Genomic DNA, 115,343 nt, shown 5'->3' on the forward strand with positions numbered 1-115,343 from the left:
GGATGGACGTACCGCTGGTGTACCAGTTGTCTCGCCAGAGGCACGGCTGGATAGCCAAGTACGGAAGGGATAAGCGCTGAAAGCATCTAAGCGTGAAGCCCCCCTCAAGATGAGATTTCCCAGAATGTAAGACCCCTTGTAGACGACGAGGTAGATAGGTTCGGGGTGGAAGCGCGGCAACGTGTGGAGCTGACGAATACTAATCGGTCGAGGGCTTATCCAAAAGATTCAGTGAGCTTTGTTTCGAATCCAGTTTTCAGGGTGCAAATCCTGAACAATCCGTTTGGTGATGATGGCGGAAGGGAACCACGCGTACCCATCCCGAACACGACCGTTAAGCCTTCCAGCGTCGATGGTACTTGGACCGCAGGGTCCTGGGAGAGTAGAACGTCGCCAAGCAACTGAAAAAGGGCTTCTTTGGACATAATCCAAAGAGGCCCTTTTAGTTATAATTGCTCAGAGGACTGTCCGATCCGCTACAAAAACTTCACGAGTTTGTGCTTGACACTCAAAAAGTCCTTTTGATAAGATTGCAATAATATTCTGATGGAGAAGAAACTAGGAGGGTTAATTTCGTGTGGGAAACTAAGTTTGAAAAAGAAGGTTTGACATTTGACGATGTGTTGCTCGTGCCTCGGAAATCGGATGTGTTCGGCAAAGAAATTGATATCTCTACGGAATTAACGGATTCGATCAAGTTAAACGTTCCTTTCCTTAGCTCGGCGATGGATACGGTGACGGAGTCGGCCCTTGCGATCGCAATGGCTCGAGAAGGCGGTATCGGGATCATTCACAAGAATATGTCCATCGCTCAGCAAGCGGAAGAGGTAGACCGTGTTAAGCGTTCGGAGAGCGGTGTAATTACGAACCCATTCTCTTTGACTCCTGAGCACCATGTATACGACGCGGAAGCGCTGATGGCGAAATACCGTATCTCCGGGGTACCGATTTGCGATGAGAACAACCGTCTGGTTGGAATTTTGACGAATCGGGATTTGCGGTTTGTTCACGACTACTCGATCAAGATTAAAGAAGTGATGACGAAGGAAGAACTGGTGACGGCGCCGGTTGGGACTACGCTGCAGCAGGCAGAAGTCATTTTACAGAAGCATAAGATTGAGAAGCTCCCGCTCGTTGATGAAAATAACATCCTGAAAGGCCTTATTACGATTAAAGATATCGAGAAGGCTATCCAGTTCCCAAATTCGGCTAAGGATAAGCACGGCAGACTGTTGGTCGGCGCGGCTGTAGGGGTATCCAAGGATGTAATGGAGCGTGCGGCTGCACTGGTTGAAGCTGGTGTGGATCTGATCGTCGTAGACTCCGCACACGGTCATCACATTAACATTCTCAATACAGTGAAAACCTTGCGTACCCAGTATCCTACGTTGCCGATCTGCGCGGGGAACGTAGCGACGGGAGAAGCGACGAAAGATTTGATTGAAGCAGGCGCTAGCATTGTGAAGGTGGGGATCGGCCCTGGCTCGATCTGTACGACTCGCGTTATCGCAGGGATTGGTGTACCGCAGATTACTGCAATTTATGATTGCGCATCGGTAGCCAGAAAATATAACGTACCAGTCATCGCTGATGGTGGTATTAAGTACTCCGGCGACGTATCCAAAGCTATTGCAGCGGGTGCTAGTGCAGTGATGATTGGAAGTCTCTTTGCAGGTACGGAAGAAAGCCCAGGTGAGTTTGAAATTTTCCAAGGCCGTCGCTTTAAAACGTACCGCGGCATGGGCTCCCTCGGCGCCATGAAGGAAGGCAGTAAAGACCGCTACTTCCAAGAAAACGAAAGCAAGCTGGTGCCGGAAGGTATTGAAGGCCGCGTGCCTTACAAAGGACCTTTGGCGGATACGCTGTATCAGCTGATCGGCGGACTTCGTTCCGGGATGGGCTATTGCGGAGCTAGAAATATTCTAGCCTTGATCAACGAAACTTCGTTTATCCGAATTACGGGTGCCGGACTTCGTGAGAGCCATCCACATGATGTGCAAATTACGAAAGAAGCGCCAAACTACTCTTTATAATTCATGCTATAAATTGGAAGGAACGGAAACCTTGGGATCCGTTCCTTTTTTTTGTACAGCAAAAGTGCCGTATGGTACAATAGGGATTGCGTGTTTTGGACTACATAAACTAATTGCATAGGAGTGAGTATGGTTTGTTTTTTAATGTGAAGCGCGTTTGTGCTGTTGTTGCTGTCACTTTGTTTCTGAACTTTTCTCTTGCTCTGGTACAAGCCCCTACGGTCAAGGCGGCGGATGCACCGGTGGATTTGAAGCTGGAGGCGACGTCTGCGTTCCTTATGGAGGCGAGTACCGGACAAATTTTATATGAAATGAATGCGGATAAAGCGCTGCCGCCAGCCAGTATGGCGAAGATGATGACCGAGTACCTGGTTATGGAAGCAGTCAAAAGCGGTAAATTCAAATGGACGGATATGGTAACAACAAGTAAATACGCTGCGGATGTCATTGGTTCGGGGGACTTGCTGGCTGAAGGCGAACAAGAGACCATGGACGATATGTTCGCTGCTTTATCCATTTATTCGGCGAATGACGCTGCTGTTGCGCTAGCCGAATTTATCGGAGGCACGGAAGAAAACTTTGCAAAAATGATGAATCAAAAGGCAAAGGACTTCGGACTGTCGGATCAGGCGCATTTTATTAATGCTACCGGCTTGTCGAGAGCCGACCTTGGGAAATACGCACCGAAAGAGCTTCAAGGTGAGACTATGCTTACCGCCAAGGATGCAGCCATTATCGCTTATAACATTTTGAAGGATCACAAAGAAATTTTGAAATATACAAGCACGCCATCGAAAAAGTTCCGTGAGAAGGACAAGACCCCCATGATCAACTGGAACTGGATGCTGGCGGGGAACAAGGATAATGTGAACTTCAAGCGTTATGCCTATGAAGGTTTGGATGGTCTGAAAACAGGGCATACCGATGAGGCAGGCTATTGCTTTACAGCAACCGCAGAACGTAATGGTATGCGTCTGATCAGTGTAGTTATGGGTACGAAGACGGAACCGAAGCGTTTTGACGAGTCTCGTAAGGTATTGGATTACGGTTTTAACAACTTTGAAATGAAACAGGTTTTGACGGCTAAAACGGAAATAGATTCCCTCAAAACCGTGAATATTAAAAAAGGTGTAGGCACGGAGGTGCCAGTCGTCACCCAAACCGGAATTACTGTTGTGGCTAAGAAAGGTGCGAAGCCTGAGGAGTTTTTGATCACAGCGGCACCGCTCGAGGATAGCAGCAAGCTAGTAGCGCCGATCACCAAAGGGCAAGTGCTGGGTACGGTGAAGGTGACGTACGGCGGTAAAGAGCAAATCACCAATCTGATAGCGACGGATGACATGGAGAAGGGCAGCTGGATTCGATTGTTTTTCCGGGCGATCAAAAACTTCTTTGTGGATATGCTCCATGGTTCCAAGAAAAGCTAATAGCCGGGTAACTGGGTTGTATAATTAGTACGGTTCATGTAAAATAATTGTTTAGTTAGTTTGTCGTTTTTTCGCGGAACGTGACTCAATAAATAAAGGTTATTGGAGGAGTCGGACATGGAAACAGGTACATCTCGTGTAAAAAAAGGTATGGCTGAAATGCAAAAAGGCGGCGTCATCATGGACGTCATGAACGCAGAGCAAGCTCGCATTGCTGAAGCAGCAGGAGCATCCGCTGTAATGGCACTGGAGAGAGTACCTTCGGATATTCGTGCAGCCGGCGGTGTGGCTCGTATGGCCGATCCTACGATCGTAGAAGAGGTTATGAAGGTGGTCTCCATTCCGGTTATGGCGAAAGCTCGGATTGGTCATTTTGTAGAAGCGAAAGTGCTCGAATCGATGGGCGTAGACTACATAGATGAAAGTGAAGTTTTGACGCCTGCGGATGAAGTGTTCCATATTAACAAAAGAGAATTTACTGTACCATTTGTTTGCGGTGCTAAAGATTTGGGCGAAGCCCTTCGTCGGATCGGTGAAGGTGCGTCCATGCTTCGTACCAAAGGCGAGCCGGGAACTGGGAACATCGTTGAAGCGGTGCGCCACATGCGGATTATCAATGGCCAAATTCGCAAGATCCAAGCCCTATCCAAGGACGAGCTTATGGCTGAAGCAAAAAACTTGCAAGCTCCTTACGAGCTTTTGCTTCAAGTACACGAAAACGGCCGTTTGCCGGTCGTTAACTTTGCAGCTGGCGGCGTAGCTACCCCTGCCGATGCAGCTTTGATGATGCACCTTGGATCTGACGGCGTATTTGTAGGCTCCGGTATTTTCAAATCGGACAACCCGGAGAAATTCGCTAAAGCGATTGTTGAAGCTACAACGCACTACACGGATTATGAGCTGATCGCGAACATTTCCAAAAACCTCGGTACCCCAATGAAAGGCATCGAGATTTCCAAGCTGCATGTAACTGAGCGTATGCAGGATCGCGGCTGGTAAGAAAGTTTTTGGGCCAAGGAAGAAGGTTGAGTCTCGATGAAAATCGGAGTGCTCGCTCTGCAAGGAGCGGTGGCTGAACATATTAAATTGATCGAACAGGCCGGCGGCGAGGGCGTCATCATCAAGAGGACGGAGCAGCTGCAGGATATTGACGGCATCATTATTCCCGGTGGAGAAAGCACGACCATCGGGAAGCTGATGCGTACGTATGGCTTTATTAACGCCTTGCGCGAGTTTTCGCAGCAGGGCAAGCCGCTTTTTGGCACTTGTGCGGGTCTGATTGTGCTGGCTAAAGAAATTTCAGGTCAGGACGATGCTCATTTAGGGTTAATGGACATTCGTGTGGCCAGGAACGCTTTTGGACGCCAGCGGGAGAGCTTTGAAACGAATTTGGATGTGAAGGGCATCGATACCGATGTTCGTGCGGTGTTCATTCGTGCTCCTCTTATTGAGGAAGTAGGAGAAGGCGTGGATGTACTGTCGACGTATAATGGCCAAATCGTTGCCGCTAGGCAGGGGCATTTGCTCGCTGCATCGTTTCATCCGGAATTGACCGATGATGAGCGCATGCATGCCTATTTTCTAGACATGGTACGTGAGTCGAGGTAGGAGGGATCTCCTTGTTGGATGTTAAACTGCTCCGCAGTGATATGGATAAAGTAAAACAGGCAATGGCAAATCGGGGCGGAAAAAACCTCGAGGAGCTGGATCGTTTCACGGGTTTGGATACGAAGCGCAGAGAGCTGCTGCAGGAAGTCGAGCAGCTGAAAAATCGCCGGAATATCGTTTCGCAGGAAGTGGCACAGCTTAAAAAAGCCAAAGAGAATGCGGATCATCTCATTGAAGAGATGAAGGTCGTCGGCGATCGCATCAAGGCACTCGACGAAGAGATTCGTGTGCTTGAGGCCGATCTGGATTCCATCATCATGGCTATTCCCAACGTGCCTCAGGACAATGTTCCTGTAGGGCTATCGGAAGAAGAAAATGTGGAGATTCGCCGTGTAGGTGAAGTGCCGTCGTTTGCTTTTGAGCCGAAGCCACACTGGGAGGTTGCTCAGCAGCTGGGTATTTTGGATTTTGAAGCGGCGGGTAAGGTAACCGGTTCTCGCTTTGTGTTCTATAAGGGGCTTGGCGCTAGGCTGGAACGGGCTCTGATCAACTTCATGATGGATCTGCATGCGGACCAGCATGGGTATGAAGAGATGCTTCCTCCTCAGATCGTCAATCGCGATAGCTTGACGGGTACGGGGCAGCTGCCAAAGTTTGAAGAAGACGTATTCAAAATCGAGGGAACGGATTATTTCCTGATTCCAACGGCAGAAGTTCCGGTAACAAACTATCATCGAGAAGATATTTTGTCGGTGGAGGAATTGCCGAAGTATTTCGTTGCTTTCAGCGCTTGCTTCCGCTCGGAGGCCGGTTCGGCTGGACGGGATACCCGCGGCTTGATCCGTCAGCATCAATTTAATAAGATTGAGCTGGTCAAGCTGACCACTCCGGAGAGCTCAAACGATGAGCTGGAGAAGCTCACAGCAGACGCGGAGAAGGTCCTCCAGCTGCTGAAGCTTCCATATCGTGCTCTGGCGCTTTGTACGGGCGATATGGGCTTCTCGTCGGCCAAGACGTATGATCTGGAGGTTTGGCTGCCAAACAGCAATACATACCGCGAAATTTCGTCTTGCAGTAACTTCGAGGACTTCCAAGCCCGCCGCGCGAATATCCGTTTCCGCAGAGACAGCAAAGCGAAGCCGGAGTTCGTGCATACGCTGAATGGCTCGGGACTGGCCCTTGGAAGGACCGTTGCCGCGATCTTGGAGAACTATCAGCAAGAGGATGGCAGTGTTCTGATTCCTGAAGCACTACAGCCTTATATGGGCGGCATCAGCAAGATCAGCAAAAATTAGCGCTTGAATTCGATTTTTGTTTTGTGATACAATGCTATTTGTCACCCGGAGAGGTGGTCGAGTGGTTTAAGGCAGCGGTCTTGAAAACCGCCGTAGGGGTGACTCTACCGTGGGTTCGAATCCCACCCTCTCCGCCATACATACAAGCATGACGACCTGTACGCAGGTCGTTTTTTTGTTGTATGCGGAGCAAGCAGGTGGGATGAGAACCGAAGGTTCGTCGGAGCGTAGGCATCGGTAGGATTAGCTTCGCAGTCGGGCCTCGGAGAGGACCGTATCCCACCCTCTCCGCCATACATACAAACATAACGACCTATACGCAAGTCGTTTTTTTGTTGTATGGGGAGCAAGTAGGTGGGATGAGAACCGAAGGTTCGTCGGAGCGTAGGCATCGGTAGGATTAGCTTCGCAGTCGGGCCTCGGAGAGACCGTATCCCACCCTCTCCGCCATACATACAAGCATGACGACCTGTGCACAGGTCGTTTTTTGTTGTATGGGGAGCAAGCAGGTGGGATGAGAACCGAAGGTTCGTCGGAGCGTAGGCATCGGTAGGGTTAGCTTCGCAGTCGGGCCTCGGAGAGGACCGTATATGTATGCGGAGCAAACAGGACTACAAAGTCATGCCCAAATGGGATGGCTTTTTTTGCTTTTTAAGCCTTGGTATAAAGAGGTGCGTGTCATCACATTTTAAGGATGTGGAGGTGTTAAAATGAGCAAACACGATACTCTGCAGCTGGACGGACAGCGTTTGGCTGACGCATGGGCAAAGACGCTTCTTACGGTTCTGAACGGCTCGGACCGTGCGGAAGTGAAGAAGGATGAGGCTGAAGCAAACGCCCTTCGGATTCATATTAAAACCGCCGGGCATAGTTTTTACAGCTTCGACTTTAAATGCTCTTATGTAGACTCTCGGGAAGTGAAGGTAGAGCTGATTGACGTGGAGCGTGACGGGGTGAGCGTAGATGAGCGTACGGATATCATTCAGACGATGGTAGACGACTACGTAAGGCATATCCATGAATGCGCCCAACAGCTGCACGCTTTGACGACGAGCTGATAGGAAAGGAACGTATGCGATGACGAAAAATAAAAGTTCGGTGGATAAGAACCTACAGAATGTCGTAAAAGACCTCGACAAGACGGTAGTAAACAGTCATCACGCGCAGCAGCTTCAGCAGCAGACGAATGACAATCGACATCAAGACGCGCTAAATCATGATTCAGCATCGACAACACCTTCGATGTTGGATGATAAAGAATAGGAGCGATTACTATGCCTAAGGACATTCCTCAGCCCGTCAACCCACCGAGCGGCAGGCAAAATCAAGTTGAGCGTCGACAGCCAAACGAGCCGCTTTCAGGATCCAAAAAAGTAAAAAATCAAAACCATAGCCGGCAAAATAACGGCGAAGGATAATAACGACAGCCTCTTACTTGACGTAAGAGGCTGTCGTTTATATATTACATATAACCGAACTACAAATTGCCCTGTTCTAATCCTAGAAAGCATTCACTCATCAAATTATGTGCGATTTCTTCGTTGTCCGTATAGCCGTAGAGTGCAGCTCCGCCAGCAATAGCATCACAAACATCATCGAAGATCGTACAAATGGAAATTGAATATTCATCATAAATGATGTAATAGAAATTCGTTGGCTGCATCTATCTACACGCTCCATCCAATAGAATTCCACCTCATTTTACCATGAAGCCTAAAAAAAGAGAATCGTTTTGATATTATTCTGGTCTTATTTTCCAAAATTATTTATCCTAAGGTAAAAAATGATTTCTCACTTCACACTAGCTGTTGAAAGAGGAATTTTTTGAAGCTGTTGCGTAAAATAAGAAGAGATACAAAGGAGGGAAGCCGAATGATAATCCTGAAATCGTCGGAAGAAATCGCACAGATGCGCAAAGCTGGACAGGTGCTGGCGAAATGTCATAATGAAATTGCCAAGCAGATCCGTCCGGGAATAACGACGCTAGAAATCAATGATTTTGCAGCTCGGTTCATAAAGGAGCACGGAGCAGAGCAGGTGACCAAGGGCTTTCGAGGATATCCGTTTGAAACATGCGCATCGGTCAACGATGTGATTGCCCATGGGTTTCCGAACAAGGAACCACTGCAAAATGGAGATATTGTTAAAATGGACATTGTATGCAGCTATGAGGGCTGGATGGCGGATTCATGCCGAACTTACGCGGTTGGGACGATCTCTGACGAAGCGCAACGGCTGATCCGAGTGACTAAAGAATGTCTGGAGCTAGGTATTGAAAAGTGCGTCATCGGGAACCGAATCGGGGATGTCATGCACGTGGTTCAAGAACACGCGGAGCAGGCCGGGTTCTCCGTTGTGAGAGATCTCGTAGGTCACGGCATTGGTCGATCGATGCACGAGGAGCCTTCTTTTCCTCACGTAGGTAAGCCTGGAAAAGGGTTTCGACTGCAAGAGGGGATGGTCATCACAATAGAACCGATGATCAACGCGGGGAAATTTGATATGTTCATTGATTTCGACGGATGGACAGCCCGAACGTACGATGGGAGCCTATCGGCGCAGTTCGAGCACACGGTGGCGATCACCAAGGATGGCCCGATGATTTTAACGCAATAGGGGTTAAAAAAAGCCTGCTTCACATGTTTCGTGATGTAGGCTTTTTGGGTGTCTTATGAGCTTTCGGTTTCTTCCGCTAGCGCTGAAGGAGCATTTTGTGACGTCTGCTCTTGCTCTACGTCGGAGACGGCGCTTGTTACTTGTTCTCCGGTTGCATCCTGCTTTACATTATTGATCCCCTCGTTGTTAAAAACAAAAATTTCATTGGTTGTATTGTTTTCCACACGACATCACCTCTGGCGTTAGTGTGGCGGATGTGATGCGGTTTTATACCGATAAATAAAAAAAGACCCCGGAGCGGAGCCTCGACTGGTCAATGCGAATAAAAATGGCGTCCCCGAGAGGACTTGAACCACTATCTGTCCTTTAGGAGAGGACTGCTCTATCCTGTTGAGCTACGGGGACAAAACCAAGATTAATTATAGCATACGAATATGGCGTAATAAAGGGCTTTCATAAAAACTCGGAGAAAGACGACGAATAAAATGAGCCCTGGTCAATCAAGGATCCAAGCATTCCTTAAACTTTTCCCCGGAGCTTGCGAAAAAATTGCGTCAGCATCGTGCTGCACTCCTCCTGCATCACCCCGCTGATCACCTCGACTCGGTGATTAAACCGATCCTCCTGCAGCAAATTCATCAAAGTTCCGGCGCAGCCAGCTTTGGGGTCGGGCGTACCAAAGATGACTTGACTAATCCGAGACTGAACGATCGCTCCAGCGCACATTGGACAAGGCTCCAAGGTGACGTACAGCCGGCAGTCAAGCAATCTCCATGCATCCAAATGCTCACTGGCTTGTTTTATGGCAATCAGCTCGGCATGCGCTAGCGGATCGCGTGCGGTTTCCCGGACGTTATGACCTCGGCCAATAATTTCGTTGCCGCGAACAATGACGGCCCCAATCGGGACCTCGCGAATCGCTTCCGCCTTACGAGCTTCCTCAATAGCGGCTTGCATAAAGATCAGATGGGAGTCGAAAGACTCAGAAGTCAATGTGAACACCTCACTTATAAACATGTGGATATGCTGTCGAACAAATATTCGTTGTTAACATGCTGTGGATAAGTTTGTGGATAAAATTGCGATATTCACAACCATTGTAGAAAAAATAGGCATCATGTGCAACTTTCCGTTATTCACAAGGGATTATTCACAGGTTGTTGAAGGTGTGCATAATTTGACATTGAAGCAATTGAGGCTGCTATTACACGAGCCTGCAAATACAGATTGAATGGTCCTAGTCTACAAGATATAATAGAATCAACAGAATTGGGCATGATGGCCCAATCGATTAGTTCGAATTGTCATAGGTTCAAAGACTCGCGGGAGAGGTGATCGGATCATGAACAATAAGAACGTGCGAGCCTCCGGAAACATTTCATATGAGATGAGGAAGGAGAAATATAGAAGCCCGAGCGGAATCCTGATGCAAAGCCGTACGGTCGTGGAGAAAAAGGACTTTGTATCCACCGGGGTGTTAACCTATGCGGAAGGGGATATATTAGAGATTGAGATCGCTGAGTATAAAGCCTTCAAGCTGGGAGAAAGCGTAAAGCTTACGGTGTACTCTCCCGGGGGAATATATCCTTTCGAATCGACGGTTGTCGCGATTGATCACGGCGCCCTGATGGTCATTAATCCTCCGCAAAATCGGAATTTGTTTGCGGAGAAACGGGAAAGTCCCCGTGTTAATGTTAGTCAGAGCGGGAAAATAACGTCCATTACGAAGCCTTTTCGAATAAAGCAGCCGTTGGAAAGCCAGGTGGAGCTGCTCGTACAAAACATCAGTGTGATCGGTGTCGGCTTCAAGGTGCTGGATATGATTGATATCCCCAAGCTGGCCAAAGTAGATGTCAGCCTGGATCTTGGATTTGAGCTGGCTTGCAGCGTGGAAATTGTAAGGACCGAGCCTTTGGAGGTCGGGTGTTTTTACGGAGCTAAATATATTGATCTGCCGGCCGACAAGATGAACCCGTTAAGAGCATTTGTGCTGAAGCATCAAGTGATGAATCATTACTCGGTTAAGCGGGAAGAAGAGGAAAAGCGCCTGACGGAGAAGTAGATAGGACAGTGCCTCGGACAATCTTTCGGCTCGGAGCATACACTATGAACAAGGCTCCGAGGGGATGGAACGAAAGCAGTTAGTTATAGAAAATGCCGGTATTCCGTGATGAGCGGATCCGGTATTTTTTGCTGCGCGGGGGTAGGGTGACATGGACAATCCTTTTGTAGTATAATCTTAAGTTAGGTTACTAAAAAATAAGTTCATGCTCCAACAGTAAGCGGAGAAGTGGTTCAATAGATGAATTTAAGGAGTTGTCCTTGAGATGGCATTGAAAGCAGGCATCGTCGGACTGCCAAACGTTGGCAAGTCTACGTTATTTAACGCAATTACACAAGCGGGAGCGGAGTCCGCAAACTACCCGTTTTGTACTATAGATCCGAACGTTGGTGTCGTAGAGGTGCCGGACGAGCGTATGGACCGTTTGGCTGAAATCGTGAACCCGAACCGCATCGTGCCGACGGCTTTTGAATTCGTCGATATCGCCGGACTGGTGAAGGGTGCGAGCAAAGGCGAGGGCTTGGGTAATAAGTTTTTGGCGCATATCCGTGAAGTGGATGCCATTGTGCATGTCGTTCGCTGTTTCCAAGATGAGAACATTACCCACGTTTCTGGTACAGTGGATCCGATCAGCGATATTGAGACGATTAATCTTGAACTGATTTTGGCCGATGTGGATTCCGTAGACAAGCGGATTGACCGTTCCCGCAAGAACATGAAGGGCGGAGACAAAAAGTACGCGCAGGAAGTGGAATGCCTGGAGCGGATAAAAGAAGCGCTGTACAACGATAAGCCAGCCCGCAGTGTGGAGCTTACGGAGGACGAAAAGCTGCTGATTCGCGATCTGCACCTGCTGACAATGAAGCCAGTGCTGTATGCAGCGAATGTTAGCGAAGAGGAAGTGGCGAGTGCGGACGATAATCCTTATGTGCAGCGAGTACGTGAATATGCTGCGCTAGAGGGTGCGGAAGTAGTACCGATCAGTGCGAAGGTGGAGTCGGAAATCGCTGAACTGGAAGGCGAAGACAAAGCCATGTTCCTTGAGGAGCTGGGACTGCAGGAGTCCGGCTTGAACCGTTTGATCAAAGCGGCTTACAAGCTGCTTGGCTTATACACGTATTTCACAGCCGGTGTGCAGGAAGTACGTGCTTGGACGATTCGGATGGGAACGAAGGCGCCTCAGGCGGCAGGTGTCATTCATACGGATTTTGAGCGCGGGTTTATCCGTGCGGAAGTGGTAGGCTATCAGGATCTGGTGGATTGCGGGACGATGAATGCGGCCAAGGAAAAAGGACTGCTACGTCTCGAAGGTAAGGATTATGTTGTGCAAGACGGCGATGTAATGCACTTCCGTTTCAACGTTTAGCTGTTCAGCCGGTAGGGAAACGTGTTTTTCCGGTGCAGCGGCAGGCGGGTTGGATCGGAGGAAATAGGTACGTGGCTGATGAATTACAGCAAAATGAAGAAACGAAAGAAAGAAGAGGTGCATGACGATGTTAGATCGACTTCAAGCGTTGGCAGACCGCTATGAAAAATTAAGCGAGCTGCTGTGTGACCCGGATGTGGCGGGCGATGCGAAAAAGCTGAGAGAGTACTCCAAGGAGCAGTCCGACCTGCAGGAGACTTATGAGGCGTTTACGGAATATAAAAGCGTAGTGGAGCAATACGAGGCCGCGCGCGTGATGCAAAATGAAAAGCTGGACGACGAAATGAAAGAGCTCGTCAAGATGGAGCTGGAGGAGCTGACCGAAAGGAAGGCCGAGCTGGAAGAGCGCATCAAGGTTTTGATGATGCCTAAGGATCCTAACGATGACAAAAACGTGATCGTGGAGATCCGTGGCGCAGCGGGCGGCGATGAAGCCGCGCTGTTTGCTGCTGATTTGTACCGGATGTATTCGAAGTTCGCGGATGCCCACGGCTGGCGGACCGAGATCATGGATGTTAACATGAACGATCTCGGCGGCTTCAAGGAGATCATCTTCATGGTGAACGGCAAAGGCGCGTACAGCAAGCTGAAGTTCGAGAGCGGTGCACACCGCGTGCAGCGTATCCCGACGACGGAATCCGGCGGACGGATTCATACGTCCACTTCGACTGTGGCTGTGATGCCTGAGATGGAGGATTTCGATATCGAAATTCACGATAATGATATCCGCGTCGATACGTTCTGCTCCAGTGGCGCAGGCGGTCAGTCGGTTAACACGACCAAATCGGCCGTGCGCGTAACGCATATTCCTACGGGGATCGTCGCGACGTGCCAGGACGGTAAATCGCAAAACTCGAACAAAGAGAAGGCGCTGCAGGTCTTGCGCGCACGGATCTTCGATAAAATGCAGCAGGAAGAGATGGAGAAGTACGGAGCGGAGCGGAAGAGCAAGGTTGGAACCGGTGACCGTTCAGAACGGATTCGGACGTACAACTTCCCGCAAAGCCGCGTGACCGACCATCGGATCGGATTGACGCTGCATCGGCTCGACAGCGTGCTGAATGGCGACATGGAAGAGATTATCTCCGCCTTGACGATCGCAGCACAAACCGAGCAGATGGATAAAGGAGAATATGCCGGTGTCTAATGCACGGCGGTTAACCATTCGTGAAGCCTATGCCGAGGCTTCTTCTTTTTTGCGGCAGCACGAGGTGCGGGAGCCGGAATCCAATGCGCAGCGGCTGCTCGAGCATGTGCTGGGCGAAAGCCGAAGCGGGATGCTGCTGCGCTGGTCGGAGCCGTTCCCTGCGGAGCTGGAGGTCGACTGGCAGCAGCTGCTGCAGCGCAAGGCGAGCGGCGAGCCGGTGCAGTATTTGATTGGGGAGCAGGAGTTTTATGGGCTCCCCTTTGCCGTGACGCCAGCGGTGCTGATTCCGCGGCCGGAGACGGAGCTGCTGGTTGAGGCGGTGATCCGGATTGGGCGGGAGCTGTGGGGGAATTGTGAAGCCGATGCGAGCAAAAGCATCGGTGAGGTGTCCCCACGGAGCGAGCATGAAAGTGTAGAGCTTAGCCCGGGTCCCGAGGGCGGAGAACGCGCGAACGGTACTGACATCGGCAGCGGCCCTGTGGTGTGCGATGTGGGCACCGGGAGCGGGGCGATTGCCGTGAGCCTCGCGTCGCAGTGTCCCGCGTGGCGCGTGATGGCCTCGGACATCTCGCGCGGCGCACTGGAGGTGGCGCAAGCGAATGCGGCGCGCCACGGGCTAGCCGAGCGGGTCACCTTCGTGGAAGGGGACCTGCTCGGCCCCTACATTGAGCGCGGACTGCGGCTCGATGCGGTGGTGTCGAATCCGCCGTACATTCCGGAGGCGGATGAGTCGGGGTTGCAGCCGGAGGTCCGGCTGCATGAGCCGCGCACGGCGCTGTACGGCGGCGTGGATGGGCTCGTGCTGTACCGGAGGCTGACGGCGCAGCTGCGCCAGCTGCCGGCGATGCCGTCGCTGGTCGGCTTCGAGGTGGGCCAGGGGCAGGCTGCTGATGTCCGCCGGATGCTGGAAGAGGCTGCGGCGTGGGATGAGATTTTGATCCTTCCGGATTTGGCCGGGATCGACCGACATGTGATCGCCTATCGGAAACGTTAGTTTTGTGGTTCGACGAACGGGCTTTCTATCGAACATAGGATTCTAGTAAATGGATTGGTAGATTTGGCAGCCGACTCGTATAAACTCTCTCAAAACGGACATACTGACAACTAGAGTTGAAAGAGTTCGAGAGGGGCTGCCTACAATGGTTAAACGATTCGCATGGAAACGATATGCTTATCTTCTGTTCGCTTTCATGGTGATGCTCGCTTGCTGGGAATCCAATCGTTCTGACGGCTTGCTGTATGCAGCCCCTTCTTTGGAAACGGACATGACCGGACCTGCGATTCCGCAGGATGCCATTCGTCTTCGGATTTTGGCGAACTCGGATGCGCCTTCAGATCAATGGGTGAAGCGGGAAGTACGTGATGCCATCAGCCAGGAAATGTCTAGCTGGGTTACGACTCCGAAAAGCATTGAAGAAGCGCGTGCGATCGTTCGCGAGCATTTGCCGGAAATGGAGCAAGTGGTAGGGGAAACGCTGCAGAAGAACGGTTTTGACTATAACTATAAAGTGGAGCTGGGCAATGTTCCGTTTCCGTCGAAAATGTACAGCAATCATCTGTATCCAGCTGGTGACTATGAAGCGCTCCGTGTCTCGATCGGTGCAGCGGAAGGGCAAAACTGGTGGTGCGTGTTGTTCCCGCCGCTCTGTTTTGTGGACTCGGAAATGATGATTAAGAACAATACGGCGCATGCGGAAGCGGCCTCTGCTGCCGATACTCATACAACAGGTAAGACGGTGAAAGAAACTGCGGTCAAGCAAGACAGTGCATCGAAAAAGGTTGCGGCTAAAGCGGAGGCTTCATCAGAACGGGCGCCACAGCCGGAAATCCATTTCTTCTTGTGGGATCTTTTGAAGAAGGTCGGTGCGATGTTTGCTTAAACGGCTCATGGATTAAGTTGATCAAGTACAAAGGATGGTAGGTTAAGGATGACGAAGTTATGGACGGTAAATGGAGAGCATCCGGCTGCAGAAGCGCTGCAAGAAGCGGCTGGATGTATTCGGGACGGGTTAACCGTTGCTTTTCCAACCGAAACGGTCTATGGACTGGGCGCGGATGCTCGGAGCTCGGAGGCGGTGGCCGCCATCTTTGAGGCGAAAGGGAGGCCGTCGGATAACCCATTGATCGTCCATATCGCGACCAGGTCTCAGCTGGAGGAGCTTACAGTGCCCCCGGATGAGGCCGTTTCGCGTTTGATGGACGCCTTTTGGCCAGGACCGCTCACGGTGGTGCTGCCGGTCCGCGCCGGCGTCCTTTCCCCGCTGGTGACCGCGGGGCTGTCTACGGTCGGGCTTCGCATGCCCGACCACCCCGTCGCCCTGCAGCTGATTGCCGCTGCAGGCTGCCCCATCGCGGCCCCGAGCGCGAATCGCTCGGGCCGCCCCAGCCCTACGCACGCTGCGCACGTGCTGGAGGATCTCGCCGGCCGCATCGCCGGCGTCGTGGACGGCGGGCCGACGGGCGTCGGGCTGGAATCGACCGTGGTCGAGTTCGATGCCGAAGGCGCCCTCCACATCCTGCGGCCCGGAGGCATCACGACAGCGCAGCTTCGCGCGGCGCTGCCGGGCGTGCAGGTGCTCGAGCCTGCGGCGTCCGAGCACGAACCCGAACCCGCGGCGCCGCGCGCGCCGGGGATGAAATACGCGCACTACGCTCCGCGTGGCGCGATGGTGCTCGTTCAGGGCGGCGCCCCTGAACAGGTTCGAGCTCGCATGCAGCGCGAGCTCGAAGACGCGCACGCGCGCGGCGAGCGCACCGGCGTCCTCACGTACCGTGAGCACGCCGATGCATTCCGCGCGGAGCGCGTGGTCGCCTGCGGCAGCCTCGGCGACCTGGAAACCGTGGCGCACGGGCTGTATGCCGCGCTGCGAGACTTCGATGAAGCCGGGATCAGCTTCATCGTGGCCGAGGCGTGCCCCGAAGAGGGCATCGGGGCCGCCATCATGAACCGGCTGCGCAAAGCTGCCGGGGGGCACATCATCCATGTATAACCGAAGCGCAGCGGGGGCGTAAAAAAGGTTGGATCATTTGCTTTTCTATGGGCATAAGGAAGGTGGATTCAGCTTTTCTTTGGCGTAGTGACTTTTCATCATTTATTGGGCTGCGCTCTTAGCGAAAGCTGAACATAAGCAAGCTTTTGATCATACAGTCGCTTATCTCCCGCCCCTCACCTCCCTAGCATCTTTTATTCCTTGTCCGCATATGTTGGTTAGGAACAGGACAGGGAGGTTGAGGTAGCATGGATTGGACATCGCCGCTAGTATGGGGGCAGATCATCACCATTTGGCTCATGGCTGCCGCCCTCGGTCTGGATGCGCTGTCACTAGGGCTTGGTATCGGAATGAAAGGAATCCGAAAGCTGGATATACTGAAGGTGAGCGCAGTCATCGCCCTCTTTCATATGCTCATGCCGCTGGGAGGCATGCTGATGGGCGGCTATATCAGCATTTTGCTCGGGCACGTCGCTACAATCTGCGGCGGGGCACTACTGATTCTGCTGGGCACGCATATGCTGTACAGCTCACTGCGGTCGGACGAGTCCCGGTCGGTGGACCATCGCAGCTTTTGGGGGCTGATGCTGTTTTCGCTCAGCGTAAGCATCGACTCGTTCTCCGTGGGCGTGTCGCTAGGCATGTTTGCGGGGGATCTCGTGCTAACCGTGTTAATGTTTGGAGTGATGGGCGGGTTGATGTCGGTAGCGGGGCTGATGCTCGGACGGCGGGTCGGACAGTGGATTGGAGAATACGGGGAGGCGCTGGGCGGCGTTATTTTGCTGGCGTTCGGGATTAAATTTTTAATCTGAGGCTGCGGTATCCATATTTAGCGCGATTTGAGGTACAATAAGACATAGGGCTGCTTTTCAATAGAAGCAGACAATGTCACCATCCGTAATCTTATATGCGGAGCCTAGTGCTTCGCTTTAGTCATGCATGAAGGCCAGTAGTGAAGCTAACCCAAGGGAAGGGCGGGAAGTAACCGATGCACCGAATCTTATTCGTATGTACAGGCAACACGTGCCGGAGCCCGATGGCGGAAGGGATGCTCCGCAAGCTGCTGGCAGAGGAAGGGTTAAACGGGATTGAGGTTCGTTCGGCCGGTGTGGCTGCCTATGACGGGACGCCGACCTCGGACCATGCGGTCACGGTTCTGAAGGAGCGGGGCTGTTCAGGCCCTAGCAGCTCGACCATGCTGTCGGAAACCTGGGTCAATTGGGCGGATCTGATCTTAACCATGACCTCGACCCATAAGCGTCATGCCATTCAGCTGTATCCAGGAGCCGTAGATAAGGTGTTTACCCTGAAGGAATATGTGATGGGGGATTCGGCCACAGCAGCCCAAATTGCTGAGCTGGAAAGCTTGATTTCTGATTTGCAGCTGAAGCGTGCGCTGTCCCAGCCGATCTCAGAAGAGGAAAAAGCCAGGGTGGCCGCGTTGGAACGCGATTTGCCGAATCCGGATATTGCCGATCCGTTCGGCGGTCCGCTGAAGGGCTACCAGAGCTGCGCAAACGAAATTGAGTCCAGCTTGACGAAGCTGGTGGCGAAGTTAAAAGATTCAGCCCAATAACTCAAGGCTTGAATCACATGTTTTTCCATCTCCGGTTCTTGCAAGATAGGCTTTACAGGCAACAGGGAATCGGCTATGATAGGGCTATACAATTTAAGTTCCGATGTAACTGGCGACGAGTGGACCTAACCACAGTGGAGCATCGGAAGATACGGCCGGTCGCCTGGGCAAAGAGCATCGCATAGCGGATAACCGCTTGCGTTATGCTCTTTTTTCGTTTTTGTCGAAATCTGGGCATTAGGGTATAATGAAATGGACAAAAGCGAGGAGGGCTAAGTGATGAAAATTGCAATGGGCGCGGATCACGCCGGATACCGGTTAAAGGACGAGTTGAAGCCGTTTATCGAGGCGCTGGGACATCAAGTGGAGGATTGCGGAGCCGGTGGCAGTGAATCGGTGGACTATCCGGACTTTGCATTGGCGGTTTGCGAGAAAGTCGTGGCAGGGGAAGCGGATAAAGGGATTCTGATCTGCGGAACAGGCATTGGCATGACGATCGCTGCCAATAAGGTACCGGGCATTCGCTGTGCGTTAGTGCACGATTTATTTTCAGCCAAAGCAACCCGCGAGCACAATGATTCCAACGTGCTTTCGATGGGCGAACGCGTCATTGGCCCTGGGGTAGCGCAAGAAATCGTGAAGATTTGGCTGGAAACCGAATTTTCTGGCGGCGAGCGTCATGTCAATCGGGTCTGCAAGGTAAAAGCGCTCGAGGACAAGTACGCATTGCATCCGTAACTTTCTCAGGCTGAGAGAGGATGAGGATAATGAAAGAGATTCGTTCACAAGTGGAGCAGATTCTTCGCGAGCTGGGGCAGGCCGGACATATGGAAGCGGGGCAGCTTCTGGTCATTGGGACGAGCACCAGTGAGGTGTTGGGTCAGCATATCGGGACCGCGGGCAGTCAGGACGTAGCGGAGCAAATTTTTGAAGCCGTTGAAGCGGTAAGAGCGGAGCTGGGCTACTACCCGGTGTATCAATGCTGCGAGCACTTGAACCGTGCGCTTGTCATGGAGCGGGAGGCTATGCGGCAGTATGGATTGGAGCAGGTCAGCGTCATTCCAGTGCCAAAAGCTGGGGGCTCGATGGCCGCCTATGCATTCAAGCATCTGAGTAATCCGGTGGTGGTCGAAACGGTGCAGGCGCATGCAGGCATGGATATCGGCGGAACACTGATTGGGATGCATTTGAAGCGGGTAGCGGTGCCGTTCCGTCCTTCGATACGGAGCATTGGCAGTGCGCCGGTGGCGGCAGCCTTTACCCGACCGAAGCTGATTGGCGGAGCGCGGGCGGTGTACGTTCAGGAGACCGTGGCATCCAGCGAGACTTGTGATTAAACCATAGATAAAATAAGATTTATATGACTTTGGGGAGGCAATCATCCATGGAACAATTACGTAACCAAGATCCAAAAATCGTTGAGGCTATGAACCTCGAGCTCGGCCGTCAACGTGACAAAATCGAACTGATCGCATCTGAGAACTTTGTCAGCGAAGCGGTTATGCAAGCTATGGGAACCGTATTGACCAACAAATATGCAGAAGGCTATCCGCATAAGCGCTATTATGGCGGCTGCGAGTACGTGGATATCGTTGAAGATATCGCTCGTGAGCGCGCGAAAGAATTGTTCGGCGCAGATCACGCGAACGTGCAGTCCCACTCCGGTGCGCAAGCGAACATGGCTGTTTATTTGGCTGCGCTTCAAGCTGGCGATACCGTTCTGGGTATGAACCTGGCACATGGCGGTCACTTAACGCACGGCAGCCCGGTCAACGCGTCCGGTATTTTGTATAACTTCGTAGCTTACGGCGTTAGCGAGAAAGATTCCCGTATCGACTATGACGATGTTCGTAAAGCGGCATTCAAGCATAAGCCTCGTTTGATCGTGGCCGGTGCAAGTGCATACCCACGTCATATCGATTTTGAAGCTTTGGGTCAAATCGCTAACGATGTAGGTGCCCTCTTCATGGTCGACATGGCGCATATTGCTGGTTTGGTAGCCGCAGGTCTGCACCAAAATCCAGTGCCTTACGCACACTTTGTAACGACAACAACACACAAGACGCTTCGCGGTCCACGCGGCGGGATGATTCTTTGCCGTAAGCCATGGGCTGCTGCGATCGACAAGGCCGTATTCCCTGGCTCCCAAGGTGGTCCTTTGATGCACATCATTGCGGCTAAAGCTGTTTCGTTCGGTGAAGCATTGCAACCGGAATTCAAAACCTATGCTCAAAATGTCGTCAACAATGCAAAAGCACTTGAAGAAGGCTTGAGAGCGGAAGGTATCAACATGGTATCCGACGGTACGGACAACCACCTGATCCTGATCGACCTTCGCAGCCTGAATATCACAGGTAAAGATGCCGAGCATCTGCTCGACGAAGTAGGCGTAACGGTGAATAAGAATGCGATTCCGTTCGATCCAACGAGCCCGTTTGTAACCAGCGGTATCCGTGTGGGTACACCAGCTGCAACGTCTCGCGGTATGAACGAAGAAGCGATGAAGACGATCGCCAAAATCATCGCCCTGACACTCAAAAACCCAAGCGATGCTGCAGTTCACGAGAAGGTTCGCGGCATGGTGAAGGATTTGACGGCGCAGTTCCCGCTGTACGCAGGGTTGACTTACTAATCATCACTAAATATAGCCGGTTCTCCATATTGCGGAGGCCGGCTTTTTGGTGCTATGATAGGTAAAATCAAATATGCACACGTTGAACGTTGAATGGGCTTCGGAGTGCCGATCCGAGCAAGCGGGGATAGCCCGCTAGGTAGGAAAGGCGGAGTGTCTCGCCGATACAAGAGACGGGGTATCGCATCCATACAGCTGCTGTTGGGATTGCCGTACCTGTAAAGTGAGTCTGCTGTTGCGTATGCAAATGGCGGCTAATGAAGGTGGTACCGCGAATCGAACTTCGTCCTTTAATAGAGGATGAAGTTTTTTTGTTTTATTAAAGGGGGTGATGGCCATGGAGGATGGCTGGTGGTGGCGAGCGTCAGGTATAGCTAAACAAATCATTTTCATATTTCGGAGGGATTTCTATGTCTATTCAAGAACGTGTACTCACTGGCGACCGGATTACGGGAAAGCTCCATCTGGGCCATTACGTCGGAAGTCTTCAGAATCGTCTGCGACTGCAAGAGCAGTATGAAACCTTCATTTTGCTGGCTGATGTGCAGGCGCTGACTACGCATTTTGATAAGCCGAAGGTCATAAGCGATAATTTACGAAACGTGGCGCTGGACTACTTGTCCGTTGAGCTTGATCCGAATAAATCCACCATATATATTCAATCCATGATTCCTGAAATTGCCGAATTAACGGTGTACTTCTCCATGTTTGTGACGGTGAACAGCCTGCGCCATAACCCGACGATTAAGACGGAGGCGATGGAGCGGGGATACACCGATATGTACTATGGATTTCTAGGTTATCCGGTCAGTCAGGCCGCTGATATGGCGATCTGCAAGGCAACGCTAATTCCGGTTGGCGAGGATCAAATCCCTCATATCGAGCATGCAAGAAAAATTGTGCGCCGATTTAATGACTTGTACGCACCTGTGCTAGTGGAGCCTAAGGCGCTGGTGGGACAACGGCTGGAAGGCTTGGATGGGAATAGCAAAATGAGCAAGAGCATGGGCAACGCGATCTTCCTCGACTCTAGCCCGGAGGAGGTACAGCAGCAAATGAAGCGGGCGAAGACGGATCCGGGCCGAGTCCACAAGCACGATCCAGGCAACCCAGATATCTGCACGATTTACGCTTACCATGAAGCCTTTCGTCCTGACGAATGCTCGGAAATACGGGAGGGCTGTAAGCGAGGAACCATCGGCTGTGCGGCCTGCAAACAACAGGTAACCGCAGCGATCCATGAGCTTTTGGAACCGATCCGGGAGAAGCGGTCTTATTATGAGCAGAGACCAGATGTCATCAATGAAATACTCGCGGAAGGGACAAAGCGAACACAGAAAATCGCTAAGAGCACGATGGATGAGGTACGTGAAGCGATGGGGATCAACTATCTTGGGTAAGCTGCTGGAGAGTCTGCAATCGCAGGCTCTTCTCTTATTTTGCAGCGTGTGGAACGTTTCTTAACCTGTAGAATGTTCCACGTGGCACATTCTTGTACATTTTTTGTCGGTATTGGGATAACTTTATGCACTTGTGGTATAATAGACAAGATTTGGGCGTTATAACGATTATAGGGCCAATTACAGGCTCTAAATGTCCGAAAAACGCTTGTTATAGGGGGAGCAAGGCATGGGAAAAGTGTTTGTTTGTGATCATCCGCTTATCCAGCATAAGCTGACTTACATCCGGGATGAAAATACGACCACCAAAGATTTTCGCGAGCTGGTGGACGAGGTGGCCACTTTGATGGCCTATGAAATTACAAGAGATATTCCGCTTCAAAAGGTGCAGGTTAAAACCCCTGTAACGACAGCGGAGTGCAGTGTGATCTCCGGTCGAATGCTCGGCCTGATTCCAATTCTGCGTGCAGGACTCGGGATGGTGGACGGCATTTTGAAGCTGGTACCTGCAGCCAAGGTCGGCCACATTGGCTTGTACCGCGATCCTCAGACGCTGGAACCGGTAGAGTATTATGCGAAGCTGCCGACCGATGTACAGGAGCGGGAGCTGATCGTCATTGACCCGATGCTTGCTACAGGCGGATCGGCCAATGCAGCGATTACCGCTTTGAAAAACCGGAGCTGCTCGCAGATTAAGCTCATGTGCCTGATTGCTGCGCCGGAAGGGGTACAATCGGTGCAAAAAGCGCATCCGGACGTCGATATTTACGTGGCGGCGATCGATGATTATTTGAATGATCATGGCTACATCGTTCCGGGTCTTGGCGATGCAGGAGACCGTCTGTTCGGGACGAAATAACGAAGAAGCTTCATAACGGAAAGGGGAACCCGTTGGTATGAATAAGAACAAAACGAAGGTAATCACGATTTTCGGTACCCGGCCGGAAGCGGTCAAGATGGCACCGCTAGTGAAAGAGCTCGAGAAGCATTCCGATCACATCGAATCCCTGGTGTGCGTAACAGCGCAGCATCGCCAAATGCTTGATCAGGTGCTTGAGATTTTCAAAATCAAGCCGAACTACGATCTGGACGTCATGAAGGAAGGTCAAACCTTGAATGAGGTTTCCATCCGCGTTCTCCAAGGACTTGAACCGGTGCTGAAAGAAGAGAAGCCGGACCTTATCTTGGTGCACGGCGACACGTCGACTACGTTTCTCGCAAGCTATGCGGCTTTGATGCAGCAAATCAAAGTGGGGCATGTGGAAGCGGGGCTGCGCACTTGGAACAAGCTGTCTCCTTTCCCGGAGGAGATGAACCGCCAATTGACGGGTGTGATCAGCGATATGCACTTTGCTCCGACGGACTTGTCCGCAGACAACCTGCGCAGGGAAAACAAGCCAGATTCGGCGATTTATGTAACCGGTAATACGGCTACTGACGTCTTGAAGTATACGGTTAGCAAGGAGTTCTCGCATCCGGTGCTCGAATGGGCGAAGGGCAAGCGACTGGTCCTGATGACGGCGCATCGCCGCGAAAATCAAGGAGAGCCGCACCGCCAAATTTTCCGCGCGGTTAAACGGCTGGTTGACGAGTTCGAAGACATCGCCGTGGTTTATCCGGTACACCCAAGCCCTGCAGTCAAGGGACCTGCCTACGAAATGCTGGGCGGTCACGATCGCATTAAGCTGATCGATCCGCTCGATGTGTTCGAGTTCCATAATTTTTACCCGCATACGCACCTGATCTTGACCGATTCGGGCGGCATCCAAGAAGAAGCTCCATCCTTCGGTGTACCGGTACTGGTGCTTCGCGATACAACGGAACGTCCGGAAGGCATTGGCGCTGGTACACTGGAATTGGTAGGAACGGATGAAGATATGCTGTTTGAGCGTGCTCGAGCGCTGCTCACCGATGAGTCGCTGTATGCCAAAATGAGCCAAGCGTCGAATCCTTACGGCGATGGCAAAGCGTCCGAACGGATCGTACAAGCCATCCTTTACCAGTTTGGACATGCTGCCGAGAGACCAGAGCCATTCCAACCGTGACAATCTGATGACAAACGTTACAGCATACAGTTGCACTGTTTGGTTTCGAACACAAGAAAAGGTTGATGTATCAACGTTTTTGCGAAATTTTACATGGTTTCCCAAGTGCGGTTCGTAATTGACAAAAATAAGTTTCCTCCGATAAAATAGACTAGGATTCTAATCCATAACAGATGTAACGTGGTTGACAACTGAATTTCCTGACTAATGCGGCTGCCCGTTGCAACGGATAAGGAAGTGCTTATGAAAAGTCCAAGTTCCAATGATAATCCGTGGCGCGCCGTAGCTTTGGTCAGCGCGATCGGAGCTGATCTTGTCGTGTGCATGCTGGCAGGTTTTTGGGTCGGCAGGCTTGTAAGCGATTGGCAGGGCGGACAGCCGATTTGGCTGGTCGTAGGAATCATGGTAGGCTTTATCGTAGGCGTACTCAGTGTCATCCTCATACTTCGCAAGTACACAGGGGGCTCCAATGGATGATTTTTCAGCCCATCTGAAAACGGTTCAGCGCATTACGATATTTTTTTTGTCCTTCTGCTTCATGGGGTGGGCGGTCATGCCGTCTTACCGCGGACTGTTTGCAGGACTTATCCTTGGTACCGTCGTCAGTTGGCTGAATGCACGGTACTTAGCGTGGAAAATCGAGCAGCTTGCACAAGCCGTTCTTGAAAAGTCGAACCGCAAAATTAATCTCGGCTTTATTACAAGAGCGTCTATTGCGCTGCTTGCTGTGGTAATTGCGTACCGCTTTCAAGATCAAATTGCATTATCCACTACGCTGGCAGGATTATTTTTCTCACAGTTGGCAACACTCCTATTGGGTATAATTTCTAGGTGGAAGGCCGGCAAGTAACGACACAATGCAACTCATATTTCGCGGAAAGGGGTGAAATGAACTGCATGCATGAATCTCCGATAGTAACCATAGGTGGAATTCAGTTCGATTTGGCTGCCATCATCATGCTTCTCGTGACTTGCATTATCGTATTTGTCCTCGCGCGCGTCGGCACTAGCCGGTTGTCCGTGAACAATCCGAGCAAAATGCAAAACTTTTTGGAATGGGTGGTTGACTTCGTCGCTGGCCTGATCTCCAGCACGATGGACATGAAGAAGGGCAAATCGTTCTTGATGTTAGGTATTACCTTGATCATGTTTATCTTTGTAGGAAATATGCTGGGTCTGCCATTCGGTATCGTAACGGAAGTGAATACTCCGCAGCCGATGTTCGGCATTACGGAGCAAGAACTTCATCACGCGCACGAGGCTGGCAAGCATATCGCGTTGGCTTGGTGGAAATCGCCTACAGCGGATGTCGCTGTAACGATGGCTCTAGCCCTCATGGTTATCTTTATGGTGCATTTCCTCGGGTTGACCCGAAATACGCATCATTACCTTAAGCACTATGTAGAGCCGCACTGGGCTATGTTCCCACTGAACGTCATTAAGGAAGTTTCCAAGCTTCTGACGCTCGGCTTGCGTCTATTCGGTAACATTTATGCCGGCGAGGTCCTGATCGGTGTTATCTTGATGGCTGGTCCTTTGGGTGCTATCCCGCTGGTTGTATGGCAAGGCTTCTCAGTATTCGTAGGCGCCATTCAGGCTTTCGTATTTACGATCCTGACCATGGTGTACCTGTCTCAAGCGATTGATCATGGCGATCACGAAGAAGCGCATTAATCGTTTTCGAACTCGTCCCACGTCGGATGATAAGAACTATACACTTTAAAAAAAACTAATTTAACCATTTTGAGGAGGATTTTTTCCATGGAATTTCTTGCAGCTGCAATTGCAATCGGTTTGGGCGCACTTGGCGCAGGTATTGGTAACGGTTTGATCGTAGGTCGTGCAATCGAAGGTATTTCCCGTCAACCAGAACTCCGCGGTACTTTGCAAACTACAATGTTTATCGGGGTAGGTCTTGTAGAGGCATTGCCAGTTATCTCCCTCGTATTCGCATTGCTGTTCACTTTCGTATTGAAATAGGCCCGATGGCGGGGAGAGACTCCGCCTTCGTTTTTTCCACTCTAAGCAGAGCACAATATACGAAAGGAGTGACCGTTAGATGAGTTTTGTCCCATCGACGTTTATTATTTCGCTCATCGCCTTCGGGATTTTGTACTTCCTGCTGCAAAAGTATGCTTTCGGACCTTTGTTCGGCATCATGGAGCAGCGCAGATCCCATATCACGAGCGAGATTCAAACTGCCGAGCAGAACCGGAAACAATCCGAGCAACTGCTTAACGAGCAAAAAGAAGCCATTCAAGCAGCCCGTAAGGATGCTTATGATATGATCGAGCAAGCGAAGCTGACGAGCGGCAAGCAAGCGGATGAAATCATCCAGCTGGCCAAAGCGGAAGCGGCACGCTTGAAAGAAGAAGCGATTCGCGACATCGAGAACGAGAAGAACAAAGCTGTGGCTTCGCTGAAGAGCCAAGTCAGCGCGATGTCCGTTCTCATTGCTTCCAAAATTATTGAGAAGCAAATCGATGAGAAGTCCCAAGAGCAATTGGTTGAGCACTACCTGAAAGAAGTGGGAGGCAACCAATGAGTCAGGACACGATCGTAGCGAAAAGATATGCGAAAGCATTGTTCGAGATCGCAAAGGAACAAAACAAAGTAGCGGCAGTTGGAGAAGAACTCTCCAAAGTGGGTGCAACACTAAAGCAGAACGCAGAAATTAAAGCGCTGCTCTCGAATCCGGGCCTTAGCGCGGACTCGAAAGCAGGGTTGATTCGGACGGTATTCGATCGTCAAGTATCGGAAACCGTTTTGAACACGCTGCTTCTCCTGGTGGATAAAGGGAGAATCGACTTGCTGCAAGCGATGATTGGTTACTTTGAGACCATCTCGAGCGAGGCGCTGGGCCAGGCGAGTGCTACGGTCTATACGCCGGTTGCGCTGAGTGAAGCGGAACTGAGCAAGATCGCTGCAACGTTCAGCCAATTGACAGGCAAACAAATCCGTGTGGAATCGGTTCTCGATAAAAGCTTGCTAGGCGGCATTCAAGTCCGCATCGGCGACCGTCTATATGACGGAAGCTTGTCCGGCAAGCTCCAACGTCTGCAAAAATCTTTGAATACATCTCAAGCACTGTAGATAGGGGTGAGGAAAGTTGAGTATCAAACCGGAAGAAATCAGCACGCTGATTAAACAACAGATTGAACAATATCAATCCGAAATTCAAGTCGTTGACGTAGGTACGGTTATTCAGGTCGGCGACGGTATTGCTCGTGCGCATGGCCTGGAGAATGTTATGGCAGGCGAGCTGCTTGAGTTTCCTAACGGGGTTCTGGGCTATGCCTTTAACCTTGAGGAAAGCAACGTAGGTATCGTTATCTTGGGTCCTTTCAAAGACATCCGCGAAGGCGACCAAGTAAAGCGTACCGGCCGCATCATGGAAGTTCCAGTAGGCGAAGAAATGATCGGGCGCGTCGTGAACGCACTCGGCGAACCGGTTGACGGCAAAGGCCCAATCAACACGACCCATTTCCGCCCAATCGAATCCCCGGCACCTGGCGTTATGGCGCGTAAATCCGTTCATGAGCCAATGCAAACGGGTATCAAAGCGATTGACGCGATGATTCCAGTCGGTCGTGGTCAACGGGAGCTGATCATCGGTGACCGTCAAACAGGTAAAACTGCCATTGCGATCGATACGATCATCAACCAAAAAGGCAACGGCGTAAAATGTATTTACGTCGCGATCGGCCAAAAGCAATCCACAGTTGTTAACGTGGTTGAAACCCTGCGCCGTGCTGGTGCAATGGATTACACCATCGTTGTAACTGCAAGTGCTTCCGAGCCAGCTCCAATGCTGTGGCTTGCTCCATACGCAGGCTGCGCAATGGGTGAGTACTTCATGTACAAAGGCGAGCACGTGCTCATCATCTATGATGACCTTTCCAAGCAAGCTGCTGCATACCGTGAGTTGTCCCTGTTGCTCCGCCGTCCTCCGGGTCGGGAAGCTTATCCGGGTGACGTTTTCTACCTGCACTCCCGTTTGCTGGAGCGTGCAGCGAAACTCAGCGACGAACTCGGCGCAGGATCGCTCACAGCGCTTCCGTTCATCGAGACGCAAGCTGGTGACGTATCCGCTTATATCCCAACGAACGTAATCTCGATTACGGACGGTCAGATCTTCCTTGAGTCCGACCTGTTCTACTCCGGTCAACGTCCGGCGGTTAACGTCGGTATCTCCGTATCCCGGGTAGGTAGCTCCGCTCAAATCAAAGCGATGAAGAAGGTTGCCGGTACACTCAAGACTGACCTTGCTCAATACCGCGAGCTTGCTGCGTTTGCCGCTTTCGGCTCCGACTTGGACCGTGCGACACAAGCACGTTTGAACCGTGGTGTTCGTACGCTTGAGCTGCTGAAGCAAGGCGTTAACCAGCCGATGGCTGTTGAGCGACAGGTTGCTGCAATCTACGTGGTGGTTAGAGGACACATCGACGAGCTTCCAGTTCAGGATGTTCGCCGTTTCGAAGCTGAATTCTTGGCTTACCTCGATTCCAACCGTCCGGAAATCCTTGCGAGCATTCGCGATACGAAGGATTTGACTTCGGACAACGAAAACGCACTGAAAGAAGCGATTCAGCAATTCAAAAAGGGTTTCGCTCCTTCCGCATAAATTGAACGTGGACTAACGAGCTTCTCGCGCGTCGAGAAGCTCAAGTAGTTCCATTGTAAGCTTATTAACAGGCTTTCGAAGTATGGCTTTCCACGGTGGAAAGCTTCGAGAGAGAGGTGAGCAGTCATGGCAAAAGGTATGCGCGAGATTAAACGTCAAATTAAATCTACGCAAAATACGAAGCAGATCACAAGAGCGATGGAGATGGTCTCTGCAGCTAAGCTCCGCAGAGCACAGCTGGCAGCGGAAGCCGCCCGTCCTTATGCAGATAAGCTGAAAGAAGTAGTAGGAAGTATCGCAGCAGGTACGAAGGGTGTTAAGCATCCGATGCTGCAGAGCCGGGAGATCAAGAAGACGGGATATTTGGTTATCACGTCCGATCGCGGTTTGGCCGGTGGATACAATGCCAACGTTCTTCGTAAAGTAATGGCGGAAATTCGCGAAAAGCACAACTCGCCGAACGAGTATGCGGTTTTCGTGGTTGGCCGTAAAGGAAGAGACTTCTTCCGCAAACGTAACATCGAAATCATCGAAGAGGTAACCGGTCTTTCCGATTCCCCAACCTTTGGTGATATCAAGAGTGTTGCAGCTGCTGCGGTGAAAAACTTTGAGAACGGATCGTATGACGAATTGTACCTGGTGTACAACCAGTTTAAAAATGCGATCTCTCAAATTCCGACCGTGAAACGCTTACTGCCATTGGAAGATATGAGCGGTTCGAGCGTTTCGAATTATGAGTATGAGCCATCTCCGGAGGGCGTACTCGAAGTACTGCTGCCTAAATATGCAGAGACGTTGATATACAGTGGAGTATTGGAAGGCAAAGCGAGCGAGTTCGGGGCGAGAATGACCGCCATGAACAGCGCAACGAAGAACGCTACGAAGATGATCAGCTCTTATACGCTGGCTTACAACCGTGCGCGTCAGGCTTCCATCACGCAAGAAATCTCCGAAATCGTTGCAGGTGCGAACGCAGCGCAATGATCTTCGTAACAAGTTTTAGGAGGGAAAACAGTGAGCAAAGGGCGCGTTGTTAATATAACGGGGCCGGTCGTCGACATTGAGTTCGAGCGTGGACACCTCCCTGAGATTTTGAATGCCATCAAGATTGAGAAAAAAGCGACAAAAGAAGGCGAGCCGAACATCAACCTGACGGTTGAGACTGCGGTTCACCTGGGCGACAACATGGTTCGTTGTATCGCGATGTCCACCACGGACGGTCTGGTTCGCGGTTTGGAAGCAGTAGATACAGGAGCTCCGATCTCCGTACCTGTTGGTGCAGCCACACTGGGTCGCGTATTTAACGTATTGGGTGAGCCCATCGACGGTAACACTACGGTTGACCGTACGTTGACCAGCCCAATCCATAAAGCGGCTCCAACATTCGAAAACCTGTCTACCCAAGCTGAAATCCTGGAAACAGGGATTAAAGTTATCGACCTGATGGCTCCTTATGCCAAGGGCGGTAAGATCGGTCTCTTCGGCGGCGCGGGCGTAGGTAAAACTGTTACCATGCAAGAGCTCATCCACAACATCGCGCAAGAGCACGGCGGTATCTCCGTATTTGCGGGTGTAGGCGAGCGTACACGTGAAGGTAACGACTTGTACCATGAAATGAGCGATTCCGGCGTTATCGCTAAGACGGCGATGGTATTCGGACAAATGAACGAACCGCCGGGTGCGCGTCTTCGCGTAGCTCTGTCGGGTCTGACCATGGCGGAATATTTCCGTGATGAAGAAGGCCGTGACGTTCTTCTGTTTATCGATAACATCTTCCGTTTTACTCAAGCAGGTTCGGAGGTTTCCGCGTTGCTCGGCCGTATGCCTTCCGCGGTAGGTTACCAGCCAACCCTGGCTACCGAGATGGGCCAGCTGCAAGAGCGTATCACCTCTACGAAAAAAGGCTCCGTTACGTCGATCCAAGCGATCTACGTTCCTGCGGATGACTATACTGACCCGGCTCCAGCTACGGCGTTTGCTCACTTGGATGCAACGACGAACTTGGAGCGTAACATCGCTGCAATGGGTATCTTCCCAGCGGTAGATCCGCTCGCGTCCTCTTCCCGGATTTTGACTCCGGAAGTGCTTGGCGAAGAGCACTACAATGTAGCACAAGGCGTTAAGAAGCTTCTTCAACGCTACAAAGAGCTTCTCGATATCATCGCGATCTTGGGTATGGACGAGTTGTCTGATGAAGACAAATTGGTCGTACTCCGTGCAAGACGCGTTCAGATGTTCTTTGCTCAACCGCTGCACGTTGCTGAGGCGTTCAACGGGATCCCGGGCGTATACGTACCGGTTAAAGAAACCATCCGCAGCTTCAAAGAAATTTTGGATGGCAAGCATGACAACCTTCCTGAGCCAGCGTTCCACAACGTGGGCACCATTGAGGATGCCATCGAGAAAGCGAAGACGCTGTAATCTAAGCCCAAGCTTACGAAGTAGGCTTTCTTACCGAAAGCCCTTAGGAGGGGAATCCAAATGAGCACATTCCTGCTGGAAGTCGTAACTCCGGAGCGTAAAGTGTACGCTGAACAAGCGAACATGATTATCGCAAAGGGGATCGAAGGAGAGCTTGGGATTCTGCCGAATCACATTCCACTTGTGACTCCGCTGAAAGTCGCTCCGATTACTGTAAAAAAGCAAGGGTCTAAGGACGAGCTGATCGCAGTAAACGGCGGTTTTATGGAGGTGCGCAAGGATAAGGTGGTTATACTGGCGGAAAGCGCCGAGCTACCGGAACAAATCGATATCGAGCGTGCTCAAGCGGCCAAAGCGCGTGCTGAGAAGCGGTTGTCTGCAGCGAAGCAGGACAACGTCGACTTTAAGCGTGCGGAATTGGCTTTGCAACGAGCTCTGAATCGAATTGATGTTTTTGGGAAACGATAAGATATGGAACAATGAAAAGCGAGGGGACCCCGGTTCCTTCGCTTTTTCTGTTTTTAGTGCTTAGTGGAGACAGGCCAGGAAAAAAGGAAAATGTTAGACACCCCAAAATCGATTTGATATAATTGGTAAGGTGTCATTTTGGAAAATGAAGCAAGCTGTGGCATCCCCGTGGCTTGCGGCAAGTTACATATAGGGAGGCGGTTCGTTCACGATGTATATGAACAACTACGTGGTCGTAACGATATTTCTCTTTCTAGGCGTGATTCTTCCTATTACAGCGCTTTCAATCGGTAAATGGCTGCGTCCATACAAGCCGGCGGAGAGCAAGTATACGACCTATGAAAGCGGTAACGAACCGGTAGGTGGTGGGCAGGTACGGTTTAACATCCGGTACTACCTGTTTGCGCTGATGTTTGTCATTTTTGATGTAGAAACCGTATTTCTTTACCCTTGGGCCGTTGCGTATAAGCAATTAGGCTTGTTTGCGCTTGTTGAGATGTGTATTTTTGTAGCCTTGCTCTTGGTTGGTTTAATCTACGCTTGGAAGAAGAAGGTGCTGCAATGGACTTCAATTTAGAATCAATCACACCGGAAGAGCGCCAAGAGCTGGATCGTAACGTATTTATGACCACGCTCGAGCAGATCAAAGCCTGGGCTCGCAGCAACTCTCTTTGGCCGCTTACCTTTGGTCTGGCCTGCTGCGCGATTGAAATGATGGGAACAGGCGCTTCCCATTATGACTTGGACCGTTTCGGCGTCATTTTCCGAACGTCTCCGCGGCAGTCCGACGTCATGATCGTAGCCGGCACTGTCACGAAAAAGATGGCCCCGCTGCTTCGGCGATTGTATGACCAAATGCCTGAGCCCAAATGGGTTATTGCCATGGGTTCCTGTGCTACGGCCGGCGGACCTTATGTAAAATCCTACGCGGTGGTGAAGGGCGTGGATCAGGTGGTCCCGGTTGATGTGTACATCCCGGGCTGTCCACCGAATCCGGCTGCGTTGATCTATGGGATCAACAAGCTGCAGGAGAAAATCCGTTACGAAGCGAAAACCGGTAAGCAGGTGACGAACGTATGAGTGACGAGCAAAAGAAAGATCTGCCCGAGGGTGTGAACGCCTCGGAGAGCCAGCCTAGCGAGAGCGCTGAGCAGCCGACGGCGAAGCCGGTGGCCGCTGAAGCGAAGGCGGCGCCGATGAGCGGTGAGCCTACGGCGGTACCTGGCGCGGACGTGGCGAAAGCTGGAGGCGCGGGTGAGCCGCCAGGCGGCTACGCCGAAGCGCAGACGAAGCCGGAAGCGCCCGCAGGCGAAGCGGCCGCGCCGGTCGACGCCGAGCGGGAGGCGAAGCTGAAGGCGGCCGCCGAGGCGCGAGCCGCCCGGGCTGCCGCCCGCGAGGCGAAAGCGGCGAGCACGGGCGAGGCGGGTGATGCGCCGGCCGCGGAAGCGGCTGCGCCGAGCGACGCCGATAAGGAGGCGAAGGCGAAGGCCGCCGCGGAGGCGAGAGCCGCTCGGGCGAGCGCCCGGGCCGCGAAGACGGAGGGGGCCGACCCCGATGCGCCGAAGGTGCCGTCGCCGAATCAGCCCCTGCTCGATCGGCTGGTGGCGATCCTTAAAGAGTTTAACGCCGATGCGGTGGAAGAGTCCTTTGTTAACGAGAAGGGCGGACATGTGCCGTACGTGGTGTTGAAAGCGGATCAATGGTTCGAAGCAGCTGTATTGTTAAGAGACCACTCTGAGCTGCGGCTGAACTATTTGCGCAATGTGTCCGGTATTGATATGGAAACGCATATGGAAGTGGCTTATCACTTAGTGTCGCTTGAAACAAAACGTGATTATGTAGTGAAAGTTCGTACGAACCGCGAAACTCCGTCCGTTCCGTCCGTTACCGAAGTATGGCCGACGGCGAATTGGAACGAACGAGAAATTTACGATTTGCTCGGTATTGCGTTTCCGGGACATCCCGACCTGCGCCGAATAATGATGGCTGATGATTGGGTAGGCCATCCGCTGCGCAAAGATTACGAGCCGCTCGACCCGGAGGTGTAAGAAGGTGTCTATTCGCACGGAAGAACTGCTACTGAATGTAGGCCCGCAGCATCCGAGTACACACGGCGTATTTCGGATCGTGGTTAAGCTGGACGGGGAGATCATCACCCATGCCGATCCGGTGATGGGATATCTCCATCGCGGCACGGAGAAGCTGGCTGAAAATTTAACGTACACCCAAATCATACCTTATACTGACCGGATGGATTATGTATCGGCGATGACGAACAACTATGTGCTGGTACATGCTGTCGAAAAGCTGATGCAGCTGGAAATCCCGGAGCGAGCGGAATTTCTTCGCCTGATCGTGATGGAATTGCAGCGGATTGCCAGTCATATGGTATGGTGGGGCACCTATTTGCTGGATATCGGGGCAATGAGCCCGTTTCTGTTTGCTTTTCGGGACCGCGAAATTATTATCAACCTCTTCAATGAGCTGTGCGGTGCACGGTTGACGTACAACTACATGCGTGTAGGCGGGGTCAAGTGGGATGCGCCGGAAGGCTGGATTCAGAAGGTGCGCGACTTTGTACCTTACATGCGCGAGAAGCTGGAAGAATATCATGAGCTGGTGAGTGGCAACGAAATTTTCTTGGCGCGGATCAAAGGCATCGGCAAGTACGATGCGGAAACGGCCATCGCTTACGGGTTAAGCGGCGCGAACCTTCGCTGTACCGGGGTGAACTGGGATCTGCGGAAGGACCAGCCTTACAGCTTGTACAACCGTTTTGAATTCGATGTGCCGGTTCGCACGGGCGGTGATTGCTACGACCGCTATCTGATCCGGATGGAAGAAATTCGTCAGTCGCTTCGTATTTTGGAGCAGGCAGTAGAGCAGTTCCCTGCGGAAGGCGAGATCATGGGGAAAGTTCCCCGCGTGATTCGTCCGGCCGAAGGCGAAGTGTATGCAGGCATCGAGTCGCCGCGTGGTGAGATCGGCTGCTATATCGTTTCCAAAGGAAAAGATAAGCCGTATCGCTTGAAGTTCCGCAGGCCGTCCTTCGTGAATCTGCAGATTCTGCCTAAGCTCTTGGTCGGTGAAACGATGACGAACATGATTACAATTCTCGGAGGCATAGACATCGTCGTCGGGGAGGTGGATTGCTAATGCCGGATTTATTGCAGGAGCAGCTAACGTGGACGAACTTCGCGATCTTTTTCGCCTGGGGCGTCGTGATGCTGCTTGTCGTGCTTGGCTTTGTAACGTATGCGATCTATTTTGAACGGAAGGTCATCGGCTGGATGCAGCTGCGGATCGGTCCGAATCGGGTAGGTCCGCTGGGCTTGCTTCAATCGGTAGCGGACGTTTTAAAGCTTTTGCTGAAGGAAGACACAATTCCGCGCAAAGCGGAGAAAGAGCTGTTTATTTTTGCCCCAGTCATTACGTTTATCCCTGCGTTCGTCGTCGTAGCTGCAATTCCGTTTACGGACCGACTGATCAGCAGCAATCTAAACGTTGGCGTTCTATTTTACGTTGCGTTGTCCGGTATTTCGACGATTGGCATCGTGTTGGGCGGCTGGGCTTCGAACAATAAATACGCGCTGCTGGGCGGCATGCGTTCCGCTGCGCAAATGATCAGCTACGAAATTCCACTCGTAATTTCCGTCATTGGTACGGTGATGATGAGCGGCAGCATGAATTTGCGTACGATTGCTGAATTTCAAGCTGGTGGGTTCTGGCACTGGAACTTCCTGCCTCAAATCATTGGCTTCTGCGTGTTCATTGTTGCGGCGGTATCCGAGCTAAACCGGACGCCATTCGACCTTCCGGAAGCGGAGTCGGAGCTTGTAGCGGGCTATCATGTGGAATACAGCGGATTCCGTTTTGCATTCTTTATGCTCGCGGAGTACGTGTATGTGTTTGCCATCGCTGGCTTAACAACGACGTTGTTCTTGGGCGGCTGGCATGCGCCGTTTCCGTTCCTTGATTTTATCCCGGGAATCATCTGGTTCCTGCTAAAATTCTCGTCCATCGTCTTCTGTCTGTTCTGGCTGCGCGCTACACTGCCGCGGGTTCGGGTAGATCAACTGATGGGCCTCGGATGGAAAGTGCTGCTGCCGTTGTCGCTGCTGAACATTTTTGTGACGGCGATTTATATGGCGATAGCGTTGTAATGGGCTTAAGCTACCGGACGTGAGCAGAAAGGGTGAGAACTATGAAGGGCATCATCAAGGGCCTAGGCGTGACGTTCAAGAGCATGACGCAAAAAAAGATCACATATGCCTATCCCGACGTACCGCTGGAGCTGCCAGACCGTTTTCGGGGCATTCAGCATTTTGACCCTGAAAAATGTATCGTGTGCAACCAATGCGCCCGCATTTGTCCGACGGAATGCATCAATCTGGTCGGCAAAGCAAATCCGGACCCGGAAAAAAAGGGTAAGGTCATCGATACCTACGATATCAACTTCGAAATCTGCATTTTGTGCGATTTGTGTACGGAGGTTTGCCCGACGGAAGCGATCGTAATGACGAACAATTTCGAGCTAAGCACCTACAGCCGTGACGATTTGTTCAAAAATCTGCAATGGCTGAACGAAAACAACACGAACGTGCGCAAGGAAAACAATTCGGCGCTTCCGAAAGGCGGGGCGAAGTAATGTTCGGGAATATATTTGACTTCTTGTCCAGCGGCGAAAATATTGCTTTCTTCATCTGCGCGTTGCTGGCGATTGGCGGAGCGATCTTCATGCTCAGCTTTACCAAGGTCGTACACATGGTGCTGGCGTTGGCCTTGACGTTCATTAGCTTGGCCGGACTGTATGTTGTGCTGGATGCTGAGTTTGTCGCCGTGGTGCAGATCTTGATCTACGCAGGAGCGGTTTCGATCCTGATGATCTTCGGGATCATGATGACCAAGCATCAGGGTGAGGAAGAGGAGCCGAAGCGTCCATGGCACAACGGATTGCTGTTTGTGGGCGCGGCGGGGCTGTTTGGCCTCATTTTCTACGCGATTCAGAAATCGGACCTGCCTTCCGGCACGATGCAGCCTGCACAGGATAATACGCTTGAAATCGGGAAGCTGATCTTCAACGCCCACGTCATTCCGTTCGAGTTGATGTCGGTGCTGCTGACCGTTGCGTTTATTGGCGCTATCATCGTGGCGAAGCGAGAGGAGGATTGACCATGGGTGCAACAGCAACCGGACTTGCAACCCCGTATTTGACACTAGCGGCGATTTTGTTTTGCATCGGGCTCTATGGTGCACTATCCAAGAAAAATGCCGTGATCGTGCTGCTGTCCATCGAGCTGATGTTGAATGCGGTCAACTTGAATCTGGTCGCCTTCTCGAAGCTGGGAATCCATCCGGGATTGACCGGACAAGTGTTTTCGCTCTTCAGCATCACGGTTGCCGCGGCGGAGGTAGCCGTCGGGATCGCGATTCTCATTAACCTGTACCGTAACAAAGGAACCACGGATGTCAACGAGATGGACTCGATGAAGCGATAATCGAATTATCGTTTACGAGGCCTTAGAAGGAGGACTTAAGTTCATGGTATCGGCTTACTCGCAATACGCCTGGCTGATCCCGCTCTTCCCGCTGCTATCGTTCTTGATTTTAACGGCAGTGGGACGTCAACTGCGGGATGCGGGCGCCTATATCAGCATTGTGGCCGTGTTCGCCTCGTTTGTCTTGTCCGTGCTTATCTTTTGGGAACGGATTGGTGGACAAGTCGAGGATTTCACGTGGAACAAGTTGCAGTGGATCAAGCTGAGCAACTTTTCGCTCACGATGGGATTCGAAGTCACGAATTTGAATGCCCTCATGCTGGTGATCGTCACTTTAGTGAGCCTGCTCGTCAACATTTACTCCAAAGGTTATATGCACGATGACGAGCGAATTAATGTGTTTTTTGCCTACATAGCGTTGTTTACGTTCTCCATGCTGGGGCTCGTGATCTCGGAGAACCTGGTGGAGCTGTACATCTTCTGGGAACTGGTGGGTGTGTGTTCGTTCCTGCTGGTCGGGTTCTGGTACTTCAAGCCGGAGGCGAGAGCGGCGGCGAAGAAAGCGTTTATCGTCACGCGGATCGGGGATGTCGGGCTATTCATCGGAATATTGCTGCTGTTCTGGGTCATGCCGAACCATGCGATGGACTTCAGCTCCATCCATAACGCGTTCGCCGGCGGCAAGGTGTCCGGAGATCTGGTGACCTGGATTGCCATTCTGATCTTCATCGGCGCGGTGGGCAAGTCCGGTCAGTTTCCGCTGCATACCTGGTTGCCTGATGCGATGGAAGGTCCAACGCCGATCAGTGCATTGATCCATGCGGCGACGATGGTTGCTGCAGGCGTGTACTTGGTGGCGAGAACCTTTGATATTTTTACGGCGTCGCCAACGGCATTGACCGTTGTAGCGGTTGTGGGCGGATTTACCGCGATTTTTGCTGCTACCATCGGTACTTCGCAAAACGATATAAAACGTATTCTGGCATACTCTACAGTCAGCCAGCTTGGGTATATGATGATGGCACTCGGCATTGGCACGACCGTGGCTTATACCGCCGGGATTTTCCACTTGTTCACCCACGCCTTCTTCAAAGCGCTTCTGTTCCTTGGGGCAGGTAGTGTTATTCACGCGGTGCACACGCAGGACATTCATGAAATGGGCGGCGTAGGCAGTAAAATGAAACTGACCGCATGGACGTTCGGCATCGGCGCACTGGCGTTGAGCGGGATCGTTCCGCTTTCCGGCTTCTGGTCGAAGGACGCCATTTTAGCGGAAGCGTTCAATAGCGGCCACACGGTCTTGTTCTGGGTCGGGCTGATCGCGGCATTTTTCACGGCGTTCTATATGTCACGATTGTTCTTCCTGGTGTTTCTGGGCAAGCCCCGGCATCAAGCGCATGTGCACGAATCCCCGGCTTCAATGACGTTTCCGCTGGTCGTCTTGGCGGTCTTGGCGGTTGTCGCGGGCTTTGTGTTTACACCGTTTAATCCGTGGTTGGGCTCATGGCTAACAGGCCACGCGGAAGAAGAGCATGCGCAGTGGTTTGTTATGATTATGTCCAATGTGGTCGGATTGCTTGGGATCGGCCTTGGCTATCTGGTGTATCTGAAGCGAACGGTGCCAGCCGATGCGATTTCGTCTCGTGCCCCATGGCTGTACCAGTTACTGCATCGCAAATATTACATCGATGAGATTTATCATGCGGTGTTTGCGAAGCCATTTGAAGCGATCGGGCATGTCTTACATTGGTTTGACGAGTATGTGGTGGACGGGATTGTTCGTCTTTCCAGCTATGCAGTGAATGGGATCGGACGGGTGGGCTCCCGCCTTCAGAATGGTCAAGTACAGTCGTACGGCTTGGCTACGCTGCTAGGATTGCTCATTCTGATCCTTGCTATAGCAGGAAGGAGGTTCATCAATGCCGGATAATTTGCCCATTTTATCGCTGATTGCCTTTTCGCCGCTCATCGGTGTGCTGATCCTCATGTTTATGCCGAAAACGCAGGGGCAATGGATTAAAATTACGGCCATTGTGGTGACACTGATTCCTCTTGTGCTGTCTGCATGGTTGTACGCTCAATTTAATCACAATCTTGAGGGCATGCAATTTAAAGAAGATATACCCTGGATCGTGGTTCCGCTCAATAAAGAAACGCAAGGGCTTAGCCAGCTCACCTCGTTTTTCTTCGAATTTAAGTATTCGATGGCGGTAGACGGCTTGTCGCTTCCGTTGGTCTTCCTGACGGCGCTAGTAGCGACAATGGCGGCCTTGGCTTCCGTGTACATTAAGAAACGCTGGAAGTCGTATTTTATCCTATTCCTGCTGCTGGAAACCGGGATGTTCGGCGTATTTATGGCCCAGGATTTGTTCCTCTTCTTCGTCTTCTTCGAGGTGACGCTCATTCCGATGTTCTTCTTGATCGGAATTTGGGGCTACATGGACCGAGAAAAAGCGGCGAACAAGTTCTTGATCTATAACGGGATTGGCTCAGCGATTATGTTGATCGCGTTCTTAATCCTGGTCTGTACGGCAGGGTTTGGACAAACTGCGGGTGACAACGGCGTTTCGGTTCATTATTCAGGCGATCTTAACGTGATTACCGAGAATCTATTCTTGAGCGCCGAATCGTATGTGAATCAAGGCGACTTGGAGGGGAACCCCTTCTTCTTGAGCGCTGCAATGAAATGGTCGCTGTTCATCATGCTGCTGGTGGCGTTTGGGATCAAGCTTCCGATCTTCCCGTTCCATACGTGGATGCTGAAGGTGCATACGGAGGCTCCGCCGTCCATCGTTATGATTCACTCCGGGATTCTGCTCAAAATGGGGGCGTACGGCTTAATCCGATTTGGTATTCTGCTGTTTCCGGAGCAGGCGGTACAGTGGGCTTCGGTGCTGGCGATTCTTGGTGTCATCAACATTTTGTATGGTGCCATACTTGCTTTTGTCCAAAAGGAATTCAAGCTGGTGCTCGCCTACTCCAGTATTAGCCACATGGGAATTGTACTGCTGGGGATTGCAGCGTTTAACACGATCGGGATGGAAGGGGCTATCTTCCAGCTCGTGTCCCACGGGTTAATCTCGGCGCTCATGTTCCTCTTGGTAGGCGCTATCTATGAACGCACGCGCTCGACGCGATTGGACGAAATCGGCGGCCTTGCCAAGTCGGTTCCATTCATTTCCGGCATTTTGCTGGTCTCTGGTATGGCATCGCTTGGACTGCCGGGCTTATCCGGGTTTATTAGTGAATTTTTGGCCTTCTTGGGCCTGTTCGATACGCACAAGATTATTACCGCTGTCGGTACGCTGGGCATTATTCTGACGGCTGTGTACGTGCTGCGAGGGGTTCTCGGGATTACCTACGGACCGCTCAAGGAAGGGCTCCCAGAGATGCGTGACGCACGGCTGATCGAGGCAATTCCGATGATTACGCTCGTGGCGTTTATCGTGGTGCTCGGGATTTTCCCAAGCATTCTGAGTGAGCCGCTGCACCAAACCGTCAGCAGCTTCGATCAATTCATTCATAGCGTAACGAAGATGGGAGGTTAGACCGGTGGAAGCGATACGTCTTCAACTTACTGATATTGGACTGCTGGCCCCGGAGCTGACACTAGTCGTTGCTGCTGTGGTGTTATCGCTGCTTGATTTGCTGCTACCTCGTCATTCGAATCGCACGTGGCTCGGATGGCTGTCGTTGGCTAGTATCGTCATCTCAGCCTTGTTCGTCGTGTCCTACTTGAATCCGGCGGAGCCGAAGCAGCTGCTGCAATTCAGCTACCGCATCGATGATTTTGCCAACATTATAAAGCTAATTTTGCTTACAGGTGCAGGGCTTATTACCTTCATGAGCATTGGCTCGGTGAAGGAGGAGGACATCCCGCATGTCGGCGAGTTCTACTACTTGCTGCTGCCGGCTACGATCGGCGGGATGATCATGGCTTCGTCGGGCGATTTAATTACGTTGTTCGTCGGGCTGGAGCTGCTCAGCATTACCTCGTACATCTTGGTGGCCATGCGAAAAAAGCAAGCGGCTTCCAACGAAGGGGCCTTCAAGTATATTGTGCTTGGTGGTGTTTCTTCGGCCGTCATTTTATACGGAATGTCGTTTCTGTATGGGATGTCGGGTTCTACGGTCATTAACGAAATCAACTCAGCCATCGGTCAAGCGGGCAAAGGCATGCTGCCGATGATATACTTGAGCTTCTTCCTGCTGCTGGCAGGCTTTGGCTTCAAGGTAGCGGCAGCCCCGTTTCATATGTGGGCGCCGGATGTATATCAGGGAGCTCCAACTCCCGTCACCGCCTTCTTGGCGGTCGTGTCCAAGGCAGCGGCTTTTGCCGTGCTGTTCCGCTTAATTTACGGCATTTATGCGGTCGGCGATCTGATGAGTCAGCCGATTCATCAAGATATTTTGACCTCGCTGATGGTGGTCGCGGCAGCGGCAATGATTCTCGGGAACTTCATTGCGCTGCGTCAAACGCATATGAAGCGACTGCTGGCTTACTCCGGTATAGCCAATACGGGGTACCTGCTGGTGCCGATTGCAGTACAGTTTTCCATGGTCCACTTTTCAAACTTTTCCGAGTTCTCGTTCTACTTGATCGCCTACCTGTTTATGAATATCGGGATTTTTGCCGTGCTGATGATTATTGAACGTTCGACCGGCGATGAAGCGCTGAAAGGCTTGGCTGGATTATACTATCGTGCTCCAGGCACGGCGGTGGCTACGGTGCTGCTGGTGCTGTCACTCGCGGGCCTTCCACTATCAGGCGGCTTCTTCGGGAAGCTGTACATTTTAATGGGTGCGCTCCAAACACAGCACTATTGGCTCGCTGCGGTGATGATTGGAACGAGCGTTGTGTCGTTCTACTTCTACTTCGGTTTTATTCGCCAAATGTTCATGCGGAGCGATTTTGAAGCCCAGGAAGTGAAGGTCTCCCTGCCGCTCGGCATTACGATGTGGTTGTGTGCGGGAGTCAGTGTTATCCTCGGTTTAGTGCCGCAATGGGTGCTGGGGTATATTGAACGGATTTTCTCCCTAACGCAGGATCTGTTTATGTTTTAAGAGAATTCTCACATGGAAAAAGCTCAACAGCCTCTCGCGTCGGGAGGGGGTTGAGCTTTTTTAAATTACAATTTGAACGTTCAGTTAAGGTTTTCAATTCCAGTTGCAGGCAATAGGGTTTAGGCTTAGAATGAGATATGGCATGTGAACATGTCAAGCGTTGAAACCGGATAAAGGATACGAACAAGCGATGAATGAGCGAAGCTGGATACATACACTTTTCTCGACAGGCGTGATCCTGGCTGTTTTTCTGATCTGCTGTCCAACGGCTTATGGTGCTGAAGCGGATGATCCGTTTTACGCCAAGCAGTCCTACCTACAGCAAATTCATATGAACGAAGCTTGGGATGTGGCGCAGGTAAATACCAATATAACGATTGCCATTGTCGATACGGGTGTCGATTTGAACCATCCCGATTTAAAGCCCAATTTAGTTCCGGGCATCAATCTGATTCACCCTGAACTGCCGCCGGCCGACGATAATGGTCATGGCACGAATGTGGCAGGCGTCATCGCTGCGATGGGCAATAACGACCGCGGGGTAGCGGGCATTTTATGGCGCGCCCGGATCATGCCGATCAAGGCGCTGGAGGCCGATGGCTCCGGCGGGGAGCAGCGGTTGGGTGAAGGCATTCGCTACGCCGTCGATCATGGGGCCAAAATTGTGGTGCTTTCCCTCGGACTAAACAAATACTCTGCTTATATGAGCGATATTGTAAAGTACGCCGAGGAACGGGATGTGCTGCTGGTAGCGGCGACGGGCAATGAGGGCAATCGTGTCAAATATCCCGCTGCATACCCCACGGTGCTGGCGGTGGGCGGATTAACCGCAGACGGTACGGCAGACAGCCGATCGAACACCGGTCCCGAGGTCGATCTGCTTGCACCATGGGACGTGTTCACCACGGGCCTGGACGGTAACTATGAAAGTAAGGATGGCACGTCCATGGCTGCACCACAAGCTGCTGCCGTAGCGGCACTAGCTTGGACGCGCAATCCTGGGATGAAGGCGTATGAAATACGTCAATTTTTACGGCAGACGGCGCAGGATTTGGGCGGCAAGGGCTGGGATGAAACGACGGGCTACGGTATGCTAAGAGCCGATCGGATGATGACGGAGATGTATTTGGCTGACATGTACGAGCCGAATAATCGGAAGGACCAAGCCAAGTCGATCTCCGTGAGCAAAAAAATATCCGCCTCGTTCGCAGGAGGCTCGGATATCGATTGGTATTATGTCGACGCACCCTATGATGGGACGATCAATTTGTCGCTGGACATGAACAGCGCGATGAGCGCCAGCGTGCAGCATACCAATGCCACAGGAGTTTTAACCAGCAAGACGGTACAAGGCGGACAAGTCATCCCGCTGAAGGTATCGAAGGGGCGCAGTTATTTTCAGCTGCAGCTCACGGAACGGGGTCAAACGATGAATGTCCCGTATCAACTGGAGACATCGTTTGATATTTACCGCGATCCGTATGAAGATAACGATAAGCAGTTTATGTCCTACGTTCTGCCTTCCCGGAGTCTCAGCATCAAAGGTACGTTTCATCAATACAACGATACCGATTGGTTTGAGTTTCCCGTGGAACAATCCGGCTCGCTGCGCATTCGGCTGTCGACGGACACTGCGCGGATGGATCCGGTTTTGCTAGTTCAGAAGCAAGGGGAGAAGTCGGTCATCCTGGATAAAGGCGACGACGGCGTGACCGAAACGATGTTTATTCCGGAAGTGTTTCCGGGAAGCTATTACATCCGGGTAACGAATGTAAAGGATTACGCGAACCCGGTGGTGGGCGAATATACGCTCAGCTTTGAATATGATGCCAAGCTGATCGATCCGAATGAACCGAATAACCGTTCTTATCAAGCGACCACCGTTTCCCTGAATACCCCATATAACGGACTGCTGGATAAGCTGGATGATGTCGATTGGTATCAATTTACGGTTGACGAGGAAAGTCTCGTGCAGGTTCGATTGACGGATATTCCTTCACCCGCGACGATGTATATGAATTTGTACGATGGGGCGCTTAAGCCGATAGCCAGCTCGATGAATACCCCGCCGAACGACTCACAGCAGCTTTCAGGCCGATTCCAGCCGGGAACCTACTACGTAAAGCTCAACACGAATCGCACATTTGACCATCACATGTACCAGCTGCTTGTTTCAGCACAGCCGCTAACCGGAGGGTATACGGATATCCGCGGGCACTGGGCTCAGGATGCCATCTTAAGCTTATCATCTAAGCAAGTGATCAATGGGTATGACGATTATACGTTCCAGCCGGATCGCCCCATTACGAGGGCTGAAGCTACGGCGGTGCTCTCCAGGGCCTTCAATTGGTCCAAGCAAAGAGCAGTGAGCTACACGGATCTCAATGAATCTCACTGGGCGTATGGGTACATTGCTCATGCGGCGCAAGCCGGCGTCATTGACGGGTATCCCGATCGCACCTTTGCACCCGATCAACCGGTGAGCCGGATGGAAATGACGGCTATGCTGGCCCGGAGTATGAACATGACAGGCAAGCGAAGAGGCAATGTGCCATTTACCGATGTGGACGAAAATTATTGGGGCATCGGACTGCTGAAGCAGATGAAGGCGGAGGGCTGGATTTCAGGGTATGCCGATGGCTCCTTCCATCCGGATCAGCAGGCAACGCGTGGGGAGTTTGTCACGCTCTTGTCTCATTTACTAAGATAAGCTGGGGCGTCATAGCCCGAGAGCGAGGATGAAGATAAGCGATGGACTATTTAAATCAAGTGAATACCTCCATGGGATTAAACGGAATGATCAATATTAGCGTGGTGCTGGTGTTCATCGGTTTTTCGTGGTGGGTGCTGCAAGAGCTGAAGCTCGATGCGATTGTTAAACGGCCCAAGAGCCCGCAGGCCAGGCTGCTGCAAATATTTTTATCCGTTGCATTAGGCTATCAATTGGCGCGTTTTGTCATAGATTATTTTTTATGGTCGACTTGGCTGCCAGGAATGTTTTGAATAAAATGTCGAATACTACGGATTTCGAATAATCGAGGAGATTATTGTCAACAATGGATAGTACAACCGCTTTAAAATCAAATCGCGATACGAATGATATCATGATGGGCCGAAGATCAGGCAAAATCAAATTGTCGGCCCTAAAGTTCGATGCTAAACTAGTAAAGGCACGTAAAGAAAACACGCGGAGGGGGACCATGATGAGCAAAATTATCGTCCGCGGCGGCAAGAAGTTAGCCGGCAGAGTTCGAATCCACGGTGCGAAAAATGCCGTACTGCCGATTATCGCAGCCTCTATATTAGGGTCGGAAGGAGTTAGCGTGATCCATGACGCACCTCCCCTGGACGACGTCCTCGTTATTAACAAGGTACTAGAAAGCTTAGGCATTGAAATTGAGTATAAAAATGAAACCGTTCGCGTCAATGCGCAGCGTATCCATACGTATGAGGCATCTCATGACCTGGTGCGAAAAATGCGGGCTTCTTTTCTCGTTATGGGACCGTTATTGACCCGGATGGGGCAGGCGCGGATTTCGCTACCTGGCGGATGCGCAATTGGCACACGGCCGATCGATCAGCATCTGAAGGGCTTTGAAGCGATGGGGGCCGAGATTGAGCTCGGTCAAGGCTACATTGAGGCCCGGGTCAAAGGCAGATTGAAGGGCGCCAAAATTTATCTGGACGTGGCCAGCGTAGGCGCGACAGAAAATATTATGATGGCGGCTGCGCTCGCGGAGGGCACGACCCTGATTGAAAACGCGGCGAAAGAGCCGGAGATCGTCGACTTGGCCAACTATTTGAACGCGATGGGCGCCAAAATCCGTGGAGCGGGCACAGGCCTCATTCGCATAGACGGTGTCGAGCAATTAAGTGGTGCAGCACATACGGTCATTCCGGATCGGATTGAAGCGGGTACATACATGATTGCAGCCGCGATTACTCGCAGCGATCTGTTTATTGAAGGGGCGATTGCAGACCACTTGCGTCCGGTCATCTCGAAGATGCAGGAGATGGGCGTGCAGGTCCTGGAGGATGAAAACGGGCTGCGGGTGTATGCAGACCGTCCGCTGCGCGCCGTAGACGTGAAGACATTGCCGTACCCGGGCTTCCCGACTGATATGCAGTCGCAAATGATGGCGCTGCTGCTCGTAGCCGACGGTACCAGCCTAGTGACCGAGACCGTGTTTGAAAATCGCTTCATGCACGTCGAGCAATTCACGAATATGAACGCGCAAATCAAGGTAGAGGGCCGTACTGCAGTCATTAGCGGCGGCAATCGACTGCGGGGCGCGAAAGTATGCGCAACGGACCTGCGCGCAGGAGCGGCATTGATTCTTGCTGCGCTGGTAGCCGATGGGGACACCGAGATTAGCGGATTGCATCATATTGACCGCGGATACGTGGAGATTACCGAGAAGCTGGCCCGTTTGGGTGCGGACATTCAGCGCGTCTCTCACGAGATCGTGGAGCTGGACGATGAGGAGCAAGGAGCGTCGCTGCCGATCTTCGCCGTTCAACCGAGCATGGCCTAGCAGCCGAATATACAATGACCTAGAGAACCTATTTTTGAGAGAGAAGGTTCTCTTTCTTTTTGTTCTATTCTATTTTTTGAATTCATAAGATGATGTTACCTACCTGAAGATGGAGGAACTCATTCGATGAAGTATAAGCTGCAAGCGAGACTAAACCGCAAGTGGAGTCCGAAGCAAAAAGCATGGCTGCGGTGGTTCGCCGTATGGATCGCAAGCTTCACCACGGTGGTCGTTCTTGTGCCGGGTCTCTTGGTCCGTACGCTCCCGAATAGCGACTCAGGTACCGTTAGGCCGGGAACGCAAGAGGTGGCCACGGCGTCAGCGCCAAGTGACCTCGCGGTCATCCCAGTGTATCTCGCGAAGGAAAAGAAAACGGTAAAGCTCGGCCTGGAGCAGTATGTAAAAGGCGTCGTGGCGGCAGAAATGCCGATCGAGTTCGAGCCCGAGGCTCTGAAGGCGCAGGCCATGGCGGCCCGAACCTATATCGTGCGCAGGCTGCTGGACGGGGATAAAAGCAACGTCCCAGTCTCCTCCGAGGCGCTGGTGACGGACACGACGACCCATCAAGCGTTCGTTTCAGACGAAGAGCTGAAATCGCGCTGGAGCGGGGACGTTTACACCGCGAATGTAGACAAGCTAAACAAGGCCGTAGAGGGGACGAAGGATCTCATCTTGACCTATCAGCATGCGCCGATTGAAGCTAGCTTTTTCTCCACCAGCAATGGGTATACGGAAAATTCGGAAGACTATTGGAACGAAACGATCCCCTACTTACGCAGCGTGCCTAGTCCCTGGGATGTGAAGCTATCACCACGGTATAAAGAAACCGTCACCATCACAGCCAAGGAGCTGCAGCAAAAGCTAGGGCTGCCTGCCGCCGTTCCTGTTACCTCGGGCGGAGCTTCCGCCTTCAAAGTCATAGAGAAGAGCCAAGGACAACGGATTAAGAGGCTATCGATTAACGGAAAGCTGTTTACCGGACGAGAGGTGAGAGAGAAGCTAGGGCTGAACTCTAGCCAATTTCAATGGGCCTATAATGATGGTGAATGGAAGATTACGACGTTTGGCTATGGACACGGTGTGGGGATGAGTCAGTGGGGGGCCAACGGCATGGCTAAGGAAGGACGCAAGGCGGAGGACATTGTGAAGTATTTTTACAAAGGCATTGAAGTGGAACCGGCAGCAAATCTATTGAAAGGGAAACTTTTCTAAAAAGTAGGTTTTGCCGCGTATAAATCTCGCGAACCTGGCAAGAATGGTTAGCGAGGTGATAATCTATGAATGAACAAAAAAGAGATTTGACCAAGCAAGAAGCTCCTAAATCTACCGAGGGAGCACCTAGTAGTCCGTCGTCCAGTTGGAAAAGATTTCTCGCCAAGAAGTGGGTATTTCCAGCAACGTATGTGGCAGCAGCGGCAATTATCTTAACGTTAATGTGGGTGTATCAGGGAGCGGATACGTCGACCAAAGTTAGTGTCGATTCTTCCAAAACCGGTACGGTCACAGGCAACGTATCCGGAACTGATGCCGTAGCTACGAGCGCTAAGCAAGAATCGATGCAATGGCCGGTCAAAGACCGCAACGACTTGGATGTCGTTCTGCCGTTCTTCGATAGTAAGGCTTCAAGTGAAGTCAGACAAGCCGCCATGGTGGAGTACGGTGACACGTTTACACCACATATGGGGATGGACTTCGCTAGACACGACAATCAAGTGTTTGATGTGCAAGCGGTCATGAGCGGTAAAGTGACGATGGTGCAAAAAGATCCGATCGTCGGCAACTTGGTTGAAATTACGCATTCCAATGGATTGGTTTCCGTGTACCAGAGCTTGGCGGAAGTCAAAGTGACCAAAGATGCTGATGTGAAAAAAGGCGACGTCATCGCCAAAGCGGGACGCAATGAGCTGGAGAAGGATCAAGGCGTGCACCTGCACTTCGAGCTTCGTCAAGGCCAAGGCGGCCCAGCCGTCAATCCGGAGCAGTACTTGGGCGACCATTAATCCAAAAAGTGAATAAACCTTTTCAGACAGGGGAGAAATCCTCTGTCTTTTTTGTCGTGAAAAGCTTGTCCTTGAAAATAATTGTACGTACCAGGCTTGTCACGCCGCCGAAACAAAGAATATAAGTCCGCACCCCTCATATAATGTACCAAACTAACTCGAGTAGGGAGGCGAGGGGAGTGCACGATTATATCAAAGAGCGAACCATTAAAATTGGCCGCTGCCTAGTGGAAACGAAGCATACGGTTCGCACGATTGCCAAGGAATTTGGTGTCTCTAAAAGTACGGTGCACAAGGATTTAACGGAGCGGCTGCCGGAAATCAATCCGGAGCTCGCGAATCAGGTCAAGCATATTTTAGAATACCATAAGTCGATTCGTCACCTGCGCGGGGGAGAAGCCACGAAGATTAAGTACCGCAAAACCCGCAGCCCCAAATCCCAGGAGAAGCTTGTCACTGTAAAATGAGAAATAAAAACGCTTACCCCATCGTACCGTGAGCTTGCTCGTCAAAGCTTCCTTTCGAGGCGGCCGAGGCGGCATGCTGACGGTACGTTCCCTACTCCCCCTCTCCAACCTATAAAGGAAATTTAACAACTCCGCGATAATTGTCGAAAAATAAATCGAAAAAAGAGGATTTTGCAAAACAATGGCGAAATTATCTAAGAAACGTATATAATAGAAATGCCGCTTCTTTTTGAGGTTGGACGGTTGGTTTAGGGAGGATTCATTAGATGTTTAGCAAGGATATCGGGATAGACCTAGGGACGGCGAACGTCCTGATCCATGTGAAAGGAAGAGGCGTCGTCCTGGATGAGCCATCCGTCGTCGCCATCGAAAGCGATACGAAGCGGGTGCTTGCTGTTGGTGAGGAAGCTCGCCGAATGGTCGGTCGTACACCGGGTAACATTATCGCCACTCGTCCGCTCAAGGACGGCGTTATTGCAGATTTTGAAATCACTGAGATGATGTTGAAATACTTCATTAATAAAGTAGGAGGGAGGAAGTGGTACTCTCACCCGCGCATTCTCATTTGTGCTCCTACGAACATCACTTCTGTTGAGCAGAAGGCGATTCGCGAAGCTGCAGAACGCAGCGGGGCGCGTGAGGTGTTTCTGGAAGAGGAGCCGAAAGCGGCAGCGATTGGCGCAGGCATGGACATTTACCAGCCTAGCGGCAATATGGTCGTGGATATCGGCGGCGGAACGACGGATGTCGCCGTATTGTCGATGGGCGACATCGTCACCTCCTCTTCGATTAAGATTGCGGGGGACAAGTTCGACTCCTCCATCATGAAATATATTAAGAGCAAGTACAAGCTGCTGATCGGGGAACGGACAAGCGAGGACATTAAGGTTCGCATCGGTACCGTGCATCCTGAGCTGAAGAAAGAAACGATGGATATCCGCGGCAGAGATATGGTGAGCGGCTTGCCGCTGACGATTACCATCGATTCCAGGGAAATTCAAGAGGCGTTGTGGGAGCCGGTTTCGTCGATCGTTGCAGCGGCGAAGACGGTGCTCGAACGGACACCGCCGGAGCTGTCGGCCGATATTATTGATCGCGGCGTCATTTTAACGGGCGGAGGCGCCTTGCTGCACGGCATTGATCAGTTATTGGCGGACGAGCTTAAGGTACCGGTATTGATCGCTGAAGATCCAATGCACTGCGTGGTTAAAGGCACGGGAACGATGCTCGACAATTTGGACAAAGTCTCCAAACGCAAAATTTAAGGAGGGAACTCTCCTATGCTCAGAGGTCTATACACCGCGGCTTCCGGCATGATTGCCCAGCAGCGCAAGCATGATATCGTGACGAACAATATCGCCAACATTAACACGCCAGGCTTCAAGGGAGGCAACGGAATTAACCGTTCTTTCCCTGAGGTCTTGATCTCGCGGATTCGAAGCGGGAAGGACGAGCCTGGGGCAGTTCAAGTGGGGCGTCTGAATACCGGTGTCATGGCGGAGGAGAACGTGTCTTTGCATGCGCAGGGAGATATCCAGGAGACGAACAACCCGTTTGATTTTGCGTTAGTGTCGAACATTCAAGTTCCTGGTGCGCGGTTTGACAGCTCCGGGAAGTACGTCGATGCGAACGGGCAGCGGGTCATTCAGCCGCAGGCTTTCTTTACAATTCTGAATGGCGCCGGGGAGCAGCGATATTCGCTAAACGGGAAGTTTTCGCTCGATGCCAGCGGGCAGATGATCGATTCGGAAGGTCATCAGGTGCTGGGACGGGATGGGCAACCGATTATTTTGGTGGATTCCGGGACAGGAACGCCCATTACGAATTTCCGGATTACTCGGACCGGCCAGTTCACCAATGTGGACGGACAGCCGATTATAGGGGCTGGCGGGCCGATGAGCTTATTGATTACACGGGTTGAAGATCCAAACCAACTGATTCGCGAAGGAAACGGGTTGTACCGCTTGAATGCTGAGGACCAGGGAGCTTTCCGTCCTACGGATGGACAAGATCAGGTTGAGGTGCGGCAAGGGTACATCGAGCGCTCCAACGTGGACGCCGGGCAATCCATGGTCGATATGATGGCTGCGCTCCGCGCGTACGAAGCGAATCAGAAGATGGTTCAGTATTATGATAAAAGCATGGAAAAAGCGGTAAACGAGATCGGCCGCGTATAATTTTATTTTAAAGACACCGCTCAGGAGGATCCCTCGTGAATCATTCCATGATCAATTCATCCGTATCGATGCATGCGCTGCAGCAGAAGCTCGATTTGGTCGCGAACAATATCGCTAACGTGAATACGACGGGCTACAAGCGCAAAGAAGCGTCCTTTCAGGACGTGCTGACCAGTATCCAGCAGCAGCCTCGCGGCTTCCAGAAGGACGGCCGGATGTCGCCGCTCGGCTATAACCAAGGCTGGGGAGCGAAGATGGTGTCGTCCCAGCTGAATCTGGCTCAGGGCTCGCTTCAGGCGACGGACAGCCCGCTCGATATGGCAATTGAGGGGAACGGTTTGTTTGAGATCTCCACGATTTCGCTGGATGCCAACAACACACCGGTGCAGCAAACGCGGTGGACGCGAAGCGGTGCCTTTCAATTGTCCCCATCCGTCGATCCGCAGGATCCGGACAGCATGTTCTTAACGACGAAGGATGGCCAATACGTGATGGGAGTGGACAATGCTCCGATCCGTGTGCCGAAGAACCATACCGTAAAAATCGACGCTGACGGCAACATTATGGCCTATAATGAAGGCGATAAGGGCGCACCTCCGGTGCAAGCCGGCCAAGTTAAGTTGATGCGTGTCGTTCGTCCTCAGCTGCTCCAACAGCTTGGAGACAATCTGTACGGGCTGCCTTCGGATATTACGCCACAGCAGCAAGGTGAGATTCTTCAAACCGTCACGCAGGGGAACAACAATGTCGATCCGATTACGGTGCGCCAAGGGTTCCTAGAGCAATCGAACGTCAATCTCTCGGACGAAATGTCGGAGCTTTTGACGGTGCAGCGGGCATTCCAATTGAATTCCCGTGCGGTCAGCTCAGCGGACACGATGATGAACCTGGCCAACAATTTACGTGCATAGCTGCAACCGCTGCAGTGGGAGGTAGGAGAGTTGAGCGATAATCCAAAGAAGCCGCCCAAGAAACGGAAAGGCTGGGTAAGAGCGATACGAGCGTTCATCCGATGGACTTGGATTCCGGTGACATGCGTAGCTGCGCTTGCTGTAGGGCTATGTATAGGATACGTTTATATAGGCAAGCAAGACATGAACGAAGTGTTCGAGCTGGGGACCTGGCGACATCTGTTTGACTTGGTCTTCGCGGATACATAAGAGCAGCATATACAGGACTCCCGACGGTTATTCCAGGGGAGTTTTATTTTTTTCCTGATAAAGGTATAATGGATGGACGGGAGCGGATATCAGAGAAAACAGCTACGAACCGTTATGCTGACCGCTACGAGGGGGAACGAAGTTGTGTGGAATGTACCGAATGTCCTGACCTTCTGCCGCTTTCTATTAATCCCGGTCTATTTACTCGTGTTTCAGGCAGGTCATATGAAGATCGCCTTCTGCATTCTGGTGGCTGCAGGGCTGACGGATGTGCTTGACGGCTATATTGCCCGCAAACGGCAGCTGGTTACACAGCTTGGAAGCATGCTGGATCCGCTGGCTGATAAATCGATGATGATTGCAGTCATTTTATCGCTGGTCTTTTCTCAGATGATTTCTTGGTGGGCGGCGGCGGCAATATTTTTACGGGATATCGGGATGATTGTAGGCTCGGCATTTTTTCATTTTCGTGGGAAAATTACCGTTCCGGCGAATTTTATGGGCAAGCTAACGACCGTGCTTTATTACATAGCGATATTGTTAATCGTGTTTCAGATGCCGTATGCATTTATCTACTTATGGTTTGTCATTATTATCTCGTTTTTGACCTCCGTGATTTACATCGCCCAGTTCAAATTGTTGAACAAACGCGATTTGGACGCTTGATTCCAATTAAAAGAGCCCATGTTCGGGCCTGCCTGACAGCACACCTGAACATGAGCTCCCTTATATCAACCTTCACTACTGCAGATCATGAAGGGACATTGGTTAGTGTAAGTTGAAACCACCGATTTTATTCCAAACGCAGCGTTGACAATGGTCTCGAACAAGCACGCAGATCCGTTGTAACAAGGAAGGAGTATTCACTTTGTTAGATGCCGTACAAATTCAAGAGATTATCCCCCATCGTTATCCGTTTCTGCTCGTCGATCGGATTCTGGAGGTTGAACCGGGCGTTCGGGCGAAAGGGATCAAATGCGTAACCATGAACGAGCCGCATTTTACAGGCCATTTTCCGGGGTATCCTGTGATGCCTGGGGTGCTTATAGTGGAAGCGCTGGCTCAAGTCGGCTGTGTGGCGATGCTGATGGTAGAAGCCAATAAAGGCAAGTTGGGCTTTTTCGCCGGGATTGATGGTTTTCGGTTCCGTGGTCAAGTGGTACCTGGGGATGTACTTACGCTAGAGGTTGAGATCACCCGCTTGAAAGGCTCGATTGGCAAGGGCCAGGCTACGGCCAAGGTGGGCGACAAAGTGGTTGCCGAGGGAGAATTAATGTTCGCCCTAAGCGATAAAGAGAATAACTAATTCCAGTAGGGGAGAGGGATTAATGAGTATTCAAACACGCGTGCAGGAACAGTATGAGCTATGGCTTCAGGACAAGGCGATAGACGAGGCGACGAAAGCAGAGCTTCGCGGGATCGCAGATCAACCCAAGGAAATTGAAGATCGATTCTATAGGGATCTGGAGTTTGGAACCGGTGGACTTCGCGGCGTGATCGGGGCCGGAACGAATCGGATCAATGCTTATACCGTGGCACGGGCAACACAGGGGCTGGCGCAATTTTTGCTCAAGTCGGGGAAGTCTTCGCTGTCCGCTGTCATTGCTTACGATTCCAGGAACCAGTCGCCGGAATTTGCGCTGGAAACGGCCCAAGTGCTGGCTGGCAATGGGATTAAGGCATATGTGTTTGAATCTCTGCGCCCGACGCCGGAGCTTTCCTTTGCGGTTCGCTATTTGAAAGCGGACGCCGGAGTCGTGATCACGGCAAGCCACAATCCACCGGAATATAACGGATATAAGGCGTATGGGAATGACGGAGGCCAACTCGTACCGGATCAAGCGGAGCAAGTGATTGAGGAGATTCGCGGCGTACAGTCATTTGCGGATGTGAAGCGAAGCTCTCGCGAAGAGGCGGAAGCCAGCCGACTACTGGAGTGGATCGGTGAAGAGGTGGATGCCGAGTACAATAAGGTGGTCACCGCTGTGAGCCGAAACCCGGAAGTGGTTCGCCAAATCAGCAGCGATTTCCGCGTGATCTATACGCCGCTGCATGGAGCGGGGAATAAGTCGGTTCGTGCGGTGCTGGCAGCCGTCGGATTCGGACAAGTCGATGTGGTTCCTCAGCAAGAGGAGCCGGATGCGATGTTCTCCACGGTGAAGTCGCCTAACCCGGAAGAGCGGGAAGCGTTCACCTTGGCGATCAGCCAAGCGAAAGAGACGAACGCCGACATCATCATCGGAACCGACCCGGACTGCGACCGGATGGGTGCGGTAGTGAAGGATGCGAACGGGGAATATTTCGTGCTCTCCGGCAATCAATCCGGCGCCATCATGGTGGATTACTTGCTCAGCAGCCTGCAAGAGCAAGGTGCGCTGCCTGCGAACGGTGTCGTGATTAAGACAATCGTAACCAGTGAGATGGGAGCGGTCATTGCCGAGCATTACGGCGCGGAAGTACTCAATACGCTAACAGGCTTCAAATACATCGGTGAGAAAATGACGCAGTTCGAGCAGACCGGTGAAGCGCAGTTTTTGTTCGGCTATGAAGAGAGCTACGGCTATCTGGCCGGCACGTATGCTCGAGACAAGGATGCGGTCATCGCATCGATGCTGATCTGTGAAGCAGCCGCTTATTATAAAAGTCAGGGCAAGACGCTGTACGACGTATTGCAGGAGCTGTACGAGCGCCATGGTTACTTCTTAGAGAAGCTGGAGTCGCGGACGCTTAAGGGCAAAGACGGTGTAGAGAAAATCCAAGGAATTATGCAGGATTGGCGTCTCCATGCACCATCGCAGCTAAACGGGCTTAAAGTAACGAAGGTAGAAGATTTTTCACAAGGGCTTTATGGTTTGCCGGTTGAAAACGTGCTGAAGTACACCTTGGAGGACGACTCCTGGTTCTGCCTTCGACCGTCAGGCACCGAGCCCAAAATTAAAATATACTTTGCGGTGCGCGGCAACTCCGCTCATGCGGCACAAGAGTCAATCAGCCGCCTAGTGGATGAGGTCATGTTCCGTGTGGATCAACATAACTAACTTGGGAGCTGACAGTTTTGTTAGGCACGTATAACCATTGGAACAAGCTATTTTTAAAGGGGCTATGGTGGCTCGTCATCCTCGGGATGATAGCCGCCATCCCTGTCGCATATCAACGTCACGAGACGGAGCAGGGGTCCGGGCGGAAGGTTGAGTTTGTGATGGATTATCGAGATCTGCTTGAGATTTCGGATACCCAGACCGATCCGCGGAAATTTATGACCACACAGCTCCAAGAGATGAAGAAGCACGGCATTCACTCGGCAGCGATCTATGAAGCTACGTTGAATGAACTGAAGCTAAGCCGGCGGATTGAGCTGTTTTCCTCGCACGAGGCAATGGCTTTGACACAAACCCCGATTTCGCCGAATGAGAACTTCACGTATCTTCTGTTTTCGGAGAAAGACGCGGAGCAGAAGCTGCAGCCGCTCATCAATCAAACCTTCAGCTCGCTGAATGTAAAGACGCGCCCATGGAGCTACAAAAACCAGCCAGGTATGATTATTGAAATGGCGATGGATGATGCCATGCTCAAAACCATGGATCCGGATCCGATTACGATGCAGATGTTGAAGGATCAGGGCTTCACGATTGTCGTGCGCATGTCGAATCGCAGACCGTTTGTAGCGAATCAAATGGATGCCTTACTGGGGCAATTGCAACAGTTCGGCGTGAAAAGGTTCATCATTGATGGAGAGACCGTGCCTGGCTTCGTCAGCGAGAAGGACTTGAAAAATATCGACATTATGGCCGAGCTAATGCAGAAGCACAACATCGGATTAGCCGCCATAGAATTACAGAAGACACCTCAGAAGGGCTTTAACAGCCTGGCAAAGAAAATACACTTTAACGTAGTCCGGCTCCATTCATTTACGGAGAAGGACGGCGAAAAGCTGACGGAAAACATCACAGAAGAAGAACTGAAGAGTCGTGAGCAGGGTGTTGCAGATCGTTTTGTGTTGGCGGTTAAAGACCGCAATATTCGAATGGTCTTCTTAAATGCCCATGCCGTCAAGAGCTTGGATAAAGGTAAAATTATTAATCCGCTCGATGCAATCTATGCATCGCTCGATGGAATAGGTGAAGACAGTACTCTCCCTAGAATTCAGAAAGCAGGCTACGTCTTTGGTCCTGCGACCAGCTTCCAGTTGGTACACTCCGGCTGGCAGAACGCGGCGAAGGTATTGCTGTGGCTAGGAGCAATTGGTCTGATTACGCTCACGATTTCGTATTTTATTCCGGAGATTGCGTTGGCTGTATTCGTACTCGGCATCATTGGCTCGGCTGGTTTGCTTGTACTGAATTCGACGACCTTCTCTCAAGCGTTGGCTCTGGTTTCAAGTACTTGTGCACCGACCCTGGCTATCATGTTCGCGCTGCGGACAGGCCGGCGTAAGCTGGAGAATCCAGGGGGCTCTCGTCTGGCCTTTGCGATCTGGCTGCTGCTGCGTACATCACTGATTTCCGTGATGGGGATTCTATGTATCGTGGGTCTGCTCAACCAGATCAATTACATGTACGTGCTGGATCAATTTAGAGGCGTTAGCTTCCTGCATCTTGCGCCGATCGCCTTGGCCGCTCTCTATTGGCTACTATTTAGCGAGAAAATGACGTATGGTGGAAGAGTGACGCGGGCTCGTCAAATGCTGCAAGCCAACATCAGCGTACTGTGGATTATTGCCGCTGCTGCAATTGCCGGCGCCGGGATGTACTACTTATCTCGAACCGGGAACGAGGGACAAGCCTCGGCATTTGAGCGTTATTTCCGCTCCTTCTTGGAGAATACGCTCGGTGTTCGCCCAAGGACCAAGGAGTTCTTGATTGCGCATCCGATCTTCCTCCTCGGCGGGTATCTGTGCTTTAAGTATCGGAGTGCACTTCTGCTGCTTCTAGTGGGGGTCATTGGACAAGCGTCGATCGTCGATACGTTCGCACATCTGCATACTCCGTTGCTGATTTCTTCGATTCGGATCGTATATGGACTTACCTTCGGAACGTTGATCGGACTGGCGTTAATCGTAGTGTGGGAAATTGTTTCAAGGAGTTGGAATCGTTGGGTACCCCGGTTAAGCGAATAATAGTGTCCGGATATTACGGATTTAATAACAGCGGCGACGAGGCCGTGCTGCAATCCATCCTGCTGGCGCTGCAGGAGCAAGGAGAACGACAGGGCGTACATTTCGTCCCTGTCGTTCTGTCCGTCAATCCCACGGAGACGGCCCGTACCTATGGCGTGGAATCCGTGCATCGCATGAAGTTGGGCGAAGTGTGGCGCGCACTGCGAGGCGCGGATGGATTGATCAGCGGAGGCGGAAGCTTACTCCAGGACGAGACGGGAACCAAAACCATCCCGTATTATTTGGCCATCATTCGGCTTGCCCAATGGCTCGGCAAACCAACGTTTATTTATTCGCAAGGCATTGGACCGGTGCATCGCCGGCTGTTTTTCGGATGGATCCGCTCTTTTTTTCAAAAGTGTCCTTTTGTAACAGTTCGGGATCAGGAGTCCAAGGATTTGCTGGGCCGGATGGGGCTATCACCGGAGCGAGTGCAGGTCGTACCGGATCCGGTTATGGGAATGCCGCTCCGTGGACAACCCACGCAAACGAATGCCGTCCAAGCGAATCCTATAATTGGCGTATCCGTCCGTTTCTGGAACGAGGATCGTTCCGAGCTTCAGGCCATCGCTGCAGCGCTTCGAACGATTTTGGATCAAACGGATGCCGTGATTCGTTTTCTGCCCTTCCATTTACCTTCGGATGAGAAGGCTTCCTTGTATGTGAAGGAGCAGATGGGGGAAATCTACAATCACAGGATATCGGTGGCACAGCAGGTCACACACCCGCAGGATATGCTGGCCGAAGTCGCTGGCTGCACGCTTTTGATCGGCATGCGCTTGCATTCCTTGATTTATGCCGCAGGACAGATGGTTCCTATGGTTGGGGTATCGTACGATCCGAAGATTGATCAGTTCCTCAATCGCCTCGATATGAAAGCGGCGTCGAGCACCAGGGAGCCGAAGGCCACCGCAATCTCAGAGGAATTGCTTCGTTTACTTAACGGACTGGAAGCTTGGAAGCAGGCGAAGCGCCCGACCATCGAGCGGTTGAAGAACGAAGCCCAGCGTCCAGCCGAGCTGATCGCTTCATTTTATACCAAAGGACGGGATCGTAAGTGAGCTTTCCAACCGTAACGATTTTCGGCGTACCGATTTCTAAAATGGGTATGAAACAAACCGTGGACTATTTGACGCAGGTTATTCAAACGCGAAAGCCTCATCAAATTATAACGGCCAATCCAATCATGGTCATGACCGCAGTGGAAGACCCGAAGTATATGCGAATGATGAAAGAAGCGGAGCTCGTTGTTCCAGATGGCGCTGGCGTCGTTTGGGCGGCGGATTATGTAGGCAATGCCGTTTCAGAGCGAGTAGCCGGCTATGATCTAATGCATGAGCTGATGAAGCTGGGCGAGACTAGAGGTTGGAAGGTCTATATGGTCGGAGCCTCTCCGGAAGTCATTGAAGCGGCTGCCGTTCGAATGAAAGAACAGTATCCTAAACTCAATCTGGTGGGATACCGAGACGGCTTTTTTGGGGACAAAGAAGACAGCGATGTCATCCAGACGATCCGCGACCACTCGCCGGATATTTTGCTGGTCGGCCGCTCCGTGGCCAAACAGGAGCCGTGGATTGCGCAGTATAAGGAGCAATTAGGTGTTCCCGTCATGATGGGCGTCGGTGGAAGCTTTGATGTCCTCTCGGGTAAGCTTAAGAGAGCTCCGCTGTTCTTCCAAAAGCTGCGGCTGGAGTGGTTTTACCGGCTGCTACAGGAACCATGGCGCTACAAACGCATGCTTGTTTTACCGAAATTCGCTGTGAAAGTCATCCGTGAAAAAGAAAATGTGCAGAAACCTTGACAAGACCTTTGAAAACAACCTGAAAACCGCCCAAATTGCCTAAAATCGGCGATGGTGTTTCTTCGCCCTTCGGAGTATAATCTAGAGTGTTTGGGGTTTTCATAGAAAAAAGGGGCTGTGAAATTACACATGAACTTGTTATACGGAATCGGCTTTGCTGCTGCAGTAGTAATCGCGTTGCTGATGACACCGCTGGTGAAACGCTTTGCATTCTTTGTCGGAGCTGTGGATGCGCCGAATCATCGCAAAGTTCATAGCCGCATCATGCCCCGCTTAGGCGGACTGGCTATTTTTATTGCATTTATTGGAGCGTATTTTATTGTTTCTCCTGCTATAGATACTTTGAAGACGGATGTCGTCTTCGGCCTCTTGGTCGGCGGCGGAATTGTGGTCTTGATCGGTGCGTTGGATGACAGGTTTGACTTGTCGCCTAAGATCAAATTGCTTGGTCAAATTTTAGCGGCCAGCGTAGTAGTCTACTCTGGAGTAGTGATTGATCTGGTCAACGTGCCATTTGGAGACGGAACGATTTCGTTGTCTTGGCTCGCGGTTCCCTTGACGATTTTCTGGATTGTTGGCGTCACGAATGCGATTAACCTAATTGATGGTTTGGATGGTCTTTCGGCAGGGGTTTCGGCCATTGCAACGACGACGATCATGGTACTCGCTTTGATGATGGGGAACATTACCGTAGTTCTGTTATGCGTGGTATTGCTCGGCAGTATTGCAGGGTTTCTGTTCTATAACTTTCATCCAGCGAAGATCTTTATGGGTGACTCTGGCGCGCTGTTTCTCGGATTCTGCTTGGCCACACTGTCGGTACTCGGATTTAAGCAGGCAACGGTCGTTTCCTTGTTGGTTCCAATCATGATTTTGGGTGTGCCGCTGTCGGATACGTTCTTCGCAATCATGCGTCGCTGGGTCAATAACCTGCCGATCTCGGCTGCAGACAAAAGCCACCTTCACCACTGCTTACTCAGCCTCGGGTTCAGTCATCGCACGACGGTGCTGATCATCTACGGAATTGCGGCAGTGTTTGGTTCTTCGGCTGTACTGCTGTCGTATATGTCGGAGCAGCAAGTATTATGGGGCGCTATCATCCTCTTGGTTGTCCTGCTATGTGTATTGATACTCGGAGCAGAGGCGATTGGCATCATTAGCCAAACCAAGAAGCCGGTGCTTCACTTTTTGAATAAGGTTCGTGTAAAAACATCTCAACTAGGTACACGTTCAAGAATGTCCAAGTAAGTTCTTTATTGAATACAGCAAATCTCAGGCCGCTTGGGTCTGAGATTTTTTTGTGCGATCAAAAACTAAATTTTTCGCCCCCCGCAGCCGATAAAAGCAATACGAGTATCTTTTTTTAGGAAATGGTGTCAGATTGTGCAGAAAACAGTCAAAGGGAGGGTCTTGTAAGCTCCATCACGGCATGTCATGAAATAAGTTACTACCATTATATAAGTTCAAGGAGGATCTTCATTTTGAAACGACTAACAAGCAAATGGACTAGCTTTGCCCTTGTCTTGGCTTTAGTGATGAGCCTTGTGGCGCCGCTGACCACGTATGCCGCTTCCATTCAGTTAACGATAAACAATCTTTATACGATTCCAACACTGTACGCGGACGGAACAACGAATTCAGAACCGGATGATAGAACAAACTCCATGTTTAAAGATGCGAGTGTTCAGCGCTTTACAACAACACCAATTGCATCGCTTCCTGTAACGATTAACGGAATTCCGGATGATAAAATCAATGACATTTACTATGAGATCTTAAACTTAAATACAGGGATTCCGTCCGTAAATACAACGAATAAGGCAGTCAAGAATCCGAATAATAGCAATGAAATCATTTTTACTAATGTGGTACTGACAGAAGGTCTCAATAAAATCGTAATTAAATATGGTGATAGCAGTGTGGTGTCTTCCCGTGCGGGCTGGGCCTACTTCACTTCCGTAACGAATATTACGGATTTGGAATTCAACGGGGCTCCATTTGTGGATAATGAAATGTTCCCTAAGGGACCACCGTACACCAGCCTTAGCATTACAGGTACAGCTAACAATGCGACCCAGATTCAAGCCTATGTAACTGGCGCGGTATACTCGCCAACCGTTATGAACCGCGGTGTTTTTACGTACATAACGAATACAGGAAGAAGCGCAGACCTCAATTTTGCTGCGGGCGATAACAAGATTAAGTTTTTAGCCAAAAATAATTCAAACAGCTACTCCGCCGAGCGTTCCTTTATTTACGATAACGGTAGAGGCTTTGCTTTTAATGCGTTGGTAGGTGTTAGTGACGCTGGAACGACAACTACACCACAGAAGATGGTAGATGTACCGACGGTAACGAAGGAAACGGCTGCTACGGTGAAAGTACAGGCTGAGTTAAAAGTGCCTCTGACTAGCTCGGGTCTCCTCTCATATAGTTATATTGAGGGATCTATTGCTTCGTCGGGTTACAAAGTCCGGTATGATTTGGGCCCGGATTCGATTACGGTGAATGGAACTCAAAGCACTACGATAACACCATCTTCTGTCCTCAACAGCACATATAGCGTTGCAAGAAAGTATAATGTTTACGATTTCGTTTTTGATTTGCCAATCAATAACGGTAACAAGAAGCAAAATGTCGTATTTGATTTTGGTACGGCAGCTGGTGTTCAAGATACTACCCAGTACAGCTTTACTTATATCAATCCGAATACACCGTATGTTGAGTTTGTAGATCAATACATCTCAGCAACCGATACGGTTAAACTAACCGAAGTAGGCACATCACAAATCAATGAGTTTCCAACCAAACTAGATGTTTACACTACGCATGTTGCAAATCAGATCGAGGTTAAAGTAGGCGGAGCGCTTTACACGAAAGAGAATTCTACCGGATTGTATACTGTTACTGCACCCGCTGCAGGGACATACTTTACGGATAAGTACGGCAATCCGTTGGTTGATTCTAATGGACTAGCTTTAAGCAAAGCAACCATTAATCTGCAGGGCATAACAGACGGATTTACAACGCTTCAGATTACACCAATTATCAATTCAAATCTAGCTAATCCACCGGCTCCATCTGAGTACTTCCCAGAGGGATTGAAAATTTTCAATTTGCAGATTTCTAGTACGCCGTATGTTATCTTGAACGATATTTACACAGGGAAAGTATTTAGCAAGCCATCCCAAATCATGTGCCCGAATAGCAATGTGGGCGGACCATGTATCTCAGGCCGTTTGGTTAACTTGCCTCCAAGCGAGTACCCGAATGTGAAGTTTTATGTGAATGACGCAGCCATTCCTTTGAAAGCCACCGGCGCAGCTGGCGACGAGATTGATATTACCACAGGTACATTCAAGATTGATGCTGCTGACTTTGCTGCACAGACCCCGGATCCATTTGCTGGAGATGGTAAGAAAACCATTCGCTTCTCCTTATTCTTGAACGGTAAGTTGGTTAGTGAATCCATTACGAACGTGTTTATTCTTAGCGATAATGTGCCGGCTGTAACAAGCTTCAATCCGATTGAGCCAGACCCTACGCTTCAGCAATTTAAGATGGTCGGAACCGATGCTTATGTAACACGCCTGAGCAAAATTCAGCTCAAGGGCGACGTTCGAAATTCAACACGTACGGCTGGAACACCGGAGTACGATATTTCATATACCGTTCCTAATACAACCAATAAGCCTAAACTTACGGCAGGACAGTATAAGACGCCTGTTAAGATTCTTGATGATCCTACAGTTGTTGGCAGCAACTTTACAGAAAGCTTTTCAACATACGATATAGATCTCTCGTCTCAGTACGGCGATTACATCTTTGAAGTAACTGCGACGAATTCAACAGGGACTATTGCGACTAAGAGTATTAAAATTACCCGAGAGCCGCTGCCGTACTTTTTTACGGAGCCAGCTATTTTCAGCAATGTAGATGGAAAGGATCAAGCGAATGTTAACGCCAACTTCCAGACCCTTACCATGGTAGCTGATAAAGCCGACAGTGTTGTATTTGGCAAAGATACCGCCGTGAAACAAACAGGACCACTGGGTGATACATTTACTTATGAAGCAAGAGATTTAAAGCCGGGTAAAAATGAAATCAAGTTTACGGTTACTAGAGGAACAGCCAAAACATCCGGGTCCATCATCTTAGATTATGTTAATACTCCAATTGAGGGAGCTCAGTACAAAAGCAAGCTTGGCTCCAGCATTAAAGTATTTAATGGAGATATCGAATTAAAGTTCCCTAAGGATACGAAATTAATGCGGAACGACCGTTCCAAGCCGGATCAATTTCTAACGGATGAGCGCACTATGTTATTTGGTATTGCAGACATCGATACAGGACAAGTAGACAAATTGAAGGATACCAATAACGGCCAACAATATTTGTCGGGTGTAGGGGTTACTCCAAGATTCCAGCAAATTGGCCGCTTTAAAGCAGCAAGTAAGCGTTACTGGATTGACGCAGGAACGATCGCGGACTTTACCAGTACGGATCCGAATTACCAGGCCAAGCTTCGCGATGCATTGCAGGGCAGCGGTATTACACCGTTGTCTCCATCTGCGCAGCCATTTTTCGGCAGATCCTTTGCAGACTTAGTAGTGCCTAATAAGACAGCAACTCTGACGCTGAAGTTTGACCCAAGCATTCGTGATGATGCGTGGAAGTATGTCTCGGTGTTCCAATACAACATCTTTGAAGGGCTAACCGGCGGTGGAGAGACCGAGCAAGGCTGGAGAAACATTGGCGGTGTTGTGGATTCGAAGAAAAACACCATTACAGTGGACGTTGATTCCTTCGGCTACTTCCAAGTCATGTACATGAACAACAGCTTTGAAGATGTCACTAACCATCCGTGGGCGAGAAATGATCTAGACACCTTATATTCCAAAGGGTTGATGTTTAACAAGGATCCAGGCGGTCGTTTCTTACCGAACGATGCCATCACTCGTGGTGAATTCGTTACGATGCTGGTCGACGCTTTCGATATTCCGTTGAAGAACAATGATACGTTCTCGAGATCGGGCAATAATAACGGGTCCTATAACGGTACATTCCTTGATGTCATCCGTGGCAACAACATTCAAGACAGTAACGGGATCTATGACTATATGCATATTGAAGCAGCTGCAAGAGCCGGTATTGTTCGTGGCACATCACAAGGACTGTTCTTGCCGAATACCGTCATCACTCGTCAAGATGCTGCCGTGATGATCGCCAGAGCAGCAGATTTGAAGATGGGGACGGACGATAAGAAATCCTTGGCCGCATTGCAGAAGCTGTTTACGGACGCTAACTCCATTGATATCTATGCTCGTACAGCGGTAGAAGCTGTTTCGAAAGCAGGATACATTGAAGGTAAAGATAACGTGCTGCTCCAGGGCCAAAAGAAGACGACACAACGATTTGACCCTACGGACAACCTGACTCGTGCAGAGTCCGCAACCATTGTAATCAGAATCTTAAAATCGCTCAAAAAAATTCCGAAGTAACACAAAAAAGGCCGCTGAATAGCGGTCTTTTTTATTCTCCATATTGACTTGTACAATGGAAAACATTAAGTGATGACGAAAATGATAGATCATTATATACTTAGTTTCGTAAGCGGCGTCGCAACAAAGTTTGATAGACGAGTTGATATACGCCAAACAGAAAGAGTTGCACGAAAAAAATAAAAAGTTTTTTTCAAAGAGCGCAACTTTTTAAAAACCTCTGCGTTTAATAATGTGAATCCAACAGAGGCAAGTAACTGAGCTCGATGAACTGGTTGATTTAACTAGAAATTAGCTCTTTACCTTGGTTGCGTGTCAGTGTATAATGTTAAATGGCATGCGAGTCTCTAGTACTCCATTATTAGTGTTTACTAGTTTCTGCAATCTTATACATTGCAGACTTAGCTAATTAATTCATTTTCGCTCTAACTCTAGGAAGGGGGTGAATCGACTAATGAGGGAATCGAGCTATAATTTATCAAAACAGAACTCTCAACAACCGAAAGATATTCGAGGAGGAGAAAAAAAGGTTATGAAAAAAAGTTTATCTGCAATCCTGTCCATGGCAATGGCATTCTCGATGTTTTCTTCCGTAGCACTGGCTGCTGAAGTAGACGCAACTAAAGATTCTTCCAGCTTCACAGATCTTAAAGATCTGGATGCAGCTACAAAAGCTAAATTTGACGCAATGATCAAAGCTGGTGTTTTTGACGGCGTTAAAGACGGCGTATTCGGCGTAAACGACAAAATGAACCGTGCGCAATTTGCAAAAGTTGCAGCATTGATCTTCGGTCTGAAAGTTGATTCTTCCCTGAAGACTTCCAGCTTCTCCGACGTTAAATCTGATGATCCAGCTAACGGCTATGCTCTTCCTTTCATCGAAGCAGTTAAAGCTGCTGGTATCACTGATGGTTATGCTCCTGGTCAATTCAACCCAGCTGGCGAAGTAACGAAAGAGCAATTGGCTACTTTCTTGGTTCGTGGTCTTGGTGGAGAAGCTCTAGCTAAAGCATCTGCAGGCGTTAACGACAAAACAGTTTCCGACTGGGCTAAAGGTTATGTAGCTGTTGCTCTTGACAAGAAGATCTTGGTTAACGGCAAAGACGGCGTGTTCGGTGGTACTTCTGCAGCACTTCGTTCCGAGTTGGTACTTGGCGCATATGAAGCTAAGAACGCTGCTCCAGTTAACACTGTAACTAACGTTTCCATCAACAAAGCAGAAGTTACTGGTGCTAAAACAGTTACAGTAACACTAAACGGTGCAATTGCTGATACTTCCAAGCTGAATGTATCCGTAGCTCGTGGCACTACAGCACAAGCTGGTACTGTTAAATGGAACGATGCTAAGAACGTTGCAACAATCACTTTGGACACTAAAGTTTCCGCAGGAACTTATACTGCTAAGATTGAAGCAGTTAAAGATGGCGGCTTGACTGTTGACAAAGGTTCCGTTGACGTTACAGCTCAAGACGAGAAGATCGCTAAGCTGGAGTTCATTAACGCAAACGATACAGTAGCATCTGCTCCTAAAGTAAGAGTTCAACTTAAAGCAACTAACCAATATGGTGAAGATGCAACATTTGCTGCTGGGACTTACAACGTAACTTCCACTGCGAATTCCGCAACAATGAAGAAAGACGATAGCGGAAAACTGTTTGTAGAATTGGATACTCAAACTGGTGGCTCTGCACAATTGTCGCAAAACATCAGCCAGATTTCCGTGAACATCTACAACAACGATTCCCAAATCTCGGCTACAAAAATCTTCAAATTGGGAACTACTCCGTACCCAACTAAAGTTGAACTGGGCACACCTGTATACAGCAACGGTAAAGGCAACATTTCCAGCGCTGGTGACAAAGTTGTAATCCCAATGACTCAATATGATCAATATGGCAACGTCATTACTGTTGATAGCAAGCCTCTTTCGGCTCCAACTGCTACAGTAACGCCATACTATGAAGATTTAGCTAAAGCTACTGATGACACATCTTTGTTTAAAGTAACAACAAGTGGTGGTACAGATGTAGCAACTGACTTCATCGGCGACGATAACAACGATGGTTACTACGATGCTATCGTTAAATTGAAGACAGATGCTAAGGTAGACGGCGACTATAGCTTGACAATTTTCGCTGGATCTTCTGCAACAGCAACTATCAAGATTGGTTCCACTAAGACTGCTGCTAAAGTTACAATCGACAGTTCTGTAACACTGGCTAAAGGCGATGTTGATAAGTACATCCCAATCACAGCTTATGACAAGAGCGGCAACGCACTTAGCGTAGACGATCTGATCAATGCTGTTGATAAAGGTCAGTTGAACATTAACGTTGGTGGTGTAACGCTTGGTGCAAGTAACGCTATCACTGGTGACATGCTGACTAAAGATGCTAACAAAGCATTGGTTAAAGTTGGTGAGCACAAAGGCCAAATTCACGTTGCTAGCGTGCCAACTAAAGGAACGGCTAACGTTTATGTGTATGCAAATGCAACAAACGCTAACCAGCCTACTTTCTCTGCTAACGCTATGATCAACATTGTTGACACTCGTTACCCTGCATCCCTGAAATCTGTTGTAGACAACGCTCCTAAAGGCCTTGCCGGTATTAAAGGTGCCGATGTAAACAACTTAGATCAATGGAACAGCAACTTTAATGGGGCAACGACAGGCTTCAAGCTTGGTATCTTCGACCAATACGGCGAAGAAATGAAGGATGCTAACTTGGGTACTCCGTTCTTGGATTCCAACAACAAAAACGTTTCCTACTTTGTCAACGCTAAAGTAGTTACAAACGATGTTTATGCTGTTAGAGATGCGAATGGCGCTCAAGTTCAAGATAAAACAAAAGTAAACGGTACTCTTGTGGGTAGAACAGACGCTAATGGCGCTCCTGTTTACCTATACAACCAAATCATCTTGAAGAACGATAATGCTAGTAACTTCAATACTACAAACCCAATTACTAGCTACAACTTAAACAAAACAAACGTTCTGACACCACAATACGATCCAACAACTGGTACAGGTAACGTAGCGTTTGCAAAGTTCGCAGCAGATAACAACAGTGGTGTTGCTGAGACTGCAGCAACTGGAGCACCACTTGGTGATCTGACAGGACCAACTAACAACATTATTGTTGCAAATCAACTGCATAACTACAAGTGGACTTTCGATACAACACACGCTCTTCCAGGTCAAAAGATGGAACTTAAGTTCTCCCTGGTTAAGTATGATGTAAATGCTAACAAAGTAATTGACGAATCCGTTTCGACAATTACGAAGAAGTTTGAAGTTGTAGATCCTACTAAGACTGACTTGACTTACACAGTTAACAAAGTTGCTGATCTTTATAACGCTCAAGATAGCGGTGCTCTTACACTGAACAATATCTTTGGTGCTTACAACTTTGTTAAAAAGAAAAATGTTGCTGCTGCAGATTTCTCTTGGGCAAGAGTTGCTGAAATGGATATGCCGCTTGGACGTAAGATTTCTCTGAAAGCCGTTGATTCTGCAGGTAACACTGTTGCGGTTCCAGATAGCATTATCAAATCCGTTTCTTCTTCTGACCCAAGTAAAGTAACTGTAAGTGAAGCTAATGACTTCCTTGATACAAAAGGTACTCAACGTTGGATCATTGGTAACAAAGCAGGTACTGCAAAAGTTGGCGTTGTCTATATTGATCCAAAAGACAACACTCAAAAGCAACTCTTCGCTGATGTAAACGTTAAGGATGCAAGTGCATACAGCATCACTAAGCTGACTGCTGCTACATCTAAGACTGTTAGCCGTACAAATCCTTTCACAGGCACAAAAGCTTACAATGCATTTGACTTGATGTCCGATGTGAATACTCAGTTGGTAGCGACTGACAGCTTTGGTCAAAACTTTGACAGCCTTGCAAAACAAGCATACGCTCAAGAACTGCTTGGACTGAGCTACTCGATCTCGAACGTTACAAGCACTGATGGTAGCATTCCTACAGTATCATTCCAGAACGGTGTACCTGTTATCTCTAACATTGATAACGTACAAGGCTTCACTATTACGGTAGCTGCTCCATCTGGTGTAACAGCATCTACTGCAGTAATCGTATCTGGTAACTAATATCTAAATTATAGCTTTGGGAAAGAGGACCCTTCGGGGTCTTCTTTTTTTAGAACTAACTTACCTACATAACCGATTCGGAGGACCGCTGATGAAAAGGAAGCAGTTAATCACTGGCCTCGCCGTAGCACTCATAGCTACAGTAGCCTGGAGCATCAACACACAAGCCGACGCACCAGCAACGACGCAAATCCCTGGCTCTGTGGATGATCCAATCATCACGAAGAGCTATTTTGATCAAAATATTCAGAAGAAGATTGCGGACGAACTAGCAAAGCAGCTAGGATCTGGCACGAGCACCACTAGCACCGCACCTCCTGCCACTGCACAAGGGACAGGTAGCCCACAGGCAACAGGTTTAACCGTCATCAAACTCGAGCAAGGCCAGACGCTCTACGGCGGAGCAGGTACCGAGTTCATCGTACGCACCGGCAAAGCCACTGCTTTTAGCTCCGACGATAGCGGTATGGCTGATGTCACAACCGGTAAAGATGTTATCGCGGGACAAGCGGTCGAACTGAATCATCTGCTTATCGTTCCTAGAGAAGGACGCGGCATTAAGCCCGTTCCTAAAAGCAACTTAGATACATACGTTATGATCCGTGGAAGCTACTTACTTACCAATGCGGATGGAACAAAGGTTACACCATAATTTTACCCATAACGCCAATACTTAATACGATTCGCCCTTGTCGGAACGGAGATAATATGACTACATCCACAAGGGAGGTATTCATATATGGCGAGAAGCAATAAGAAAGTAGTACCGGAAAGCAAACACGCGCTGGATGCAATGAAGTATGAAATTGCAGCTGAACTTGGACTGCCGGTGGGCAAATCAATTGCTGGAGCCAATGTTGAATTTGCAACGGAACTAGGGTCTATCCCATCTGGTTCCATGAAAGAAGATTATTGGGGGCATATTGCAACCAGAGATACCGGAGCTGTGGGAGGCGCAATTACAGCAAGATTGATCAAAAAGGCTGAAGAAACGCTTTTTAATCTTTAACAAAATTTCCATATTTCATGCGGTTCTGACTTATCATAATTATTGACACGCATCGACAAATCCAGTAACATACAATAAGAAGGTAACAGCCAAAGAAACCTTTTCCACTCGGAAAAGGTTGATTTTTTGTATGTGAACTTATTGATTAATCAATACTAGCAGTAGGAGGTCGTTATTATGTCCAATCCAATCGGTCGACGTTTATTTACCTCGGAGTCTGTTACTGAGGGACATCCAGATAAAATTTGTGACCAAATTTCTGATGCGGTTCTGGATGCGTTTTTGAAAAATGATCCGAATGCACGTGTAGCTTGTGAAGTATCCGTTGCCACAGGTCTGGTCCTGGTCATCGGTGAAATTACAAGCCAATCAGAATTTGTCGATATTCAATCCATTGCGCGTCAAGCGATTAAAGATATCGGGTACACGCGTGCGAAATACGGCTTTGACAGCCAAACTTGCGCAGTGCTCGTTTCCCTGAATGAGCAATCCCCTGACATTGCACAAGGGGTAAACAAGGCGCTTGAAGCTCGTGAAGGCCAAATGACCGACGACCAGATTGAAGCTATTGGTGCTGGAGACCAAGGCTTGATGTTTGGTTTTGCGGTGAATGAGACGCCTGAGCTTATGCCGCTTCCGATCTCCATCTCTCACCAACTGGCTCGCCGTTTGACTGAAGTTCGTAAGAACGGTACACTGCCTTACTTGCGTCCGGATGGCAAAACACAAGTATCCGTTGAGTATGATGGTGATACGCCAGTGCGCGTGGACACGATCGTTGTTTCGACCCAGCATGACGAAGCGATTACACTGGAGCAAATCCAAGCGGATATCAAAGAGCATGTAATCAAGCCAATCGTTCCTGAGAAGTTCCTCGATACTGATACCAAGTACTTCATTAACCCAACGGGCCGTTTTGTTATCGGTGGTCCACAAGGGGATGCAGGCTTGACTGGCCGTAAAATTATCGTTGATACGTACGGTGGTTATGCACGCCATGGCGGTGGTGCGTTCTCCGGTAAGGATCCAACGAAAGTTGACCGTTCCGGTGCTTATGCTGCCCGTTATGTAGCTAAGAACATCGTAGCAGCTGGTCTGGCTGACAAGTGCGAAGTTCAATTGGCTTACGCTATCGGTGTTGCTCGTCCAGTATCGATCGCGGTAGATACATTCGGAACAGGCAAAGTGGGCGAAGAGAAGCTGGTTGAAGTGATCCGTAAAAACTTCGACCTGCGTCCAGCGGGTATCATCAAAATGCTGGATCTGCGTCGCCCGATCTACAAGCAAACAGCAGCTTACGGTCACTTCGGCCGTACAGATATCGATTTGCCTTGGGAGCGCACTGACAAAGCAGAACTGCTCAAAGCTGACGCACTCGCTTAATCCAATCACTGATCTGTCTAAGCAAGACGATCCGATTTTTTCGGGTCGTCTTTTTTGCATTTATTGTCGGTTTTTATTATATTAATGTATCGTAACTTTTGATAGAGTAATAGAGTCTATACTAGAGGAGAGTGGAAATGAGAGAGGAGAACCGTAAAGTGATTGTGCAAAAAAAATGGCGAATACTGTCTAGTGTTGTGATCACGGCCGCATTGTTTTTGTCGCAAATGTCCCCGATTCAACAGGTGTATGCAGCAGACCCTGCACCTACGCTTACCAAGCTTAGCGAAGAGCCGCTAACTTCCGGCGCGATTCTAAAAAAATATGTTTGGACAACCACCAGGAATAACAAAGAAACGAAAGTGAATGCTAATGTTGTGGAAGTTGATTTGACGAATCCCAATGTGAAGATGGATGTCATGACGGGAACGGAGAATCAGTTTACTCGCAAGCAATCGGTTCTAGGCATGGCAACAGAAACGAAAGCGGTTGCCGGGGTCAACGGTGATTTTTATAATACGCAGGCTGAGGGCGTTCCGATGGGGCCCGAAATCAGTAATGGGCAGCTGATGGCAACCCCGCCGTATTTGCCTGGATTTTATTCCTTTGCGATCGACAAGGATAATAAGCCGATTGTGGACTTGTTCACGTTTAAAGGATCGATTGCTGCGAAGGATGGAACAGCTTACCCGCTTGGAGGGATCAACAAAACCTATTACTGGTTTGAACCGAGTGGAGAGCACAGCATGGTTGATGGCCTTTTTATGTACACGAATGCATGGGGCCAGGTAGACCGCTCGAATGATGGAGTGACCGTACCAACGGAAGTGTTAGTACAGAATAATATCGTCATGCAAATTGCAGACAATGGCATTATCAATATGATTGCTCCGAAGGACGGTTACATATTAAGAGCATCGGGGAAAGCAGCTGATTTTGTTAGAGCGCATATGAAGGTGGGAGAGCCGTTAATTGCGGACTATCAAGTGCTGCCACAGGATCCGAACAAGAAGTATGATCCCAAGACGTTTAAAATGATGATTGGCGGGCATACGATTCTAGTGGATGAGGGGAAGCCTGCGGAGTTTTCGCGGGAGGTCGACAGCTTGTGCTGTACTCGTTCTAGAACGGCACTGGGTTACTCTCAAGATCAGAAAACGGCGTACATTATTACGGCCGATTACAGTGGGGATAGCAAAGGGCTCAGTATGACAGAGCTGCAGAAGTTTATGGTCCAAGTCGGCGTATGGAAAGGGATGAACCTGGACGGCGGAGGCTCCACCCAAATGGTTGCAAGACCGCTGGGTGAAACCAAGCCGGTGCTGATCAACAAAACGGAAACTGGGCTTGAACGCAAGGTAGTGAACGGGGTTGGGGTATACTCCTTGGCTCCGAAGGGTGATGTGAAGGGTCTGTTCATACAGACGCCAAATGTATTATTTGTTGGGGAACAGGCCCCCTTAAGCTTTAAAGCATACGACGAATATTATAATCCGGTGGAGACCGATAAAGTTACGGCTCAGTGGACGGTTGCCGATAATATGGGGACGTTCAAGGACAATGTATTCACCCCTGCCAAAGCGGGGACAGCTAAAGTAACAGCTTCTTCCGGTAAAGGCACATCGTCTGCGGACATTGAAGTGGTCGGGCGTAACCAATTGACCGGTCTCAAGATCGCAGCAGATAATCTAGCACTTACGGAAGGTGATTCTTATAAATTACCGGTGGTAGCCACCACGAAATCCGGGAAGAGCAGAGAAATTCCTGCTAGTCTAGTGCAATGGGAAGTGTTAGGGATCCAGGGCGAGGTTAAAGACGGCACTTTGACAGTTAAAAGCCTGGCCGGGAGCTCATCAGCACAGCTAATCGCGCGTTATGATGGATTTAGCACGATTACGACGATTCCAATCGGGATTGATAAAACTTGGTATGATCTTGATAATTATGCGGTAATGACGCTCTCAGATGCTAAGCCGCAGGGAGTGACTTCGTCCGTATATATTCGTCCTTCGGAAACCGGCAACAAGTATCTGGAGCTGAATTATGATTTTACACAGGGTACGGGGAACAAATGGGCATATGCCACAATGGATACCCGCATTTTAATTGAGGGCGAGCCTCAGTATATGAAGGTTAAAGTGAATGGCGACGAGAGCCTGAACTGGCTGCGAGCGGAAATTCTCGATAACAGCGGGAAAATCAATTATGTTGATCTCGCCCGCAACGTCAACTGGAAAGGCTGGAAGCAGTTAACGGTAGATTTGACGGATTATAAAATGAGCTACCCGATCCGGGTTAAAAGTATCTACCTCGTGAACGAAGAAGTTGGCCAAGACGAACGGGCTGCCAAGGGAAAAATCGGCATTGACGATATTACGTTTACTTATCGCGGCGCCATTCCACAAACCCCTATGAATTCCGTAAACCTCACGATCAATAAGAAAGAGGTCGCAGTGAACGGCAAAGGCATGACGCTGGAGCAGGCTCCTATCATTGTTCAAGGGAATACGTTGATTCCAATTCGTTTTGTCACGGATGCGCTTGGCGGGACGGTACGTTGGGATGGCAATGAGCGTAAAGTCACGGTTATTCGCGGGGGCAAGATGATTGACCTATGGATTGATAATCCAGACTTAATTGTGAACGGGAAACGCGTGACTGCGGAAGTGGCGCCGACGATTATGAGTGATCTGACTATGGTTCCACTGCGCATTTTGTCCGAGAATTTGGGCTGGAAAGTGACGTGGGACGCAAAAACGCAGCAAATCACCCTCCAATAATTAGTGCTATGTGCTCTCACATTATTATGGAAATATGGTACTATATTGCTAGTACTACGAGAAAAATGGCGAAGGAGCTTTGTCCGAATGTCGGTTGATGCAATTGATCGCGTCATCAAAAATGCCATTGACGTCATGGAGAACAGCAAGTACCAACTCTTTGAAATATGTGAGAGCGTTCGAGCAGAGCGCGATGCATTAAATAATGAATTGCAGCAAGTGATTGATGAGGCTACGAAAACGATTGATACCGTGGACCGTTTTGAGGTGGAGTACCGGCGGTCCCGGATTCGATTAACCGAGGTAAGCCGAGATTTCAAGCGCTTTAATGAGGAAGACATCCGATTGGCGTATGAGGCGGCTACACAGCTACAGGCGCAGCTGGCTATCTATCGTGAGAAGGAGCTGCACCTCAAGGCTCGGCGGGACGATCTTCAGAAGCGGCTCAAGAATGTGGACAAGCAGCTGGAACGCGCCGAAACGCTGGTGTCTCAGTTGAACGTGGTGCTGGAGTACCTATCGGGTGATTTGAACCAGGTAACGCGAGTCTTGGAATCGGCGAAAAATCGACAGCTCTTGGGTCTGAAGATTATTTTGGCACAAGAGGAAGAACGCAAGCGGATCGCTAGGGAAATTCATGACGGGCTGGCTCAGACTATGGCCAATGTGGTGCTTAGGACGGAAATTACGGAACGGATGCTGGCCAAGCAAGCCTATAACGCGGTGAAGGAGGAGCTTTCCGATCTGAAAGGGCAGGTTCGAGGCGGGATTGAAGAGGTTCGCAAAATCATTTTTAATCTTCGTCCTATGGCTCTGGATGATTTGGGACTTGTCCCTACCTTGCGTAAGTTTGTGCAGGACTACGAAGAAAAGACGAAGATCCGTACCAAGTTTGAAGTCATCGGTAAAGAGATGCGGCTGCCCTCGGGTATGGAAGTTGCAGTGTACCGGCTGGTGCAAGAAGCGTTCTCTAACGTCATGAAGCATGCCAATGCTTCGCACGTGGCGCTGGAGCTCACGTTCCAACAGCAAATGGTCAAAGCGACGATTACCGATAATGGGGGCGGCTTTATTGTAGATAATATTGACAAGAAAATCGGGCAAGGAAGCCATTATGGGCTGATGGGCATGCGCGAACGTGTTGAGTTGCTTGAGGGCCGAATGGAGCTTCAATCTACAGTAGGCGCCGGAACGAAACTGTCTATGGTCATCCCTGTTAAAGAATCCAAGGAGGAGTAAGTTATGGACATAATGAATAACACCAAACATCCCATCAAGCTGGTTCTGGCTGATGACCATCAGCTTTTTCGTGAAGGGGTCAAGCGGATTTTAAATATGGAAAGCGATCTCGAGGTCGTAGGTGAGTGCAGTGACGGCATTCAGGTGCTGGAGCTCTGTAATCAGCTGCATCCGGATATTGTCCTGATGGATATCAATATGCCGATTGAAAACGGTGTCGTTGCGACCGAGAAGCTGAAGGATATTTTTCCGGAAATTAAGGTCATTATCTTGTCGATTCACGATGATGAGAGCTACGTGTTTGAGACGCTTCGCAAAGGTGCAATGGGTTACCTGCTGAAGGACATGGAAGCGGAATCGCTTATCAATGCCATTCGATCGGTTGTGGCAGGACATGCCTACATTCACCCTAAGGTAACGGGCAAGCTCATCAATCAGCTTCGTCGAATGACTTACTTGGACGAGCAGGGCGTAGCAGGCAATGGTGCAGTGACCAAAGAAGCCGGCGTGAAATACGTACATATGGATAACAGCCCGCTTACGCGGCGGGAAGCGGAAGTGCTTCGACTGATGGCTGAAGGCAAGAGCAACAAGATGATCGGTGAATTCTTGTACATTAGCGAGAAAACCGTTAAAAATCATGTCAGCAGCATTCTTCAAAAAATGGAAGTGGATGATCGCACGCAAGCGGTCATTATTGCCATTAAAAATGGCTGGGTAACACTGTAATCTGATTTAAACACGAAAGCGGTGTAGGATAGGCTAAGCGATTTTGGCTGCACCGCAGGAACCAACTTACTCATAGCGGCATATACTGGTTTTAAGGGAGGGAGCCGCTATGATGTTAGGCTTGGTTTGGATTGTTGGCTGTTACGCCGCGGGGATCGCAATCCTACATATACTCCACTGGCATCGAAAGCAAAGAGGGGCAGAACGTACGGTTCACTACGTGCTCCATACACAAAATAATCAGCATCAGGTGGAATGGTATATTCGGTCGTTGCATTTTTTCTCTTGGGTCAAGGGAAGGACAATCCGTATAACGCTAATGGATGAAGGCTCGACAGATGAGACGCTGGCCATAGCGGAGAGGCTGAGCCTGGAGTACCATCTGGAAATCGTGACCGAACCCGAACAGCAAGCGGGACAATGGATGGCAGAGCACGAACAGGAACGAGTGATCGTGGTCCGGCTTAGTCAAAACGATGATTTAGAAACCGCTTTCAAATTTATGTGAGAAGGTTCATTTTGGTTCAGTAGCAGGTGATACATGAAAGCGTGGATATATGCGGTAATAGAACAACGGAACGGCTGTTCATGGCACGTTACACTGGATGTGCGGGCGGATCGGGACCACTGGTCCCATCTGTACGGCAGTACATTCAAGTTGCGTGTACTGGAGCCGTCTTTGTCGTTTGGACAAGCCTGCGAGCTAGTTCGCTATTTGAAACAGAAGCGGCTGCCGCCGGATGATAAGGTGTTAGATGGATTGGCCGCAGTAACTCGCGAATGGGGAAGCACGGAAGTCTCGGCAGTACAGTGGAAATGGTGGGACTGGAAGCCTCCAGCACAAATGGAGGTTAGTGAGTTAGCTGCCAGGGGAGTGCATAGTAACACGGAGCTTCGAACCCTGCTCGAGGGGCGGTCCTTATGGATGGACGAGCTTAAGTCGTTAATGCTTCACGAGGGCTTGAATGAGATGGCCGAGCATCCAAGTTACTTTCTTCAGCTTGCATGGCTGCAAGGGGACGTGGTGTTGGAGAGTGGAGTTCATGTGGTGAGGAGCGTCAGGAAGCTGCCTTTTTTCAAAAGCGGACAGTATGCAGCTGCAGCCGATGTGGAAACGAGGACATTCTGGATCGTCGTCGTCAGGATCAGAAGCGGGATGGAATCGCATGGACGGCTTGTCCAAGCTGCGGTGGTCCTTGTCCCTATTGCGAGGCCTGCTTGACCATGGGAAGATCGAGGTACTGCTCGCCTTTAATTAGCGGTGCAATAATGAGCATGGCTGCAAATCAGCAGCAAGGGCTGGAGGAGCAAACGGAGCAAGCAATAACAGATTTAAGCGCATATTTGACACCTTGGGGCCTAAGCGATGTGCAAGCGGCAGCGTCTGGTTCAGCATTGACATTTTTGAAAGCAAATGAATTCCTTTTTAGGGAAAAAGATGCGAATGGTTCGAAAAATCGCTTTCTCATCTGGGCTGTTACTGGAGCGGGAAAGACGGAAATGATTTTTCCAATGATTCAATATGTGCTCGAGAAAGGGGGACGTGCTGCAGTGGCAACCCCTCGCCGAGATGTTGTACTGGAGCTAAAACCCAGACTGGAGAAGGCGTTCCCAAGTGTCAAGGTGGTCACTTTGTACGGTGGAAGTGAGCAGCGCTGGGAGCGGGGTGAGCTGACGATCGCTACAACGCACCAACTGATGCGGTTCCGTCATGCTTTTGACCTGGTTGTCATTGATGAGATTGACGCCTTCCCTTACCATAACAACCCTATGCTTCAATATGCCGCAGAACAAGTGTGCAAGCCCGGTGGTGCCTATATCCTGCTATCCGCGACGCCGCCCGTCGAACTACAGCGGGATGTGAAGCGCAACCGATTGCCGCATGCGAGAGTGGCTGCGCGGTTTCATCGCCACCCCTTACCGGTTCCTAGGCTCCTAAGGGTGACATCCGTTCGACAAATGCTTCAGCAAGCGAAGCTGCACAGCAGGCTATTGGAGGCTTTGCGGCATTCGGAAGCACGCGGGGCCCAGATCTTTGTGTTTGTTCCTAATATATCGATGGTGGAGCCGATGATTGCCATGCTGAGACGAAGCTTTCCGGGAGTTGCAGTCGAGGGGACGTCGTCGAAGGACGAGAGGCGTGCGGAGAAGGTAGCTGATTTTAGATCAACCCAAACAAGAATGCTCGTTACAACGACAATTTTGGAGCGGGGAGTAACGATTCCCAAGTCTGACGTATTCATATTGGACACGGATGCCGCTTTATTCGATGCCGCAGCACTGGTGCAAATGGCCGGGAGGGCCGGACGGTCGCAGCAGGATCCGCGGGGACTGGTTTATTTTGCAGCACGGGAAAAAAACCGCTCACAAATGCACGCGATACGACAAATTAAGGAGATGAACGCACTAGCTCGAAAACGAGGACATATTGACGACTTAAAAAAGAAGTAGGAGGGTTTCATGATACGATTATCGATACGACGATGCTTGGATTGGATCGGGCTGCTGGAAAGCTTTTTGGCGCCCCGGAAGATGGGCTGTATTTCATGTGGAAGTCGGTATGACCGCACTAGACCGATTCCGGTTTGCCAGCCTTGCTGGGAGGCGATTCCTTGGATTTTAAAGGTAGCTTGCCGCTGCTGCGGGAGATACGAGTCTTGCACGGACTGTAGGCGGCGAGAGGTGACGCATTATTATCAAAATCGAAGTGCAGTGCAATATGACGAACGGATGAAGGCGTGGCTGGCGTTATACAAATACCGGGGTCAAGAGAAGCTGCGACAAGTGATGGGGCCGATGCTGCTTCATGCGTTCCATCTGCATAGACGGTTCCCGCAGGAAGCATTGGAGTGGACTCCTGCTTCAGAGTTCATATCTTACGTTCCCTTAAGCCAGGAGCGGCTGGCGGAAAGAGGCTTTAACCAAGCGAAGCAGCTGGCGGAAGAGCTAGGGAGGCTGGTAGAGCTGCTGGTGATCTCTATATTACAGCGGACGAGGCGCACCGATAAGCAGAGCTTTAAAGCAAGAGCTGCGCGGCTGGATGACTTGCAAGGTGTGTTCGCTGTGGATCCGGACGGACTTGCGGCCGTCACTTCTTTAAGCACCGGTGGAACCATCCGAATTTATATGATTGATGACGTGTATACAACAGGCAGTACTTTAAACGAGTGCGCAAGGACGCTTAAAAATCACCTTCAGGCAGAGGTTTATGGAATCAGCTGGGCACGATAGAGCGGCTAGACAGGCTTGAGAAGGATGTAAAATTTTATGTACAAAGTCCTAGTACTTACTATACACTAGAATCAAAGAATCGTTTTGCGAGGGGGTATATTATGAGTATCAATGTGGCAAACTGTGATCGTTGCGGAAAAGTATATTTGAAAAATATACACGGGATCTGCACCAATTGTATCAAGGACATCGAACTGCAGTACGAGAAATGTCTCAAGTTTTTACGAGAAGCCCGCAGCTGCTCGATCCAGGAGCTCAGCGATGCGACGGAAGTATCGGTTAAGCAAATTACGAAATTCATTCGAGAAGGCCGCATTTCCATTCGTAACAATCCCAACATGGCCTATGCCTGTGAAGCTTGCGGCGCCTCCATTCGGGAGAATATTCTTTGCGAGCCCTGCCGGTCCAAATTATCGAAGGAAGCCGGCTATCTGAATGAAATTGAAATGCGAAAGCAGGAGCGGCTGGATAAGGAAAATCAAGTATCGTTCAAAATTATCGATCGATTGCAGGATCGGAATAAGTAGCCCGGCTTAAAAATAAACTAAACTTTTCATCTGACCCCACCGATAAAAGAAGTAAAGCACATATCGGTGGGTTTTATTATGGGCAAAAACGAGGTGAGGGTTTATGAAAATTAACGGACCGAATTCACTGGGAGCAGTGAACAAGTATAAGCAAACCCTGGAGTCGCAGCGCTCCGTGGCATCAAGCAAGCAAGCGAAGAAACGCGATCAGGTCGAAATTTCAAGCGAAGCCAAGGAGCTTCTAGGCACGAATGCAGCAGGAACTTCTCCAGAGAAAATGGAGTCTTTGAAAAGCTCAGTCGCAGCCGGTACGTATAAAGTCGATGCTCGCACGTTAGCAGAGAAAATTTTCCCTTTTATTAAAGGGTAGGTCGGGGTGATAAGCGGTGTCCTTACAGGCTCTATTAGATACAATGACAGCATTGAACGAAGTGCATACCGCTTTGCTTGAGTTGGCCGAACAGAAGAAACAAGTGCTCATTCACAATAAAGTGGATGAACTAACGCAAATCGTGAATAAAGAGAATAAGCTGCTTAAACGCGTCGGAGAGCTGGACGCTGAGAGAGTGGAACGAACGGGGCAGTTTTTAATAGAGAAGGGCTATAAGCCTAACCCGAGAGTAACCATCAGCGACTTGGCGAAGATTCTGTTTGTTCCTGAAGAAAAGCGCACTCTGATGGATGCTCAGAAGCAGCTGCTGGGTACCGTCCGCAGGCTCCGGGAGATCAACACAGGGAATCAACAACTGTTAGAGCAGGCACTTGCTTTTGTAGATTATTCGTTGGATTTATTTGTCGGGCCTCCTGAGGACGAGGTGATCTATCAGAAGCCTCATCAGCACTCTTCCGGCGCCAAACGCCCTGGGCTTTTTGATGCGAGAGCCTAACGTCAATTTCAGAATCGAGGGATCATGATGGGATCAACATTCGGTAGTATAGAGATTGCCAAGCGAGCGTTATTTGCGCAGCAGACCGCTCTGGCGACGACTGGACATAACATTGCAAATGCGAATACACAGGGCTACAGCCGACAGATTGTGAATTTGACGGCCTCTCGCCCCCTGGAAGCGCCTGGCTTAATGCGCAGCAACACTCCGGGACAGCTTGGTCAAGGGGTCGAATTTGATTCCATCCAACGGGTGCGCGAGACGTTCCTGGATCATCAGTATTACAACGAGAACAAGGAATTAGGGAACTGGTCGGTTCGCCAAGACGTGCTTGATAAGCTGCAAGCGATCACAAATGAGCCTTCTGACACTGGGATTCGTCAGGTCATCGAGAACTTCTGGAACTCCTGGCAGGTGTTTAGTAAAGAGCCTGAGAATACGTCGGCTAGAGCGGCGCTGAAGGAAAGCGCTCTGGCCATGACTGATTCTTTTAACCATACCGCGACGCAGCTTTCTGATCTTAAGAATGATATTACCGAGAACGTACGGGTTAAAGTTAGCGAAGCGAATACGATTTTGACACAGACAGCGCGGCTGAACCAAGAGATTTTCCGGGTGGAAGGTCTGGGCAACGATGCGAATGACCTGCGTGACCAGCGGGATCTCCTCATGGACCAATTATCAAAGATCGCGAACATTACCGTTGAGAATACGTCCGGTGGCTACAATGTAAAGATGGGCAGCGTAACGCTCGTGCAGGGAATCAATGTGGTCACGAAGTTTGCAGAAACACCGGCTCCCGTGACGAATCCGGATGGGACGGTTACCACTCCTCCAGCGGCAGATGGACTAACGTTCGATGAAGCCTATAAAAACGGTGATTTACAAAGCGGCGAAGTGTTCGGGATGATCGAATCCCGTGACACCTATCTTGCCAGCTACCAGTTCCAAATGGATGCCATGGTCAAAGCGATTGCGCAGGGTCCGGTTAAAATTACATTGCCTGCAGGCTCGGTTTTACCGACCCAATTACCTGCTGGAACCGTAGTGGGTGGCAAAACTTATACGGGAACGGAAACGCTAACGGACTCCGATCGTGTACTGCAGCAGGATACGGAAGTTACGGTAATGGGTCTGAATGGTCTTCATGAGCTGGGTTACAGCTTAGAGAATCCACCTTCATCCGGCATTCCTTTCTTTACCTTAAAATCAGGAGCAAAGGAATTTTCGGCCGCCAGCATTACGTTGAATCCGGACATTGTGGCTAACGTATCCAAAATCGTAGCTTCTGCGCGTGTACAAACCGATGCAAACGGCAATATTTTGAAGGATAGCAGCGGCAATGAGACCTTGGTGAAGGGGAACAACGATATTGCGCTCCTGACTGCCGGGTTAAGAAACTCGCGGTTTGATTTTGACCCTAGCTCGGGCGGAGTTCCGATCTTGACGAATGGCACCTTCGATGAGTTTTTCCGCGCTGTCGTCGGACAGTTGGGTGTTCAAGCACAGGAAGCGGATCGGCAGGCTGCCAATCAGAAGGAGCTCGTGGATCAAGTCGATTCCCGCAGACAATCGGTTAGCGGCGTTTCAACGGATGAAGAGATGGCGAACATGATCAAGTTTCAGCATGCATACAATGCTGCTGCAAGAGCGATGACTACATACGATGAAATGCTGGATAAAGTAATCAACGGCATGGGCCAAGTGGGCCGATAGAACTGAGGTGAGATAGGCTATGAATAATCGCATTACGCAGAATATGATTAGCTCGCAGCTGTTAAGGAACTTAAACACCAACTTGAACCGAATGAGCACGTATCAAGATCAAATGGCCACATCTCGTAAGATCAATAAGCCTTCGGACGATCCCGTGGGATTGAGCTACGCGATGAGATACCGGTCGGATTTGACGGCCAATGATCAGTACCAGCAGAACGTGGATTCCGCCAACTCGTGGCTCGATTTTACGGATACCATGATGGGACAAGCCAATGATGTGCTTCAGCGGATTCGTGAGCTAACCGTACAAGCGGCTCAAGGAAGCAACCCGGATACAGCCATGCAGTCCATTAAATCTGAGTTGCTGCAGCTTACGGATCAGTTGGTTACGGTCGGTAATAGCCAATTTAATGGGAAGTATGTATTTAATGGTCAAATGACGGATGTGGCTCCGTATAATAAGCAGGTTACCCAAGTGCAGCCAAGCATTTCTGTGGGCGGTACAGTCGATGTCAGCACAGCTAATGTGACCAACGCAAATAATAAACTCAGCTTGCGGATAGATAACGGTCAGGAGCTGAACATTCAGCTTCCACCTACGGATTATTCGGTTAGCGGTGGTGCGGCGCAGTTTGCAACGGATTTGCAGAACGCAATTAACGCAGCAGCTTCCTCGTTATCTCCGGCTAGTTCTGCTTCCGTTACAGTAGGACCGGCGAATGAGCTGGTGATTACATCAAGCAACGGTGGACCGGGCGGCCGGATCGAGATTACGGGCGGCACGATGGCGTACCAGTGGCTAAGCAAATCCAGAGACATGTCCGATTTGGTTCAAACGCCTAATACGCAGGCTCCAACTACAGTAACGAAAATGAGCGCCCAATTCTCCAACTCGGACACCAAAGATATTAATTTCGAGATTGCTACGGGCATCAAGATGCCTGTGAATATTACTGGAGATAAAATCTTCGGAAAATCAACAGATAGCGATAATGTGTTCCGCGTGATGAACGAGCTCGTCAATTCGATTGATCGAAGTGATTACTCGGGTGTATCGGATTTGCTAGGGAAATTAGACTCGCGGATCAACAAAGGCTTGGAAGTACGAGCTGAGCTTGGGGCGAAGAGCAATCGAGTGCAATTATCCGCGGATCGTTTGAGTGATATTAGCACCAACCTGCAGGCGCTTCAATCCAAGACGGAAGACGCGGATATGGCGGAGCTGATCACCAACTTAAAGACAGCCGAGAACGTGTACAATGCTTCTCTCTCGGTAGGATCTAAAGTCATCTCACCAACGCTAGTTGATTTCCTCCGATAAGGGCTAGGTGATCTCTATGATTTCTGTGCCGCCGATTCAATTAAACATTCAGAATGCTCGAATAGGAATCGATTTTACGCGCGGAGAGATGAGCATTCGACAGCCGCAGCCGGATATTGAAATGACGACTACGCCGACCAAGATCGAGCTCAATTCCCCCAAGGGAGAGTTGAAAATTGATCAAGACGCGGCCTGGGATGCACTTGGAGTCAGCAGGCGTGAAACATTCAACGCTCGCATGGCTTCCGAGGGCAGACGAATTGCCATGGAGGCGATCGAGAGAATTGCTGAGAAGGGCAATCGATTGGCCCGAATTCAGGACCACGCGGATGTCATCGCGGATTTTGCCGCTGAGGATGCGTTCACAGGCAACGGAGTGAATTACCTGGGTGATCCGAGCTATAATAACGTAGACATTGACTATATTCCGCACAAAGTCGAGACCGAAGTTACGCCGGGTTCTGTGGATTATAGAGCAACGCCACATTACGCGGAAGTGAATTACCAGCCGGGTAAGGTATCATTTTACATGCAGCAGTATCCCAAGGTGGAGATGATTCCGCCGCAAATTGATTTGAAGGTGTAGCATACAGTAGGATAGAATTGGAACAGGGAGCTGTAGATGTCAATCTATAGCTTTTTATTTTATCTAGAAGAATGGGGTTGGGCTAAAACCATGGCAACGATTAATACCTCCCGCTTTGGAGAAGTACAAACAGAGCAAGGCGTGATTTCATTTCCTCAAGGTATCCCCGGGTTCGAGGATGAACATCAGTTTGTCATCTATCAACCGGACGCAGATTCACCTTTGTCTTATCTCCAGTCCATCCATAACGAAAATTTATCGTTTATTATTACGGATCCTTTCCTGTTTTATAAAGAGTATGAATTCGACCTATCGGCTGCGGATCAAGATGAATTAAACCTCGCTGACAATCCGCCCCTCTCGGTTTGGAGTATTATTACGGTCAGCGAGGACATCCAACAAGCCACCCTCAATCTGCTCGCTCCCATCATTATCAATATGAGAGAGAAGATCGGTAAGCAGGTCATTCTGCAAAATTCTCCGTACAAGACCAAGCATAAGCTGTTGGGCGAAGAACAATCGAAGTAAACACTATGGAGCGAACGAGGTGAGAACGTGTTAGTATTAGCCCGCAAAAAGGACGAGTCCATCATGATCGGAGATAATATAGAAGTAGTAGTATTAGGCATTGACGGCGATATGGTGCGGCTTGGAATCAAAGCTTCCAGGGACATCCAGGTATATCGAAAAGAGATTTATGCATCTATTAAACAAGCGAACCAAGAGGCTTCGACAAGCTCCATCAATATTCATGCGCTCAATGAACTATTAGGAAAGCCAAAAAATCAGTAATTGCAAAGTGATGCTGGTGAAATAGGTCGATTTATCGGTCCCGCTAGCGAAATTTTTTTAAAATTAATGGTTTTTGCTCTTCACAAATCGACACGTGGGTACGATATATAATTTAGACGCTATTTTATAGGGCGGCCGACCTACAGAATAGTTCATCCACAAGGAAGTGGAAGTCAACACATTTCAGGGAGGAAATTAAAATGAGAATTAACCACAACGTAACCGCTTTAAATACGTATCGTCAATTGTCCACCAACACAGCTAACCAAAGCAAATCCATCGAGAAATTGTCTTCCGGTCTTCGCATCAACCGCGCTGGCGACGATGCAGCGGGTCTTTCGATTTCCGAGAAAATGCGTGGTCAAATCCGCGGTTTGGATCAAGCATCCCGTAACGCTCAAGACGGTATCTCCTTGATTCAAACAGCTGAAGGTGCATTGAACGAAACTCACGATATTTTGCAGCGTATTCGCGAATTGGCTAACCAATCCGCAAACGGCACGAACACAGATACAGATCGTTCCGCGATCCAAGACGAAGTAAACCAATTGTCTTCCGAGATCAACCGTATCGGTAACACCACTGAGTTTAACACTCAGAAGCTGCTGAAAGGTGACGGCAAACAAAACTTGGCTAACACTGGTGTTGTAACTGCTGGTAAATTGACAAACGGTACTGACACAACTTACACCCAAGCAGTCAATGATGATTCTATTACAACTGCTGCTGCTAACGGTGATACCCTTGCATACACAATTAACGGTCAAACACTTACTGTGAATTTTGCAACAGATGCTACTTTGTCTGCAAACTCCTCTGCTTTCACAGCCGGATCGGTAGCTACTACTTCTGCGACTACAATGTCCGCAACTGTCGGAATCAACGGTACGAATACCGCTAATGGTGATGCTACCGCTGCAGCTACTGCATTGCAGGCAATGATTGATAACAACGCAACTTTAAAAGGTAACTATACAGTAACTCAATCTGCAGCTGGTGCAATTACTATTTCAGCTGTAGCGGGTGGAGCTTTCCAAGGTGGTTCGGGTAATATCTCTAATGGTACTGGAACTGGTACTATTGTTGTTGCAAACAATGCAGGTTCCACAGTTGCTGGTACAACAAACAATGGATTGCAAGCTAGCGCTACCATTGACTTTAGCGGGCTTGAAACTGGTACTGCTGCTACTTCGAATGCAAAAATCAATGCTCTTGTAGGTACTGGTGCGACCATTGCTGGACAACAAATCGAATTTTATGATTCGACAAAAGGCGCTTACACGGGTTCTGCACTTGGTGTAGATGTTAGTGGCGCGCTTGCTGAGGCAACTGACTCTAGCAAAGCGGATAAACTGGTTTCACAAATCGCTAACACAATCGGCAACAAAATTGACGGTGTAAAACTTTCCGTTAATACTGGTGCAGCAGATTCCTTGGACATCACAGCTACAACAGCCGGAACAGCTGGAAACAACATCGCAATCGCTGATGGCGGTGTTCAACAACAATTCAAAACAACGTTCCAAATCGGCGCAAACACTGGCCAATCCATGACTTTAAACTTGAACGATATGCGCTCCATGGCACTGGGAATTACTGCTAAGGCTGGTACTGCAGGTTTTGGTGCCGCTAATAACGTAACGGACGGAACAACTGACGTTCAACAAGAAGCAGCTCTTGATGTATCCACTAAAGACAATGCAGCAAAAGCTATCGCTGTCCTTGACAAAGCAATCAACACGGTTTCTTCCGAGCGTGGCAAGATGGGTGCGATCCAAAACCGTTTGGAGCACACAATCAACAACTTGAACACTTCTTCCGAGAACATGACGGCTGCAGAATCCCGTATTCGCGACGTAGACATGGCGAAGGAAATGATGAACCAATCCAAGTCCAGCATCTTGGCTCAAGCAGCTCAAGCAATGTTGGCACAAGCAAACCAACAGCCTCAAGGCGTACTGCAATTGCTCCGTGGCTAATACTGGCCCGATCGCAGGGGACTCTAGACTCTCTAGAGTCTCCTTTTTTTATCATCCGAGATGAGGTATATAGATGGAAAAATACATTGATGTGATGAAAAAAAACCTAGAGTTGGCCGGAAGCTGCGAAGAAGCGCTGGATCATATCAAAGTCAGATTAAGTGAAGGATTTTTTGAAGAAACGATAGGGTTGATGAATGACTTCATCAACGGTGTCTGCAAGATTGAGATGTCGATGAGTGATTTTCTCCCCCAATTGTCTTTAATTGAAATCGAAGTTAAGATGATGCAATTGCGTACGGCCATGGAGAAAGTCGTCTCGGCGTATGAGCAAGGAGAAGGCGGAAAGGCTCTGGAAGCCATCCAGTTTGATTTGCTCCCGTGCCATACAAGCTGGAGAGCGGAGATCGAGAAAACATTGAATCCTTATGTGTTGTCCTGAAACTTGGTGAGGAGTGAGCCGGATGGATATTGCAGCAGTTTCGATGGTGATGAGTCAGTCAAAGTTACAACAAGATGCCAGCTTATCGGTGATGAAGATTGCCATGGATTCGGCGAAGTCGAATGGAGCCGGTATGGTGGATTTGCTTAATCAAACGAATGCCATGCAGAACTCTGTTCAGCCGCATTTGGGAAGCCACATTGATTTAAGAGTATAGGAAACAAAATACTTAGCGAATAAATTCAATTGGAAAGCAAAGTATGTATTGGTCCACTACAAAGTGGGCCTTTTTTGCATTAAGATGCTTTTTAAACCCTAATCTTTTACTCACTACTTTCCGATATAGTAGGTAATGAGTCTGATTAGGGGGCGATCCAATTGGATATGAAACTCAATGTTTCTGGAGTTTCTTCTGAAGGGGTTAAAGAATTACATACGAATACCACAAAGTCTTCCACTGCTAGTGAAACTCCAGTATCGGAGAATATGACCTCGATTAAAGAAGTCAAAGAAGCCCAGCTAGAGGGAAAAAGCATTCCGGTAAGTGAAGAGCAAGTTGTCAAAGCAATTGAGCGGGCGATTAAGGCCATGGAAGGAACCTCGACCACGTTGGAGTTCTCGATCCATGAAAAAACGAAGCATATCATGGTAAAAGTTCTAAACAAAGAAAATGGCGAGGTCATTCGGGAAATCCCCAATGAGAAAACGCTGGATTTTCTTGCAAAACTATGGGAAACTGCTGGAATCATTATTGACAAGCGCAGATAAAAGAGGCAAATTCGCCATACTTTAGGAGGCTAGCGTAAAATGGCAATGAACTATGCAAATCAAAATAAATACTTAGAGACCTCCATCCAAACAGCAACACCTGCCCAATTATTGATTATGCTGTATGATGGTGCCATTCGGTTTTGCAGATCGGCGATTGAAGCCGTAAATCAAAAGAAATACGAGGAAGCACACAACTTTTTCGTGCGAACTCAAGATATTGTTATGGAATTTGCTATCACTCTGGATAAGAAGGCGCCTATGGCAGAACAATTATTATCGCTTTACGATTATTTCATTTTCCGACTTACTGAAGCGAATACTCAAAAAGTGGTTGAACCCGCACAAGAGGTGCTGGCGCATTTAATGGAACTGAAAGAAACCTGGATTCAGGCAGCCAGACAAACGTCGTCACAAGGTGCAGCCACGACGACATCCTACAGCCAAAGCAGATAACTATTGGAGCATTGCTACTAGAAGGACGGTGAATTGAAATGGTAACTAGAATAAATGGGATCTCCTCGGGTATGGATATTGACTCGATGGTTAAGCAACTGATGCAAGCACGCAGGGCCCCTCTCGATAAATTACAGCAAAAGAAACAAACCTTGCAATGGCAGCAGGATGCTTATCGGGATATGAATAGCAAGATTTTGGACTTAAAAAATGCTGCTTTTAACATGAAGCTGCAATCCACGTATTTGACGAAAAAAGCGAGTTCTTCGGATGAGTTAGAAGTCTCGGCTACGGGAACGGCTACCGCTACCAATGGAATTTATAAAATCAATGTATCCCAGTTGGCAGAGGGAGCGGCGCTGACTTCGTCGGGAACCGTAACAAAGCAGGGTGGAGGAGCGATTACGACTTCAAATACAATTGCTGACGTGTACAATACCGTAAATGATTCAAAGCTGACGATTGGCGGAGAGAAGGGTACGGTCACCATCGATGTTAAGAAGACGGCTACATTGGCGTCCTTTATGGCTAATGTAAATGCTAATTCTGGAGTGACGGGTGTCAGAGTAAGCTTTGATGACTCTATGAAGCGGTTCTTCTTTGTTTCGACTAATACAGGGGCCAACGCCAAAGTTGAATTGAACTCAACAGATGCTAATTTTTTATCCAATGTTTTGAAGGTGGGCGGCGGCAGTACCGTAACGGGGTCCGTTGCATTCCAAACAACTACTGGAACGGGTTCTCCATATACGGACTCGACCAAACTGATCAATGGCAGTTTGACCGCGGATCAAATCTTCAAGTTTAAATATGATGTGGATGGGGATGGGACGGCCGAAGAATACAACTTCACCATCACAAACACGACGACGATCGGTTCTTTAATTACACAAATTGATTCCTCCGATCTGGGTAAACTTGGCGGAGTTAATGCGCAACTAGATGCAGCCACAGGTAAACTAGTACTAACCTCTCCTGACAATACAAAGCATTTTGAATTTTCAGATGAGACGACAGACGGTAATGTTTTATCTTCACTTGGATTAGCTAGCGTGTCCGTTGATGCCCCTGCCAAGAGCATAGGAAAAAACGCTCAAATCAAGTATAACGATATCGATGCTGAGTTCTCCTCAAACACGTTCTCGGTGAATGGGGTTAATTTTACAGCGAAGAAAGCTTCAAAGGTTGACATAAACATCACGGTTTCTCAAGACACCGACGCAGCGTACAATTCCATCAAGACGTTCGTAGATAAGTACAATGAAGTGCTGGATGCGGTGAATAAGAAAACATCCGAAGATAAGTATAGAGACTATCAGCCGTTGACGGATGATCAGAGGAAATCGATGTCAGCAGATGACATTAAGCTCTGGGAAGATAAGGCGAAGAGTGGTTTGCTTCGAAATGACTCAATTTTGTCGGGTGCTGTTAATGAGTTCCGTTCAGACTGGTACTTGTCGGTGTCTGGTATTGCCAATGGCGACTTTAACCAATTAAGCGATATTGGTATATCAACGCTGAACTATCAGGAAAAAGGGAAGCTATATATTGACGATACCAAGCTTAAGGCAGCATTGTCCAACAATCCAGAAGAAGTCATGCGTTTGTTTACCAATGACGACAAAGATTCCAAGAGCTCGAGTGGAGACGGGGTTGGAGTTAGAATCTATGAAGCGGCAACACGCGTATTAGATAGCCTAAAGACGAAAGCAGGTAATTCATTAAGCTCTAGCACAACCTATGAAATTGGTAAGCAGATGACCCAAGTAGATAAAGATATTAGCACCTGGCAAACTCGCCTTACGGACATAGAGAATGCATACTATAAGCAATTCACAGCCATGGAAACCGCGATGAATCAATACAACTCGCAAAGTACGTATTTAACGGGGCTGCTGTCTAATGGTTCCCACTAGTATGGATGAATTAGTTCAGCTGCTAGAAGCATTGACGGATCAATTGATTAGCGAGATCGAGCATGTGGACTACCAGGCGATGGAGCGTTTCGTTGAACGGAGAGAGAGCATTATAGCCGGGATCCGGGCGGTGGAAGGTCAGCAGCCTATTCAAGACAAGCACAAGGAAAGCATCAAGCGAGTCATGCAGTACGACCCGATCATTACTCGGAAAATCGCCTTTTTCTGCAATGAAGCTCGGCTTAAAATGCAGGGAATACAGCAGGCCAATACGCAGAGAAACGTTTATGATGCGGCTTATGGGTCGGATAGTCTCTTTTTCGATAAGCGCAAGTGAATGTGCACAGGCACTAGCCTCCTGAGAAATCAGGAGGTTTTTTAATCCCCAGCCCCCCTGTGGACAATGTGTATAACTCTGTTGATAACTTTGCAGAAAATGTCGAAAAAGCTTGATATAACAGGCTTTTTTACTGTGAATACATTATTAAGAACATGTTAATACTGGAATTTTCTAAATATTTTGCTAACATCTTTGAGAGTAATTGACATGGGCAAGTTTGGGATGATATATTCGAAATGTGAGCTAAAACGCTTGCATTAAAGTTATTTGATAATGAAGGGAATGTTTTGAATGCAAGGTAAAGTGAAATGGTTTAACGCAGAAAAAGGTTACGGTTTCATCGAGCGCGAAGATGGCGGCGACGTATTCGTTCACTTCTCCGCGATCCAATCCGAAGGGTTCAAAACTTTGGAAGAAGGTCAATCCGTAGAATTCGATATCGTAGAGGGCGCACGCGGTCCTCAAGCAGCTAACGTAATCAAGTTGTAATCATCCGGCCGTTCGGCCGACCGATAGATGGTTAACGGTTTGAAGAGTAGCAGCGACGGCAGACAGCACCTTGGAGCAATCCGGGGTGTTGTTTTTGTTTTGATCTAAATTTGATAATTAGGCAGCGGCAGGGGCATCCTGTGTACTGGTTTATTAATATTTTGTGATAATTGTCAGAATATTTGTAAATTTGCGGTTAAAAAATAAAGGATTTTTGGCTGCCTATATGGAATATATATAGTGTAGGAACGAAAGGAGGAGTAGTACATGAAATTCAACATTCGCGGTGAAAACATCGAGGTAACTGAGGCTTTAAGGGACCATGTTGAGAAAAAGCTGAGCAGGCTGGAAAGGTACTTTGAAGCTCCCCCTACATCGGAAGTTAGCGTCACGTTAAGCGTAGTTAAAGGACTACAAACCATTGAGGTTACAATCCCACTCACAGGGTTTATGCTGAGAGCAGAGGAGAAGCACGCGGATCTATATGCTTCCGTTGATCTAGTAGTAGACAAGCTAGAGCGCCAAATCCGCAAAGCCAAAACGAAAGCCAACCGAAAAATTCGCCAAGAGGGCGGCATCAAGGATTTATTCCGTGTCGATCAAGGCGTGACATATGTCTTGGAGGACGAAGACGACTTCGAGCTGGTTCGAACGAAGCAGTTTACGCTGAAACCGATGGATATCGAGGAAGCGATTTTGCAAATGAATATGGTGGGTCATAGTTTCTTTGTTTTCGCCAATTCCGATACGTCGGAAGTTAATGTGGTATATAAGCGTAATGACGGCAAATATGGCTTAATCGAACCGGCCCGTTAAGCGTCGGAGCGTAGGTAAACAAGAGCTTGTCCGCAACTTTTTCGGTGGTTTCATCGTATCTCTTGCTGAGATGCGGTGTCCGCCGTCATGCGGACAGGCTCTTTTTAGTAGCTGAGGGAAATGCTGCGGTTTGTTGCGATGCGTGTCGCAAACTGCTACAATTTACACTAAGGATAACTGTTCGAAAAAGGAAGGGGATTAGCAGCATGCTAGGACTCGTGAAAAAGATATTTGGTGACGCGAACGAGCGCGAATTAAAGCGGATGTGGAAAGCTGTTGAATATATTAATTCCTTGGAGCCATCCATTGAGGTATTGTCAGACGAAGAACTGCGCAACAAGACCGTGGAATTCCGGGAACGTTTGGATAAAGGAGAAGACCTGGACGATCTGCTGCCGGAGGCATTCGCCGTTGTGCGGGAAGCTGGGAAGCGGGTGCTGGGCAAGCGTCATTATGATGTTCAGCTGATTGGCGGTATGGTGCTTCATGAGGGCCAGATTGCCGAGATGCGTACAGGGGAAGGGAAAACGCTCGTAGGAACGTTGCCGGTTTATTTGAATGCACTTGCCGGCCGAGGCGTACACGTGGTAACGGTCAATGATTACTTGGCGCAGCGCGACAGCGGCGAGATGGGTCAAATTTATTCCTTCCTGGGTATGACGGTTGGGGTAAACCTGCCGAACATGCAGCCGGCGGAGAAGCAAGAAGTATATGCATGCGATATTACGTACGGGACGAACAATGAGTTCGGCTTCGACTATTTGCGCGACAATATGGTGGTATACAAAGAGCAGATGGTGCAGCGGCCGCTTTATTTTGCGGTTATTGACGAGGTGGATTCGATCCTCGTGGATGAAGCCCGGACACCGCTCATTATTTCCGGACAAGCTGCCAAATCCACGGATTTGTACTACATGGCCGATCATTTTGTGAGCAAGCTGCAAGCGGAAGAGGACTATACCTTCGATGAGAAGCTGCGTTCCGTTGCGCTGACCGAAGTGGGTGTGGAGAAAGCGGAAACCACATTTGGGATTGAAAACTTGTTTGACCATGAACATGTGACCTTGAACCATCATATCCAGCAGGCACTGAAGGCTCATGTCATTATGCGCCGCGATGTCGATTATGTGGTACAAGACGATGAAATCGTAATTGTTGACGAATTTACGGGCCGTTTAATGGTAGGTCGTCGCTACAGCGAGGGGCTGCACCAAGCGATCGAGGCCAAAGAGCGGATTACCGTTCAAAACGAATCGATGACGCTCGCAACGATTACTTTACAGAACTATTTCCGGATGTACCGCAAGCTGTCGGGGATGACCGGTACCGCGAAGACGGAAGAGGAAGAGCTGAAGAAAATTTACGGGCTAGAGGTTATTGTCGTTCCGACGAACAAACCGACGATCCGTAAAGATATACCGGATGTTGTATACAAATCGATTCCAAGCAAATTCCGTGCAGTAGTGAATGAAATTGCCGAGCGCCATAAGAATAAACAACCGGTGCTGGTCGGTACCGTGTCTATCGAGAACTCCGAAATCCTGTCGGAAATGCTGAAGAAAAAAGGCGTTCCGCACAAGGTACTGAATGCGAAGTACCATGCGGAAGAAGCAGAGATCGTAGCTCTCGCTGGACAGGCTGGCGCCGTAACGATTGCCACCAACATGGCGGGCCGTGGTACGGACATCATGCTGGGCGAGGGTGTGGCCGATCTTGGCGGGCTGCATATTATAGGTACGGAACGACATGAGAGCCGCCGGATCGATAACCAGCTGCGCGGTCGTGCCGGCCGTCAGGGTGACCCGGGTTCTTCGCAGTTCTACTTGTCCTTGGAAGATGAATTGATGCGTCGCTTCGGCGCTGAGAATATCATGGGTATGATGGACCGCCTCGGCTTCGAAGAGGACCAGCCGATTGAGAGCAAGCTGATCTCGAAGGCGATCGAGTCGGCTCAGAAGCGCGTAGAGGGTAACAACTTCGACGTGCGGAAGATCGTCCTCCAGTATGACGATGTCATGAACCAACAGCGGGAGATCATCTACAAGCAGCGCCGCGAAGTCATTGAATCGGAGAATATCCGCGACATCGTGCTGGGCATGATGATGCCGGTCATAGACCGCATCGTTGAAGCTCACTGCTCAAGTGATCTCGTACCGGAGGAATGGGATCTGCAAGCCATTGTCGATTACGCGAACGGTACGTTCCTGCACGAGGGCCAGCTGTCCAAAGACGAGCTCTGGGGCAAGGAAAAAGAAGAGATCATCGAGTTCATCAAAGATCTGCTGAGACGCCTCTACGAAGAGCGCGAAGAGCAAATCGGCGTGTTTATGCGCGAATTTGAGAAAGTGGTTGTGCTGCGTGCGGTCGACAGCAAGTGGATGGATCACATCGACGCTATGGATCAGCTGCGTTCCGGTATTCACCTTCGTGCGTACGGCGGCACCGATCCGCTGCGTGAATACCAGTTCGAAGGCTACGAAATGTTCCAAGAGATGATCCAAAGCATCCAAGAGGAAGTAGCGACCTATATCATGAAGGCTCACGTAGAAACGAACCTGGTTCGTGAAGCGGTAGTCGATGAGCATGAGATGGCTACGAACGGCGAGCCTGCGCCGAAGCGTCCGGTCGTCAACAACGATCCGATCGGCCGAAACGATCTGTGTCCTTGCGGCAGCGGCAAAAAGTATAAGCAATGTCACGGGGTATAAGTAAAGCAAGTCTGAAGGCATAGAGGGAGGTTGGAGCTAAGAGTGCGGTGGTCAGGGGAAGGTGCTGACAACCGTGGGCGAGGCTCCGGTCTCCTTTTTCGCGAAGAGGCAAGTAAAATGATGATTGAGGTGCTGCGACATGTTAGAGGCGGATGTAAAGCGGGATTTGCAAGAAACGGCCAAGCGATTGGCTGAGCTCAGGGGGTCTCTTTGACTTAGATCTGAAGCTCGAGCAGATTGCCGATTATGAAGAGAAGATGTCGGCGCCGGATTTCTGGGACGACAATGAGAAAGCGCAGAAGCTGATTGCGGAGATGAATGGTGTCAAAGGCAGCGTGGATCAAATCCAAGCGCTGGTGACCGAGTTCGAGGACCTGGAGCTGATGGTGGAGCTGATGGTGGAGGAGCAGGATGACAGCATGGCGGCGGACATTACGGCCGGGATTGCCGCGCTGGTGAAGAAGCTCGAGGATTTTGAGCTGCAGCTCTTGCTCAATCAGCCTTATGATAAGATGGATGCGATTTTGGAGCTGCATCCGGGAGCGGGCGGCACGGAGTCGCAAGACTGGGCCGAGATGCTGCTGCGCATGTACCGCCGCTGGGCGGAAAAGCGTGACTTCAAGGTGGAGGTGCTCGACTATTTGCCGGGTGACGAAGCCGGGGTGAAGAGCGTGACGCTGCTCATTAAAGGGTATAATGCATACGGGTATTTGAAAGCGGAGAAGGGTGTGCACCGGCTGGTGCGGATCTCCCCATTCGACGCTTCGGGCCGCAGGCATACGTCATTCGTCTCGTGCGATATTATGCCGGAGATCGACGACGATGTGGAAATCGAGATTCGTACCGAGGATCTAAAGGTCGATGTGTATCGTGCCAGCGGTGCCGGAGGTCAGCATATCAATACGACGGACTCTGCCGTGCGGATGACCCATATTCCTACCGGTGTGGTGGTGAGCTGCCAGACCGAACGCTCCCAGATTAAGAACCGCGAACGCTGTATGAAAATGCTGCGCTCCAAGCTCTACGAGAAAAAAATCGAAGAGCAGCAAAAGCAGCTGGCGGAAATCCGCGGCGAAGTGGCGGACATTGCCTGGGGAAGCCAGATTCGTTCCTACGTATTCCATCCGTACAGCATGGTGAAGGATCACCGGACACTGGAGGAAACAGGGAACATTGGGGCGGTCATGGACGGCGATTTGGATGCGTTCATCGATGCATACTTGCGCAAGCAGATCACGAAGCCGGAAAAAGAAGCGTAAGTGTTTTAATGACCCAGAATTTATAAAAACCAAGGGATAAGATCATCCTACACTTGAAGTATACGCTCCAGCCGCAAGGGTACGACGCGATCGTCGTTGTCCTTGCCCGGCATGTCGAGCGTGACGGGAGTGTAGGATTTTTTGTACGTCCGGGAGAGGATGAGACTGGTATGAAGAGCACGAAGGAGCAAATAGAGAGGGCATTAGGGGAAAAGAGACGAAGGGGAGGAAGACGCTCGGCGGGCGCTGGAAATAGGCTTTGGAAGGAATATGCGCTGCTGGTGATCGGATCGCTGATTATTGCGGTGAGCTTTAATATGTTTTTTGTCCCGAATCAAGTGGCCTCCGGAGGCGTGTCGGGGATCAGCATCATTATCAATTACTTGACGGGGATCGAGCCGGCGATCACGCAGTGGGCGCTGAATATTCCGCTCTTCATCTTAGGCACGCTGCTGCTCGGGGGACATTTTGGAGTGAAGACGGCTGTTGGCTCGGTCATTCTGCCGCTGCTCGTTCTAGTTACGCGTCATGTGCCGGCAATTACAGACAATGTACTGCTGGCGAGCATCTATGGCGGTATCTTAGTTGGCCTGGGGCTCGGGCTCGTGTTTCGAGGACGGGGATCGACCGGGGGCCTGGATTTGGCGGCGCAATTATTACATAAGTATACAGGTATTGGGCTGGGGCTGTGCGTAGCGCTCCTGGACGGAACGGTCATCGTTTCGGCGGGGTTCGTGTTCACTCCGGAGAAGGCGCTGTATGCGCTGATTGGGCTGTTCGTTACAAGCAAAACGATCAATGTGGTACAAGTAGGACTCAGCTATTCGAAGGTGGCATTTATCATCTCGGAAGCGTCGGAACCGATTCGGCAGGCGATTCTGCATGATCTGGACCGCGGGCTGACCAAAATGCAGGCAACGGGAGGCTACACGGGAGAGGATCGTACCGTACTGATGGTCGTGGTGGGACAGACCGAGGTCAGTCGGTTGAAGGAGCTAGTGCGCAGCATTGATCCGGGGGCGTTTGTCATTTTGAGCGATACGAACGAAGTGCTGGGAGAGGGCTTTAAGCTTCCTAGTACGGGGATGAATCCATAAGGCGCAGCCGAGCGGAAGCGGGAAAAAGATGATTGAATTCGTTTTCAAATTTCGGTACGATGGGGTCGTAAGAGCATTGGGCGGATCGGAGGCGGTTGTGCGGCATGGGCAAAAAGCGTTGGGTGCTGGCGGCGATAGGCATCGTGTTGATGGGAGCCGTAGGCATAGGCTGTATGCTTGGCATGACTGCAAGGGATAGCGATGGAAGCTTCGTGTTCCGCAATCCGTTTTCCAAGCAGGTGGACGTGGTGGTGATCGGCACCGAGCTGGAGGGCATGTACCTGGCACGCCGCGCCAAGCAGGAAGGGCTAAAGGTGCTGATCCTGGAGCCGCGAAGCCGGCTAGGCGGGCAATTGCTGCAAGGGGAAATGCTCTATTTGGACGGCGTTTACAATGATCAAGGAGATTCCCTGGTACAAGGCGGCATGAAGGAGCTGTTCCATCTTTATGAGGAGGGACAGGTGCGGAACAAGGCGCAGTTTGCCGCATATTTTCACCGGCTCGTTCAGGGTATCCCACTAGAAAAAGGCGTCAGCCTTGAAGACGTCGTCGTAACAGACGGCAAAGTTACAGCGCTGCAGTACGGGAAGGATGGAAAACAGGATTGGGTTTATCCTACCTATGTGGTCGATAATTCTGATCAAGCGGCGCTGCTCCGTAAACTTAACTTGCAACCGCTTCCCGGTCTGGAGTCATTGTACGGAACAGGAACCGGAAACCGGGAATTTATGAGCGCCACCTATATGATGAAATTCAAAGGCGTAGATTGGCATACATTCTACAGCCGCTTTTGGAAGCTGGATAAAATGGAGCGCTCGAGCCTGTACGGACCAGATACGTATGTAGATTCAAATATTGCTTACGGGTTCCCGCCGATTGTCGGGAAGTACAAGCTGCAGCATCCGGACATGTTGAATTTGCGTGGATTGAATATTTTGAACCAAGGCAATGGCGAGGTCATCATCAATGCGCTGCAGGTTTATGATGTCGATCCGAGCAGGCCGGAGACGGTAGAGCGGGGAAAGCAAGCGGCTAGAGAGGAGATGCCGAGCATACTGGCGCATTTACGCAAGCACTTGGCCGGGTACGAGAATGCGGAGCTGAATGGAGAGCCACAAGAGCTATATATTCGGGAGTATTACCACTACCCCACGGAGTATGTGCTGCAGGCGTCGGATTTGATGAGCGGGCGGATGTTCTGGGACAATGTGAGCATCGGCGGGTATTTTATGGACATCCAAGGCTCTCGTTCAAACCGGGAGGGGTTCGCCATCGGTAAGCCGGACCAATACGGAATGCCGCTGCGCAGCTATTTGATCCGAGGCTATGACAATGTCATTACGGCCGGAAAAATGGTTGGCTCCACGGTCGTGGCTTACGGCAGCACACGCATTCAACCGAATGGCGCGCTGGCGGCAGAATCGATCGGGGTGCTGCTGGGGCGGATGAAGGGCCGAAGCCTGAAGACGGTAACCAAGGCGGAGATGACCGCGTTTCAAGCGGACTTGAATAAAAAGTACCGGATCCAAGTGGCACCGGTGGAGGCTAAGAATAAGATCAGCCACCTCACCGAGGAGCAAAAAAAGCAGCTGGACGAGGGCAAGCTGACACTGCTGGGAGAAGGAGTGGCGGCAAGGCATTTGCCGTTTATGCAAGTATCCTTGAACGGGACCGAAGTGCGGTACACCGGGGGGCTAAAGCCGCTTGCCATTGAGGATAGGCCATGGGCGCCGCTGCAGGAAACGTTTCGTTTGCTTGGGGCTGTGCAGGTGAGATACGATGTGGATAGCAAGAGGGTAACCTATTCCCTCGCCCAAAATCCGCAGGTGGAGTATGCGACCTGGCTGCCGGTGCATGTATTGAATAATTTTGCCCTGGTGGATATGGGGGAGGCGGCGAAGCTGCTGGGATACCGTCTGGACTGGGACTCCGCGCGGATGGTGGCTAAGCTGGAGCGGGCGTCGGACGAGCTGTAAGGCAAAGGATGTAGGCTACCTTCATTCATGAAAATGACGAATTTTTAGGTAAAAACGCATTGTATTATTATACCTTCGGATGTATAATAATACATAGTTTTCAGGGGCGTATGCATCGTTGCAGGCTCTCCTGGTGAGAGCACATCAGGTGCTGCGAGGCGGCCAAACGTTTAGGAGGGAACAGGATATGTCTACGAAATTAAGAGCAGCGATTGTCGGATCAACGGGATACGGCGGGGTGGAGCTGATTCGGCTTTTGCTTACACACCCGAATGTGGCTATTACATCGGTGATTTCATCCTCGAGCGCGGGAGCGCCGATTGCGGATGGGTTCCCGCATTTGAATCAAATTATGACCGACACGCTGGATGCGGTCGATGTCGAGCTGATCCGCGGGAAAGCGGACGTCGTATTTCTCGCTACTCCGCACGGAGTGGCTGCAGAGCTGGCTCCAAAATTTTTGGATGCGGGCATGAAGGTGATCGATATCTCGGGCGACTTCCGTTTGACGTCGGGCGAGGTGTACGAGAAGTGGTATAAGCACAAGCCGGCCGATCCGGCCTATGTGGAGAAGGCGGTTTACGGGCTTTGCGAAGTATTCGGAGAAGAAGTGCGGGGCGCCGAGTTTATTTCCAATCCCGGCTGCTTCCCGACGGCTACACTGCTCGGCTTGGCACCGCTGGCGGCTAAGGGCTGGATTGATTTGAAATCCATTATTGTCGACGCAAAATCCGGGGTTTCAGGAGCGGGACGGGGTCTGAGTCTGTCGTCGCATTTCTCCGAAATCAATGAAAACTTCCTGGCGTACAAAGTGAACAAACACCAGCATACGCCGGAAATTGAGCAGGTGCTCGGGCGTTTGGCTGGGGAAGAAGTGGTCATGACGTTCACGACGCACTTGGTGCCGATGACGCGCGGTATTTTGTCCACGATCTATGTGAATTTGAATGCGACACGCAGTGAGGACGAGATTCGTGAGCTGTATCGCAGCTACTATGAGGGCCGCCGTTTTGTGCGGATTCGTGAGCAAGGAAAATATCCGGCGACGAAGGAAGTAACAGGCTCGAATTACTGCGATATCGGGATGTCGCTTGATCCGCGCACGGGACGTTTAACCGTGATTTCGGTTATTGACAATGTAGTGAAAGGCGCTGCCGGTCAGGCGGTGCAAAACTTGAACCTACTGATGGGCTGGGATGAAGCGACAGGTCTTGCATTCACCCCGGTATACCCATAAGGCATAAGGGAGTGGAGAGCATGGCTGTGAATGATTTTGTTGTTGTGCCGGAAGGATCGGTAACGACTCCGAAGGGCTTTCGGGCAGGCGGGCTGCACTGCGGTTTGAAGAAAACCGAGCGCCATGACCTTGGCGTGATTGTCTGCGATGTACCTGCTCAGGCGGCGGGCGTATACACGCTCAACCAGTTCCAGGCGGCGCCTCTTTTGGTGACGCAGGAGAGCATTGGAGCAGGAGGCCAGCTGCAGGTGATGCTGGTTAACAGCGGCAACGCCAACGCTTGCACAGGCAAGCAGGGCGAGGACGATGCCCGCGCGATGCGTTCGGCAGCTGCCCGCGCCTTCGGCGTGGCGGATCATTTGGTCGGCGTCACGTCTACGGGCGTGATCGGACAGCTGCTGCCGATGCCTAAGGTGACGAGCGGCATCGAGAAGCTGCCGTCGGTGGTGAAGGTAGACGGCGGGGACGATTTTTGCCAGGCGATTTTGACGACGGACCTGGTTAAGAAAGAGATCTGTGTACGCCTGACGGTTGGCGGACGAACGGTACATATTGCGGGAGCTGCGAAGGGCTCGGGGATGATTCATCCAAACATGGCCACGATGCTGGGCTTCATCACGACGGATGCCAACATCGAGAGCGCTATGCTGCAAAAGCTGCTAAACGACGTGACGGATTCGACATTCAACATGATTACCGTGGATGGCGATACGAGCACGAACGATATGGTCGTTGCGATGGCGAGCGGGCTGGTTGAAGGCGACCGGTTGACGCCGGAGCATCCGGACTGGGCGGCCTTCGCAGCGGGCTTCAACCACGTAGGCGAGTACTTGGCCAAGGCGATCGCGCGAGACGGCGAAGGGGCGACGAAGCTGATCGAGGTCACGGTAGCGGGAGCGGCATCGCGGGATGCGGCGCGCGCAATTGCGAAAACCGTCATCGGCTCGAGCCTCGTGAAGTCGGCTTGCTTCGGCGCTGATGCGAACTGGGGCCGGATTATCGCCGCTGTAGGGCGTGCGGGCCAGCCAGTGAATACTGAAACGGTGGATATTCGCCTAGGCGATATCGTGGTGCTGGAGCAATCGCGTCCGGTGGTGTTCGATGAGGAGCAGGCACTGGAGTACTTGAAGGGCGACTTCGTGCTTATTCATGTGAACTTAAACATGGGTGAAGCGAGCGCAACGGCTTGGGGCTGCGACTTGACGTATGATTACGTACGCATTAATGCGGCGTATCGGACATAATATAGGGATCTTTGAGCGGAGCTCAAAGTCTCTCTGCTTTAGGGGATCTTTGAGCGGAGCTCAAAGTCTCTCAGGTTTAAGGGATCTTTTTCAAAAAGGGGAAACGGACGGATGAGCAACTGTTTTGTAATGAAATGCGGCGGGAGCACGCTGGCGGCGCTGCCGGACGTCTTTTTCGAGGATTTGAAGCAGCTTCAAGAGGAAGGCATCATTCCGGTCATCGTCCATGGCGGCGGTCCGGCAATCTCGGATACGCTGGGTAAGCTTGGCATTGAGACGGAGTTCGTGAACGGGCTGCGCAAAACGAACGAAGCGGTGCTGGACGTCGTGGAGATGGTGCTGGCGGGCCAGATCAACAAAGAAATCGTCCGCAAAATCCAGCTGTCCGGTGCGAAGGCACTCGGATTATCCGGTGTGGACGGCCATTTGATTCAAGCGAAGCCGGTGGCTAACAGCGCGGAAGTCGGCTTGGTCGGAGATGTGACGGATGTCAACGCTCAGCTGATCCAAGGCGTCGTCGGCATGGGCTACATGCCGGTAATTGCGCCGGTCGGTATTGGAGCCGACGGCGGGCAGCGCTACAACATCAACGCGGACACGGCGGCGGGTGCGGTGGCATCCCACTTGGGCGTGGAGCGAATGATTGTGGTGACGGACGTACCGGGCATCTTGAAGACGGTTGACGGCGAGAAGCGTGTACTGCCTTCGGTTACGGTGCAGGAGATCGACGATATGATCGCGAGCGGCGAAATTTACGGCGGTATGATCCCGAAGGTACGCGCAGCCGTGCAGTGCATTCAGGGCCAGGTGCGCGAGGTTGTCATTGTCGACGGCTCGGTACCGCAAGTGCTCAGCAAAGCGCTCAAAGAAGGCGGCATTGGCACACGGATCGTTAGATAACAAAGGAAATCATATTTTTCAATAAATAAATCAGCCAAAGGAGTGAACGGCATGGGAGAGGCTCAAAACGCACTGTTTCCGAACTACGGACGGTATCCTTTAACGTTTGTGAAAGGGGAAGGCAGCCGCTTGTGGGACGAGAACGGCAAAGAGTACCTGGACCTGATGTGCGGCCTGGCCGTTACGAATCTGGGGCACGCCCCGAAGCAGGTGACCGAGCGCCTGAAGCAGCAGGTGGATACGCTCTGGCACACGAGCAACCTGTTCCACATTCCGAATCAGGATCAGCTGGCTCAGCTTCTGGTAGATAACAGCTGTGCGGATGCGGTTTTTTTCTGCAACAGCGGTGCGGAAGCGAACGAAGCGGCGATCAAGATTGCACGGCGTTATTTTCAGAAGGTGGTTGGCCAGCCCGAGCGCTATGAGATCATTACCTACCACATGTCGTTCCACGGCCGGACTTTGGCTACGCTGACAGCAACTGGACAGGATAAGGTGAAGGAAGGCTTCTCTCCACTGCCGGAAGGCTTCATCTATGCGCCATACAACGACGCGGAAGCGACGGAGAAGCTAATCAGCGAGAAAACATGCGCAATTATGCTGGAGATGGTGCAGGGCGAAGGCGGCGTCAATCCGGCGGATCAAGCGTTCGTGAAGCGTGTAGCTGAGCTGTGTCAGCAGCACGGACTGCTCCTCATCGTGGATGAGATCCAGACGGGCATGGGCCGTACAGGCAAAATGTTCGCCTACGAGCACTACGGCATCGAGCCGGATGTGTTCACGCTCGCTAAGGGTCTCGGAAGCGGGATGCCGATCGGTGCGATGCTCGGCAAAGAGAAGCTGCGCCAGGCGTTCTCGGCGGGGAGCCACGGCTCGACGTTCGGCGGCAACTACTTGTCGACGGCGGCAGGGATCGCGACGGTCGAGACGCTGCTCGAAGAGAAGCTGCCGGAGCGTGCGGCGGAGCTAGGCGAGTATATCGTCAGCGAGCTGAAGGCGAAGCTGGCAGGAAACCCGCTGGTGGAGCAAATTCGCGGCCTCGGGCTGCTCATCGGCATTGGGCTGAATCAGCCGTCCGCAGACCTGATCAGTACCATTCATGAGCAGGGCGTATTGGTCGTTTCGGCGGGCCCGAACGTGATCCGTTTAGCGCCAAGCTTGCTGATCTCGAAGGAAGAGCTGGATCGCGGGCTGGAGACGGTCTGCACGGTGCTAGCGCAAAAAGCAGCAGCTACGGTTTAAAGCAAGAACGGAGTCATTTTGTTCACATAAGGAAGGAGATGCATTCATGGCAGGAGCAGCACAAGAGCTGGCAGTACAGCTCAAAGGGCGCGATTTTATCGGCTTAGTCGATTACTCCCCGGAGGAGATTCAATATTTGATCGATCTGGCGATCGATTTGAAGAAGAAGCAGAAGGCGGGCGAGATTTACCACCCTCTGAAAGGCAAGACGCTGGGGATGATTTTTGAAAAATCGTCCACGCGGACTCGTGTATCGTTTGAAGTGGGGATGTATCAGCTCGGCGGGCAAGCGCTTTTCTTAAGCCGGAACGACCTGCAGATCGGCCGCGGCGAGACGATCCACGATACGGCGCAGACGCTGTCGCGCTATCTGGACGGCATTATGATCCGTACGTACGCTCACCGGACCGTCATTGAACTGGCTCGCAACGCGACGATCCCGGTCATCAATGGGCTGACGGATTTGTCCCACCCATGTCAGGCGCTCGCAGACTATCAGACGGTGCTGGAGAAGAAAGGCCGTCTGCAAGGGCTCAAAGTAGCTTACATCGGAGACGGTAACAACATGGTGCATTCGCTCATGATGGGCGCGGCGAAGCTGGGGATGCATTTTGCCGTGGCGTCGCCTGCGAACTACCAGCCGGACAGCGGAGTGGTGCAGCTGTGCAAAGAAGCCGCGGCTCAAACTGGCGGCAGCGTTTTTGTCAGCACCGATCCGAAGGAAGCGATTCTGAACGCTGATGTCGTGTACACAGACGTTTGGGCGTCGATGGGCTTTGAGGAAGAGCAGAAGGAGCGGGAGATCGCGTTCAAGGACTATCAAGTGAACGACGAGCTCGTCCAATGGGCGAAAAAGGATTACCTTTTCATGCACTGTCTGCCTGCGCACCGCGGGGAAGAAGTGTCGGAGAGCGTCATTGACGGCAAAAACTCGGTGATTTTCGATCAGGCGGAAAATCGTCTGCACGCGCAAAAAGCGATCATGGCTGCGATTATGTAATTTTAGCATAACAAATCTAATGGGCTGCCCTTCGGGGCGGGAGAAACCTTGATCTATAAAGGAGAGTACATTTACGATGGCAAAGCAAAAGATCGTTCTGGCCTATTCCGGCGGTTTGGATACGTCGATTATTTTGAAATGGTTGAAGGAAACTTACGACGCTGAGATTATTGCTTTTACGGCGGATATCGGGCAAAAGGAAGAGCTGGATGGCCTGGAGGAAAAAGCGTTGAACACCGGCGCATCCAAAGTGTACATCGATGACCTGCGCGAAGAATTCGCTCGCGACTTCATCAATCCGATGTTCCAAGCGGGCGCGCTGTATGAAGGCCAATACCTGCTCGGCACGAGCATTGCGCGTCCTTTGATCGCGAAGCGCATGGTGGAAATTGCGCGCGCAGAAGGCGCTACAGCGATCGCTCATGGCGCGACCGGCAAAGGGAACGACCAAGTGCGCTTCGAGCTGACGGCCGCGGCTCTGACGCCGGACATCGAAGTGATCGCGCCTTGGCGTTTGGAGCAGTTCCGTGAGCAGTTCCCGGGACGTGCGGAAATGATCGCTTACGCTGAGAAGCACGGCATTCCGGTCACGGCATCGGCATCCAAGCCGTACTCGATGGACCGTAACCTGCTGCACATCAGCTACGAGAGCGGCGTACTGGAAGATCCATGGTTCGATGCGAGCGCACCAGAGAACAAAGATATGTTCCTTTTGAGCGCAGATCCAGAAGATGCTCCGGATCAAGCGGAGTACATCGAGCTGGAATTCGAGCAAGGGAACTGCGTAGCGGTCAACGGCGAGCGCATGATTCCGCTGCACATCATGGAGAAGCTGAACGAGCTGGGCGGCAAGCACGGAGTAGGTCGCGTTGACATGGTAGAGAATCGCTTCGTCGGCATGAAGAGCCGTGGCGTATATGAAACACCAGGCGGCGCTATCTTGTTCACCGCGCACCGCAAAATGGAATCCTTGACGATGGACCGCGAGGTTATGCATCTGCGTGACTCGCTTATTTCAAAATACGCTTCGCTCGTTTATAACGGCTTCTGGTTCGCTCCAGAGCGTCTCGCTCTGCAAGCGCTCGTCACCGAGAGCCAGAAAACGGTCAGCGGCGTCGTCCGCCTGAAGCTGTACAAAGGCAACGTGATCGCTGCCGGCGTGAAGAGCCCAGTGAGCTTGTACAACCCGAACATTGCGACGATGGAAGCGGACCCTACGAAAGCGTACGATCAAGGCGATGCGACAGGCTTTATCCGCTTAAATGCACTGCGTTTGCGTGTAGCGGCTGGCGTACATCAGAAGTAATTGATCGAGCGTTACGAGGTAGACCATACTTAACGATTATAGCTTAGGGTTTCCCTTTTCCCTACAGGGAGGGAAGCCCTAAGCTTATGTAAGCAGGAGAAAGGGGACATCGACGTGTCAAAGCTTTGGGGTGGACGATTTACGAAGAAAACGGATCAGCTGGTAGAGGAGTATACGGCATCGATCCTGTTTGATAAAGAGCTGGCGGAGGAAGATATTCAAGGGTCGCTCGCGCATGTCACGATGCTGGGCAAATGCGGCATTCTCCCGCTGGACGATGTAGAGAAGATCAAGGATGGCCTGCATAAGGTGCAGGGAATGATCCGACGCGGCGAGCTGGAGTATTCCGTCAGCGACGAGGACATTCACATGAACATCGAGAAGGCGTTGATCGACGAAGTCGGTCCGGTCGGCGGCAAGCTGCACACCGGGCGCAGCCGGAACGACCAAGTCGCTACGGACATGCACCTGTGGCTGCGCAAGCGCGTGATCGAATTCGTCGGCCTGCTGAATAAAGTGCAAGAGGCGCTGATCGAGCAGGCGAAGGCCAACCTCGATACGATCGTGCCGGGCTACACCCATCTGCAGCGGGCACAGCCAATCTTGTTCGCCCATCATCTAATGGCGTACGTGTCGATGTTCCAGCGCGATATCGAGCGTCTGCAGGACAGCTACAAGCGCGTGAACGTGCTGCCGCTCGGCGCAGGGGCGCTGGCGGGAACGACGTTCCCGATCGACCGTCACTTCGTGGCGCAGCAGCTTGGCTTCGACGGCGTGTACGAGAACTCCCTCGATGCGGTCAGCGACCGTGACTTCATCCTCGAGTTCCTCTCGAACGGGGCGATGATCATGATGCACCTGTCCCGCCTATGCGAGGAGTTCGTGCTGTGGTCCAGCACTGAATTCCGCTTCATTGAGCTGGACGATGCATTCTGCACGGGCAGCAGCATCATGCCGCAGAAGAAAAATCCGGACGTGGCAGAGCTTGTACGAGGCAAAACCGGCCGCGTTTACGGCAACCTGTTCGGTCTGTTGACCGTGCTGAAGTCGCTGCCGCTCGCGTACAACAAGGACATGCAGGAAGACAAGGAAGGCATGTTCGACACGGTCCGTACGCTGCAGGGCGCACTGCAATTGTTCGCTCCGATGATCAGCACGATGAAGGTCAACAAAGACCGGATGCGCCAAGCGGTGAACCAAGACTTTTCGAACGCAACGGACATCGCGGATTACCTGGTCAACAAGGGAATGCCGTTCCGCCAAGCGCATGAAGTCATCGGAAAGACCGTGCTCTACTGCATTCAAAATCAAAAATTCCTGCTCGACCTGAAGCTGGACGAATTCCACGAGTTCTCCAAGCTGTTCGATCAAGACATCTACGCGGTGCTCCAGCCGGAGCAAGTGGTGAACGCTCGCAACGTGTACGGCGGAACCGCCGGCAACCAAGTGAGTGGTGCAATTGAGCGTGCCGAGGCCGTCCTGAGCAAGTCGAATGCCTGGTTCGATGAGTACTTCGCGAAAAGCAGATAAGTCGAGCTCCCATAAACGGAAAAACGAAACGCGGCCCCGAGGCCGCGTTTTTTTGCATTTTCACCCTGCGTTACCGGAAATTCGGCCCCTTAACCCCATCCTCGATCAGCGGCTGCGGTGTTTCCCCTCCAGGACCGGGGGCGGCACGATCAATGCCGGAGGAGCCGCTGTTGGAGGCGATCAAGGTCGGCTGGGCGGAATAGGTGTCGCGCGAAATTTTCTCTTGCGAGACCACCACGCCGTTTTGTTTTTTATAGCGGTACGTCTCCACGATATAGCCGGGCTTCCCCGGTGTGACGACCTCCTGTTTACCGCTGGGCAGCGTTGGGTTGAGCACGTATTTGACCGGAGGCTGTAGCGTTTCGATCGTTTTCGACTCGATATCGTAGGTCAGCTCCGGCGGCGTTTGACCGAATAGCTTGACGGTAAGGCTTCGGTCGGTGGCTTCGGTGCGAATCAAAAGCGAGTGCTGGGAGCTGTTGCGGAACTTGAAGTTGATATAGCCGGTGGCAAAGGTAGCGTCCTGCCCCAGCGGTACATAGCTGATCGGCAGCGAGTGATTGCGCCGCTCGACGATTTCAAGCCCAGCGCGAAGCACGGCATTGTACAATGTAGACGATACTTGGCAGATCCCGCCGCCGATGCCCGGAACCAGCTTGCCGTTGAGAATGACGGGCGCTTCTTTGAACCCGAAATTTTTGCTCGTTTGCTCGATATACGGCGCGTAATCGAACACTTCCCCTGGCTTTAGCACGACATCTTGAATCGAGGCGGCGGTCGAGCACACGTTGTAAATCCGGCCCTCGGTGCTGACGTTTTTCGAAGGAGGAGGCGGGTAATTGGTGGTGAACTCGCTAATTTTACGCGTAATGCCCTGTAATTGAAGGGAAGCAACAGTAATTTTCGGTTCAATGGTTTTCATCGGCACGTTGATCGGCAGCGGATTCTTGGTAGTAGCGGGCTGCCGCGACGGATGCTCTAGCAAGCTGCTGCCGGCCCAGTTGGCCGATCCCCAAGTTGGCAGGAGGGCGTTCAGCGCGCTGGCGAGCTTCTCCTCGTCCACTTTTTCCACGCGACTCTCCGGAACATACCGAATCGTATCATCCGCTTGAACGACCCTCTGCGCATTGACCGGCTGCCGTGCGTAGACCTGGGGGAACACCTGCTTCAGCTTGGCCGTCAGCGGTTCTCCCGCCATCGACCGGGGCAGTGTCCAAGCAGCGCCTCGAGTGTGCCACTTGTAGAGCGCTTTTTGAAACATGGAGCCCTCCCGAAGCGGCCGCAGGCGTGCCTTAATCTCCTGCTCGTCCACTTGCAATCCCAGCTGCTCCAGCGTCAAATCGGCCGTAATGCCGCCGCTGACCATTAACCGAATGGGCTGCCCCATCAGCCTAGCTTTCTTTTCCTGCAATTGTCGCTCCAGCTCCGCAGCAGGCATGCCTCCCACCGACCAATCTCCAATGGTCACGTGCGCGGGAAGGGTAGGAAGCGATCCGTAAACGGCTATCGTAATGAACGCCGACAGGGTGATGAGGAGTGAACCAACCACCAACCACCAAACGCGGGGGGGAATGTGTGCCATGACAGGTTCTCCTTTGGGATTTAGCTCAAGCTCGTACACTACGATGTATATGCGGCCAAGCTTCGAAACTTTCCAAACACCTGTGTGAAAACGATGTCGTAACACCTGTGACAAAGTGTAGAAATTCACAATTGCACAAAGGATTTTGCGTTTTTGTGTCGAACTTATAAAGGCTGGGGCAACCCGCAAAACTTTCAGGATGTGATACCGTGATTGAAATGAAAGACGTGTGGAAAACGTACCCAGACGGAAGCCACGCTCTCAAAGGCATCAATGTTCAAGTGGACCGTAACGAATTCGTCTACGTCGTGGGCCCCTCGGGCGCCGGTAAATCGACATTCATGAAATTGATCTATAGAGAAGAACGACCGACCAAAGGGACGATTTTCGTCAACGGGTTTAACCTAGAGAAGCTCAAGCAGCGCAAAATCCCTTATGTCCGCCGGAATATCGGCGTCATCTTTCAAGACTACCGTTTGCTCCCGAAGCTGACGGTGTTTGAGAATGTCGCTTTTGCCATGGAGGTCATCGAGGCGCCGAAGAAGATCATCCGCAAGCGCGCAATGGAGGTTCTGGAGCTCGTGAAGCTGAAGGACAAGTTGAATTCGCTTCCAACGCAGCTGTCCGGGGGAGAGCAGCAGCGGGTAGCCATCGCCAGAGCGATCGTGAACAATCCGTCTGTCATCGTCGCCGACGAACCGACCGGAAACCTCGACCCCGAGACGTCCTGGGGCATTATGAAGCTGATGGAAGAGATCAACTTCCGCGGAACGACGATTATCATGGCTACGCATAACAAGGAAATCGTCAACACGATGCGTAAGCGCGTATTGGCGATTGAATCGGGCCGAATCGTCCGGGATGAACTGAGGGGTGAATACGGCTATGAAGATTAGAACGGCCGTACGGCACCTTCGGGAGGGGACAAAGAACGTCGCTCGGAACGGCTGGATGTCCTTTGCCTCGATCAGCTCGATTTCCATCTCGCTATTTATATTAGGTGTGTTTTTACTGCTCACGCTCAACGTGAATTACTTGGCGGAGCAGATCGAGCAGCAGGTGGAAATCCGAGTATACCTTGAGGTAAACACCCCGGATAGCCAGATTACGCAGCTCCAAAATGAGATTGGTGCCATCCCGCAGGTCGATAAGGTACGCTTCGTATCGAAGGAAGAAGGACTGAAGTATCTGCGGGAGAAGCTTGGGGAAAGCGGCAAGCAGCTGCTCGAGGGCTTTGACGGCGACAACAATCCGCTTAACGATTCGTTCACCGTCGAGGTGTCGGAGCCGCGCGAGGTGGCGTCGGTTGCCGCGAAGATTTCGGATCTGAACGCAACCAAGCCGGCCAAGCCGATTTACCGGGTTAGCTACGGGCAAGGCACCGTTGAAACGATGTTTAAAGTGACGACGATCGTGCGCAACGTCGGTTTGGTGCTCGTCGCCGGCCTGGCGCTGACCGCCATGTTCCTGATTTCCAATACGATCAAAATTACGATTGTCGCTAGGCGTCGCGAGATTTCGATCATGAAGCTGGTGGGAGCGACGAACTCGTTTATTCGCTGGCCGTTTTTTATCGAGGGTGCGCTGCTGGGCATTATCGGCTCCATTATCCCTACCGGCGTGCTGCTCTACGGCTATTGGCAGATGATGCGGTCGCTGCAGCTCGATTTGAATTTGCTGCTCATTAAGCTGCTGCCTTTTGACGACATCAGCATGAAAGTGGCAGGCCTATTGATCGGGATCGGCGTGTTGATCGGGATCTGGGGTAGTACGTTATCGGTGCGCAAGTTTTTACGTGTATAGAAGGTTAGCCCGAATTTTGGCGAAAAAAGCCGTAGGACAAGACGAGTACGGGAGGAACAGGTGTTGAAAAAATCTTTTCTGCCACTAGTTGCAGCTGCCGGTCTCTTGGGTACATTACTGCTGCCGCAATACGGATTTGCGATCTCCGAATCCCAACGGATCGAGCAAGAGCTGAATCAGCTCAAGAAAACGAAAACCGCCGTTCAGCAAAAGGCTGCCGACACGGAGAAGGAAAAAGGCAAGGTCCAGCAGGAGAAGCAACAGAGCACGACGGATCTGAACACCATTTTAGGCCAAATTGATACGACGAATCAGAAGCTGGTTTCGCTCAACGAGCAGACGGCTACCGTTTCCGATGCCCTCAAGGACAATGCGAAGCAGCTGGAAGATGCGGGCGCGCGGATTACAACCCGGGACCAGATGCTGAAATCCCGTCTGCGGCTCATGTACATGAACGGAGTCGTATCCTATGCGGATGTGCTGCTCAGCTCGACGAACTTCAGCGACTTTTTGGACCGGCTGAACGCGCTTAAGTCGATTGTGAATCAGGATAAAGAAATATTGGAAGCCAATAAGCGGGATCGGGACTTGGTGGCGGCCAAACGGGTGACGATTGAGAAGCAGCTGGCGGAGGTAAAGGATCTCTACGCGCAGGCGGCGGCTATTAAGGCGGATCTGGTCGTCAAGGAGAAGGAGAAGGAAGTGAAGATCGCCAGCCTCTCGAAAAAAGAGCAGGAGCTGGATGAGATCACCGAGGAAGCGGAAAAGCAGATGCTGCAGGTGGCGCGTCAAGAGGCGACCAAGCAGCTAGCGCTGCAGCAGGCGAAGGCGGCGGAAGCAGCCAAGCAAAGCAGCGGCAAGGCACCGGCTCCGGCCTACACGTACACCCCGGGAGGCAAGTTCGCTTATCCGCTGCCGAGGGTCGTGAACAAGTCCTCTGACTTCGGCGTCCGGATAGATCCGTTCACAGGGAAGCAGGCCGGGCATACGGGTGTGGATTTACCATCTCCGCAGGGTACCGATATTTATGCGGCTGAGGACGGCGTCGTCATCTTGGCGACCTGGTGGAGCGGATACGGCAACTGCGTTATCATCGATCATGGCAAAGGCGTTTGGACGCTCTACGGTCATATTCGCAATGACGGGATAGTGGTAGACAAAGGCGATACCGTTAAACGCGGACAAAAGATCGCCGAGGTAGGCGCGACCGGACGGGCCACCGGAAATCACCTTCATTTTGAAGTACGGATTAATGAAAACCCGGTCGATCCGAAGCCATACATCGGGATTAAATAAACCGCCGCTCATAATTTTCCAAGGCTTGTCATACACTATATAAGATGGATTTTGGATTCCTTTTTTATAGAGAGACAAGTTATCAAATTGGGTGGTACTTAATAGGGTAACGTTGCAGCTGTTACAGCGTGGAATCACGATGTCAGTTGTCAACGAGTTGCGACGGTAAAGGCGGTGTGTAGTGAGGTATGACGTTCAAAGGACGTACGGTAATTGCATTTATTCTTTTAGCTATGTTTGCCAGCAGTATTATGACCCTCACGATTGTGAACCCGTCGGTGTTCTCGGCCGCAGGTAAAGAAGGCGTCACCGATGTGAAATCGGGGCTGACGAGCAAGGATTACACGAAGCTGGCCACGACGTATCAGCTGATTGAGAGCAAGTTTTTGAACGAAGTGGACCATGAGAAAATCGTGAATGGCGCGATTAACGGCATGCTCTCGACACTGGACGATCCGTTCACGGTGTACATGGATCAGAAGGAAGCCAAGCAGTTCGACGAGAACATCACGTCTTCCTTCCAAGGCATCGGAGCGGAAGTCACCTCCTCGGATGATGGGAAGGTAACGATCGTCTCCCCGATCAAGGGCTCGCCGGCGGAGAAAGCAGGGCTGCATGCGAATGACGTCATCGTCTCGGTAAACGGCGAGAAGCTGGAAGGGCTGACGCTGAACCAAGCGATTATGAAAATTCGAGGTCCCAAAGGGACCCAGGCCAAGATTGAAATCATCCGGGCCGGCACGCCGGAGCCGATTCAAGTGATCGTCGTGCGCGACGATATCGATGTGGAGACGGTCATTGCCGAGATGCTGCCGAACAACATCGGGAAGATCGAAATTCGCCAGTTTTCCAGCAACACGGCCAAGCGCTTTAAGGATGAGCTAAAGAACCTTGAAGACAAAGGCATGAAAGGCTTGATCATTGATGTGCGGAATGATCCAGGCGGCTTATTGTCAGCCGTTGTAGAGATCGTCGAGCCGTTTGTGCCGAAAGGCAAAGCAATCGTCCAGATCGAGAACCGCAAGGGCGAGCGCGAGGAAACGCCATCGCAGGGGACGGGCAAGCCGTATCCGGTGACAGTGTTGATTAACAAGGGCAGCGCCAGCGCGTCGGAAATTTTGGCCGGGGCTCTGCATGATTCGGCGGGCAGCAAGCTGATCGGCGAGAACTCCTTCGGAAAAGGGACGGTTCAAGTCACGTTCGAGAAGGAAATGGGCGACGGCAGCAACATCAAGATGACCGTCTACAAATGGCTGACGCCAGCCGGCACATGGATTCATAAGAAGGGCATCGCCCCTGATATGGCGGTGGACCAGCCGGGCTTCTTCAAAGCGGCTCCGCTGACGAAGAAGGCGACTTTGAAGCCGGATACGACGAGCGACGATGTGAAGAACCTGCAGATTATGCTGCAAGGTTTGGGACTCAGCCCGGATCGTACGGACGGGTACTTTAGCGATAAAACCGCGCAGGCGGTGAAGGCGTTCCAGCGGATGAACAGCTTGCCGGTGACGGGCGAGGTGGATACGGAGACGGCTACGAAGCTGGAGAAAGCGATTCTGGCAGCCATTCGCGATCCCAAAAATGACCTACAGCTGAAGGCGGCCGTACAACAAGTGCAGGATGCGATTGCGAAAAAGTAACATGACCCTCATGCCTAGGGGATATCTGGGAAATTCAGGGGTTAGGCAGGAAAAGATTCTCTCACGTCGAAATATTAAAAGAAGGCGGGCTCCGATGAGTTTCGGAAGCTTGACCTTCTTTTCTTTTATCGTTACAGAAACTTAAGTTCGGTGAACTGCTAAGGCACGGACGAGAGCTTTCTGTACCAAGAAAAACTTCCGCTTAATCGCGGTCGCTCATCCTTGAAGGACTTCGTTAACAGTTTTTCTTATTCCTTTCCATCTTCGCATTCAAAGGAGCAGGCTATGAACCTGGTTGCCGATGTAGGGTATCGAGGGCTGCAGGCCCTGTTACAGCTCGTGTTGCATCCTTTTTACTATGTAGGGCTGATCTTTATTGTACTGCAATACCGCAGGCAGATTGCGTTTGAGCGTAAGCTGTTTGCCACGAAGCTGCATTCCTTAGTCTCAGAAACGTGGAGAACGGTGCTGTGGGGCTGGATCGGCGGATTATTCGCCTCCGTGTTGATGGCCGTTGTCGGAGCTACGGTGCAGCCGGAAGCGGTTACGTTGTTGTGGGTGATCTCGCTCGTGCTGATCCTGTTCCGTGTGCGCTTTCTATGCTGGGCGTATGCTGTTGGGATCATCGGAGTGCTTCAGACGGTGGTCGGTGCGTTTGGCGTCCTGCGAGATGAGGCATCGATTGCTTGGTTAACTGGACCGCTCATGCAGCTGAGTATGCCGGCGATGCTTGCACTCGTTGCGATTCTTCATTTGGTGGAAGCGCTGTTTGTGCGTCGGCAAGGGGCTCGCTTCGGAACGCCAATGTTTTTTGGAAGTAAGCGCGGTAAAATTGTCGGAGGTTATCACCTGCAGGGCTTTTGGCCGATGACGTTGTT

At 50.7% G+C, this 115,343-nt stretch carries 110 protein-coding genes, 2 tRNA genes, 2 rRNA genes and 1 riboswitch (1 of these 115 running past the window's edge); of the genes, 109 read left to right on the plus strand and 5 right to left on the minus strand.

Annotated features, from left to right (window positions below):
- The 11 genes from FPZ49_RS13735 to FPZ49_RS13785 all read left to right on the plus strand — a co-directional run.
- Window positions 1–223: ribosomal RNA gene (locus FPZ49_RS13735) — 23S ribosomal RNA — on the plus strand; the annotation flags it as partial.
- A gap of 59 nt (window positions 224–282) precedes the next feature.
- Window positions 283–399, plus strand: a 5S ribosomal RNA gene (gene rrf / locus FPZ49_RS13740).
- A gap of 176 nt (window positions 400–575) precedes the next feature.
- Window positions 576–2,033, plus strand: a complete 1,458-nt coding sequence (gene guaB, locus FPZ49_RS13745; protein WP_144847580.1) for an IMP dehydrogenase — start codon at window positions 576–578, stop codon at window positions 2,031–2,033.
- A 134-nt stretch (window positions 2,034–2,167) separates the two neighbouring features.
- A complete protein-coding gene (locus FPZ49_RS13750; protein WP_144847582.1) occupies window positions 2,168–3,460 on the plus strand; it encodes a D-alanyl-D-alanine carboxypeptidase family protein in 1,293 nt (430 codons plus the stop codon).
- Between the two features lie 117 nt (window positions 3,461–3,577).
- Window positions 3,578–4,459, plus strand: coding sequence for a pyridoxal 5'-phosphate synthase lyase subunit PdxS (gene pdxS / locus FPZ49_RS13755; protein WP_144847584.1), 882 nt, complete (start codon window positions 3,578–3,580; stop codon window positions 4,457–4,459).
- A gap of 36 nt (window positions 4,460–4,495) precedes the next feature.
- Window positions 4,496–5,068 (plus strand): pyridoxal 5'-phosphate synthase glutaminase subunit PdxT, encoded by a 573-nt coding sequence (gene pdxT, locus FPZ49_RS13760; protein ID WP_144847586.1) that lies wholly within the window; start codon window positions 4,496–4,498, stop codon window positions 5,066–5,068.
- 11 nt (window positions 5,069–5,079) lie between these two features.
- Window positions 5,080–6,363 carry a serine--tRNA ligase gene (gene serS / locus FPZ49_RS13765; RefSeq protein WP_144847588.1) on the plus strand — a complete coding sequence of 428 codons (1,284 nt, stop codon included), beginning with the start codon at window positions 5,080–5,082 and terminating at the stop codon, window positions 6,361–6,363.
- Window positions 6,364–6,410: 47 nt separating this feature from the next.
- Window positions 6,411–6,500, plus strand: a tRNA-Ser gene (locus FPZ49_RS13770).
- A gap of 573 nt (window positions 6,501–7,073) precedes the next feature.
- Entirely contained in the window at window positions 7,074–7,421 is a 348-nt protein-coding gene (locus FPZ49_RS13775) for a hypothetical protein (protein WP_144847590.1), read from the plus strand.
- Between the two features lie 19 nt (window positions 7,422–7,440).
- Complete coding sequence (locus FPZ49_RS36750) at window positions 7,441–7,626, plus strand: hypothetical protein (protein ID WP_144847591.1); 186 nt, start codon at window positions 7,441–7,443, stop codon at window positions 7,624–7,626.
- An 11-nt stretch (window positions 7,627–7,637) separates the two neighbouring features.
- The gene (locus tag FPZ49_RS13785; protein ID WP_144847593.1) at window positions 7,638–7,781 is read left to right on the plus strand and encodes a small acid-soluble spore protein P; all 144 of its coding nucleotides are present in this window, start codon (window positions 7,638–7,640) and stop codon (window positions 7,779–7,781) included.
- 59 nt (window positions 7,782–7,840) lie between these two features.
- Here FPZ49_RS13785 and FPZ49_RS13790 read toward each other — a convergent pair whose 3' ends face one another.
- Window positions 7,841–8,026: a hypothetical protein gene (locus FPZ49_RS13790; protein WP_144847595.1), complete on the minus strand. Its 186-nt coding sequence runs from the start codon at window positions 8,024–8,026 to the stop codon at window positions 7,841–7,843.
- Between the two features lie 209 nt (window positions 8,027–8,235).
- On the opposite strand from FPZ49_RS13790, the gene map reads away from it, so the two are divergent.
- A complete protein-coding gene (gene map, locus FPZ49_RS13795; protein WP_144847597.1) occupies window positions 8,236–8,979 on the plus strand; it encodes a type I methionyl aminopeptidase in 744 nt (247 codons plus the stop codon).
- 53 nt (window positions 8,980–9,032) lie between these two features.
- Here map and FPZ49_RS35740 read toward each other — a convergent pair whose 3' ends face one another.
- The 3 genes from FPZ49_RS35740 to tadA all read right to left on the minus strand — a co-directional run bounded on the left by FPZ49_RS35740 (window position 9,033) and on the right by tadA (window position 9,972).
- Window positions 9,033–9,203, minus strand: a complete 171-nt coding sequence (locus FPZ49_RS35740) for a hypothetical protein (RefSeq protein ID WP_186445816.1) — start codon at window positions 9,201–9,203, stop codon at window positions 9,033–9,035.
- A gap of 105 nt (window positions 9,204–9,308) precedes the next feature.
- Window positions 9,309–9,384: transfer RNA gene (locus tag FPZ49_RS13800), tRNA-Arg, on the minus strand.
- 114 nt (window positions 9,385–9,498) lie between these two features.
- Window positions 9,499–9,972: a tRNA adenosine(34) deaminase TadA gene (gene tadA, locus FPZ49_RS13805; protein ID WP_391563821.1), complete on the minus strand. Its 474-nt coding sequence runs from the start codon at window positions 9,970–9,972 to the stop codon at window positions 9,499–9,501.
- A 349-nt stretch (window positions 9,973–10,321) separates the two neighbouring features.
- On the opposite strand from tadA, the gene FPZ49_RS13810 reads away from it, so the two are divergent.
- From FPZ49_RS13810 to argH, 92 genes are all read left to right on the plus strand, one after another.
- On the plus strand, window positions 10,322–11,041 hold the full coding sequence (locus tag FPZ49_RS13810; RefSeq protein ID WP_261381399.1) for a PilZ domain-containing protein: 720 nt from the start codon (window positions 10,322–10,324) through the stop codon (window positions 11,039–11,041).
- Between the two features lie 265 nt (window positions 11,042–11,306).
- Complete coding sequence (gene ychF / locus FPZ49_RS13815) at window positions 11,307–12,407, plus strand: redox-regulated ATPase YchF (protein ID WP_144847601.1); 1,101 nt, start codon at window positions 11,307–11,309, stop codon at window positions 12,405–12,407.
- A gap of 127 nt (window positions 12,408–12,534) precedes the next feature.
- Window positions 12,535–13,614: a peptide chain release factor 1 gene (gene prfA, locus FPZ49_RS13820; protein ID WP_144847602.1), complete on the plus strand. Its 1,080-nt coding sequence runs from the start codon at window positions 12,535–12,537 to the stop codon at window positions 13,612–13,614.
- Window positions 13,607–14,608 (plus strand): N5-glutamine methyltransferase family protein, encoded by a 1,002-nt coding sequence (locus FPZ49_RS13825; protein WP_144847604.1) that lies wholly within the window; start codon window positions 13,607–13,609, stop codon window positions 14,606–14,608. The genes prfA and FPZ49_RS13825 overlap by 8 nt, the downstream gene beginning before the upstream one ends.
- A gap of 145 nt (window positions 14,609–14,753) precedes the next feature.
- Window positions 14,754–15,494 (plus strand): stage II sporulation protein R, encoded by a 741-nt coding sequence (gene spoIIR, locus FPZ49_RS13830; protein WP_144847606.1) that lies wholly within the window; start codon window positions 14,754–14,756, stop codon window positions 15,492–15,494.
- 48 nt (window positions 15,495–15,542) lie between these two features.
- Window positions 15,543–16,604, plus strand: a complete 1,062-nt coding sequence (locus FPZ49_RS13835) for an L-threonylcarbamoyladenylate synthase (protein ID WP_144847608.1) — start codon at window positions 15,543–15,545, stop codon at window positions 16,602–16,604.
- Between the two features lie 248 nt (window positions 16,605–16,852).
- Window positions 16,853–17,416 (plus strand): manganese efflux pump MntP, encoded by a 564-nt coding sequence (locus tag FPZ49_RS13840; RefSeq protein ID WP_144847610.1) that lies wholly within the window; start codon window positions 16,853–16,855, stop codon window positions 17,414–17,416.
- A gap of 176 nt (window positions 17,417–17,592) precedes the next feature.
- Complete coding sequence (locus tag FPZ49_RS13845; protein ID WP_144847612.1) at window positions 17,593–18,180, plus strand: low molecular weight protein arginine phosphatase; 588 nt, start codon at window positions 17,593–17,595, stop codon at window positions 18,178–18,180.
- A 95-nt stretch (window positions 18,181–18,275) separates the two neighbouring features.
- A riboswitch (ZMP/ZTP riboswitch) is annotated at window positions 18,276–18,356 on the plus strand.
- 103 nt (window positions 18,357–18,459) lie between these two features.
- Window positions 18,460–18,918 carry a ribose 5-phosphate isomerase B gene (gene rpiB / locus FPZ49_RS13850; protein ID WP_144847614.1) on the plus strand — a complete coding sequence of 153 codons (459 nt, stop codon included), beginning with the start codon at window positions 18,460–18,462 and terminating at the stop codon, window positions 18,916–18,918.
- Window positions 18,919–18,947: 29 nt separating this feature from the next.
- Window positions 18,948–19,517, plus strand: coding sequence for a TIGR01440 family protein (locus tag FPZ49_RS13855; protein ID WP_391563822.1), 570 nt, complete (start codon window positions 18,948–18,950; stop codon window positions 19,515–19,517).
- A 47-nt stretch (window positions 19,518–19,564) separates the two neighbouring features.
- Entirely contained in the window at window positions 19,565–20,812 is a 1,248-nt protein-coding gene (locus FPZ49_RS13860; RefSeq protein WP_144847619.1) for a serine hydroxymethyltransferase, read from the plus strand.
- A 410-nt stretch (window positions 20,813–21,222) separates the two neighbouring features.
- Window positions 21,223–22,212 (plus strand): tryptophan--tRNA ligase, encoded by a 990-nt coding sequence (trpS, locus tag FPZ49_RS13865; RefSeq protein WP_144847620.1) that lies wholly within the window; start codon window positions 21,223–21,225, stop codon window positions 22,210–22,212.
- Window positions 22,213–22,441: 229 nt separating this feature from the next.
- A complete protein-coding gene (gene upp / locus FPZ49_RS13870) occupies window positions 22,442–23,071 on the plus strand; it encodes a uracil phosphoribosyltransferase (RefSeq protein WP_144847622.1) in 630 nt (209 codons plus the stop codon).
- A gap of 37 nt (window positions 23,072–23,108) precedes the next feature.
- Window positions 23,109–24,257 (plus strand): non-hydrolyzing UDP-N-acetylglucosamine 2-epimerase, encoded by a 1,149-nt coding sequence (gene wecB / locus FPZ49_RS13875; RefSeq protein ID WP_144847624.1) that lies wholly within the window; start codon window positions 23,109–23,111, stop codon window positions 24,255–24,257.
- 243 nt (window positions 24,258–24,500) lie between these two features.
- Window positions 24,501–24,734 (plus strand): AtpZ/AtpI family protein, encoded by a 234-nt coding sequence (locus FPZ49_RS13880; RefSeq protein ID WP_144847626.1) that lies wholly within the window; start codon window positions 24,501–24,503, stop codon window positions 24,732–24,734.
- The gene (locus FPZ49_RS13885; protein WP_144847628.1) at window positions 24,727–25,107 is read left to right on the plus strand and encodes an ATP synthase subunit I; all 381 of its coding nucleotides are present in this window, start codon (window positions 24,727–24,729) and stop codon (window positions 25,105–25,107) included. The genes FPZ49_RS13880 and FPZ49_RS13885 overlap by 8 nt, the downstream gene beginning before the upstream one ends.
- 47 nt (window positions 25,108–25,154) lie before the next feature.
- Entirely contained in the window at window positions 25,155–25,931 is a 777-nt protein-coding gene (gene atpB, locus FPZ49_RS13890; protein WP_144847630.1) for a F0F1 ATP synthase subunit A, read from the plus strand.
- A gap of 87 nt (window positions 25,932–26,018) precedes the next feature.
- Complete coding sequence (gene atpE / locus FPZ49_RS13895) at window positions 26,019–26,237, plus strand: F0F1 ATP synthase subunit C (RefSeq protein WP_144847632.1); 219 nt, start codon at window positions 26,019–26,021, stop codon at window positions 26,235–26,237.
- Window positions 26,238–26,316: 79 nt separating this feature from the next.
- Window positions 26,317–26,802, plus strand: coding sequence for a F0F1 ATP synthase subunit B (gene atpF / locus FPZ49_RS13900; protein ID WP_144847634.1), 486 nt, complete (start codon window positions 26,317–26,319; stop codon window positions 26,800–26,802).
- Window positions 26,799–27,350, plus strand: coding sequence for a F0F1 ATP synthase subunit delta (locus FPZ49_RS13905; RefSeq protein ID WP_144847636.1), 552 nt, complete (start codon window positions 26,799–26,801; stop codon window positions 27,348–27,350). The genes atpF and FPZ49_RS13905 overlap by 4 nt, the downstream gene beginning before the upstream one ends.
- A gap of 16 nt (window positions 27,351–27,366) precedes the next feature.
- The gene (gene atpA, locus FPZ49_RS13910; protein ID WP_144847638.1) at window positions 27,367–28,881 is read left to right on the plus strand and encodes a F0F1 ATP synthase subunit alpha; all 1,515 of its coding nucleotides are present in this window, start codon (window positions 27,367–27,369) and stop codon (window positions 28,879–28,881) included.
- Window positions 28,882–29,007: 126 nt separating this feature from the next.
- Window positions 29,008–29,865 carry an ATP synthase F1 subunit gamma gene (gene atpG / locus FPZ49_RS13915; RefSeq protein ID WP_144847640.1) on the plus strand — a complete coding sequence of 286 codons (858 nt, stop codon included), beginning with the start codon at window positions 29,008–29,010 and terminating at the stop codon, window positions 29,863–29,865.
- A 30-nt stretch (window positions 29,866–29,895) separates the two neighbouring features.
- Complete coding sequence (gene atpD, locus FPZ49_RS13920; RefSeq protein ID WP_144847642.1) at window positions 29,896–31,302, plus strand: F0F1 ATP synthase subunit beta; 1,407 nt, start codon at window positions 29,896–29,898, stop codon at window positions 31,300–31,302.
- Between the two features lie 60 nt (window positions 31,303–31,362).
- Complete coding sequence (locus tag FPZ49_RS13925) at window positions 31,363–31,770, plus strand: F0F1 ATP synthase subunit epsilon (protein WP_144847644.1); 408 nt, start codon at window positions 31,363–31,365, stop codon at window positions 31,768–31,770.
- Between the two features lie 211 nt (window positions 31,771–31,981).
- Window positions 31,982–32,347, plus strand: a complete 366-nt coding sequence (locus FPZ49_RS13930; RefSeq protein WP_144847646.1) for an NADH-quinone oxidoreductase subunit A — start codon at window positions 31,982–31,984, stop codon at window positions 32,345–32,347.
- The gene (locus FPZ49_RS13935; RefSeq protein WP_144847648.1) at window positions 32,332–32,850 is read left to right on the plus strand and encodes a NuoB/complex I 20 kDa subunit family protein; all 519 of its coding nucleotides are present in this window, start codon (window positions 32,332–32,334) and stop codon (window positions 32,848–32,850) included. The genes FPZ49_RS13930 and FPZ49_RS13935 overlap by 16 nt, the downstream gene beginning before the upstream one ends.
- A complete protein-coding gene (locus tag FPZ49_RS13940) occupies window positions 32,847–33,818 on the plus strand; it encodes an NADH-quinone oxidoreductase subunit C (protein ID WP_144847650.1) in 972 nt (323 codons plus the stop codon). The genes FPZ49_RS13935 and FPZ49_RS13940 overlap by 4 nt, the downstream gene beginning before the upstream one ends.
- A 4-nt stretch (window positions 33,819–33,822) precedes the next feature.
- Complete coding sequence (locus FPZ49_RS13945; protein WP_144847652.1) at window positions 33,823–34,926, plus strand: NADH-quinone oxidoreductase subunit D; 1,104 nt, start codon at window positions 33,823–33,825, stop codon at window positions 34,924–34,926.
- The gene (gene nuoH / locus FPZ49_RS13950; RefSeq protein WP_144847654.1) at window positions 34,926–35,933 is read left to right on the plus strand and encodes an NADH-quinone oxidoreductase subunit NuoH; all 1,008 of its coding nucleotides are present in this window, start codon (window positions 34,926–34,928) and stop codon (window positions 35,931–35,933) included. Before FPZ49_RS13945 ends, nuoH begins: the two co-directional genes overlap by 1 nt.
- A 41-nt stretch (window positions 35,934–35,974) precedes the next feature.
- The gene (gene nuoI, locus FPZ49_RS13955; RefSeq protein WP_144847656.1) at window positions 35,975–36,418 is read left to right on the plus strand and encodes an NADH-quinone oxidoreductase subunit NuoI; all 444 of its coding nucleotides are present in this window, start codon (window positions 35,975–35,977) and stop codon (window positions 36,416–36,418) included.
- Window positions 36,418–36,942 (plus strand): NADH-quinone oxidoreductase subunit J, encoded by a 525-nt coding sequence (locus FPZ49_RS13960; RefSeq protein WP_144847658.1) that lies wholly within the window; start codon window positions 36,418–36,420, stop codon window positions 36,940–36,942. Before nuoI ends, FPZ49_RS13960 begins: the two co-directional genes overlap by 1 nt.
- 2 nt (window positions 36,943–36,944) lie before the next feature.
- Complete coding sequence (gene nuoK, locus FPZ49_RS13965; protein ID WP_144847660.1) at window positions 36,945–37,268, plus strand: NADH-quinone oxidoreductase subunit NuoK; 324 nt, start codon at window positions 36,945–36,947, stop codon at window positions 37,266–37,268.
- Window positions 37,269–37,311: 43 nt separating this feature from the next.
- The gene (gene nuoL / locus FPZ49_RS13970; RefSeq protein WP_144847662.1) at window positions 37,312–39,198 is read left to right on the plus strand and encodes an NADH-quinone oxidoreductase subunit L; all 1,887 of its coding nucleotides are present in this window, start codon (window positions 37,312–37,314) and stop codon (window positions 39,196–39,198) included.
- Complete coding sequence (locus FPZ49_RS13975) at window positions 39,188–40,816, plus strand: complex I subunit 4 family protein (protein ID WP_144847664.1); 1,629 nt, start codon at window positions 39,188–39,190, stop codon at window positions 40,814–40,816. The genes nuoL and FPZ49_RS13975 overlap by 11 nt, the downstream gene beginning before the upstream one ends.
- Window positions 40,817–40,820: 4 nt before the next feature.
- Window positions 40,821–42,332 (plus strand): NADH-quinone oxidoreductase subunit N, encoded by a 1,512-nt coding sequence (locus FPZ49_RS13980; protein WP_144847666.1) that lies wholly within the window; start codon window positions 40,821–40,823, stop codon window positions 42,330–42,332.
- A gap of 190 nt (window positions 42,333–42,522) precedes the next feature.
- Window positions 42,523–45,042: a S8 family serine peptidase gene (locus FPZ49_RS13985; protein ID WP_144847668.1), complete on the plus strand. Its 2,520-nt coding sequence runs from the start codon at window positions 42,523–42,525 to the stop codon at window positions 45,040–45,042.
- A 41-nt stretch (window positions 45,043–45,083) separates the two neighbouring features.
- Entirely contained in the window at window positions 45,084–45,335 is a 252-nt protein-coding gene (locus FPZ49_RS13990; protein ID WP_144847670.1) for a DUF1146 family protein, read from the plus strand.
- A gap of 200 nt (window positions 45,336–45,535) precedes the next feature.
- Window positions 45,536–46,867, plus strand: coding sequence for a UDP-N-acetylglucosamine 1-carboxyvinyltransferase (gene murA / locus FPZ49_RS13995; RefSeq protein ID WP_144847806.1), 1,332 nt, complete (start codon window positions 45,536–45,538; stop codon window positions 46,865–46,867).
- A gap of 126 nt (window positions 46,868–46,993) precedes the next feature.
- Window positions 46,994–48,079, plus strand: coding sequence for a stage II sporulation protein D (spoIID, locus tag FPZ49_RS14000; protein WP_144847672.1), 1,086 nt, complete (start codon window positions 46,994–46,996; stop codon window positions 48,077–48,079).
- Window positions 48,080–48,144: 65 nt separating this feature from the next.
- Complete coding sequence (locus FPZ49_RS14005) at window positions 48,145–48,867, plus strand: M23 family metallopeptidase (RefSeq protein WP_144847674.1); 723 nt, start codon at window positions 48,145–48,147, stop codon at window positions 48,865–48,867.
- A gap of 179 nt (window positions 48,868–49,046) precedes the next feature.
- Complete coding sequence (gene spoIIID / locus FPZ49_RS14010) at window positions 49,047–49,334, plus strand: sporulation transcriptional regulator SpoIIID (protein ID WP_144847675.1); 288 nt, start codon at window positions 49,047–49,049, stop codon at window positions 49,332–49,334.
- A gap of 266 nt (window positions 49,335–49,600) precedes the next feature.
- On the plus strand, window positions 49,601–50,599 hold the full coding sequence (gene mreB, locus FPZ49_RS14015; RefSeq protein WP_144847677.1) for a rod shape-determining protein: 999 nt from the start codon (window positions 49,601–49,603) through the stop codon (window positions 50,597–50,599).
- A gap of 15 nt (window positions 50,600–50,614) precedes the next feature.
- Window positions 50,615–51,511, plus strand: coding sequence for a flagellar hook-basal body protein (locus tag FPZ49_RS14020; RefSeq protein ID WP_144847679.1), 897 nt, complete (start codon window positions 50,615–50,617; stop codon window positions 51,509–51,511).
- A 35-nt stretch (window positions 51,512–51,546) separates the two neighbouring features.
- A complete protein-coding gene (locus tag FPZ49_RS14025; RefSeq protein ID WP_144847681.1) occupies window positions 51,547–52,422 on the plus strand; it encodes a flagellar hook-basal body protein in 876 nt (291 codons plus the stop codon).
- Between the two features lie 30 nt (window positions 52,423–52,452).
- Entirely contained in the window at window positions 52,453–52,671 is a 219-nt protein-coding gene (locus FPZ49_RS14030) for a DNA-directed RNA polymerase subunit beta (RefSeq protein WP_261381401.1), read from the plus strand.
- A 144-nt stretch (window positions 52,672–52,815) separates the two neighbouring features.
- Window positions 52,816–53,337, plus strand: coding sequence for a CDP-alcohol phosphatidyltransferase family protein (locus FPZ49_RS14035; protein WP_144847685.1), 522 nt, complete (start codon window positions 52,816–52,818; stop codon window positions 53,335–53,337).
- Between the two features lie 202 nt (window positions 53,338–53,539).
- Complete coding sequence (fabZ, locus tag FPZ49_RS14040; RefSeq protein WP_144847687.1) at window positions 53,540–53,977, plus strand: 3-hydroxyacyl-ACP dehydratase FabZ; 438 nt, start codon at window positions 53,540–53,542, stop codon at window positions 53,975–53,977.
- A gap of 22 nt (window positions 53,978–53,999) precedes the next feature.
- Window positions 54,000–55,709, plus strand: coding sequence for a phospho-sugar mutase (locus FPZ49_RS14045; protein WP_144847689.1), 1,710 nt, complete (start codon window positions 54,000–54,002; stop codon window positions 55,707–55,709).
- Window positions 55,710–55,726: 17 nt separating this feature from the next.
- On the plus strand, window positions 55,727–57,787 hold the full coding sequence (locus FPZ49_RS14050; protein ID WP_144847691.1) for a DUF5693 family protein: 2,061 nt from the start codon (window positions 55,727–55,729) through the stop codon (window positions 57,785–57,787).
- Window positions 57,763–58,887: a polysaccharide pyruvyl transferase CsaB gene (gene csaB / locus FPZ49_RS14055; protein ID WP_144847693.1), complete on the plus strand. Its 1,125-nt coding sequence runs from the start codon at window positions 57,763–57,765 to the stop codon at window positions 58,885–58,887. Before FPZ49_RS14050 ends, csaB begins: the two co-directional genes overlap by 25 nt.
- Window positions 58,888–58,928: 41 nt before the next feature.
- Window positions 58,929–59,627 carry a WecB/TagA/CpsF family glycosyltransferase gene (locus tag FPZ49_RS14060; RefSeq protein ID WP_144847808.1) on the plus strand — a complete coding sequence of 233 codons (699 nt, stop codon included), beginning with the start codon at window positions 58,929–58,931 and terminating at the stop codon, window positions 59,625–59,627.
- Between the two features lie 129 nt (window positions 59,628–59,756).
- Entirely contained in the window at window positions 59,757–60,875 is a 1,119-nt protein-coding gene (locus tag FPZ49_RS14065) for a glycosyltransferase family 4 protein (RefSeq protein ID WP_144847695.1), read from the plus strand.
- A 233-nt stretch (window positions 60,876–61,108) separates the two neighbouring features.
- On the plus strand, window positions 61,109–65,128 hold the full coding sequence (locus tag FPZ49_RS14070; RefSeq protein WP_144847697.1) for an S-layer homology domain-containing protein: 4,020 nt from the start codon (window positions 61,109–61,111) through the stop codon (window positions 65,126–65,128).
- 454 nt (window positions 65,129–65,582) lie between these two features.
- The gene (locus FPZ49_RS14075) at window positions 65,583–69,236 is read left to right on the plus strand and encodes an S-layer homology domain-containing protein (protein ID WP_144847699.1); all 3,654 of its coding nucleotides are present in this window, start codon (window positions 65,583–65,585) and stop codon (window positions 69,234–69,236) included.
- A 91-nt stretch (window positions 69,237–69,327) separates the two neighbouring features.
- Window positions 69,328–69,888 carry a hypothetical protein gene (locus FPZ49_RS14080; RefSeq protein WP_144847701.1) on the plus strand — a complete coding sequence of 187 codons (561 nt, stop codon included), beginning with the start codon at window positions 69,328–69,330 and terminating at the stop codon, window positions 69,886–69,888.
- Window positions 69,889–69,975: 87 nt separating this feature from the next.
- On the plus strand, window positions 69,976–70,245 hold the full coding sequence (locus FPZ49_RS14085) for an alpha/beta-type small acid-soluble spore protein (RefSeq protein WP_144847703.1): 270 nt from the start codon (window positions 69,976–69,978) through the stop codon (window positions 70,243–70,245).
- Between the two features lie 177 nt (window positions 70,246–70,422).
- Window positions 70,423–71,628 (plus strand): methionine adenosyltransferase, encoded by a 1,206-nt coding sequence (gene metK, locus FPZ49_RS14090; RefSeq protein WP_144847705.1) that lies wholly within the window; start codon window positions 70,423–70,425, stop codon window positions 71,626–71,628.
- Window positions 71,629–71,765: 137 nt separating this feature from the next.
- Window positions 71,766–74,408 carry a stalk domain-containing protein gene (locus tag FPZ49_RS14095; RefSeq protein ID WP_261381402.1) on the plus strand — a complete coding sequence of 881 codons (2,643 nt, stop codon included), beginning with the start codon at window positions 71,766–71,768 and terminating at the stop codon, window positions 74,406–74,408.
- Window positions 74,409–74,495: 87 nt separating this feature from the next.
- The gene (locus FPZ49_RS14100) at window positions 74,496–75,647 is read left to right on the plus strand and encodes a sensor histidine kinase (RefSeq protein ID WP_144847707.1); all 1,152 of its coding nucleotides are present in this window, start codon (window positions 74,496–74,498) and stop codon (window positions 75,645–75,647) included.
- A gap of 3 nt (window positions 75,648–75,650) precedes the next feature.
- A complete protein-coding gene (locus FPZ49_RS14105) occupies window positions 75,651–76,376 on the plus strand; it encodes a response regulator (RefSeq protein WP_144847709.1) in 726 nt (241 codons plus the stop codon).
- A gap of 109 nt (window positions 76,377–76,485) precedes the next feature.
- Window positions 76,486–76,884, plus strand: a complete 399-nt coding sequence (locus FPZ49_RS14110) for a hypothetical protein (protein WP_144847711.1) — start codon at window positions 76,486–76,488, stop codon at window positions 76,882–76,884.
- A 33-nt stretch (window positions 76,885–76,917) separates the two neighbouring features.
- Complete coding sequence (locus FPZ49_RS36755) at window positions 76,918–77,598, plus strand: hypothetical protein (RefSeq protein WP_261381403.1); 681 nt, start codon at window positions 76,918–76,920, stop codon at window positions 77,596–77,598.
- A 53-nt stretch (window positions 77,599–77,651) separates the two neighbouring features.
- Window positions 77,652–78,827, plus strand: a complete 1,176-nt coding sequence (locus FPZ49_RS36760) for a helicase-related protein (RefSeq protein ID WP_261381404.1) — start codon at window positions 77,652–77,654, stop codon at window positions 78,825–78,827.
- Window positions 78,828–78,836: 9 nt separating this feature from the next.
- Window positions 78,837–79,607, plus strand: coding sequence for a ComF family protein (locus FPZ49_RS14120; RefSeq protein WP_144847713.1), 771 nt, complete (start codon window positions 78,837–78,839; stop codon window positions 79,605–79,607).
- Between the two features lie 101 nt (window positions 79,608–79,708).
- A complete protein-coding gene (locus tag FPZ49_RS14125) occupies window positions 79,709–80,134 on the plus strand; it encodes a flagellar protein (RefSeq protein ID WP_144847715.1) in 426 nt (141 codons plus the stop codon).
- Between the two features lie 103 nt (window positions 80,135–80,237).
- Entirely contained in the window at window positions 80,238–80,504 is a 267-nt protein-coding gene (gene flgM / locus FPZ49_RS14130; protein WP_144847717.1) for a flagellar biosynthesis anti-sigma factor FlgM, read from the plus strand.
- A 16-nt stretch (window positions 80,505–80,520) separates the two neighbouring features.
- Window positions 80,521–81,021 carry a flagellar protein FlgN gene (locus tag FPZ49_RS14135; protein WP_144847719.1) on the plus strand — a complete coding sequence of 167 codons (501 nt, stop codon included), beginning with the start codon at window positions 80,521–80,523 and terminating at the stop codon, window positions 81,019–81,021.
- 27 nt (window positions 81,022–81,048) lie between these two features.
- Window positions 81,049–82,737: a flagellar hook-associated protein FlgK gene (flgK, locus tag FPZ49_RS14140; RefSeq protein WP_144847812.1), complete on the plus strand. Its 1,689-nt coding sequence runs from the start codon at window positions 81,049–81,051 to the stop codon at window positions 82,735–82,737.
- 19 nt (window positions 82,738–82,756) lie between these two features.
- Window positions 82,757–84,061 carry a flagellar hook-associated protein FlgL gene (flgL, locus tag FPZ49_RS14145; RefSeq protein ID WP_144847721.1) on the plus strand — a complete coding sequence of 435 codons (1,305 nt, stop codon included), beginning with the start codon at window positions 82,757–82,759 and terminating at the stop codon, window positions 84,059–84,061.
- Window positions 84,062–84,077: 16 nt separating this feature from the next.
- The gene (locus FPZ49_RS14150; protein WP_144847723.1) at window positions 84,078–84,647 is read left to right on the plus strand and encodes a DUF6470 family protein; all 570 of its coding nucleotides are present in this window, start codon (window positions 84,078–84,080) and stop codon (window positions 84,645–84,647) included.
- Window positions 84,648–84,683: 36 nt separating this feature from the next.
- The gene (gene fliW / locus FPZ49_RS14155; RefSeq protein ID WP_144847725.1) at window positions 84,684–85,175 is read left to right on the plus strand and encodes a flagellar assembly protein FliW; all 492 of its coding nucleotides are present in this window, start codon (window positions 84,684–84,686) and stop codon (window positions 85,173–85,175) included.
- Between the two features lie 27 nt (window positions 85,176–85,202).
- Window positions 85,203–85,439 (plus strand): carbon storage regulator CsrA, encoded by a 237-nt coding sequence (gene csrA, locus FPZ49_RS14160; RefSeq protein WP_144847727.1) that lies wholly within the window; start codon window positions 85,203–85,205, stop codon window positions 85,437–85,439.
- 200 nt (window positions 85,440–85,639) lie between these two features.
- On the plus strand, window positions 85,640–87,418 hold the full coding sequence (locus FPZ49_RS37270) for a flagellin N-terminal helical domain-containing protein (protein ID WP_144847730.1): 1,779 nt from the start codon (window positions 85,640–85,642) through the stop codon (window positions 87,416–87,418).
- Between the two features lie 73 nt (window positions 87,419–87,491).
- Window positions 87,492–87,860, plus strand: coding sequence for a hypothetical protein (locus FPZ49_RS14170; RefSeq protein WP_144847731.1), 369 nt, complete (start codon window positions 87,492–87,494; stop codon window positions 87,858–87,860).
- A gap of 22 nt (window positions 87,861–87,882) precedes the next feature.
- On the plus strand, window positions 87,883–88,077 hold the full coding sequence (locus tag FPZ49_RS14175) for a YjfB family protein (protein WP_144847732.1): 195 nt from the start codon (window positions 87,883–87,885) through the stop codon (window positions 88,075–88,077).
- A 167-nt stretch (window positions 88,078–88,244) separates the two neighbouring features.
- The gene (locus FPZ49_RS14180; protein ID WP_261381410.1) at window positions 88,245–88,628 is read left to right on the plus strand and encodes a flagellar protein FlaG; all 384 of its coding nucleotides are present in this window, start codon (window positions 88,245–88,247) and stop codon (window positions 88,626–88,628) included.
- A gap of 39 nt (window positions 88,629–88,667) precedes the next feature.
- Window positions 88,668–89,084 (plus strand): flagellar export chaperone FliS, encoded by a 417-nt coding sequence (gene fliS / locus FPZ49_RS14185; RefSeq protein WP_261381405.1) that lies wholly within the window; start codon window positions 88,668–88,670, stop codon window positions 89,082–89,084.
- A 71-nt stretch (window positions 89,085–89,155) separates the two neighbouring features.
- Window positions 89,156–91,000, plus strand: a complete 1,845-nt coding sequence (gene fliD, locus FPZ49_RS14190) for a flagellar filament capping protein FliD (protein WP_261381406.1) — start codon at window positions 89,156–89,158, stop codon at window positions 90,998–91,000.
- Window positions 90,987–91,337, plus strand: a complete 351-nt coding sequence (locus FPZ49_RS14195; RefSeq protein WP_144847734.1) for a hypothetical protein — start codon at window positions 90,987–90,989, stop codon at window positions 91,335–91,337. The genes fliD and FPZ49_RS14195 overlap by 14 nt, the downstream gene beginning before the upstream one ends.
- A gap of 294 nt (window positions 91,338–91,631) precedes the next feature.
- Complete coding sequence (locus tag FPZ49_RS14200) at window positions 91,632–91,829, plus strand: cold shock domain-containing protein (RefSeq protein ID WP_144847735.1); 198 nt, start codon at window positions 91,632–91,634, stop codon at window positions 91,827–91,829.
- Window positions 91,830–92,096: 267 nt separating this feature from the next.
- Window positions 92,097–92,645 carry a ribosome hibernation-promoting factor, HPF/YfiA family gene (gene hpf, locus FPZ49_RS14205; RefSeq protein WP_144847736.1) on the plus strand — a complete coding sequence of 183 codons (549 nt, stop codon included), beginning with the start codon at window positions 92,097–92,099 and terminating at the stop codon, window positions 92,643–92,645.
- A gap of 206 nt (window positions 92,646–92,851) precedes the next feature.
- Window positions 92,852–95,353 carry a preprotein translocase subunit SecA gene (gene secA, locus FPZ49_RS14210; protein ID WP_144847737.1) on the plus strand — a complete coding sequence of 834 codons (2,502 nt, stop codon included), beginning with the start codon at window positions 92,852–92,854 and terminating at the stop codon, window positions 95,351–95,353.
- Between the two features lie 139 nt (window positions 95,354–95,492).
- Window positions 95,493–96,612 (plus strand): peptide chain release factor 2 gene (gene prfB, locus FPZ49_RS14215; protein ID WP_144847738.1). Its coding sequence is split into 2 segments (ribosomal slippage): window positions 95,493–95,564 and window positions 95,566–96,612, totalling 1,119 coding nucleotides; the frame shifts between segments, so codons are not numbered across the junction.
- 170 nt (window positions 96,613–96,782) lie between these two features.
- Window positions 96,783–97,709 (plus strand): YitT family protein, encoded by a 927-nt coding sequence (locus tag FPZ49_RS14220; protein WP_144847818.1) that lies wholly within the window; start codon window positions 96,783–96,785, stop codon window positions 97,707–97,709.
- Window positions 97,710–97,813: 104 nt separating this feature from the next.
- Window positions 97,814–99,685 (plus strand): FAD-dependent oxidoreductase, encoded by a 1,872-nt coding sequence (locus FPZ49_RS14225; RefSeq protein ID WP_144847739.1) that lies wholly within the window; start codon window positions 97,814–97,816, stop codon window positions 99,683–99,685.
- Between the two features lie 187 nt (window positions 99,686–99,872).
- Complete coding sequence (argC, locus tag FPZ49_RS14230; RefSeq protein WP_144847740.1) at window positions 99,873–100,922, plus strand: N-acetyl-gamma-glutamyl-phosphate reductase; 1,050 nt, start codon at window positions 99,873–99,875, stop codon at window positions 100,920–100,922.
- A gap of 20 nt (window positions 100,923–100,942) precedes the next feature.
- On the plus strand, window positions 100,943–102,166 hold the full coding sequence (gene argJ / locus FPZ49_RS14235; RefSeq protein WP_144847741.1) for a bifunctional glutamate N-acetyltransferase/amino-acid acetyltransferase ArgJ: 1,224 nt from the start codon (window positions 100,943–100,945) through the stop codon (window positions 102,164–102,166).
- A gap of 111 nt (window positions 102,167–102,277) precedes the next feature.
- Window positions 102,278–103,066 carry an acetylglutamate kinase gene (gene argB, locus FPZ49_RS14240; RefSeq protein WP_144847742.1) on the plus strand — a complete coding sequence of 263 codons (789 nt, stop codon included), beginning with the start codon at window positions 102,278–102,280 and terminating at the stop codon, window positions 103,064–103,066.
- Window positions 103,067–103,117: 51 nt separating this feature from the next.
- Window positions 103,118–104,308 carry an acetylornithine transaminase gene (locus tag FPZ49_RS14245; RefSeq protein WP_144847743.1) on the plus strand — a complete coding sequence of 397 codons (1,191 nt, stop codon included), beginning with the start codon at window positions 103,118–103,120 and terminating at the stop codon, window positions 104,306–104,308.
- A gap of 46 nt (window positions 104,309–104,354) precedes the next feature.
- Complete coding sequence (gene argF / locus FPZ49_RS14250; protein ID WP_144847745.1) at window positions 104,355–105,308, plus strand: ornithine carbamoyltransferase; 954 nt, start codon at window positions 104,355–104,357, stop codon at window positions 105,306–105,308.
- A gap of 76 nt (window positions 105,309–105,384) precedes the next feature.
- On the plus strand, window positions 105,385–106,614 hold the full coding sequence (locus FPZ49_RS14255) for an argininosuccinate synthase (RefSeq protein ID WP_144847747.1): 1,230 nt from the start codon (window positions 105,385–105,387) through the stop codon (window positions 106,612–106,614).
- Window positions 106,615–106,728: 114 nt separating this feature from the next.
- Window positions 106,729–108,144, plus strand: a complete 1,416-nt coding sequence (gene argH, locus FPZ49_RS14260; RefSeq protein WP_144847749.1) for an argininosuccinate lyase — start codon at window positions 106,729–106,731, stop codon at window positions 108,142–108,144.
- Between the two features lie 70 nt (window positions 108,145–108,214).
- On the opposite strand, the gene FPZ49_RS14265 is transcribed toward argH, so the two are convergent.
- Window positions 108,215–109,726, minus strand: coding sequence for a VanW family protein (locus tag FPZ49_RS14265; RefSeq protein ID WP_144847751.1), 1,512 nt, complete (start codon window positions 109,724–109,726; stop codon window positions 108,215–108,217).
- 209 nt (window positions 109,727–109,935) lie between these two features.
- Between FPZ49_RS14265 and ftsE the strand changes: the two genes are divergently transcribed.
- The 5 genes from ftsE to FPZ49_RS14290 all read left to right on the plus strand — a co-directional run.
- The gene (gene ftsE / locus FPZ49_RS14270; protein WP_144847753.1) at window positions 109,936–110,622 is read left to right on the plus strand and encodes a cell division ATP-binding protein FtsE; all 687 of its coding nucleotides are present in this window, start codon (window positions 109,936–109,938) and stop codon (window positions 110,620–110,622) included.
- Window positions 110,612–111,529: a permease-like cell division protein FtsX gene (ftsX, locus tag FPZ49_RS14275; RefSeq protein WP_144847755.1), complete on the plus strand. Its 918-nt coding sequence runs from the start codon at window positions 110,612–110,614 to the stop codon at window positions 111,527–111,529. The genes ftsE and ftsX overlap by 11 nt, the downstream gene beginning before the upstream one ends.
- Window positions 111,530–111,589: 60 nt before the next feature.
- Window positions 111,590–112,825: a murein hydrolase activator EnvC family protein gene (locus FPZ49_RS14280; protein WP_144847757.1), complete on the plus strand. Its 1,236-nt coding sequence runs from the start codon at window positions 111,590–111,592 to the stop codon at window positions 112,823–112,825.
- A 188-nt stretch (window positions 112,826–113,013) separates the two neighbouring features.
- Window positions 113,014–114,465 (plus strand): S41 family peptidase, encoded by a 1,452-nt coding sequence (locus FPZ49_RS14285; protein WP_144847758.1) that lies wholly within the window; start codon window positions 113,014–113,016, stop codon window positions 114,463–114,465.
- Window positions 114,466–114,750: 285 nt separating this feature from the next.
- Window positions 114,751–115,343, plus strand: the 5' portion of a protein-coding gene (locus FPZ49_RS14290; RefSeq protein ID WP_144847760.1) for a PDZ domain-containing protein. It continues 697 nt past the right edge of the window; only the first 593 of its 1,290 coding nucleotides appear in the window; its start codon is at window positions 114,751–114,753; its stop codon lies beyond the right edge, outside the window.

It is taken from the genome of Paenibacillus cremeus, assembly GCF_007786445.1.
In the GTDB taxonomy this organism is placed as follows: Bacteria; Bacillota; Bacilli; order Paenibacillales; family NBRC-103111; genus Paenibacillus_G; species Paenibacillus_G cremeus.

Bases quoted from the DNA above. Each gene is read 5' to 3' on its own strand.
- FPZ49_RS13860 (WP_144847619.1), top strand. From the start codon at position 19,565: ATGGAACAATTACGTAACCAAGATCCAAAAATCGTTGAGGCTATGAAC.
- FPZ49_RS14175 (WP_144847732.1), top strand. From the start codon at position 87,883: ATGGATATTGCAGCAGTTTCGATGGTGATGAGTCAGTCAAAGTTACAA.
- nuoL (WP_144847662.1), top strand. From the start codon at position 37,312: ATGGTATCGGCTTACTCGCAATACGCCTGGCTGATCCCGCTCTTCCCG.
- nuoK (WP_144847660.1), top strand. From the start codon at position 36,945: ATGGGTGCAACAGCAACCGGACTTGCAACCCCGTATTTGACACTAGCG.
- FPZ49_RS13810 (WP_261381399.1), top strand. From the start codon at position 10,322: ATGAACAATAAGAACGTGCGAGCCTCCGGAAACATTTCATATGAGATG.
- secA (WP_144847737.1), top strand. From the start codon at position 92,852: ATGCTAGGACTCGTGAAAAAGATATTTGGTGACGCGAACGAGCGCGAA.
- FPZ49_RS14245 (WP_144847743.1), top strand. From the start codon at position 103,118: ATGGGAGAGGCTCAAAACGCACTGTTTCCGAACTACGGACGGTATCCT.
- argJ (WP_144847741.1), top strand. From the start codon at position 100,943: ATGGCTGTGAATGATTTTGTTGTTGTGCCGGAAGGATCGGTAACGACT.
- fliD (WP_261381406.1), top strand. From the start codon at position 89,156: ATGGATATTGACTCGATGGTTAAGCAACTGATGCAAGCACGCAGGGCC.
- flgM (WP_144847717.1), top strand. From the start codon at position 80,238: ATGAAAATTAACGGACCGAATTCACTGGGAGCAGTGAACAAGTATAAG.
- upp (WP_144847622.1), top strand. From the start codon at position 22,442: ATGGGAAAAGTGTTTGTTTGTGATCATCCGCTTATCCAGCATAAGCTG.
- FPZ49_RS14180 (WP_261381410.1), top strand. From the start codon at position 88,245: ATGAAACTCAATGTTTCTGGAGTTTCTTCTGAAGGGGTTAAAGAATTA.
- fliW (WP_144847725.1), top strand. From the start codon at position 84,684: ATGTCAATCTATAGCTTTTTATTTTATCTAGAAGAATGGGGTTGGGCT.
- atpB (WP_144847630.1), top strand. From the start codon at position 25,155: ATGCATGAATCTCCGATAGTAACCATAGGTGGAATTCAGTTCGATTTG.
- FPZ49_RS14105 (WP_144847709.1), top strand. From the start codon at position 75,651: ATGGACATAATGAATAACACCAAACATCCCATCAAGCTGGTTCTGGCT.
- FPZ49_RS14095 (WP_261381402.1), top strand. From the start codon at position 71,766: ATGAGAGAGGAGAACCGTAAAGTGATTGTGCAAAAAAAATGGCGAATA.
- atpE (WP_144847632.1), top strand. From the start codon at position 26,019: ATGGAATTTCTTGCAGCTGCAATTGCAATCGGTTTGGGCGCACTTGGC.
- prfA (WP_144847602.1), top strand. From the start codon at position 12,535: ATGTTAGATCGACTTCAAGCGTTGGCAGACCGCTATGAAAAATTAAGC.
- wecB (WP_144847624.1), top strand. From the start codon at position 23,109: ATGAATAAGAACAAAACGAAGGTAATCACGATTTTCGGTACCCGGCCG.
- FPZ49_RS13835 (WP_144847608.1), top strand. From the start codon at position 15,543: ATGACGAAGTTATGGACGGTAAATGGAGAGCATCCGGCTGCAGAAGCG.
- argC (WP_144847740.1), top strand. From the start codon at position 99,873: ATGTCTACGAAATTAAGAGCAGCGATTGTCGGATCAACGGGATACGGC.
- FPZ49_RS13930 (WP_144847646.1), top strand. From the start codon at position 31,982: ATGTATATGAACAACTACGTGGTCGTAACGATATTTCTCTTTCTAGGC.
- metK (WP_144847705.1), top strand. From the start codon at position 70,423: ATGTCCAATCCAATCGGTCGACGTTTATTTACCTCGGAGTCTGTTACT.
- FPZ49_RS13960 (WP_144847658.1), top strand. From the start codon at position 36,418: ATGTTCGGGAATATATTTGACTTCTTGTCCAGCGGCGAAAATATTGCT.
- nuoH (WP_144847654.1), top strand. From the start codon at position 34,926: ATGCCGGATTTATTGCAGGAGCAGCTAACGTGGACGAACTTCGCGATC.
- FPZ49_RS36755 (WP_261381403.1), top strand. From the start codon at position 76,918: ATGAAAGCGTGGATATATGCGGTAATAGAACAACGGAACGGCTGTTCA.
- hpf (WP_144847736.1), top strand. From the start codon at position 92,097: ATGAAATTCAACATTCGCGGTGAAAACATCGAGGTAACTGAGGCTTTA.
- spoIID (WP_144847672.1), top strand. From the start codon at position 46,994: ATGAAGTATAAGCTGCAAGCGAGACTAAACCGCAAGTGGAGTCCGAAG.
- ftsX (WP_144847755.1), top strand. From the start codon at position 110,612: ATGAAGATTAGAACGGCCGTACGGCACCTTCGGGAGGGGACAAAGAAC.
- fliS (WP_261381405.1), top strand. From the start codon at position 88,668: ATGGCAATGAACTATGCAAATCAAAATAAATACTTAGAGACCTCCATC.
- FPZ49_RS13855 (WP_391563822.1), top strand. From the start codon at position 18,948: ATGAAAGAGATTCGTTCACAAGTGGAGCAGATTCTTCGCGAGCTGGGG.
- FPZ49_RS14170 (WP_144847731.1), top strand. From the start codon at position 87,492: ATGGAAAAATACATTGATGTGATGAAAAAAAACCTAGAGTTGGCCGGA.
- spoIIR (WP_144847606.1), top strand. From the start codon at position 14,754: ATGGTTAAACGATTCGCATGGAAACGATATGCTTATCTTCTGTTCGCT.
- murA (WP_144847806.1), top strand. From the start codon at position 45,536: ATGAGCAAAATTATCGTCCGCGGCGGCAAGAAGTTAGCCGGCAGAGTT.
- pdxS (WP_144847584.1), top strand. From the start codon at position 3,578: ATGGAAACAGGTACATCTCGTGTAAAAAAAGGTATGGCTGAAATGCAA.
- FPZ49_RS13785 (WP_144847593.1), top strand. From the start codon at position 7,638: ATGCCTAAGGACATTCCTCAGCCCGTCAACCCACCGAGCGGCAGGCAA.
- FPZ49_RS14110 (WP_144847711.1), top strand. From the start codon at position 76,486: ATGATGTTAGGCTTGGTTTGGATTGTTGGCTGTTACGCCGCGGGGATC.
- FPZ49_RS14255 (WP_144847747.1), top strand. From the start codon at position 105,385: ATGGCAAAGCAAAAGATCGTTCTGGCCTATTCCGGCGGTTTGGATACG.
- FPZ49_RS13935 (WP_144847648.1), top strand. From the start codon at position 32,332: ATGGACTTCAATTTAGAATCAATCACACCGGAAGAGCGCCAAGAGCTG.
- nuoI (WP_144847656.1), top strand. From the start codon at position 35,975: ATGAAGGGCATCATCAAGGGCCTAGGCGTGACGTTCAAGAGCATGACG.
- FPZ49_RS13905 (WP_144847636.1), top strand. From the start codon at position 26,799: ATGAGTCAGGACACGATCGTAGCGAAAAGATATGCGAAAGCATTGTTC.
- FPZ49_RS14100 (WP_144847707.1), top strand. From the start codon at position 74,496: ATGTCGGTTGATGCAATTGATCGCGTCATCAAAAATGCCATTGACGTC.
- FPZ49_RS14200 (WP_144847735.1), top strand. From the start codon at position 91,632: ATGCAAGGTAAAGTGAAATGGTTTAACGCAGAAAAAGGTTACGGTTTC.
- FPZ49_RS13940 (WP_144847650.1), top strand. From the start codon at position 32,847: ATGAGTGACGAGCAAAAGAAAGATCTGCCCGAGGGTGTGAACGCCTCG.
- FPZ49_RS13790 (WP_144847595.1), bottom strand. From the start codon at position 8,026: ATGCAGCCAACGAATTTCTATTACATCATTTATGATGAATATTCAATT.
- FPZ49_RS14265 (WP_144847751.1), bottom strand. From the start codon at position 109,726: ATGGCACACATTCCCCCCCGCGTTTGGTGGTTGGTGGTTGGTTCACTC.
- FPZ49_RS14225 (WP_144847739.1), top strand. From the start codon at position 97,814: ATGGGCAAAAAGCGTTGGGTGCTGGCGGCGATAGGCATCGTGTTGATG.
- FPZ49_RS14220 (WP_144847818.1), top strand. From the start codon at position 96,783: ATGAAGAGCACGAAGGAGCAAATAGAGAGGGCATTAGGGGAAAAGAGA.
- FPZ49_RS14020 (WP_144847679.1), top strand. From the start codon at position 50,615: ATGCTCAGAGGTCTATACACCGCGGCTTCCGGCATGATTGCCCAGCAG.
- flgL (WP_144847721.1), top strand. From the start codon at position 82,757: ATGAATAATCGCATTACGCAGAATATGATTAGCTCGCAGCTGTTAAGG.
- FPZ49_RS13845 (WP_144847612.1), top strand. From the start codon at position 17,593: ATGCACCGAATCTTATTCGTATGTACAGGCAACACGTGCCGGAGCCCG.
- atpF (WP_144847634.1), top strand. From the start codon at position 26,317: ATGAGTTTTGTCCCATCGACGTTTATTATTTCGCTCATCGCCTTCGGG.
- FPZ49_RS13990 (WP_144847670.1), top strand. From the start codon at position 45,084: ATGGACTATTTAAATCAAGTGAATACCTCCATGGGATTAAACGGAATG.
- pdxT (WP_144847586.1), top strand. From the start codon at position 4,496: ATGAAAATCGGAGTGCTCGCTCTGCAAGGAGCGGTGGCTGAACATATT.
- FPZ49_RS14150 (WP_144847723.1), top strand. From the start codon at position 84,078: ATGATTTCTGTGCCGCCGATTCAATTAAACATTCAGAATGCTCGAATA.
- FPZ49_RS36760 (WP_261381404.1), top strand. From the start codon at position 77,652: ATGGCTGCAAATCAGCAGCAAGGGCTGGAGGAGCAAACGGAGCAAGCA.
- FPZ49_RS14005 (WP_144847674.1), top strand. From the start codon at position 48,145: ATGAATGAACAAAAAAGAGATTTGACCAAGCAAGAAGCTCCTAAATCT.
- mreB (WP_144847677.1), top strand. From the start codon at position 49,601: ATGTTTAGCAAGGATATCGGGATAGACCTAGGGACGGCGAACGTCCTG.
- argB (WP_144847742.1), top strand. From the start codon at position 102,278: ATGAGCAACTGTTTTGTAATGAAATGCGGCGGGAGCACGCTGGCGGCG.
- FPZ49_RS14085 (WP_144847703.1), top strand. From the start codon at position 69,976: ATGGCGAGAAGCAATAAGAAAGTAGTACCGGAAAGCAAACACGCGCTG.
- FPZ49_RS14080 (WP_144847701.1), top strand. From the start codon at position 69,328: ATGAAAAGGAAGCAGTTAATCACTGGCCTCGCCGTAGCACTCATAGCT.
- FPZ49_RS13840 (WP_144847610.1), top strand. From the start codon at position 16,853: ATGGATTGGACATCGCCGCTAGTATGGGGGCAGATCATCACCATTTGG.
- map (WP_144847597.1), top strand. From the start codon at position 8,236: ATGATAATCCTGAAATCGTCGGAAGAAATCGCACAGATGCGCAAAGCT.
- FPZ49_RS14045 (WP_144847689.1), top strand. From the start codon at position 54,000: ATGAGTATTCAAACACGCGTGCAGGAACAGTATGAGCTATGGCTTCAG.
- FPZ49_RS13775 (WP_144847590.1), top strand. From the start codon at position 7,074: ATGAGCAAACACGATACTCTGCAGCTGGACGGACAGCGTTTGGCTGAC.
- flgK (WP_144847812.1), top strand. From the start codon at position 81,049: ATGGGATCAACATTCGGTAGTATAGAGATTGCCAAGCGAGCGTTATTT.
- argF (WP_144847745.1), top strand. From the start codon at position 104,355: ATGGCAGGAGCAGCACAAGAGCTGGCAGTACAGCTCAAAGGGCGCGAT.
- FPZ49_RS13925 (WP_144847644.1), top strand. From the start codon at position 31,363: ATGAGCACATTCCTGCTGGAAGTCGTAACTCCGGAGCGTAAAGTGTAC.
- FPZ49_RS14060 (WP_144847808.1), top strand. From the start codon at position 58,929: ATGGGTATGAAACAAACCGTGGACTATTTGACGCAGGTTATTCAAACG.
- FPZ49_RS13880 (WP_144847626.1), top strand. From the start codon at position 24,501: ATGAAAAGTCCAAGTTCCAATGATAATCCGTGGCGCGCCGTAGCTTTG.
- FPZ49_RS14120 (WP_144847713.1), top strand. From the start codon at position 78,837: ATGATACGATTATCGATACGACGATGCTTGGATTGGATCGGGCTGCTG.
- FPZ49_RS13985 (WP_144847668.1), top strand. From the start codon at position 42,523: ATGAATGAGCGAAGCTGGATACATACACTTTTCTCGACAGGCGTGATC.
- FPZ49_RS14075 (WP_144847699.1), top strand. From the start codon at position 65,583: ATGAGGGAATCGAGCTATAATTTATCAAAACAGAACTCTCAACAACCG.
- FPZ49_RS14285 (WP_144847758.1), top strand. From the start codon at position 113,014: ATGACGTTCAAAGGACGTACGGTAATTGCATTTATTCTTTTAGCTATG.
- FPZ49_RS14065 (WP_144847695.1), top strand. From the start codon at position 59,757: ATGAACTTGTTATACGGAATCGGCTTTGCTGCTGCAGTAGTAATCGCG.
- FPZ49_RS13975 (WP_144847664.1), top strand. From the start codon at position 39,188: ATGCCGGATAATTTGCCCATTTTATCGCTGATTGCCTTTTCGCCGCTC.
- FPZ49_RS14195 (WP_144847734.1), top strand. From the start codon at position 90,987: ATGGTTCCCACTAGTATGGATGAATTAGTTCAGCTGCTAGAAGCATTG.
- FPZ49_RS14125 (WP_144847715.1), top strand. From the start codon at position 79,709: ATGAGTATCAATGTGGCAAACTGTGATCGTTGCGGAAAAGTATATTTG.
- rpiB (WP_144847614.1), top strand. From the start codon at position 18,460: ATGAAAATTGCAATGGGCGCGGATCACGCCGGATACCGGTTAAAGGAC.
- FPZ49_RS13885 (WP_144847628.1), top strand. From the start codon at position 24,727: ATGGATGATTTTTCAGCCCATCTGAAAACGGTTCAGCGCATTACGATA.
- FPZ49_RS37270 (WP_144847730.1), top strand. From the start codon at position 85,640: ATGAGAATTAACCACAACGTAACCGCTTTAAATACGTATCGTCAATTG.
- ychF (WP_144847601.1), top strand. From the start codon at position 11,307: ATGGCATTGAAAGCAGGCATCGTCGGACTGCCAAACGTTGGCAAGTCT.
- atpG (WP_144847640.1), top strand. From the start codon at position 29,008: ATGGCAAAAGGTATGCGCGAGATTAAACGTCAAATTAAATCTACGCAA.
- FPZ49_RS36750 (WP_144847591.1), top strand. From the start codon at position 7,441: ATGACGAAAAATAAAAGTTCGGTGGATAAGAACCTACAGAATGTCGTA.
- trpS (WP_144847620.1), top strand. From the start codon at position 21,223: ATGTCTATTCAAGAACGTGTACTCACTGGCGACCGGATTACGGGAAAG.